Origin of the sequence: Nostoc sp. (assembly GCF_036917655.1) — a bacterium.
Lineage (GTDB): Bacteria > Cyanobacteriota > Cyanobacteriia > Cyanobacteriales > Nostocaceae > Nostoc.
The window spans coordinates 57,672-145,324 of record NZ_JBALCY010000059.1; the positions used below are offsets into that span (position 1 = coordinate 57,672).

Sequence of the window (87,653 nt, forward strand, 5' to 3'; positions counted from 1 at the left end):
TCAAGCGGACATCATATAGGACTCATATTTGATTTTTGAAAAAACTCAGTACAACTCAAAGAGGCTTCTTCCCTACTCCCCACTCCCTACTCCCTACTCCCAGCCTACGCAAATAATTTCAGAAATCAAATCGGATTGCTATATAAGTCCTGCTATTATCTACACTCCAGAGAACTCTCGATAATATGCTGATAGCTGCTAATTATTTTGATTCCAGGCAATGGGTGTTACCAACACGACTATTTTGGGAATCCTAAGACTATCAGTTAAAGATAAGTATTTAATGCTATGAGATCGATCGCTTTTCTATCTGCACTTACAGCACAAATACCTGAATTACCAGAGGTTCTTGTGCAGGCTACAAGCTGGCATCACAACGCTAAGGGCAAAGTTGAGTTAATTGCAGTCCAATCTCGTACAAATATACAGCCGCAGTTAACTTGTGCAGCACTTGTGAGGAATTAGTTGCTCAGAACTTTGCAATCGAGTAAATCACGATCGCAATTATTTTACTAAACAAACTTTTAAACCATGAGTAACTATCTATGATTTTCCAAATTAAACAACGTCGTTGGCTATATATTAGTCTGAGTATTTTGAGCTTGTGTTTGCTAGTAATCATCATACCTGCTAGAGCATCTCTGCAAGTACCAACAACTTCTACCCTGAATGTGTCCATTTCCCAGCCTAACAATTGGCTAGAACAGGGACGGAACCTTTACCAATCAGGGCGCTTTACAGAAGCTGTAACAGCTTGGCAAACGGCAGCACAACAGTACCATACCCAAGGCGATCGCCTTAACGAAGCTCTCAGCTTGAGTTATCTTTCACTGGCACAACAGGAACTTAATCAATGGCAAGCAGGCCAACAATCTATTGAGCAAAGTCTGAAACTATTGCAAACAGGTAAACCTTCTGCTGATGCCATTCTTTGGGCACAAGCACTCAATACCCAAGCAAGTTTGCAATTGCACACTGGTAAAGCTGAAACCGCCCTCGAAAGTTGGCAACAAGCTGAAAAATTTTATGAGCAAGCAGGCGACAAAATGGGAAGCTTGGGTAGTCAAATCAACCAGGCACAAGCTTTACAAACTTTAGGATTTTACCGCCGTTCCAAACAACAGTTAGAGGTGCTGACTCAAAAACTCCAAGGGATGCCGGATAATGAAATCAAAGTCAGTGGATTGCGATCGCTTGCTTTAGCCTTGGAAATGATTGGCGACTCTGGCAACAGTCAACAGATATTAGAGCAAAGTTTAGCGATCGCTAGCAAAATTGCAGCCAAACCCCAGTTGAGTTCTATCCTGATCAGCTTGGGCCAAACTGCCGTTGACTTGCAAGATCCAAATGCGGCATTTGATTACTTTGAACAGGCTCAACTCTTAGCCACTAACCCAGGCGATCAGTTACAAGCGCGTTTAGCTCAGTTTAAACTTTTCCTCGATTACGACAAACCTGAGTTGGCTACCCCACTTGCACCTCAACTACTCCAACAACTTCGGGAACTGCCCCCCAGTCACATCTCCCTCTACGCAGCGATCAATTTTGTTGGCATCCTCACCCTCAATCGCCAGTCAAATCCTGACCAAATCGTACCGCTCAAAGATTTGGCGCAACTGATGGCAGTCACAGTCAAGTCTGCACAGCAGATTAAAGATGCTCAATCAGAAGCTTATGCACTACATCAGTGGGCAAAACTCTATCGTCGTACACAGCAGATATCTGAAGCACAGGAATTAGCTCAGAAATCTCTCGATATTGCCCGTCAACTCCAAGCTAACGATATCATTGCTCAATCTGCTTGGCAGGTGGGACAGTTGTATAAACAACAGGGCGATCGCTCCAAAGCTATTACTGTGTATACAGAAGCCGTCAATGCCTTAAAAGCATTGCGGGGGGATTTGGTGGCGATTAACCCTGATATCCAGTTCTCTTTTCGCAGCAGTGTGGAGCCTGTCTACCGGGAACTGGTTGATTTACTTCTAGAAAATCAACCGAGTCAAGCAGAACTGATCCAAGCTCGTGAATTGATTGAGGCACTGCAAATTGCCGAACTCGATAACTTTTTTCGGGAAGCCTGTTTAGATAGAACTCAACAGATTGATCAGGTTGATCCCACTGCAACTATCCTTTATCCGATCATCCTGCCAGATCGTTTCACAGTAATCCTCTCGAAAGCAGGGCAACCACTGCGTTCCTATGTGACTCACAAATCTCAAGCTGAAATTGAGCAGACTTTAGACAACTTTTTGACTGCTCTTAACCCTGTCTCAGATTCCAAAGACCGCGATCGATTCTCCCAACAGATTTATAATTGGTTGATTCGTCCAGCCGAAGCAGATCAAGCATTCATTGATACTAAGACATTGGTGTTTGTTTTGGATGGTCGATTGCGGAACATTCCCATAGCAGCTTTATATGACGGTAAGCAATATCTGATCGAGAAGTATGCTGTGGCGCTCTCACCAGGATTGCAACTGATGGCCACGCGATCGCTTAATCAAAATCATCTCAGTGCGATCGTGGGTGGCATTAGCGAAGCTCGTGCTGGCTTTAGTGCTTTACCCGCAGTGGAATCAGAAATCAAACAAATCTCCAAGGCGATACCGTCCTCTGAGTTGCTGAACCAGCAATTCACCAGTCAAGCCCTTGCTGAACGGGTGAAATCCAGTAGTGCAAGTATTGTCCACCTAGCAACCCACGGACAGTTTAGTTCTCGCCTGGAAGATACCTTCTTGCTGACTTGGGATGGGCAAATGAACGTTAAGGAGTTATCTGAACTCCTGAAAAATCGGGGTAGCGATCCCTCGAAAGCCATCGAGTTGCTGGTACTAAGTGCTTGCGATACAGCAGCCGGAGACGATCGCGCCGTCCTTGGATTGGCGGGTTTGGCTGTCAAATCCGGCGCTCGCTCAACGATCGCCACTCTATGGCCTGTTAAAGATCAGGTAGCCGCGATCCTCATGACTCGCTTCTATAACCAACTGCGACAACCCAAAATCACTAAAGCTGAAGCACTAAGACAAGCACAAATTAGCCTAATTCGCCAAACTGATTTTCACGATCCGTTCTTTTGGTCTGGCTTTGTTTTGATCGGTAACTGGATTTAGCTACGTAAAAAGACGTACTTAGTTCTAGATAAATCATGCTGTTTTTTTACAATATTCCCGCTAAATCCCGCCTATACTACTAGTATAAGTTCCCTGATTTGACTGTTGCCTGGACTTATTCTCTGAGCTTCTGGCCAGAGTCAAAAGAAACGTCTTTTGTATCAGATTTCAATTAGATTAGGTCAGACATCATGAAACGTCGATATTTAGCTACTGCATTTAGCATCATCGCTCTGATCACTAGCAGTGCCTGGACTAGTGCCGATGCTGTTACATTTACCCCGCCGACCAACAGTGGCTCTCCTAGTCAAGCAACGGGAGGAGCTTCTCGCGGTAGTATGTTTACACCTAGTGCCGGGAAAGGTGCGCCCAGACAAGCAACTGGAGGAGCTTCTCGCGGTAGTATGTTTACTCCTAGTGCCGGGAAAGGTGCGCCCAGACAAGCAACTGGAGGAGCTTCTCGCGGCAACCTCTTTACACCTGCTGCTGGGAAGGGTACGCCTCAACAAGCAACTGGAGGAGCTTCTCGCGGCGACCTCTTTACACCTGCTGCTGGGAAGGGTACGCCTCAACAGGCAACGGGAGGAGCTTCTCGCGGCGACCTCTTTACACCTGCTGCTGGGAAGGGTACGCCTCAACAAGCAAGTGGGGGTGCTTCTCGCGTGGGTACTTACTACTTAAATCCATCGAGTGTAAGTACAACACAACCAGCAGCACTAATCGCCCTCTTGCCCCAAAACTTTTATGGCACAACAGTGTCTGAACGTCCCACAATTCTGGTGTATCTCCCGGCTTCCAATGCCCAAGAAGCCGTATTCAGCCTCAAGGATGAAGCTGGCAATATGCAACATCAGATGAAAATCCCAGTTCCAGGAAAAACTGGGGTAATTGCGATCAAGTTACCAGCCAATGCACCTGCTTTAACAGTTGGCAAAAACTATCAATGGTTCCTAGCAGTGAAAGTAGATGGAGAACTTAGTCCGAGTACGCCTTACGTCGATGGTTGGGTTAAGCGCATCCAGCCCAGCCCTGAGTTGGCAACAGCAATGCAAGAGCAAGATCCTCTGAAGCGGGCTACTATTTTGGGTAAAAATGGTGTTTGGTATGACTGTGTGGCAACACTTGCAACGGTATATACCGCCCAACCTAACAATGCAACCCTCCGCAAACAATGGGAAGAACTTCTGTCCTCAGTGAGTTTGAAGGAGATTGTAACAGCGAACTTATTAGCATCTACTAACTAATGTCAGGTTAATCCTAGTCAACGTTGACAGAGATAACTGTATGGCAAAAATATGTGGGTGGCGCAGATTCCAGGCTTTTATCCAACGCACTCGTAGCGTTTTGATTATTACTCCCAGCGTTGCCTTGACGGTTATGGTTGGGCAATCGTTGGGACTTTTCAATTTACCAGAATGGAAAATTCGTGACGAATGGGTTCGTCAGCGATGCCAAGGGCGGGCTACGCCAACGTCCCAGACGATCGCTAATGAGATTGTGATTGTCACAATCGATGAGCGCGATATCCAATCGGTGCAGAAATGGCCAATTCCAGACTGGGCGCTGGCACAATTATTAGAAAAAATCCGGGCGCAGGAGCCTAGAGCCATCGGATTGGATCTCTATCGAGATTTACCAGAAGGAAACGGACATGAGCAACTTGTTCAAGTCTTCCGCAACACTCCTAATTTAATCGGAGTTGAGAAAATTACCGGTGAACGCGTCAATCCCCCACCGGAATTGAAAAAAAAGGATCAGGTAGGATTAGCAGATTTAGTGTTGGATGGCGATCGCTTTGTGCGTCGTGCGCTCCTGACAGCTGAAGATGCTAAAGAGCAAAATACCATTAAAGCCGGACTAGCAACCCTTGTAGCCCTTAAGTACCTGGAAGCTGAGAAAATTAGCTTAGAAAGCATTGACCCCAAGCAGCAAAAGTTTCAGTTGGGCAAGGAAATTTACCTGCCACTGCAAAATCAAGAAGCAGGTTATACTGATGCCGATTTAGGAGGCTATCAAATTCTGCTCAATTGGTATGGAACGGATGCTGCATTTCGGACAGTTGCCATGCGCGATGTCTTAGCAGGGAGAATTCCGGCAGATTTGATGCGCGATCGCATGGTATTTATTGGTTCAATCGCCTCCAGTACCAATGATTTCTTCAGCACACCCTTCTCTTCTTGGGTATCTGCTCAAAAACCGACTCCAGGTGTGGTTGTTCATGCCAATATTGCTCATCAACTAGTACAAGGGGCAAAAACCGGAAAATCCAGCCTACACGGTGTTTCTGGCATTTCTCTATCACTCTGGATTGTTTTTTGGTCTATTATCGGTTCTGGGGGTAGTTGGTGGTTAGCTAGTGCGCGTACCGGGCGACGGATTCCCGGCGGCAAAATTCTTTGGGCAACTGTAGGCATCAGTGGAGCCTGTGTATGGGGTGGCTATGGGATGTTTTTGTATGGTGTTTTAATTCCGGTAACACCCGCCTTAGCCGCGTTTATTGCTAGTGTGATTGCGACAACGAACGCCTATAAACAGCAGAAGTTAGAAGAAATAAATCGCCAACTGGAAATTGCCAACAGTCAACTATTAGATTATTCCAAAACCCTGGAGACAAAAGTCGAAGAACGAACTCATGAATTGGTTCAAGCAAAGCTTGCTGCCGATGCTGCCAATCAAGCCAAGAGTGAATTTCTCGCCAATATGAGCCACGAATTACGCACACCTCTCAATGGCATCCTTGGTTTTGCCCAAGTACTAGAACAATCGCCAAACATGACAGCTAAAAACCTGGAAGGAGTCGGCATTATCTACCAATGCGGATCACACCTGTTGATGCTGATCAATGACATTCTCGATCTCTCGAAAATAGAAGCGAGAAAATTGGATTTGGTTTTAACCAATGTGCATCTGCCCAATTTCTTACATGGTGTGACTGAGATTTGTGGTATCCGGGCCAAACAGAAAGGGATTGGATTTAATATCTTAATTAGCGATCGCCTACCACTTGTGATTGAAGTCGATGAAAAACGGCTGCGGCAAGTGTTGATTAACTTGCTGGGCAACGCGATCAAATTTACAGATAGCGGTGGCGTAACGTTCAAAGTAGAAGTCATTAGTCATTCGTCACTTGTACTGAGCGAAGCCGAAGTATTGGTCATTGGTCAAGAGTCTAAACAAATGACACATCAGAAGATTCGTTTTCAGATTGAAGATACAGGTATTGGGATGTCACAAGACCAACTTGAAAAAATCTTTTTGCCCTTTGAGCAAGTGGGTGAAGCAAAACAGCGATCTGAAGGTACTGGCTTGGGATTGGCGATTAGCCACAGAATTGCGGCATTGATGGAGAGCCAAATTCAGGTGCAGAGTCACCTGGGCGAAGGAAGTCTGTTTTGGCTAGATTTGACAGTAGCAGTCCCACTTGTTCATGACTGGCATGGAGGTGCGATGTCTACGACGGGCGTAGATGCAGCCCCAATTCCCCAGAAAATTACCGGGGTTCGGGGTAGTGCGCCTCAGATTCTCATTGTCGATGACGATCGCAACCACCGTTCTATGTTGACCAGTCTGCTGCAAGAAATTGGTTGTCGAACTCTGGAAGCGATCGATGGCAAAGATGGTCTACAGGTGGCAACTGAACACAATCCAGATGTGATTCTGCTCGATTTATCTATGCCCAATATGGATGGTTTTGAGCTAATGGTTCACCTGCAAGGGAATCCGCAAACCCATTCTATTCCCATTATCGTCTCTAGTGCCAACGTCTCTGAGTCAAATCGCCATCGGAGTGTAGAGGCAGGGGCAACAGTATTCCTGCCCAAACCCCTCCAGATCGAGGAACTACTCAATAAACTGCGATCGCTGTTGAAAGTAGAGTGGATATATGCTCAATCTTCGCCTCAGCAGCCGTCTCCCAAAGGTGAGCAGGTAACTCGTAGTGAATGGGTTCTACCATCCCAGGATGTTTTACAACAACTCTATCATCTGGCAATGATGGGGGATATCTCGGCGATCGAGGGAATGTTAGGAGAGCTAATTGAGCAAAACAGTCAGCTAGCTCCCTTCGGGGCAGAGTTGAGCAAACTCACTGCCAGTTTCCAAACCGGAAAAATCCGTAAGTTCCTCAAATCATTTGTCACAACGGAGTTAAGTCCATGATTACTGTTCCTCTCTCCAAACCCATATATATTTTGTTGGTGGATGACAATCCTAATAATCTCAAGGTGCTATATGAAGCGATTCAGGGGTGTGGCTGGAAAGCGCTCATGGCAACAGATGGAGAGTCAGCGATCGAACAAACAGAATATGCCCGTCCCGATCTCATTCTCTTGGATGTGATGATGGCAGGTATTGATGGATTTGAAACTTGTCGCCGGCTGAAAACTAATCCTATAACTCAGAATATTCCGGTAATTTTCATGACTGCCCTCTCCGATTCTACAGACAAGGTGGCGGGACTGGAAATAGGTGCAGTTGACTACATTACCAAACCCTTCCAACAGGAAGAAGTCATTGCTCGTTTAAAGTTACACCTGAAAATTTCCCTTCTCACCCGCACATTAGAAGAACGTGTGCAAGAGCGCACCGCAGAATTAACTGAATCTTTACAGCAGTTACAACAAACCCAATTACAACTGATCCAGAGTGAGAAAATGTCCACTATCGGGCAGATGGTTGCAGGTATTGGTCATGAGATTAATAATCCGGTTGGTTTTGTGAGCGGAAATTTATCCTATATTGAAGAATATGTGAATGATCTGTTTCGGCTGGTGAGTCTCCAACAGCAGAAGCTACCGCAGCCAGATCCGGAAATTCAAGAGCTTCTTGAAGAAATCGACTTGGAATATCTGGTAGAGGATCTGCCGAAACTAATGGCATCAATGCACCAGGGAATTACCCGTCTTAAAGATATCAGCCTCTCTCTGAGAACTTTTGCTCGCACAGACATTTCATCTCAAGTGGAGTTTCAGATTCACGAAGGAATCGATAGCGCCTTAATGCTGTTGAAACATCGACTCAAAGGCAACGGCGATCGCCCTAAAATTGAAGTTGTAACACAATACGGTGATTTACCTGCAATCAGTTGCTATCCCGGACAACTAAACCAGGTGTTCATGAATATCATCGCCAATGCCATTGATGAATTTGATCAACTCAATCAAAACCACTCTGATCAAAAGATTGCTGTTTGCCCGAACATGATCACCATTACTACATCAGTTGAATCTCAGCAACAAACCGTCACAATATGCATCCAAGATAACGGCCCCGGTATGCTTGCTGAGGTGCAATCTCGAATTTTTGAGCCATCTTTCACAACCAAGGCTGTGGGCAAGGGAACCGGGCTGGGATTAGCTATAAGCTACCAAATTATTGTCGATAAACACAATGGACAAGTCAACTGCTTGTCAATGCCTGGTGAGGGGACAAAGTTTATTATTACTCTGCCGATGTAATATGGGAGCAATGCGATTTTGTGAGGTTCTGCAAAAAAGGTGCGACGCCGTTCGCGTAGCGTCTTGTAGAGAAGGCGGGCTACGCCTACGCCAAATCTTTTTATCAGTAATAAAAATATATTTATACTAATTAAATAGTATTTCTACTGGATGAAAGAGGATTTGGGTCACAACGAGTTTAGCGTGCAAGCTTTTCAAGCATTGATAATCTTAAAACGCGCATCCTTGATTTTATCGACTACTTTAATCGCACTATGGCAAAACTATTTAAATGGACTTATAAGGGCAAGGTTTTGGCTGTTTAATGGATACTTAATTTCCGCCGTGCTGTACTAGTCCGATCGCGATCGCTTCTACGGCATCCATTGCGACTTGATGAGCTAGCCAGCTATATCTGCGTTTCCGAAACCCTTCTATCTGATTGAGCAAGTAAACCACAATAAACATGAATGCGATCGCCATCATCATCAGTTGTGGTTTTGCCAGTGATCCAATCCACCACACCTCCATTGTATACAGCAAGGGTATGCCAAATAAAAAACCTCCACAAGCACCCCGAATGATGTCATTAATCTCACTCTTCCATACATTTTTTTGACGTTTTGTTGCCACTCCTTTACTTTCCTTTTGTTGAAAATTTGCTTTTACTTATACCAATTCTCTATGAAGATGCATATAGCAGTCCTAAATCATTCATGAAAAGTTAGATCCCCGACAACTTTTACGAAGTCGCGGATCTGGACACCGGGAATTTTCACAAATCAAATAGGATTGCTATATATTCACATTTTTTACGTTGCGTGCTTTTGTAGCAACCCGGATCTATCTTAAGATAATATAATCAACCAAATTATTCTATCGTTTGATGGAAGTAAAAAACAATCCGCTATTGTTAGTTTATGTAATAGCTGAATCAACCATAAGCTAGGAAATAAAAACCATGACTGCCGAAAAAAGAATAGAAGCTACTGCAAAAAATATTGAAGGAAAAATTCAAGAGGTTGTGGGCGAAATAACCGGGAATCCACAAGAGAAAGCTGAAGGACAAGCAAAGCAAGCTGAAGCCCAAGTTGCTCACACTGTAGAAAACATTAAAGATGAACTTAAGAAAGCTGTAGACTAATTTAGCTTGGACAGTGAAAATAGCAATATTAGCGATGATTCATTACTAATAGTCGAATATAAATTACTCCACTAACTTTTAGGAAGTGGAGTAATTTATATTTACGTAAAATCTGAAAGGATGAATTACTAATAAACTGACTCTAAGCATGATTTTTTTAGCAACTTAATTCAACTAATAACTGGCTCGATTAAGTGGCACGATTAGCCAATAAGTTCCAGAGGAAGATGGCAATCATTGCGCCAATTACAGCAACAATTATACCGGTGATACTGAGATTTACAGCAGTTAACTGAGATTTTTCTGTCATTAAATGAGTAACTTAAATTCCTCCGATTACAGCACCGACCATACCTAAAACGAAAACCATAGTTGAAGCAATTCCACCACGCTCACGAACGGGATTAATAGCTTTCGCTATGGCTCCAGCAATTAAACCCAGAATTATTCAAGCAATAATGGTTAGCATAATTTTATCCATCAAAAAACTTAATAACTAGCTTATAAATTAGAATAGTGTTTTCCGTCTACCCGAAGGTATAAGTATTAAACTTCAATAAAAATTAATCCCCTTTCTAGCAATTAGATTGCACCTTGTTTTGTAAGTCTCGACTACACGGCTACAGACGCGCTAGTGGTTTCCTTTGAAGTCCGTTTAAGACTGTGTTGAGTCATCTGCCATAAGAAAGTAAATTGCAGTCACACCAGAAAAACTTTCCTGTATTCTGACTCCAGAAGGACTGAATTCTGTTTCAATAAACATACTGTGCAAAAGCTTAACTACTTATTAAATTTTTTATAACTCTTCCTTAACCTTACAGAAATAGATTATTCCAATTGCTACATTTAAAAATAAATGAAGACACTCTTAAACACGTGTATGCCTTGGATTCCTGGGGCAAACACCAGCAAGTTTTGCGTCTTAAATCTAATATGACTTCATAGGGTGGGCAGTGCCAGCCTTTCCAAGGCAAACAAATGAACTATTAAATCACTGGCTGAAACCCTCTCCTTGCAGAGGCTGTGAAACTAAGGCTTGAGACTATCGATGGCCATTAGGGCGATTACAACATCAAAGACAATCAAAATATGGTATCTTTGATTAAGCATTTTGTACCAGAAAATCTCGTAAAGACTATAGCCCAAGAATTAATCCAGAGTCCAAGAATATAGTACAAATGAATGCATTGAAAGGGCTGGCACTGCCCACCTCACGGGGTTTCAATGTTCACTTGAACTTAAATTCCACTAGGACTAGTTAATGATATTTAACCGTTTCAAACTGGCACTTGCCCTCACGATGGTTTGTGGTGTTTCTGCTTCTATAGCAATTCCTAACCGGACTGCGATCGCAGCTATTGCCCCTGGAGCATATCAGCATGTGCTAATTCTATCTGTAGATGGCTTGCGTAGTGCAGATATTCTAGACCCAGGACTGCAACGCTACTTAACCAACATCAATAGCCTCCGTTCAGTGGGGGTAACTTACCCTAACGCCTTGACTACTAGCCCATCCGACTCTTTCCCAGGAACTCTGTCCTACCTCACTGGTGCAGGTCCTGCGACCACTGGCGTTTACTACGATGATACCTATGCTCGCAACTTGACTGCACCGATCGCTGAAGGTGGTAATATTAACAGCCCCTTGGGAACTGAAGCAACCTACTTTGAATTGCTCGATTATTCCATTCCTGCCGATCCCAGCCATCCAGATCCGAACAATGTCATTTGGAGACTTGATGGTGGTGGTTATATCAGCGGCGACCCGACCAAAGGCTTTGTGCGAGGGGACTATGGCTTGGGGAGCATCGACAAAACTCGGTTGCCCCAAAATTGCTCTAGCGGCAGATGTAAACCAGTTTATCCTTGGCAATATCTCAATCCCGACATCAATACGATTTTCAATGTGGCTCATAACGCTGGGCTGTACACTGCCTTTTCTGATAAACACGCAGGTGCCTACAATGTCGTTCAAGGACGTGGTGGCGACTCGATTAACGACTACTACTCCCCTGAGATCAATGCAAGTGTCATCTTCGATAGAAACGGCTTGTTGACAGATGCTATTTCCTTTGACGCAAATCACAAGCCCGTAATCGCTCCAAACGCTCATGTCGTCACAGATAACACAACCTATACCAAGGCTTACGACGACTTGAAAGTTAAAGCCATTCTCAATGAAATTGGTGGGCGAAACTCTTTAGGAACTGAAAATGCACCAGTTCCTAACATCTTTGCAATGAACTTTCAAGCTGTAAGCGTTGCTGAAAAGGCACTTGCTGGCGGCATCAACAACAGCGGTAATCCGACTAACAATCCAAATGCGATCGGGGCTACTCCTCCCAAAGGACCGTCTAACGTTTTGACTGATGCTTTGCAGCATACTGATAAGAGTATTGGTCAAATTCTATCAGCGATTCGCTGTAATCCACATCTAGCTAAGAATACCCTGGTGGTTCTGGTCGCTAAACATGGTCAAGACCCCCGAAATGGTGTCGGAACTCTGCTTAAAGATAACCTGATCCCGGATGCCATCGACTTCCACCTTGGAGATCCTAATGCCGTAAGTCAGGCTACTCAGGATGATGTCTCTCTGGTTTGGCTCAAAAATCAAAGCAAGATTAGTGATGTCACTCAATATCTGCGCGGTTTGACAAATCTCCCTCTCTGTACAGGTACTTCATCAGGCTCTACGACTTCAGCACCTATCTGTAATCCTGGCATTGCCAAAGTTTACTCTGGGGCTTTAGCCTATCAGCTTGGTCTGGCTCCCAGCCCTAACCCGGACAACCGCACGCCTGATGTGTTCATCCAGACCCTTCCTGGCTATATCTTTGTTGGTAATCCTTCAAAAGGTAAGAAAATTGCTGAACACGGTGCTTTGTTTACTGAGGATGCGACCAACATCGCTCTAGTCATCGGTGGTGATGGTTTATCAAATCATGTAAAGGGCACAACAGTAAATGATCGGGTTCGTACAACTCAAATTGCTGTAACTGTTTTGAATGCTCTGGGTCTTAATTCCAATCTCTTAACAGGTGTACGGATTGAAGGAACTAAGGCATTGCCTGGAACGAGGATTAAGAGCAATCGAGATGACTAAGCTGTCCCATCACCAGAGCAACTCCTCTACAAAAGTGGACGTGAGACTTTCAATGTAGACAATTGAACCGCGTGGTTCATGCGTCATCAGCGGGGACTGAGGGCAGTGTTGATGGATCTCATAGCAGGGATTGAGATAAAAGATTTCCCCTTGCTACAGTTCAGGCAAGCCGTGGGGAAAGTTCATCGCGGCTTGCCTGAAGTGTGATCTGCGTAAGAAAGTTAGCAGTCGGCTAGATAGGCGGATTTACTCGGAGCAAACTAAATTGTTGTAAATTCAAATAAAATACGTGAGATAGGTAACTATCTTGCTCAAATATTAAGAAGAGATATCAGTGAAGAAAACGCTATTCCTCAATCCTCCTTCTTTCGATGGGTTTGATGGCGGTGCTGGTTCCCGATACCAAGCCAAGCGCGAAATTACATCGTTTTGGTATCCCACATGGCTAGCGCAACCTGCGGCGCTTGTACCTGGTAGCAAACTGGTAGATGCGCCACCACATGGTCAGACTGTGGATGACGTGCTGCAAATCGCTAAAGATTACGAATTAATTATCATGCACACCAGTACACCATCACTAGCTAACGATGTTAATTGTGCTGAAGCTATTAGAGCTACGAATCCAAGTGTACAGATTGGTTTGGTGGGTGCCCATGTAGCAGTCTTACCAGAAGAAACTTTACGGGATAACCAAGTTATTGACTTTGTGTGCCGCAATGAATTTGACTATACCTGTAAAGAACTAGCGGAAGGTAAACCTTGGGAAGAAATTAAAGGACTAAGTTACCGCGATCGCTTTTCACAAATCCGCCACAATGAAGAGCGTCCCTTAATTCATGATTGGGATGCTATGCCTAGTGTCCTGCCAATTTACGCTAAGGATTTAGATATTACTAAGTATTTCATTGGTTATCTCCAACATCCTTATATTTCCTTTTACACTGGACGCGGTTGTCCGGCAAAATGCACCTTTTGTCTTTGGCCACAAACAATTGGTGGTCACCTCTACCGCCACAAAAGCCCGGAGGCTGTAGGACGAGAGATGGCACAAGCCAAAGCCATATTTGGCGACAAGGTGCAGGAATATATGTTTGATGATGACACCTTTACCATTGATAAACATCGAGCGATCGCTATCAGTGAACACATGAAGCAGCTCAAGCTCACTTGGAGTTGTAATGCCCGCGCTAACCTAGATTACGATACCCTTAAACAACTACGCGATAACGGTTTACGCTTGCTTCTAGTTGGGTTTGAATCTGGGAACCAAGATATTCTCAACCGGATTAAAAAGGGAATTAAGTTAGAAGTGGCACGAGAATTTATGAAAAACTGCCACCAACTGGGAATTACTGTCCACGGAACTTTTATCATCGGGTTACCGATTGAAACTCAAGAAACCGTAGAAGAGACGATTCGGTTTGCCTGCGAACTCAGTCCCCATACTATTCAAGTTTCTATCGCCGCACCCTATCCAGGGACGGAACTTTATGAACAAGCCAAAGCTAACGCCTGGTTTACCAACCAACATCTAGTAGCTAACTCTGGCATTCAAACTTCTACGTTGCAATATCCCACCTTTTCCAGTGCGGAAATTGAAGATGCAGTTGAACGAATGTACCGGAAATTTTACTTCCGTCCCAAAGCTATCATCCCCATTGTACGGGAAATGCTAGCTGACCGTCAAATGATGGTGCGTCGCCTACGTGAAGGTGTGGAGTTCTTTTCCTACCTGAAGGAACGCCGAACTCAAGCGATTGCCCACGCGCAATCTAGTCAGGCGGCTGCGGTTTAAATATTGGGGATTGAGAACTGTCTCTTGATGCAGGCTAAGTACCTGTTTAAGAAAAAGTTTGTCAAACTTATTGGTTATCTGTAAACCTTCAAAATCACTCATGGGGGAACAAACTCGCTTCCAAGCCCTTTGCGTTCGCATAGTGTCTCGTAGAGAAGGTTGGCAAACTTATTTGATTACAACCTCTAAAGGCTGTACTGTAAGCAGAACCCGTAGACACGTAGCTGTTTGCCGCAGGCTAGGGTAAGATTTAGTCTAATATTTTATACTTTTCTTTTTCCAATCCCCAATTCCCTATGAACATCCGCGAAATTCTACAATTGCCTCGTCGTTTCGCCATTATTAATGGTGATGATTTCGGCTTTTCTAGGGGTGTGAATTAAGGGATTATTCGGAGTTTATGAGCAAGACATACTAACTAGTACCAGCTTGATGGTAAATGGTGATGCAGCCTCAGAAGCGATCGCTCTAGCACTGACTCACCATCAATTTTGGTATTGACAAAAGGTTTACTATTCGTGCAAGAGGTCTATTTTAGGACTTACGCATTGACAGAAAAGACCAAGTATGGGTGATTTGAAAAACCACATTCATCGTCGGGGCAATTCATGAATTGCCCCGACGACGCTGGTCTACTTACCATCCATGAATTGATTAATAAAAACCTGAAACGGCGTATTTACGTTCATACACAACATGATTATTTTGTACAGTGCGTAAGTCCTATATTTTACCAAAATCTTTTCCAGTTCTTGACAATTGATACCTATTATTGAGTTGCTGACTTCAATTTCAATCTTGCTTTGGATCATGAAAAATTTCACAAAAACTATTCTGTCAACTGTTGTTGTAAGTATTTTGGAATTTAGTAGTTATACACAGGCAACGTATGCAAATCAATTCCCATATAGGCTTTTAACTGCATCGCAGTCTTCCAGCGGTGTCCAAGTTGCAGAAGTTGATAGCCCTCATGATCGTGATAGTAGTCATGAAGATGGGGATAGAGAAGCTAGTGATGTTAGAAAAGTGGCTGTTGCAAAGCCCCATAGAAGAAGCCACGCTAGGTATCAAAAAACCCATTATAAAAAACCTGTTCATGCAAAGAGGCATCACACTAGGTAGCAGCGGTTTATTTTCAATACTAGCCATCATAGCAATACCATCAAAAACATTTATAGCAGGGGGAAAAAGGGTTTGAGCCTTATTTACTTTTCTTCACACAGTTTGATTTTATTGTGCCAACTTACTTATTTTTGATAGTTGCTGTGATGGCTGATTGGTTAAAAAACTAATTTGAAATTGGAATTTTCAAAAAAGTTTTTAAACATTATGTGGGAGTAAGTTTCAGCTTCGTTGAGCTTACCCTTACCTGATTAAGTTATGCAATCATCAGCTTCATATCTAAAAAAATTAGAATTTAAGCTAATTTTTCAGATGACAATCATTAATGTTCTGCTGTTAGTTCTGTGTCTATCGACTGTCTTATTTTATTGTTATGGAATATATGCAGCGATAACCTTTGCCAATCACCCTGATCTCATCGATCCTGAGTTCCATCCGCCTCTTACCATTCTCAAGCCAATTTGTGGGCTAGATAGTTATGCTTACGAAAATTTTGCCTCATTCTGTCAACAAAATTATCCAGAGTATCAGATGATCTTCGGTGTATGCGATCCCGAAGACCCTGTCATAGAAGTTGTCGAGAAAATCATTCAGCAATTTCCAGATGTAGATATTCATCTGGTCGTGAGCGACCGGATCATTGGTGCCAACCTGAAGGTGAGTAATCTAGCAAATGCTGTCACCGCCGCTAAACATGAAATCTTGGTCATAGCTGATAGTGATATTCGAGTCGGGACAGACTATTTACAACGAGTCATTCAACCTCTCAAAGATCATAAAGTTGGTGTTGTCACCTGTATGTATCGTTCTTTAGCACAAGGATGGGTAGCAACCTTAGAGGCGATTGCTACTGCTACAGATTTTCATGCAGGCGTTTTAGTAAGTAATCAACTACAAGGGACAAAATTTGCCTGTGGTTCTACAATTGTTATCGGGAAACTAGTACTCAAAGCAATCGGTGGATTTGAAGCGATTGCTGATTATTTGGCGGACGATTTCCAACTCGGCTACCTACCAGCCCAAATAGGTTACAAGGTTGTGTTATCTAACTATGTAGTTGATCATGTTTTGGGTCCTACCACTTTAGCTGATGCTATTGGGCGTCAAATTCGTTGGGCGCGTTGTATCCGCGTTTCTCGTCCTTGGGGCTATCTGGGATTGCTTTTTACTTTCGGTACAGTTGCTAGTCTACTTTTGTTATTGGCTACAAAAGGATCAATAGCAGGGTGGATGGGGCTAATTATGACTTGGATGATGCGGTTCCTAATCGGCTGGATAGTTGGGGTGAATATTCTTAATGATTTAAATACCAAAAAGTTTTTTTGGGTCATCCCTTTACGCGATTTGATTCAGTTTCCTATTTGGTGTTATGGCTTCCTTGGCAGCACTATTACGTGGCGAGGACAGCGACTAAAGTTGACAAAAGGGGGTAAATTAGTTTCAATTACAACACCAATGCCCAATGCCTAGTAGCCAAGGAATTAACATCTTGCGGCGTCGTTTTGCCATTATCAACGGTGATGACTTCGGCTTCTCTAGCGGCGTCAATCAAGCGATTATTAAAGCACATAAACAAGGTATACTAACCAGTACTAGCCTGATGGTGAGCGGTGATGCAGCCCAGGAGGCGATCGCTTTGGCACATAATCATCCCAATCTAGCTGTTGGCTTACATCTAGTTTTGGTCTGTGGCCGGGCAGTCTTGCCGCCCACCCAAATTCCTCATTTGGTTTCATCAAATGGGAACTTCCCAGATAGCCCCCTCAAAACTGGGTTACGCTACCAATTTCAGAGCGCCGCACGCTCAGAATTGCGGCGAGAAATCCGCGCCCAGTTGATCAAATTCCGCGATTCTGGACTATCTCTTTCTCATGTAGATGGACATTTACACCTACACTCTCATCCCTTCGTACTAAGTATCTTGGTAGAATTGGCACAGGAGTTTAATATTCGAGTTATCCGTCTGCCAAATGAAGAATTGGGGATGAGCCTGAAGCTTGATAGACGTAGGTTACTGACCAAGTTAGTTTGGTCGGGGGTGTTTAGTCTCCTGCGCCGCTATGGTGAGACTCTGCTCACATCTCAAAATATTAATTACGCTAACCGCGTCTACGGGTTATTGGCAACTGGCAGTATGACTGAGGAATATTTGCTCGGTCTCATACCCCAGATTGAGGCAGACTTAGTGGAGATTTATTTCCATCCCGCAGTACCTGCTCCTGGTGAACCATTCAATGGTTCACCAGGAGCAGGTACAGTAGAACTCGCTGCTTTGTTGAGCGAAAAAGTCCGTCAAACACTTACGGCTAATGGCTTTGAATTAACTAATTATGTTAGAATAGTCACAAATTCATTTAGTAAACCATCGTGACTATGAGTGGTAAAAGGGTCACGGCAATTCGCAATTCTACCCCACGCACCCCTCTTCCCTAGAAATGAGAATCCTGCTAATTGAAGATGACCAGCGGATTGCTGAACCTTTAACTGAACATTTAAGACATCAATATCATGTAGTGGATCTAGCGCCGGACGGGATTACAGGTTTTGAACAGGCGCTCATTGTTCCCTATGACCTAATTTTGTTAGATTTGATGTTACCTCGGCTTGATGGAATTACCTTGTGTAAACATTTACGAGCCGAGAGATGTCAGGCTCTTATTTTGATGTTGACAGCCAAAGATACAACCGCAGATAAAGTCATTGGACTGGATGCCGGAGCTGATGATTATCTGGTGAAGCCGTTTAAACTAGCAGAACTAGCTGCTAGAATTAGAGCCTTATCGCGCCGAAGTCTAGATATTAAACCCACGATTTTAACTCATGGAAATTTACAACTAGATCCAAGCACCTGTGAAGTAAATTATGGACACAATCGTCTCCCATTAACTCCAAAAGAATACACGATTCTAGAAGTATTTTTGAGAAGTCCGACGCGGGTGTTTACTCGCTCAGAACTGCTAGAAAAACTTTGGGAATTTGACGAAGTACCAGGAGAAGAAACTATCAAAACTCACCTAACCAACTTGCGACGGAAAATTAAAGCCGCGGGCTGTGAGTCAGATTTGATCCGAAGTGTGTATGGGATAGGCTATCGTCTACAAGTAGCTGATTAAATATCTGGTGGGAAAACCGTATTGTGTTTCAGAAAACCCGGTATCAATTACTGCTATCTTATCTAGTTGTTTTCGCTTCACTGCTAGGGATATTTGCATTGGCAGTCCGAGTAATGTTTACTCGCAGTCTCAGTCAAAGACTTACAGAAAACCTGATGATTTTAGGACAAAGCGCTGCGGCTAATGCTGAACTTAAAAATGGTCGTCCGCAATTAGAAAATGACTTTCCCATCCAAGAACTAATTACTTATCATCAAGCTTTGCAGTGGTACGACCTTCAACATCGTTTGGTAGGACAACAAGGAAAATATGTTTTAACTTTGCCTTTTTCTCTCAATCAAACTATGCAATTTCAGAAGATTGGCAAAGTTCGCCTTCAAGGAATTACTTTACCTGTAATTGATAATGACAATGGTCGCTTGATTGGCTATGTGAGGGCAAGTCAATCCTTAAAAGAATTTGATGAAACGCTGACTGAGTTGGATTGGGGTTTAGGTATTGGTGTTGTCATTACTTTAGTGCTGAGTAGCGTTGGTGGAGTTTGGCTAACTCGTAAGGCAATGCAACCAATTGAGCGGAGTTTCCAACGACTCAAACAGTTTACAGGAGATGCATCTCACGAACTTCGGACTCCTTTGATGGCAATTACAGCAAATGTAGAAGTGGCACTAGAATATCCAGAGGGAATGCGCTCTACAGATGCTAAAAAATTTCAGGTGATCGCTAGTGCAGCTGACCAAATGATTCGCCTCACTGAAGATTTGCTACTCCTAGCTCGAAGCGACCAAATTAAAATATCGAAACGAAAAATTGTAAATCTAGCGGAAATTTTACATCAGCTAGCCCACCTCTATCAGCCTCAAGCCGACGCGAAAGAAATCAATTTAACAGCCAAACTGAGTGAACCGCTATATGTGCAAGGTGATTCAGTTCAGCTGACAAGAGTTTTTGTTAATTTAATTGAAAATGCCCTTCAATACACAAAAGTAACCGGTACAGTTGAAATCCAAACTAATCTTGTCGCTCAACAGGTATATGTAAGTGTAAAAGATACGGGAATTGGGATAGCCCCAGAACATCTCCAGCAAGTCTTTGAGCGGTTTTGGCGGGCGGATGAGGCACGGTCTTATCGGTCTAGAGGCTTCGGGTTGGGTTTAGCAATCGCTCAAAGTCTTGTCCAAAATCATGGAGGCACCCTTACAGTCACAAGTCAGCTGGAGGTTGGCAGCTGTTTTACGGTGTGCTTGCCAGTGCATTATAGCGGTTCCTATTCGCGTGAGGTAGACTAAAATCCTTAATTGACAGGCTTCTTAGTATCATGCATGTACCTCATCTGTGAGAGAAACGCTATATCTCTCTTAAACAAAAGCAAGATCAATTTTTGGCAAAATAAACTACTATTCTGGGCGCAATCGGCAGACTAAACGAAACACAATTGGTACAAATATGAGTGTAAAAATAGTAGATAAAGAAAGCCCACCAATAACTGCGATCGCTAATGGCTTTTGCAACTCTGCGCCTGCACCCAAACCCAAAGCTAAAGGTAGTAAACCTAGAATAGTACAGAGTGTAGTCATTAAAATTGGTCGTAGTCTTACACGACCAGCTTCAATTAAAGCCGATTCAACAGACTGACCTTCTGAACGTAAACGGTTGGTGTATTCCAATAAAATAATTCCATTTTTTACTACTAAACCTACGAGCAAAATAATTCCCATAAATGATGAAACATTTAGCGGTGTTTTAGTAATCCATAAACCCCAAATTACTCCTAAAAGTGCTAAGGGGATTGTCGTAAAAATTACTAATGGTTGCAAGAAATCGCGGAACTGTAAAACTAGCACTAAATACACTAGTAAAACACCTAAACCCATAACTAACAGCAATTGTGAGAAAGATGCTTGCTGAGAGGCAATTAATCCACCGACTGAGAGGATGTAACCTTGAGGCAGTTTTAATCCAGCTAATTTTTTGTTGATATCTTGCACCACAGAACCGAGATCGCGTTTTTCCACACCAGCAGTGAAAGAAACATAACGCTGCTGATTTTCGCGTAAAATTGCTTCTTCGCCTGTAGTTGATTTGATTGTGGCTACAGCAAAAAGGGGTAATGTAGCACCATTCGTGCCAACAATAGGGATTTGGTTGACTTGTTGGGGATCTCTACGGACTGTATCTAAAAGATGAACGCGCACGTCCACTAACCTATCGCCCTGGCGAATTTGAGTTGCTACCCGCCCAAACAAGCCATCCTGTACTTGCTGTGCAACTTCGGATTCTGTTAATCCCAACTGGCCAGCTTGAGTGGGGTTAACGTGCATATCTAGCTGCGCTAAAATTACTCCACCACTAGATGCTAAGTCTACCAAACCAGAGATTTTCTCAATGCGAGATTGAACTTGCTCCCCTAAGTTACGCAGAATTGTTGGATCTTCTCCAAAGATTCGCACCTCTACAGGACTAGCCGCACCAGATAAATCGTCAAGTTCGTCCTGCAAAATTTGATGGAAGTCAATGTTTAACTGGGGTAATTTTGCAGATATATCCTGCCGTTGCTCTTCGATGATATCAAAGATTTTGCGTTGACGTTGATCTGCCGATTTCAGAACAACAACAATATCACCTTTGTTTGGCTGAGTAGCAAACAAACCATTTTCTGCACCAGTGCGTCGCGTCCAAGTAGTGATTTCTGGAGTCTTGGCGATAATTTCTTCTAGTTGATGTGCGAGCAAGTCTGTTTCAGTTAACGATGTTCCCGCTGGGGCGAGGTAATCAATGATATAGCTGCCTTCATCGAATGCTGGTAAGAAATCTGAACCCAATTGTGTAAATAATACTGCTCCTACTGCAAGTAAAAATAGTGCGATCGCGCCTACCCAACGCACTTTGCCAAACACAAAACGCAACAGCCGCGTATAAGCATTGTCTAGTTTGACTAATAACCTTGGTGTTGAGTGATTCGAGTTACTCCGTAGCCACTTTGCACCTAGCAAGGGAGTGAGAGTCAGCGCTAGTAGTAGGGAGAAAACAACAGCAGCGGTTAATGTAATTGTAAGACTGGTAAAGAATTGTCCGGCAACACCTGACAACAATCCCAAAGGTACAAAAACTGCTACTGTAGTGATCGTAGAACTAATCACAGGCTCAGTTAATTCTGCCATCGCTGCGGCTACTGCTGCACTGGGGTTCAAGCCTCTTTGCAACTGGCGATCAATGTTTTCAATCACAACAATTGCATCGTCAATCACCAAGCCAATTGCTACCGCTAATCCTCCCAAAGACATTAAATTTAGACTTTGACCGACAAAGGATAGCACCCCAAAGGCAGCCAGCGCCGATAGAGGAATAGTGATAGAAGCAATCACCGTACTGCGCCATTCTCGCAGGAAAACGTACAGCACAATGATAATTAGGAGAATGCCAATAGCGATCGCATCCCGAACATTGGCGATCGCATCCACTACCAATCCTGATTCATCATAAGCTTTGGTGATTTGCACACCTGGCGGTAAGCTTTTCTCCAGTGATTTGATTTCCTGCTCTACCGCCTCAGTAACTGCCACAACATTACTATTAGGCTGACGGAATATATTTAGTGTTAGTCCGGGTTTACCTTTAGCACTGACAATTTGAATCGGGTCAGTTTCGCCTAGAGAGACTTGTGCCAAATCCTGTAAAAATACAGGTTTACCAGCACCTTTCATCGTCACCACAATCCCTGTTAGTGCAGATGCGTCTATGGGCTGACCACTAGTAACTAGTAAATTTTGCTGATAGTTGCTATCTAGTTTACCAACTGCTTGGTTTTGAGTAGAGCGCTGGATTGTATCAGCAACTTGCGATAGATTCAAGCCATAACTTTGCAGACGATTTGGGTCAACTTGTACCTCGACTTCCGAGATGTTTCCCCCCTGAAGATTGACACGGGCCACACCTGCAACCCTGGTTAAGCGAGGCAAAATCTGATATTGAGTAATTGTATAAAGGTCTGTTTGTGCCAGAGTGTCAGTGGTGACATTGTAGCTGAGTACTGGAAAGATGGCGGGAGTAACCCGTTCAACCGTCAGGTTAACGCCAGATGGCAAAGTACTTCGTACTTCATTAATTTTAGCTTCTAACTGCTGTAAAGCCTGCTGCATATCGGTTGTAGGCTGAAACTCAATCGAAAGTTCTGTAGAGCCACGAGCAGTCTTAGAGCGTACCCTCTCAACTCCATAAACTTGGTTGGTAGCTTCTTCTAAAGGACGAGTAACTGTAAGAGCTACTTCTTCTGGAGCAAGATTTCCGACTTCAGCGATCGCCGTAATTCGAGGAAAGGATAATTCGGGATAAACTCCACTGGGCAAACTGTTGTAAGCGAAAATTCCTAAAAGGGCAATCAGCACAAATATTAGGTAAATTGCTTTTGCTTGGGATTGCAGCAGTTTTGTAAAGCGAATCACTGTTTTACCTCCTGTATAGCAGTACCATCTGCTAAACCATAAGCACCTTTAGCTACTACTCTTTCGTTGCCCATCAACCCTGATAAAATCTCAACGTGTGAAGCAAAGCTATCCCCATTAGACAAATCGCTCTGCTGGATACCAGTTTTTACCTTTTTCCGCTCCAGTTTCCCAGCTTGCACAGTGTAAACCATGCGTCCAGTGGGATTATCTGGATCTGGCACTAAAGCAGTTTGGGGTACTGTAATTGCCGCTGAGTGGATTTCTGTAATAATCGAAATAGTTACGGCTTGGTTTTCTCTGAGCTGTGTCTGAGAATTGTTAACGCTAATTTGAATGCTGCGGGTATTACTTTGGGGATCGACAATCGGGCTAATAGCAGTAACATCACCAGAATAGCTACCGCCTGTAAGGCTGCGAATCTTGGCGCTTTGACCGACACGAATATTAGCTTTCTTGTCAGCAGGTAAGTTGGCGTTGACTATCACTTTTGATAAGTTAACAACCTGAATGATTGGTGTGGCAGGGTCTGTAGTATCACTATTATTCAGAAATCGAGTAGCTACAACTCCAGATATCGGACTATAAATGTCAGTAAAGCTGAGTTGGGTTTGAGCAAGGTCGCGGGAAGCTTTAGCCTGTTCTTGTTGAGCAATTGCGCCCGCCAGAGCAGCTTGAGATGTTTCAACCTGAGATTGGGCTGCAATCACATCTTTCTGAGGTACAACTTGTTGCACGGCAGTTTGGGCAGTAACCAAAGCAGCTTGGGCAGTTTCAAGCTGATTTTGGGCTGCAAACAAGTCCTTCTTGGGTGCTACGCCTTTTTTAAAGAGTATTTTTTGTCGCTGCAAGTTTTTTTCGCCAAGAGCAAGATTGCTTTGAGCTTGAGCCACGCCTGCTCTGGCTCCGAGTATGCCTGGATCTGTGGCTTTTTGAGTAGGATTAAGGGCTTGATTATAGAGACGACGCGATCGCTCTAAACTTTTCTGTGCAAGTTCTAGATTAATCTGCGCCTGAGCAACACCGGCTTGGGCTGAACGTAACGCTGCTGTTGCTTGGTTTAATTGATCAAGACTCTGACGATTATCCAATCGAGCAATTAACTGCCCTTTAGCCACCTTCTGACCAGGTACGACGGTAACAACTGCAAGTTTTCCAGCTACAGTTGGGCTGACTTTAGCGCTGGTATTGGGTGGGGCACTAACCATGCCGCCAATGTTGACTTCCACAGGTATATCTTGGCGTTGCACGTTTACAACAGGCAAGGACACCGCTGCTGCTTCATCAGTTGGTGGATCTTTGCCTTGGCAGCCAACTAGCAGTAGGAACAGCGAGATAGTGGTCAGGATGTTTGCCCAAGGAAGTACTAAATGCAAACATCCTGCTTTTTTAAGGAGTTTTGGGGGCATTGATGTTATTAATCGCAGACATGGGTAGATTGACAGCTTGCTCTAGTGCGCCTAAAGCCGTTTGGTAGGCGAGGATATCAGCGTAGAAATTATCAAATACAGATTGTACGGACTGCTGGTTGAGCAAAGCATCACTCAAACTAGTTTGACCGTACTGATAACTATTGCGAGATAAATTTAGAACTTCTAGAGCTTGCGGTAGTAAAACTGTGCGATCGCGCTCCAGTAGGCGTTGGGCACTGATAATATTTTCGTAAGCTATTGCAACTTCAGAATCAACTTGTGATTCTAAAGCTATTTTCTGTGCTTGGGCCACAGAAAAATTAGCACGCGCCTGCTTTACTCCACTCGCACCGCTATTGAACACAGGTAAATCCACCCTTGCTCCTAAGATGACTGCTGTTGTTGTCGGAGAAGGCGCACTAGCTGTACTCAGACCAGGGTCCCAAACAAATGATGCCGCTAAGGTAAAATCCGGAATGCGAGCCGAGCGAGCTACCTGAATTTGGTTATTGTTTATTTGTATTTGTTGTTCAGCTAAAGCTAAATCTAAGCGCGACGCTTTCGCTAATTTTTTTAGTCCCGTTACCTCCGGCAGTTTTGTGATAACTGCTAGTCCTTGCTGTGAACCATTTAGAGAAAACGTGAATGCCTGCCCATCCACCAAATTAATTACTGTGTCAGTAGACTGACCTAGTAGAGTATTTAGACGAATGATAGCCTGATGGACGCGATTCACTGCTGGTTCAACTTTTTGCTGTGCTTGTGAGAAGGCAAATTCAGCTTGAACAACATCGGCTTTGGCCACATCATCAGCTTGAAAACGTAGTTTGGCAATATATACAAGTTGCTGGTTGATAGCAAGAGATTGTTCTGCATTTTGCTGCGCTCCTTGAGCAATGGCTAACTCTGTATATGCCTGACGTACTTGAGTACGAATTTGCCAACGGAAATAGTCTAGCTGTAGTTGGGCTTGTTGCACCTGGGAGTTGGCTAAAGCCAGACGTGTCCCACGCTTACCCCCCAATTCAATTAGTTGTTCAATACCAACGATACGTTTAGTCTCAGCTTCCCCAAAAGGTATATCTAGCGAGAATCTGGGATTTGGTCTATCTTTGGCGACTGCTACTCCTGCTTGAGCAACATTAATACTTCCCTGTGCAGTCATCAATTGTGGATTATTTGCTTCAGCTTTAGTTATTGCCCCCTCAAGGTTGAGGGTTAATACTTTAGCTGTTTGTCCAACAACTGGAGAGGAAATACATGAGCATACTAGCGACTCAATTGTTATGCATAAAAATAGTAATAATCTACGCGACACCCGCAGTTTTACTCCCGTGTAAACATCCATTACTACTAAAATTACTATTCAATTTTTTATCAAAAAATAAAATTTGTGATTACAGCAAAATGGAAGGAACTGTTGGATGAACTCCATAATACTAGGAATTTGTGCAATTTTGTGCTTAGAAGACTAGCTGCAAGCGAAATACACCTATCGGAATATCTGCATTCAAACCTACAAGTCTGACAGAGACTGGAAAGAGCCAACTATTAGAAATTCCTGAAATTAAGACACGGTTTAAGTCAATCTTAAGTTCAGTTCCAGGAGCTATCTGTTCTGGGAAAGCAATTGTAATAGTTTTGTCCTTGACTGTAATCTTGGCGTTAGTTTTTTGATTAGACTGGTCAGATATGGCAATTTCATTCCTCACAGTTAAACCATTAGGTACAGTAATAGTTAGCTGGGATAAAGCTCTGCTATCTGAGGGAATTTTTAGCCTCAAAGAATCTCTAACAACTCTTGCCCTAGTTTTGGGAAATTGGTCTGCTCCAACAATGTAAGGAAAGTTCTTAGATTTTATTTGGCTGTACCCGTATACAGTAGAATTGAAGGATGCAATTGTTAGAGTCAATGCAGCAGCTTGAATTAGCCTTTTCATTTCTACATTATTTGAAAAATTAGTGAGCAACTTTAACCTAAACCAAAAAAGTCAAGAACTAGAAAAGACTAGGGTAAGCGCATCTTATCTAGGACTTACGCATCGTACATAAACGTGAGTTCGACGGGGTGAATTGACTGTGGTAGCTACACCAAACGCTAAACAAGTGTTTGATGGTTCTTGTAAAAGTGCGATCGCCACAAATTAACATTAGTTTCAGAATGTCCAAACTGTGGGGCTAGGTTCAAAATTCCGGCATTGTGGGTTGATGGTTGTTGTAGTCGCTGCTTTCTCCCTTTTACAGAAATGGGAAAATTACAGAAAACTATTTAGCAGCGATCGCATTCTACAACTCCAGCAATAGTGAGAAGTCTTATAGTAAAAGCTTGACATAAATCGCACTTTGCTAACAGTAATTTATCTATTCATTTATGTCAGCAATGCCAAGGCGTTGATATAATTCTTCCTGCTTAGGATAGAGGAAAGAGTCTTTATAAGTTTTGTGGGTTTGTGCAGCTAACTCTTTTAGCACATTATTAAATGTTTTTTGTCCTAAATTTTGAAGGACTTGAGATATGCCTAGTTCTTTTGGTAACTCCAGTTATTCAGTGTTCAAGGTTAAGCGTCCTGTAGTGGATAGGGTATATTCATCAGTAAGCGCTTTTGCGCCAGATTGAGTTTCAACACCCCTCCCAGCTAGAGGCGGGTTGAAAGATTGGGCGTGGATTGATTGGGAATCGCTGGCGGGAGGTTTCAACACCCCTCCCAGCTAGATGTACATTCTCCTAGTCCAATTGTAATGTCTCACCAAAAAATCAAATTCCATGACTTTTACCAATTACCCAATTACGCCGGAAAAATCGGGCTAAAGCTGATTCTTCTAAGGATAGATAAATTGGACGTCCGTGGGGACAGGTGCGAGGGTTGCGAGTGCGTTGCCAATTATCTAAAAGTGTTTGCATTTGTTGGTGGTTCATGGGTGTACCGTTACGAATGGCACTGCGACAGGCTACGGCTACTTGGGCTGTTTGTAAATCCCCTCCCCAACTAAGTTCTAAAATTGCTTCTGCACAGTCGTCTCGCTGCTGCAAAGGTGCGGGGATGTTTCGCACTGCCCAAAGTTGTTCGCCAAAGGGTTCTATATCTAAACCGATGCGTTGCAGTTGCGATACTTGCGCTGGTGACAATTGATAAAGAATGATTGGCGGTTCGACAGAAACTAGTTGCCAATTCTCACACAATTGTTCATACAAAACTCGCTCATGGGCAATGTGCTGTTCTACTAACCACATTCCCCCAGAATGTTCCGCCACAATATAGGTGTTGCTAACTTGAGCGACAGCTTTTAAAGAGTTAGGAGAGACGCGATTAATCGCGTCTGTACAAGGGTTGGGATTTTGAGGATTGAAATTGTAGCCGCCTTTTGTTTCTGCGGCTTTGAGTAATTTACTAACTCGTGTTGTATGGACAGCTTCTTTGAGATTGCTAGAAGAGATGCTGAGTGCTTGGTTAATTGCTTGGGTAATTTGCTCTTGCCAATAAATGATTTCGTTGAGGTAAATTTCTGTTTTTGCTGGATTGCGATTCCAGTTAATTTGATCGGGAGAAATGGCAAGATGTAAGAAACAAATTGGATAGCGATCGCGTGGTAATGTTCTGTGAAATGCTGATAATATCGTTTGCTCTAGTTCCGGTGTTTTAACCATCCGTCCGTTAATGGCTACACGTACCCAATCTGGACGATGACGATGAGTGCGATCGGGTAATCCTACCACTAAATTTAGTGAGGAGTTAGGAGAGACGCGATTAATCGCGTCTGTACAGGAGTTTGGCGGGTTGGGTATTTCTAGTTTCACTTCTTGCAAATCACCTTGTCGCACCTGGGGTAAAATCTGCGGTAGTAGTTGCCCTGTTGTAGCAGCAGGACAGATGGTGAACCATTGACGATCATTTTGCCAAATCTGCCAGGTGACGTGGGGATGACATAGGGCGATTTGGTGAATTGTGGCTTGCACGGCCTTCATTTGCTGTGCTGCTGTGGGTAATCCTTGACGACGAGATGAGCAATTACCGAAAAGATGCGAAACTGTAACCACTGTACCAGGTGCGATCGCAGTTACTTCAACTTGCACAATTTCCCCGCCATTGCCATAGCTAATCCGCCATCCTAATTTTCCACCTACAGGACGACTCAAAATCTCTAAATCAGCCAGAGTCGTTAAACTATGCAACGCCTCACCCCGAAACCCCAAACTGTTAATTTTCCACAAATCGGCACTAGAGCGAATTTTACTCGTGCTGTGGGCTGTGGCTGCTTGTTGTAAATCATCTAGGTTCATTCCACAACCATTATCTGCCACACGAATTCGCCATTGCTGCGGCCATAGAGAAACCACAATTCGCGTTGCACCTGCGTCTAGGGAATTTTCTACCAATTCCCGCACCACAGAAGCTAAAGAGTCGATTACCTCACCGGCTGTAATGAGATATACGACTTCTGTTGGTAGAGCTTGAATAGTAGATGCCATAAATTATAGTTTATAGCTTCTGGGAACAAGGGAAGTGGGCGGGAGAAGTCAATTCAAAATTCACGCATTCAAAATTCAAAATTGTTCGCCTCTCGTCTCATAGAGAAGAAAAGGACTGGGGGAGATGTAGCTTTAGCTTGCCGCAGGCTGTGAGAGCAGGGGGTAAATTTACGAGAAATTTTTATTAATTGTAAATAAAACTCAATTAAAAGGCGATTTTTGATAAATTGCTTATGAGATTATAAGCAGGAAAAGCTTATGAGTAATAATTTAGTTGCTGATGTCCATGATTTAAAGACCCGTTTGCAATGGGGTCAACCAAGTTTTACAATTGTTGATGTGCGCGACCGCCACACCTACAATCACGGTCGGATTAGTGGAGCAATACCCATCCCATTAGACCATTTGGCATCCCGCTCCAAATCTGCCCTACATAAAGAACGCCATATCTATATTTATGGCGACAGTGACGAACATACATCTCAGGCTGCACAAATTCTCAGAGGAGAAGGGTTTGTTGAGGTAGCGGAAATCAAAGGTGGCCTTGCAGCTTGGATTTCGGTCGGTGGTGCTACAGAAGGTGTTGGCGGATAAACTATAACCCAGATATATCAATCTAAGTCCATTAATTCCATAATTGCTGGTTTTTTTGTACTGCACATATAGACTTCTAGCAAAAATCCGAATCAGCGAAAAATGAACCACAGATAAACAGTGATAAATTATCTGCGTGCATCTGTGGTTTAATCTCTAAAAAATTCACTTTTGCAAGATATCTCTTGTGCATTACAGCTTTCTCTACAGCATCAGAAAAAATCACTAATTGCAACATTAATTAACATTAAATCATCTTACTTTCTGCGTACCTTTAGGCGATCGTTAATTACTATCCCTTATTGCCAAAACTTTAGGTGGTTCAGGTTTCAGCAACCCATTCAACAGGGATGCGGGACGTTCACTGTAAGGCCAAGCAAAAGCATGACGGAAAGCAGCATCCTGACAAGCTTGTAGTTGTTCAAAACTAATAATGTCATAAGTCAAGAGATTCTCATACTCAAATGGCAAACGCACATTATGTAACCCAGCATTGTCAGTACAGATAGCGATATCTACCCCAGCATCAAAACAACGGTCAAAAACTAATTTGAGTTGACGTATATCCTGCAAAGTACCAGTTTTTAGGTAAGTTGTGGGGCAAACTTCTAAACATTGTCCGCGTCTAGCTACATCATTAAGTAGCTCTGGATACAGTAGGGGAATTTGGATGCCGTGACCGATTCGCATCAAATAGGGTAACAGTTCTGGGTAACAACCGGCGGTGGTTTCATATAGATGTCCGGTGGTGTTAACGCCTAGCGATCGCGCATAATCATATAAGCTAATCCATTCTTCCAAGCGATCGGCATAATAGCTATCACCCCCCGCTACATCTACTGCACAGACATACTGCTTATTTTGCGCCGCCAAATCAACAATTGCCTTGTTCACCTCATAGGGTAGACGGGTGTGCATACAGAGAATTTGGCTAGTAACAATCGGATATTCTGGCTGGTGGCTGGCAAGTCCTACTACTTGCACAATCTCTGCCATCTTGTCAATTCTCTGTGATTGATTCAGATGCTCAGGTGTCCGTAAATAGGGCGTGTAGCGCAGTTCCAGATAAGCCAAATTTTCAAATATGTAAGCACCCCGCACCAAGCGATAGATAAAGTAAGGCAAAGTCTCCACAGTTTGCACACTTTCTACCAGGGTGTGTAATTCTAGATACTCATCTAGGGTGTTGCGTGGGCGGGTATAAAAATCTTCAAATTCTGCATAGTCAGCAAAGCGGGAAATCAACTCCGAAGAATGTCGCTCGAAATATCGCCATAAAACGCGGGGTACGACGGAACCGCCCAGATGTCTATGTAATTCAGCATATAAAGTCATAGTGGTATTTTTAGGTAAAAATTTCACTAATTGTAACAAAAACATAGAAAGAAAAAATCTGTACTCGAAAAAGTTTAGCTCCAGAGAAGTTGGAGGGGAGATTTCCCACCATCTAGATTTTTCAACAGAGGCTCCGACCTAGACGCTGCGCGAAGGTCGGGATTTTATGCTTATGTTCTGAAAATCCAGCATTTAATAGTGTTTTGAGCATGAATAAACTTGACATTATCAAGATTAAATTGATAGCATTGATATCCTTAATTTTTGTGTTACACTAAAAAAACATTGCTATTGTTGAGCAAGTGAGATATAGCAATATATTTTTCCTTTAACTAAGCAAATTCCTGGCAAGGTTGGTATTAATTGAAAATTCAAGCGTTAGAAGTCAAGGCTGGCGATCGGATTATTGCTTACTGCAACAACAAAATGCAAACCTGCAAGGTAAAACGCATTTTAGATCCTGGTCAAGCTAATATCACACTATCAGTATTCACCTCTGAAAACTATCGCGGTTGCTCAGTTTCATCTATAGTCCGCTTCCAGTCGAACGCCTTAGTTGATTTGGTAAGTTAAAAATCAAGTAAACATTCAATTTCAAAAATCTCTCTAACTCTTGTCCAGCCTCAAATTGGATTTAATTTTTATTAAAGGTGCAATCGCACATAGAAATCCGTTAATTGTGGCTGGATGATTTTCATGAAAATGCAAAGCGCTACTGTAGTTGCTCGTAAGCTTTTCTACATATAGTTTGCATATCTAAATTTAATCAAAATCTTGTGGGGTAGGCAAGATGCCCACCCTAATTATGCAAGTTAAAGGTGGAATAGCTTATTACTAAACTTACCCTCCAATTGATGGCTTTTGTCAGTTCTTTTTCACATCACGAGCCATCTTGAGGTAATAGTCGTCAAGTTTGGTATTAGGACGACGGCGGTTAGTGACAGGAATTTTAGCAGTGTTATCCCGATTCGTTTCAATTGGCTCTTTTGCAGAAGCTTGCTTTATATCTTGCGCTTGGTCAGATTCCAAGAAATAATCAGACCGAGTAAATCCGAACAGCTTGGCAAAAAAACCAAATAAATTTCCGAAAAAACTAGAAAGACTTTGGAATAAAACACCAAACAAGCCTTCAAAACGAAGGAACAAGTTCCGAATAATTTGAGTTACACGAAGCATAACAGCACCTTCAATGATTGCCTATTATCATTGTGACTCAATTGCGATCGCGGGGATTGGTGCTATGGCAAAAATCTACCAGTGGGTAGGGATAGCCCAAACTAGTACCCTGTGGCGTCAGTTTGCCTACCTTTAACAGGGGGATTTTGCCCTAAGTCTTGTTAATTGAGATGGTAGCTGGATTTATGCGATGCTGTACTAGGTATTGCTGTCTCCTCAAATCCCATAGCCCCAATATGGTTTGTGCAGTTTACCCAACGGGGCCAGAGGGTAATAGCTGCGATGATACTGTTTAATACTAGTTTTCCTGAACCAGCAAAACTGACTTCACCGGACGCTTGATAGAATTTCCCTCCAAATTAACCTTCCCATAAAAGGTTTTGCCCTTGTAATAAAGCGAAGACGAACTGCCCCCATCCAGGTTCATCGCTTGATCAGCACCAAGAGTTTTCATAAAATCAGCTAATGCTGGCAAGGATATCCCAGAGTTAGCGGCAGCCGAGGATTTTTGAGCCACCATAACTAAAACAATGCTACCATCACGGGTGATACCCACGGCAGTTCTGGCATTGGGTTGGTTGCTGCCAAGTGCATCTCGTTTATTGGCATTATCCACAAAGCCCTCTTGTACTAAGGTGAGTTCTGGTAATAGGCGTGGGCCTGCGCCTATAGCATCCACTAACTGACAACCTGCTGGTGGTGACTGACTGTGTAGCGTAATCGAATAGCTGATTGTTTGCCCACATAAGTAGCGGCGGAATTCTGTGCGATTGAATATTTGACCCAGGTAAGGTTTTAAATTGGGATTATTCACCAGCCGCTCGTTTTCCTTGGGGTTAGCTACCAACTTCCCGTGTATGACAATATATGATGTAGATTTTTGGTTGGCTGGGTCAAAAAAGCCTGCGTTCAAAATAGCTACGGCTCGATGCTTCTGGGCAAATTCCTCTACGGTAGCTACCTTTTGTGATAGTGCAGGAGTTACCAAAAATCTGCTATTAGCTGGAATTAACACGATGTGAGCTATGCTTTGGGGCAAAGTGCGCTCGAAGTAGCGGATAGTTTTTGGTGGTGAAGATGCAACAGTCGATATTGACGGTGTTGAGGAACGCAAATTAAACCATAACGCCATTGCCAAACTAATTAATATCAAACTCAGTAGTTTAATTTTTCTCACATTTAAACCCACTTGCAGTTAGCTAAAACAAAGTTGATTTAATAGTACTTTGACAACATCTGTAAAATATTAGCAGAAAAATACCTTCGCAGTTTTGCGCGTTGGTTACTACCTAATGAACCACAAAAAATCGGAGTTTTAAAAACATTCTCTAAGCATAGAACTAATTTGCGCTGACTCTGTGACATTTCTGTTACTGGGCGATCGCTAATTTTTGGCTGATGGTAAAAATGCTCTCAAAAGCCCTACTCGACTATAACTGTCGCACACCTTGCAGTATAAGCATTTTAAAGACTTTTCACTTGAAATTTACCCTACACTATTTACATAGTTGCAAAACACCTTATAGCGTTTCCTAATCACATGAGGTACGTCATAGCCCCCTCCTCGCAAGCGGGGAGGGGGTTGGGGGTGGGGTTCTTGTATCTCACTCAACTGAGAACCGCTATATCCCTCATAGGGATTGAAACGCTTCAAACTTACTAAATCCCCGTGAGGGGATTGAAATTAAGACCATGTTAGAAATTACAAACTTGAAAAATATCTCCAAAAAATTCGCTATAGCTAGAAATTGTGCTTCTTTCAAAGAAAATGAGGCAATGAGAGCGATCGCATATAGCATGGATTTATTACTACCTGGTTTGTATATATGGCTACTTGGTTTTAGTATTCGCATTGGTGGGAGCGTACCAGATGATATTCCCTATAAATATCCCGGTAAAATTCACAGTAACACTGGAATTGCTTTAGTATTACCAGGATATAGTATTTTTACGACTTACCAGGGTAGCTATGACCCTAAACAGACATCAAATACAGGGACTAACAGCAATTAAAAAGTCCAGTTCTCGACTCAAATACTTTTGAAACCTTAATGACTCAGGCAGGATATTCAATCTCAGGTAGCGCACCTGCACAGTCTAATAGAATAAAAGTATGGTGGATTCATAACGAATACCCAAGAGTCGAGTCCGTATATAGTTCAGACAAGAGAATAGTGATAACGGCGTATCATGTTAACTGATATTTTTATTTTTATTAACCTAAAAAATCTGCCAAACTCTAGCGACTTGGCAGGTTTTTAATATTCAAAAAGTTACTGTTTTTCAAGAATAATCCAGAACTATTCAACCTTTTCAATACTTACTTCCCCAAACTCATGGAGTTTTTAACTGCTATCGAAGTAGAGGTCTATTTTATTATTCACCATTCTCGTCGTTTGCGGAACATTGTAGTGAAGCGCCTTGAATTACCGGACTTCAGTTTTAGGGTGACTCCAGATTCCACAATTGGCGGTTGTCCAATCGAAGCACTCGATATCCCACCAAGGGCAAGTCATCCAGATGGTTCACCTCGCTATGACTTGTTGAACTTTCGGCTGAGGACTAAGTTAGACTGTTCTCATTTCCAACGTGGGCAGAAAGTTTTGGTTGATAGAATTTTTGTAGTCTGTGATATTTTCACCACCAAAATCAATTAGCCATCTCCTATAACCGATTCCAATTCTTGAGACAGCGAATGTGTATCTCTGAATGTTGAGGCAGGTAAGTACACTGTAAATTGAGTGCCTCTGCCTACTTGACTGTAAACATTGACAAAACCACCGTGATTCTTAATAATACCCAACGCCGTAGAAAGTCCTAAACCTGTACCTTTGCCTACCTCTTTGGTGGTGAAAAATGGTTCAAAAATCTTTTGCTGGACTGACGACGACATCCCCATACCAGTATCCGTCACCACGATCGCAATATAAGAACCCACTTTCGCATCAATGTTTATCTGGGTAGAATGTTCACCAATCACCAGATTTTCCGCCACAATCCTTAAAATACCGCCATTGGGCATGGCATCGCGGGCGTTGATTACTAAATTTATCAACACCTGATGCAGTTGAGTTGTGTCTCCACGGACGTACCAGAGATTTTTGGGGATATCTATTTGGCAAATAATGGATTTGGGGAATGTTTGGGCGATAATTTGCTCCATTTCTGCCATCAAAGGCTGAATTTGCACAATTGTCCGTTTGCCTTCAATACCCCGTGCAAAAGATAACACTTGCTTAAGCAAATTAGCGCCGCGTTTAACATTATTTTCTAAAGTTTGCAGTATTTGCTGACTCTGGGAATCGGGCAATTTCTTCTGCAACAGTTGAACTGACATTAAAATTGGGGATAATATATTGTTGAGGTCATGGGCGATACCGCTAGCTAAAGTGCCGATACTCTCTAAACGTTGCGATCGCAGAAGTTGAGCTTCGAGTTTTTTCTGCTGCGTAATTTCGGTGTTCACACTCAAAATGGATTTGGGTTGTCCATTATCATCTCGGATCAGTGTCCACCGACTTTCAACGATAATTACTTTGCCTTCCCTTGTCAGTTGATGCAACTCACCCCGCCACTCACCCGTATTCATCACCCTCAAGTAAACATCTTCTAGCTGTGGTGAAATCTCTTTATCCAAAAGTTGCAAGACATTCTTACCCACAACTTCCTCAGCCTTCCAGCCATACAAACGTTCAGCACCTTGATTCCAAAACAAGATTTGGTTGTGGATATTTCGCACCAAAATCGCGTCAGTTGATACATCCAGCAGCAACCCTTGTTCACGGATTTTCTGTTCTGCCTGTTTTTGCTGGGTTATATCTCGCATCAGTGCTAAATGGATGAACGTCCCATCAGATTCGTTACGTAGTGGTACGGCATAGGTTTCCATGTAGCGGCGGGTGCCTTTAAATCCCACAATTTCAAACTCCAAAGTCCCCTTCTTCCCTTGGCAGATACTTTTATGCAAGTCGGCAAAGGCTGCTCTATACTCTGGTACAATTACGGCATCAATTGGTTTACCAATCAAGACATCAGCACTTTCCACTTCCATCATTGCCAGCCCATAGGCATTAATTTCTAAAAGGGTGCCATCTCTGGCAATTAACTTGATGCATTCTGGTTCTGCATCTATCATGGCTCGTAAACGATTTTCGCTTTGCCGTCGGGCCAGTTCCGTCTGCTGAAGTTGCCTGATATAACGCCACAACAAATCATACAGCAACGCCACCAGCACAAAATCCACAATAGCAGCGATAAAAAATGTAACTATCGCCTTTTGGTAACTTGCTTGCGACTCCTGCATCCGCAGCTGTAATAAATTTTGCTCCGCCTTTAAAGAGTCGTGAATAAGCTGTCGAATCTCTTTGCCGATTTGCTTGTTTTCATCAAATAAGATTTGTTGCCGAACTGCTTCTAATCCCTGGTTTTGTCTGAGGGAAATTTCTTGTTGCAGGATGTTGAGCCTATTAGTAATTTTCGGCTCCAGCAAAGAAATCCACTGCTGCTTTTGATGGTTATCAGCAGTTAACTTGCTGAGAGTCTGAATATTGCTATTAGTTTGTTGATAAGCTGCAAGATAGGTTTGTAAATCATCTGCATCTGCTGTAATTAGGTAATTACGTTGTGCAGTTTCAGTATCTTTGAGTGGATACTGGATACTTTCAAGTTGGGTAATAACTTGATAGGAGGATGTCACCCATTGCTGGTTGTGAATCAGCTTAACAGTATTGCCATAGAAGACTAGAGCATTAGTAAATACAACTACCAATGCTAGGATGATGAATATTGCTTTCAGCTTTTGAACTCGATACCATTTTTTGATCATGCGATCGCCCTTTCTGCCGCAGATTACCTCCATCAGTTAAGATTAAAGATTAAAAATAAATACTGAGAATATTTTAAAGTTTTTGAGATCACGGGTAACAAAATACAATCTGTTATAGTTGTAAATATCTGGATTTATCGGGATAATAATTTATACATAATGCTCACAAATAAATCCGCTAATTTTTAATATAAATTCATTTTTAACAGTACTATAGTTAATGCAGTTTGGTTCAGAGAATTTGCCTATGCATAGCATTTGTAGTTGCAATGCAACCTCTCTTGTTTGAAATTGTAATTAACCCCACACTATCCGTAAATCCAAAACAAAACCAGGTAATATATACCCTGACAATTTCTCGTGTTGTCGCGTCAATAGCAAGCCAAATAAGAAAGTTTATTCGCTTTCGATCCCAAAAATGACCACATTTCGTCAATCTGGAGAATTAGACGACCAGGTTTTTTTAGTAACTTCAACATATTTAGGAATTTGGTAATATTTATGATTTACGCAGTATTGAAGCCAACGTAGTGAGACTCCGGTAATGCGAGCGATCACTGCCAAAGATAGACGTTTGAGCAAGAGCTTATCGATTAACTCACGTTTCGAGTTGTCAACTGGTTGTCGGCTTGGACTTTTAACAAATTGTCGTCCAGAAAGAAAGGCATTTGAACCGTTGTTTCCTGTAGTGAGTGCGTCCATTTTTAACAATGTTGTTTGAGTTGTATTGAGGGCAAAGCATAGTTTCAGTATTGAACAACACTTTCTTACTTTATCATTACTACGCATTACTACCCCCCCCCAACACAAACTAACCCCTACTAAGGTAGGGGTCTGAATATAAGCAGTTAGTTTTCTATAGTTTCAGACAGTCCACTATCTATAAAAGTGCAATAGCTTTCTCTATGGCATTTTGAATAACAATAGAAGTATTTTCTATTTGTTCTTCAGCACTACCAATTGAATTAGCAGCTCCTTTGATAGCTACGTAATTCAGCTTATTTTCCGGGTCAAATAATTTACAAAAATGATAAAATTGTGCTACCTCCATATCTACCAAATCAGTCGTATAAAAATATTGGTTAACTGCCTGGATAAGTCTTTGTGTTTTGTTAGGATAATCCCCATTAATAACTCTCTCAGAAAAACCATAGAAAAAATCAGTAGATACAATCGAAGCTTTTGGAAAATCATATTTCGCGAAAAAATTTGGCGTTAAAGGTTGTTTTATAGAATCATCATCAATTGCTGTAGCTCCTAAATAGGCTTGGTCTATAATATAAACATCACCAAGTTTTTTATCTGAATTGGGCAACTTTCCTGCTGTTCAAATCAAAATAATTTTATTAACTATGGATTTAATCGTTGGATTAAAAAGTATTTCCCAAATAAGTGGCTCTAATGTACCAGTACCAATTCCCGTCCATATAAGCGAAAAATTTAGATATTTCCAAAATCTATAACATCTGTATTCATGTACTTTTGTACCTCTGAAAGAGAGATTCTTTAATGAATTAATAAGTTCATTAGCATCTTCTCCACAGCATAAAATTATATTTTTGTCTATATATTCAGGAGTTAATTTAGTGTTTGGTGCAAGAATAGACATATTTCAGTTCCTTTAGAAAATAATTGATTATTCAAATTTTTCTGTTATATCTATTTATGAAGTATTTTATTATAAATTTTTTTTAAAATGTATTTCATTTTCACTTTTTAATTATTTCTTATGACTTTTACTTTCTATAATTATTAGATTTTAAAATATCAATCGGTTAAGTTCTAAGTAGAAAGCAATGTTTTTAGCAATACTTTTAAATATTAAAAATTCTTTTGGCAAAGGCAAGGTATTTGTCTTATCATCTTCATCTATTTCATTTATATAAAGTTCAGTATCAAGATTTTTTTTATTAAAATCTATACAAAGAGTACCTAATTTTTGGCTATTAATTATGCTTTTTATAGGTATATAGATACTAAAATAAAAGTCGTATTGCCAGTTTTCATGTTGTGCATACGTGTCAACTTAAGCCCAAACCCCTATAAAACCTCGTTTCCAGGCTCTGGCTGGAAATGCTCCTCATTGCGATTCTGCCGCAAGTCAGGGAGGCGGAGCCTCAAAATAGGTGTTCCCAGTCGGAGACTGGGAACGAGGTAAACGAAGTAATGTCTTAAAGCATTCTCGCTTACTAGCTTTCACCTTAAGTTGACACGGATGCACAGAAGTGCGTCCCTACTGAATTGAAAACAGCTAAGTTATTCTGAAATAAGCTTGACATGCTTCCAGCAATATGTTAATAATTATAGTTTGTGGAAACTTTACTTCTTAATATAAGCTCTTGGCTAACGTCATTGTCATAGGTGCCCAATGGGGCGATGAAGGAAAAGGTAAAATAACTGACTTACTCAGCCGTTCGGCAGATGTTGTGGTACGTTACCAAGGGGGTGTCAATGCCGGACACACAATTGTAGTCAAAGGTCAGACCTTTAAGCTGCACTTGATTCCCTCTGGTATTTTGTATCCAAATACCGATTGCATTATCGGCTGTGGAACAGTCATCGATCCACAGATTTTGATCGCAGAAATCGACCAACTAAAAGAATTAAATATTTCCACTGACCGTCTGCTGATATCTGAGACAGCCCACGTAACGATGCCTTATCATCGGTTGATTGACCAGGCATCGGAAGAACGACGGGGAAGCCATAAGATCGGTACAACAGGTCGGGGCATTGGGCCGACTTATGCTGACAAATCTGAACGTACAGGCATTCGGGTTTTAGACTTGATGGACCCCGATGGGCTACGTGAGCAGTTGGAGTGGACGATTAATTATAAAAACGTCATTTTAGAAAAGCTTTACAACTTGCCGCCTCTAGATGCACAAGAGGTGATTGAACAGTATTTGGGGTATGCAGAACGCTTGCGACCTCATGTCGTTGATACATCGTTGAAAATATCTGATGCGATTGTGCGACGGCGCAATATTTTGTTTGAAGGCGCACAAGGTACGCTCCTTGACCTAGATCACGGAACTTATCCCTATGTGACCTCCTCTAACCCTGTGGCAGGGGGGGCTTGCGTTGGTACAGGGGTAGGGCCGACAATGATTGACCGGGTAATTGGGGTGTCGAAAGCCTATACAACCCGTGTGGGAGAGGGGCCATTTCCCACGGAATTGGATGGAGAGTTGGGAGAATTATTGTGCGATCGCGGTGCCGAATTTGGCACAACCACAGGACGCAAACGGCGCTGTGGCTGGTTTGATGCTGTCATCGGTCGCTATGCCGTGCGGATTAACGGCATGGATTGTATGGCGCTCACCAAACTGGATGTCCTCGATGAATTAGAGTCAATCCAAGTTTGTGTGGCCTATGACATAGATGGCGATCGCACCGAACACTTCCCCACCAGTTCCCGTAAATTTGCCAGATGTCGCCCCATCTACAAAACCTTACCAGGATGGCAAGTGTCAACAACTCACTGCCGCACCCTAGAAGACTTGCCACAGCAAGCACTGGACTATCTAAAATTCTTAGCCGAATTAATGGAAGTCCCGATCGCGATCGTCTCACTAGGAGCTAGCCGCGATCAAACCATAATTGTAGAAGACCCCATCCACGGCCCCAAACGCGCTTTATTGCACGCCGATGGCACACCTGCTACCCTACTTAGTGCTTAGTAAAGTTAAGAGTTAAGAGTTAAGAGTTAAAAGTGAAGAGTCAAGAGTGAGTAATTCAAAACTCCTAACTTCTAACTCCTAACTTCTAACTCCTAACTTCTAACTCCTAACTTCTAACTCCTAACTTCTAACTCTAATTAACAACTAACAACTTCTATGGCTATTACAGTCGAATCTCAAAAACGCCCAGAAGGCAGCAAGCCAAGAGCTTTGCGGCGTTCTGGATTGATACCTGCTAATTTGTACGGTCACAAAGGTACAGAGTCAATTTCTTTGACCATTGATGCCAAAACTGTTGAGCGCTTGCTCAAAAGGGCTTCAGTTAACAACACCCTGATTGATTTAAATATTACTGATGTACCTTGGCGCGGCAACGCCCTGCTGCGGGAACTTCAGATTCATCCAGCAAAAGGCACACCTTACCACCTCAGCTTTTTTGCGGTTGCTGGTCACGGCGACACCACTGTAGAAGTACGCCTGCGTTTTGTGGGAAGTGCTGTTGGTGTTAAACAAGAAGGTGGTGTGTTAGACACCGTAATCACTGAATTGCAAGTGAGTTGTGCGCCGGAAAACATCCCAGATGTAATTGAAATCGATGTCTCTAACCTGCAAATTGGAGACAGCTTGAGTATTAGTGATATCCCCTTTCCTGAAGGTGTTACACCTCTAGCTGAATCAGAGCGACTTGTTGTCAGCGTTTTGCCACCACAAATTAGTGCTGAAGATGCTGGGACAGAAACTGAAACTGAACCAGCTTCTTAAGCTAGGTAAACTGTGTAATAATTTTTGATGATACCAGGGGGGAACTCCTGGTTTTTTTGTATTTGAACCGCTTAAGGCGCAGAGAGCGCAAAGGAAAGAGATGACAGAAGCGACTCTTCCAGCTTTAATTCAGCAAATGTTGCAGCCGGGATTTTATCCCCATGCGGTAACAGAACCTATTGAACTAATTCAAACCCACATTTCTTATGTGCTGTTAACTGGGGATTACGCCTATAAGCTGAAAAAACCTGTGAATTTTGGCTTTTTGGACTTTTCCACCCTAGATAAGCGGCAGCATTTTTGTCAGGAAGAGTTGCGGTTAAATCAGCGGGGTGCTGGTGAACTGTATTTAGAAGTTTTGCCCATAACTCAGGTAGGGGAGCAATACCAGTTAGGGGGAACTGTTGAGGCTGTAGAATACGTGCTGAAGATGCGCCAGTTTCCTCAAGAGTCGCTATTAAGTACACTTTTTGAACAGGGTAACTTAAATGAGACACACCTAGAAGAGTTGGGACGGGTCGTGGCTCAATACCATGCCGAAGCACAGACGAATGATTATATTCGCAGTTTTGGTGAAGTGCCAAAAGTTCGGGCTGCCTTTGACGAGAATTATCAGCAAACTGAAAAGTATATTGGTGGCCCCCAGACTCAGGGGCAATTTGTAGAAACAAAGCAATATACAGATAACTTTTTTGCAGAACGTCCAGAATTATTCGCTAGCAGAATTCACAACGACTATATTCGTGAATGTCACGGGGATTTACACCTGAGAAATATTGCGCTGTGGCACGATAAAATCTTGCTGTTCGATTGCATTGAGTTTAATGAGCCGTTTCGCTTTGTCGATGTCATGTACGATGTGGCGTTCACGGTGATGGATTTGTCAGCTCGCCAGCGCCAAGACTTGGGTAATGCGTTTTTGAATGCCTATATAGAGCAAACTGGAGACTGGGAAGGCTTACAGGTGCTGCCCTTGTATTTAAGTCGTCAGGCTTATGTCCGGGCAAAGGTAACTTCATTTTTGCTAGACGATCCGAGTATACCCGCGACGGTAAAGGAAGAGGCGACAAAAACCGCTGCTGACTATTACAAACAGGCTTGGGACTACACTAAACCAAAGCTGGGACAACTGATTTTGATGTCGGGGTTGTCGGGTTCTGGTAAAAGTACCACAGCAAAGTATTTAGCCCGTCAACTGGGAGCGATTCACCTTCGTTCTGATGCAGTGCGGAAACATTTAGGGGGAATTCCCCTGTGGGAAAAGGGTGGCGATGATTTGTATACACCTGAGATGACCGAGAAAACTTACACACGGCTGTTGGAATTGGGAATTATCCTAGCTAAACAAGGTTTTTCAGTGATTTTGGATGCCAAGTATGATCGACAGCAGTTACGGCAAGAAGCGATCGCTCAAGCTACGAAGCACCAACTTCCCTTTCAGATTATCCAATGCACAGCACCCCTTGAAGTTCTAAAAGAGCGTTTGAACAATCGCACTGGTGATATCGCTGATGCCACCGCCGATTTATTAGCCTCACAAATCAAACAAACTGAACCTTTCACTGAAGAAGAACAATCCTACGTAAAGATTTTGGATACAACTCAACCACAACAGGCACAATTAAAATCATTCGTAATGACGCTCGCGGACTCGCTACCGCTGCGCTAACGTAATTCGTAATTCGTAATTGAATCGAAAATTAGGAATTACGTTAGCGTAGCGTTATCGAGTCCGCGTACTCCTGCAAAGAAGCAAGCTACGGGCAGCGTCTCGCAGAGAGCGTCATTAGTAATTAGTTAATAGCCTTTTTTTACCTTATGGCAGACAAAAAGAACGACTTTTTCAGTATTTCTCCCAGCTTCTTTTCTCAGCTGTTATTTGGGGCATTTTTAACATTTATATTAATAATGACCGGCTCTGCACCAGCCCTGAGCATCTTCTTAGGTATCATGGGGGGTTTCATCTTAAGCTGGATCACAAATCTAACTAATAATAGCGCCCAGCCTCCAACTGTAGCCTCCTCTGATGGCGTCGATACAGGACTGAAATACTGGTTATTTTTCATGCTTGGCTTTGTATATTTAGGGTATCCAGCACCCATGAGTATCTTGCTAGGTGGAATAGGCGCTTTAGCTGGAGGCTGGATTACTGCTTGGTGGGGAAGTAAGGAACCAACTAGAACCCAGTTACAAGTTGAAGAATCAGAAGAGATTGAAGTTGAACCAACGAACGAGAGGATCAACAAACGGCAAACAAGAAGAACCGCCCGCCGTTACCGTCGCGCTCCTGGAAGTAGTTTCAATTTCAGGTTTTGGGAAAAGTAGTAATTTGGGCATTGGGCATTGGGCATTGGGCATTGGGAATTGGGCATTGGGAATTAGTCAATAGTTCTTTTTCCCCTGCTCCCCCTGCTTCTTTCCTAGTCCCCAGTCCTCAGCCCATGCCCCATGCCTCATGCCCCATGCCCCAATAAGTTTATTGATGCGCCACTGTTGTTATTATTGGCTGGATGAAGGCTGGTGATTTTAGGCAGAGAATTAATCCAAGCAATAATATGTGCAGAATTTATCAAGTTTGTAAGTTTCATAGAGTTATCCTCAACTAGAACAAAGTACAATCAGTCAGTGTTCTCTAGTAATAGAGTCCACTGTTTTATAAATCTCAAGATTCTAAACTCAGTTGATTTGATAGCTTGATTTGTTAATTACCCAAATGGCTGAGTCAAATTGACCCAAATATCAAAAATTCGGAATTCGGAGAAGGTTTAGTAACTAAAAACTCAGAAAAAGCAAAGTTACACTATATCAAATCTCTTGTTCGCAAGCATTTCTAGAAGGTGCGTTAGCGTAGCTCGCCGCAGGCATCGCTCACATATATGTAATTATGGTCTTCTCTTCTAGATATTTTTTGCTTTAGGCTATAAACTGAAATCCAACTGTGTTTTGGCTAATTAAGTTTGCATACCAATATGCTAGAAAACCTTTATGATAAAAGTAAATAATTTTAATTTTTAATTTGATAAACAAAAGTGATGCCAGTATTAATTGGCATTGCAAAGTTTTCTATAAACCTTACTCACTATTCATTTGAGCTTGGATAGACTCTCGTGTAAGGTAGCCGTTGAGGAGGATAAAATAAGCTGATCGTGTCAAAATGTTAAGTGTATAGTTTATTTGCAAACATCACTTATGCCGAAAGCAATTTGGAATGGCGCAGTTTTAGCCGAGAGCGATAATACCGTAGTTGTGGAAAACAACCATTATTTCCCTGCTGACACTATTAACAAGCAGTACTTCACAGACAGTAACACCCACAGTACTTGTCCTTGGAAAGGTGTCGCCAGCTACTACAGTATCGACGTTGATGGGCAAATCAACAAAGATGCTGCTTGGTACTATCCCAGCGCCAAGGAGAAAGCTAAGAATATCGAGGGCTATGTCGCTTTTTGGAAGGGCGTAAAAGTTGAGGCTTAATAAAGGTTCCTGAAAGTATTTTAGTTTCAGGGAATTGATATTATGTCCGGCTAATTGCCTATAAAATAATTAGCCCGCGCAGAGAGAAGTCTGAGCGGGCTTCGTATTTAAACTATTTGCAAATTTATTCTAAGACGTAATTATACCTTCGCCTTGCGAAATGCTGCTTGCTTTCTCTTTGCCAGCCAAGCCAGACTACCAGCAAGTATACTACCAGCGATCGCACTTGGTTCGGGTACTGTTGTCAGTGAAATAACCTCACTGGCTGTAACAATTATGTTACCTCCTGCTCCGGAATTATTGCTACCAGTAGCGATCGCGCTTGGTTCGTTGGGTACTGCGATTATGAAACCATTAGGGGCGTTGATAGTTATGTTACCTCCTGCTCCGGAATTATTGCTACCACCAGCGATCGCACTTGGTTCGGGTACTGGTTTCGATATAAAAGCACCGGGTCTCAATATAATAGAACTGGTTGTAATAGTTATGTCGCCTGCTGCTTGTGAATTATTGCCACCACTGCTATGCCCAGAATTGCCCGTTACCTGACTACCCGGATTTATCAAGGAAATGTTATCGGTGGCTGTAACAATTATGTTACCTCCTGCTTCTGAATTATTGCCATCACTGCTAATTTGCCCAGAATTGCCGTTGACGGTGTTGTGAGTCGCTAGCTGACTACTACCAACAATTTCAAGGCTATTGGCTGTAATAGTTATGTCGCCGCCGATTAGGTTACTATGATCATCGAGATACACTCGATTAGCATTAATCGCAATATTATCCTTGCTGCTGATAGTGCTGTTGATAAGTCTTAGATTACCAGTAGCATTATCTATCTTCACATTGTCACTTGTAACAGTGCTATTAGTGAACGTTAGGTTACTAAAATTGTAAGCATTGAAATCACCAGCGATCGCTAGCCCAGAAAGTGTAACATTCGCGGCGCTAATGTTAAATACGGGGAATTGATTATTGCCAGTGATGGTAAGTAAGTTAGCACCTGGGCCATTAATAGTTAGATTCTTAGCGTAGGCGTAGCCTGCCGCAGGCATCGCAAGTGCCCCACTCGTCAAGGCAATTGTACTAGGATGACTTCCCAATAAGAACTCTACCACATCATTGCTAGTTGCCATGTTGATAGTATCTCGCAATGAGCCAACGCCACCGTCATTGAGATTGTTAACTGTCAAGGTAGCAGCTTGCGCTGATTCCACTTGCATTATCATCACCCAGCCTAGAGCAACGGCTGTGGAAATAGCTTGAGCGACAGCCTTTTTTCTATTGTTTTTTGTCACTTAAAACTCCTCGGATTAATTTGTCAAAAAATAAAAAACATTACTTGTACAGTTGATAAATACATAATATTCAAATTTAATTTCCAAAGCGGGTTTTGATAACTATTCAATAGAGCCTGAATAAATACCGTATCCAGAAATAAGCGCTCATCACTCATGGATTGTCAAGTCAAGAAAACCTACTTGTTAGTAAGAATTGCACAAGCATTAGGTACAAAGACTCAAGCTATTGTGACTAACGTTCAAGCATTTATAACAAATGCATAAGCGATTGCTGTCTCATTTGCAGCAATTGCTACAAATGAGTACCCATTTATAATAAATGCTTAATTTGTTTGATTAAATTTTAAGCATTAGTTATGAATGAGAGAGCATTTGCTACAAATGAGTACGCGATCGCAGCAAATGAGTATCCATTTATAATAAATGCTTAAGCTGTTGTTGCTAACAGACAAACATTGGTAACGTCCGCGTCTGTCTTGGTAATGAGTGACAAGCTGTTTTTATCAGGGGAACTTCATTTGTAACGTCGGTGCTGCAAAAGTACTTAAATCTAACGTGAGTTCGATGAACCTCTCCCTCCCAGCCTCCCTCTCCGAAACGGAGAGGGAGGAGCAACGAAAAATTAAGCTTTTTGCTCCCCTCTGTGCGTCGGAGAGGGGCTGGGGGAGAGGTCAAATAAGACTTGTCGAACTCACGTTAAATTATTCTTGTGAAGAGGATTTTCTTTAAGCTTTGCAGCGCACGAGTAGCAATATTATGCTGATGCCAAGCTTGATAGAAATCGGGGTAAGGCATATTCTGAGCGCAATTCCATAAGACATTATAGGATTCTTGATTCAGTTGCCAATAACTATTAAAAGCTTTAACTGCTTCAAAGCGCTGCTTATTATCTTGTATGATTTGCCCTAAGCTTTCTGCGGCTTGCCAACGAATGTTGTAATCCTGATGAATCGATTGCAGTAGTTGCACTAAAGCAATAATTGTTTTTTCATTGCCTGTGCCAATTTTCTTTAAGCTAGATGCTGCTTGCCAACGGATTTCGGGATCTAGATTAGTTGCTTGCAGCAGTTGTAATAAAGCATCAATCGCTTTTTCATGGCCAGGAGCGATTTTTTCTAAGCTAGATGCGACTAGCACACAGGTCAAGTTTAACGTATCTTGTGATTGCAGCAGTTGCACTAAAGCAGCGATTGCAAATTCATTGCCTGTGCCAATTTTCTTTAAGCTCTCTGCTGCCTGCACACGGGTCAAGTCTAACGTATCCTGTGATTGCAGCAGTTGCACTAAAGCAGCGATCGCAAATTCATTGTCTATACCGATTTTTTCTAAGCTCTCTGCTGCCTGCCCACGGATCGAGTCAGACACATTTTGTGATTGCAGCAGTTGCACTAAGACAATGATTAAAATTTCATAATCAGGGTTTATTTGCCATAAGTTTTCTATCGCTGCTTGCACATCAGTGAAGTCAGACACATCATGTGATTCCAGCAGTTGTACCAAGCTAGTAGTCGCAATTTCATTGCCAGGGTTGATTTTCTTTAAGCTTTCTGCCGCTTGCCATCGCGTAAAGTTAGATACATCTTGTGATTGCAGCAGTTGAACTAAAGGAGTGATAACTTTCTCATTCCCTATACTGATCTTCTCTAAGTTAGATACAGCCAGCCATCCCATAAAACTAGAGACATTTTGTGATTGTAATAGTTGCACTAAGGTAGCAATTGCAATGTCATTGCCTGTGCCGATTTCCCCTAACTTGGATACAATCTGCCAATGGATATCCTCATCTACATTTTTTGATTGGAGGAGTTCCACCAAGGCAGTGATTACAATCTCATTGTCTGTGCCAATTTGCTCTAACTCGGATACAATCTGCCGATGGGTATTCTTATCTATATCTTTTGATTGAAGGAGTTTCACTAAGGTAGCAATTGCAACCTTATTACCAGGGTCAATTTTCCCTAAACTTTTTGCAACCTGCCTGCGAGTCTTGTCATCCACATGTGTTGAATGCAAGAGTTCCACCAAGACGGTGATCGCCAATTCATTGCCTGGGTCGATTCTCCCTAAGCTTTCTGCTGCCTCTCTACGGGTTGTGTCATCTACAGTTTTTGATTGCAGGAGTTTTACCAATGCTGCGATCGCAAATTCATTGCCTGTGCCGATTTGTCCTAAGTTAGATACTACCTCGTTACGGCTGGAGTCAGACAGATTTTTTGATTGCAGCAGTTGCACTAAGGCAGCGATCGCTTTTGTCCGGTCTGTATGTTGCAATGCTGACCTAGCTTCCTCTTTAAGTACATTGGGGAATTCTATCCACTTCTGTTTTTTGGTATTGAAATAACCAACACTCAACATTATAATTAGGACTACTATTATATCTGCTTTAGAATAATCCCTAAATTCGGCAATACCTGCGGCTGCTAAATAATAAGCTCGACAAGAATATATCTTACATTTATTACATCCATCTTTAAAATTCATCAAAGTTGTAATAAACAATTCTTTCTGATTCTGGGCTAAATCCTGTCTCCCTAACCAAAATAATATTGTTTGCTTCCATTGCGGTTCAAAGATGTGATAAGTTCCTTGACTGGGATTTTTGGGAACATGCTTGAGAAAAAAATCCCAGTGATCAATTGCTTTAGCCGCAAAGTACTCTTGAAATGAGGCATGAAAGAAAGCGTAAACAGGTTTTCTATTTGTATCTATTCCTATACAGTTCAGCCAACCGCGATTTAGTGCCAATTTCAACAGCGAATTTTCATCATCAGCATCTCCCAAGAAGCGGCTCACGAAATCTTGACGCAAGCGAAAACGGGTTGCTTCTTTATCTATAGCTTCTTTAGCTAATTTCCCTAGTTTGACATTGAGTTGCTGACGCTGGTCAGATGTTGTAGTGAATTTCTCTTTTTTCCACTTGTAGAAGTCATCAACAAATTGCTGATAGAGTCCCGCTTGGGTATCGGGTAATTTGCCATCTCCTGATTGCCAATTCAAGCACAGCAGCGTCAACCGCAGAGGATTTTTCACTAAATCCTGAATCCGTTCTTTACCTGATTCTTTCAACGCAGTGCATAACTGCTCCCCCTTTTCTGGATTACTAGCAAGCCATTTGTGAATAAATCTCTCTACCTGTTGTGGGTAAGAAAAATCTAAACTGCGATAAGTATCAAAATCATCAAGTGCATTAATGCTGCCATCCCAAAGATTAACCCGACAGGTCAGCACAATTCGCGCTTGAGAAATTAACCCTACTTCACGGAATTGTCGGGCAATTTCTGTTAGAGGATTAGATGCGGACATTTCATCTAACCCATCTAGCAGCAACCACACATTATTTTGATTAAACAGAGCAACAAAATCATCCTTTAGTTGCTTAGTGGCTTCACCTTTACCTATTTTCTCAGCAATCTGAGTCAACCAAGTCTCAAACAAATAAGATTTTAGTTCCTTATCTCGCAAATCTGCTAAAGATACCCAAATCACAATCGACTGGTGAATCTCACGAGATACCCAATCAGCAATCTGCTGTAACAGTGTTGTCTTTCCTGCTCCTGGTTCGCCAATAATTGCAATTCGCTTACCTTGACTTTTAGGCGTGTTCTTCTGTTTGAGAACTTGTTCAAGAAAAGCATCATGCTCAAATGTTTTGGTGATTTCTGTCTCCTTGTACAGTTCTGAACTCTGTTCTGGAGAAATATCATCATGACGCTTGGATGGTTTTTTGCGCTCAACTAATCCCAGTGGTACGTAAACATCATCAACTTGCAGGGTGACTCCCTCATTTGATGTCAAAGGATTTGTAGTCAGCGATCGCCGTTCTACCAGTATTTCACGGCAGACTTCACGCCAATCATTGAGAGTTAACTTTGTCCCATCCTCCCCTGGGGACGGCTGTAGTCAAAACGTCAAGTTATTAGTTTGATTATTTATCTGTCCTTGATTTAGAACCCCAATTTTTTCTGCTAGCTGCGTCAGATTTTGAATGGTTGGCTGTTGAGACTTGAGGGTATTTTCTATTTCTTGAATTTTTTGAGTGAGTTTTGGTTCTGCTTTTGCTGCTGTTTCCACTTCTACAACAGCTTGAGCAATTTCTGGGTCTGCGTCTGCTGCTGCTTTCAGTTCCAGCACAGCTTGACCATAATCTAAACGCTGCGGTTCATTTCCCTCAACAGCACTGGTGAGTAATGGCGATTTATTCTTCTGGCGGAGTAATCCGATTAACTTACCACCTAACTTGTATGTAGCATCACCAATATTTTCGCCGATTTTCTCCTGCGCTTTAGTCCAAAGTGTAGTTGCGATCGCAGTAGCAACAGCCGTTAGTGTTACAGTTACCATAAATTCACTACAAATTGAGTTGATGTAGAAATTATTTCAATTGACACAAATAGTATCACGAAAAAGCTAGGCGATTATTAGTGATATCAATCAATACAGTTCAGATAATACCAAAACAATTGTAGAGACGGCGATTTATCGCGTCTCAAAAACCCAAATTTTTGCCAGTAGCCTTTAACCCAAGCGTATTGTGATATAAATCCGCGCAGGCGGGTTTTGTCTGTGTAGCCGCGACTTATAGTCGCCAGGATACTAATACCAATTCAATTAATGATTGCAACACGTCCTTGGGTAAAGTAAAGACGCGATGAATCGCGTCTCTACAAATGGTCTGTTTGTCGCATTCTTTTTTTTAATTGTTATAAAATGGTGCGTTAGCCTTTGGCATAATGCACCCTACGAAAATATATGAAACCTAATTCTGAATTATCAATTAGACGCCCCCTTTCCTGCTACGGTACAAATTATTTCCTCCAGCGTTTGGAGTAATTCTTGCTCGTTGTAAGGTTTAGAAAAGTAAGCCCGCGCCCCCAATTGCATAGCTAGTTGCCGATGTTTATTGCTGCTACGAGAAGTCAGCATCGCAACTGGGATATTTTTTGTATCAACGTCTGAATTTACCTTACCTAAAAAGCCATAACCATCAAGGCGAGGCATTTCAATATCGCAAATTACTGCCTCAACTCTCAATCCACTATGGAGTTTTTCTAAAGCATCTTGACCGTCTTTAGCTTGTTCTACTTGATACCCTCCTTTTTCAAGAGTCAGGGCTAAAAAGCGGCGAACATTAATCGAGTCATCTACAATCAAAATTGTGCCTTTCTGCTTAACAGATGCTGCTGATATTTTGTCTTCATCAAATATGAGAAACGGTGTCTTTAACCTTGCTGATGGTAATTGAGTCCCTCTAGGAGTCCGCCGATTCGTAGCAATCCAATACAGCAACTCATTGACATTAACTAGTGGTACTACTCGACCATCACCGAGAATTGTGCAGTTGTTGAAGCCTTCAGGTAAAGGTATGTTTCCCTCGACTTGGCGGATAGCAACTTCCTGTTCACCCCAACAACGGTCTATTTGGATTGCTACTGGCTGATTATTACCTTTGACTACTAACACGCTGTTAGCATTAATTGCTGCCGGAGTTTCCAACTCTGAGCTATCGTAACGCAGGCAATTAAACTCTAAATAACGAGTCAGGCGAATCAGTGGCAGCATGGTTCCTTGCCAATTTAAGACTTCGCTACCTGCCATTTGGAAAACTCGCTCGTCTTGGAGTAAGGATATTTCTGAAATGACATCTGTGGGAAATGCCAATAGCATTTTGTTGATTTCTACTAGCAGAACTCGCGCTACGGAAAGTGTAAATGGTACTGATAAGGTGAAGGTAGTACCAACTCCTGGTTCCGTATCAACTTTCACATCTCCTCGAATCAATTTGAGGTTGTTGCGAACCACATCCATTCCGATACCGCGGCCAGATAATGCTGTAACTTGCTCGGAGGTGGTAAAACCTGGTTCAAAAATTAGTGATAATAGTTCTTCATCAGTAGCATTAGCGAGTAGAGAAGCATCCAATCCCATAGCTAGGGCGCGGGTGCGAATTTTCTCCAGAGAAATGCCCCAACCATCATCACGGATAGTAATGAGGGTGCGATTACTGCGGTGAGTAGCTGTAATTTCAATCAATCCTTGTTCTGGTTTACCCAGAAGGCGACGGGTGCCAGAGTCTTCGATACCATGATCGAAAGCATTCCTTAACAGATGCATTAAAGGTTCATTTAATGCTTCTAAAATGCTGCGTTCAATTAAAGTGTTGCCACCTTCAATTTTTAAGTGGACATTTTTCTTATATTCCACATTCAAATCGCGCAAGGCTCTAGGAAAACGTTCGACTAAATCGGACAGCGGCCGCATTCTGATGTGATTTAGTTTGGTCTGTAACTGCTTGGATGTTTTGTTTAGTTTCCGAGCAATTTGGTCTGTATCATCTACACTGAGTTGCACATCAGTTGTGACTTCCTGTACCTGAACAATGGTTTCCATAACTTCCTGCGATCGCAGGTTTAATTCGTTATAGCGATCCATTTCTAAGGCATCAAATTCTCTGTCTGTGCCTTGTGTTTGGTGGCCATTTTCAGCTTGTAATCGCACCCCCGCCGAGGTAGCAGCTTGAGTAGAAATTTTGTCGTAGGCTGTACGTAAATCCTGGTTTTCTCGGTCGAGAACTTGTACTCGCTGCTTCAGGTTCCGAACGAGTTTGCGTAATTTTTCTAGTTGCGAGTTTAACCCATTTCGCTGAATAATCAGTTCGCCAAATAAATCATTAATTTGCTCTAGTTGTTTGCTAGGAACTCGGACGCTATTTTCATGAATTTCCCGCTCTTTGCCAACGCCATTTGGCTCTGCTTTACCTTCGGCAAATTTGGCGTCTGGAGGATTATTTTCTCTAGCAAATATTGTATTTTGCTCGGTGACATTGACACCATTAACATCATCGGCAAATTCTGCATCCACAAATGTAAAATTAGCAGCGATACCTGCGGCGGTCACTGAGCTTTGCCGTTCGCGCAGCGTCTCGTAGAGAAGTGGGGGCTGCGCCAACGCTTCATCTTTAGTCCAAGTTTCTGGAGTTATTTCTGCTTGCCAAACAGATGTTGACACTACTTCTGTGTCAAGGGTATCTGTAGGGAGAAGCTGTGGTATTACTTCTGCTTGTAATAGTGGCTGGGATTGCGTATAAATATTTAAGTCAAGTTCTGTAGGCAAGTTATCTAGTTGATTTGTCAGCACCAAAGCTTGCGATCGCCGCCATGCTTGCAATGCTAACTGGGCAATTTCTGGAATGCGATCGCTGCTAACAGTTTCCAATTGCTGGGTTACTGACTCACAAAGCTTGGTAAAAGCTGGCAACTGGAGCATTTCCCCCAAACCGCCCAATTCAGCTGCCATGATCACAACTTCTTCATGCAATCCGGGCTGTTCGCTATCTGCCAATATAGATTCTAGACGCTGCAAACACTCTTCTACTTCTGTTGCAAATAGCAAGGGGATAACGTCTTGTCCATCTTCTGGGGATAGCATGGTTGAGGCATCCTCAGGGGTGGGGTCGCCCAAACGATCGTGCAACTCATCAAAAATTGGGTAACAAAAGGTTGCTAACCACTGATCTTCGACAACATTTCCTTCTGCAAGCAATTCTACAATCTGACGCAGCCAGTCAACTCCAGATAGCAATAAACTTTGCAACTGAGTATCAATTTCTAGAGAATTTTTTTTAGTTTTTAAAACTTTAAAGGAATCTTCCAGACGGTGAGCTAAATCACTTAGCGATCTAAATCCCATCATCCCCGCGCCACCTTTGATAGAATGAGTGGCCCGGAGTGCAGCATTGATTTTATCCAAATCAATGCGGTTAGTAGTATCAATTTCCAGTAATACCCCTTCCAGGGTATTTAAGTAATCAGTTGCTTCTTCCAGAAACTGCATCTGGATTTCCAGTTCTTTGTCGTCTTGTAACATGGTTTTTATCCTTAGTCATTGGTCATTGGTCATTAGTCATTAGTCATTGGTCATTAGTCATTAGTCGTTAGTAAAAGGACAAAGGACAAATGACAACGGACAAATAACAAAAGTCATTGGTCATTGGTCACTAGCAAATAGCAAAGGACAAAGGACAAAGGACAAATGACAAACTTAACTAACTTTGAAAGCCTCAACAGTCTCTTGCAACTGCTGAGAAATCTCCACAGTTTGTTGCAGAGATTCGGAAACTTGGCGAGAAGAATCGCTGGTGCGTTGTGATACAGCAGCGATATCTTTCATCAATTGGCTGACACTTTGCGATGTTTCTACTTGAGATGTAGTTGCAGTGGAAATCGACTGCACTAAGGAGTCAATTTGAAGCGATACATCCAAAATTTCACTCAGACTTTCTTTAGCCTCCTCCACAATTCGAGTCCCTTCCACCACTTGGGTAGTGCCTATTTCCATCGCCTGCACCACTTCACTGGTTTCTCGTTGAATGTTCTCAACAATTTGTTCAATTTCTTGGGTTGCTGCGGCACTCCTGACTGCTAATTCGCCGACTTCTTCAGCAACTACGGCAAAACCTTGACCTTCTTCACCTGCACGCGCTGCTTCAATGCCGGCGTTAATGGCTAGTAAGTTGGTTTGAATAGCAATTTGGTTAATCAAGGAAACCACGCGGGAAATTTGTTGAGAAGATTCTCCCAAACGTTTCACTTTCTTAGCAGTTTCACCAACGGTTTCCCGCAAGGACAGGATATTTTTTACTGTTAAATCCATCGCGTGTCCACTCTTGGTGGCGGTGTGAGCAGCATGGTTGGCAATGAAGGCAGCTTTTTCGGCACTTTCGGCTACGGATTGCATGGATTGGGTCATTTGGTCAACAGCATCAAGAGTGCGGTTGATTTCAGCAGTTTGTATGAGTGCTTCCTCTGCTAAGTCGCGGATGGCTCCTTCGTTAGAGCCAATAGCTGTATTCACATGGGTAGCAGCGTGTTTAACTTGGGTAACAATATCCCGGAGGCTTTCCACAATGGAGTTGAAAAAGTCGGCAACAGTGCCTATTTCGCCAGCAGTCACATCTGCCCGCACTGTCAAGTCGCCCCTGGCTGCACCTTCTACATCGTTGAGCAGTTCTAAAAGTTGCTGTTGCAGTGTTTCTTTTTGTTGCCGTTCTTCGTCTGAACCGGTTACGGCAACATTTCTAGATTGTTCTATCTCTTCTAATAACTTGGCTTGTTCTAAGGCATAACCGACTTGAGTTGCTATCTGTTGAAACAAGTCAATTTCCGGCTGTTGCCAAACACGAGGAGTTTCGCAATTATGAGCAATTAATAAGCCTAAAAGTTGCTCTTGGGCAAGAATCGGTACGAGCAAATTACCTTTGACAGCAAATTTTTCTAACAGTTGCATGTAAGCGTCGGCATTTTTCAGGCTTTGGTCTTGATGAATATTGGCAACTGCTTGCACCTCTCCATCGTGATCAGTTTCTAGATAATGTTCCCGAAAATAAGGATCGTCGATTTTCACTCCCAGCATTTCCGGCCAATTACCAGTTACCGATTCGGCAACGACGACACCATCCAAAGTGTCTGGATTCAGACTATAAATGATTACCCGGTCTGTTTTTATAGCTCGGTGAACTTCTTTCACTGCTGCGTGATAAATATCTTCAGTTTTGAGAATTCTCCGAATCCGTAGGGTAATATCTGCCAGTAATTTTGCCCCTTCAACGTCCAGTTCTTGTTCTTTAACTAAGACCTGCAATTGTTCAGCCATCTGGTTGATATTTGCACTCAATAACCCTAATTCGTCTTCTCTTTCGATTTCCACACGGGTATTGAATTTACCTTGACCTAGCTTTGCTAATGCCGCAGTCGCATTCAGAATTGGCTGTGTAGTCAGTTTAGCTAACCGAGATGCGATCGCAGCCACAATAAATGCCGTCAGTGCTGTACCGATGGCTATAGTCCACAATAATTGTCTTTGCGGCTCAAATACAATTGCTGTGTCTGTGGATAAAAGTACTTGCCAGTTTAAATCTGGTAAGCTATCTAACTTACTAGCTGGTACGTAGCTGACTAGTTCTTGTTTTCTGTTAGTTTTAGGAACTTCTATAAAACTATCTACCTTTTTGGCTGCAAGCAATTTAGGTAAACTGGGATACTCTGCCTTTGCATTTTTCCCCAATAATTCCTTTTGTGGACTCAATAAAACTGTTCCTGAAGCATCAAGCAAATGGTATTGTTGTCCATTGGCTACATAGTTTTTGATGACTTCCTCTAAAGATTTTACGGGCATACGCGCTCTTACCACGCCAATGGTTTGGCCCGTCCTTGGCTCTTTAAGGGGTGCAGCTATATAAATACTCACTACACCTGTATTTTTTGCCACTTCAGGTTTGCTGATCACAGGAGTATCTTTTTGCAAAACGTCTTGAAAGTAGGTACGGTCTTTTTGGTTGTCCAGGGGTTCACCTGTGGATTGAACAATCAAGTTACCTTGGCGATCAAAAACAGCAACGCTGTCATAAGCTTTGTAAGCTTCGACAACTCCATCTAAGACTGCTTGTTTTTCTTGGGTAGTAATACTGACACTAGCTTGGGGACTTATCAAAAAAGGCAAACTTGATATTACCTGAATATCTCCGTAGCGTCCCAACATGAAACGGTTAACTTTATCACTTAAGCCAATGGCTTCGGCTTGTTGAGATTGAGTAATTTGCTTAGTAATCGATTTGTTGGCAAAGCTAAAAGCGATCGCGCCGATGCTCAATACTGGTATTGTACCGATTGCGATCGCTAAAATAGTCGCTTTCTTAACCAATCCCAGCCTTGAAAAATAGCCAATAGCCTGATTCAAAGAAGAATTATTAGCAGGTTCAGTAGTCGGCTTACTTGGTAGCTTTACTACAGTCCCAATCGCTTTTTGGGATGAAATCAGTGATGCTCGATTCTGAGCGCCACTACCTTGATTTGTGTTGGTTTTATTAAACATAAAAGTAGTTCTCCTAAGTATGTGAATAAGAACACTAAAAATCTTTTTTTTAGTAGTACACCCTAATCACTGTGGAGAATAGAAGACTGCACAATCGCCTGTGCATCTAATACCAGTAATATTTCTTTCTGTTGCACAACGCAGCCACATAAATAAGGAACTAAACTGGATGCTACTTGTCCTATAGGGGAATGAATAGCATCAGCTACGAACTTGGTTGTACCTTTTATTTCTTGCACAACTAAGCCCAATACCAATGATTCCACTCGGATAATGATCGCATTGTACTGTCGCAGTCGAGAATCTAGAGATTCTAAATTGAGCATTCTTGGCAAATCAACTACCCAAATTATCCGACTCCGCCAATTCATTAATCCTAATATACAGGAGGGCATATTGGGCATCGAGGTAATAGATTCAACAGGCACAATAATTGCTTCTTGCGTATGCCTCATTGATAAAACAGCAGTAGTTTGTTGATTTAACTGAAACTTAAGATAACCATCTGCTAAGTTATTTGGGGTTGGTTTTGAAGAAAGAGTAATGTTTGTACTAGTCATTGATTCAAATTACCACTGATTTAATAGTACGTAGAAGATGTTCGCGGGTGTAAGGTTTAGTTATATAGGCATCTGCACCTTGTCTCATCGCCCACAAACGGTCAATTTCTTGATTTTTGGAACTACAAATTACAATCGGCACTTTTGCAGTAATCGGATTTCTTCTCAGAGAACGACACAATTCAAATCCACTCATTTCTGGCATTACTACATCAGTAACGATTGCATCTGGTTTTTCTAACACAGCTTTTTCTAAACCCTCTTTTGCACCACTTGCTTTAATTACGTTATAACCACTCTCTTTGAGATAATGGCTCATTAATTCCAATTCGCTGGGAGAATCTTCTACAATTAGAATTGTGCCAAGCAAAGTCAGGCTCACTATTAAATCTCCTAAAAAAATAAATTAAACATATTTTGTTATTTTTATTTGCCTTGTTTAAATCAACCAAGATGCTTAAAAACCATTTTTAGCAATTCTGATTGTGTAAAGGGCTTGGTCAAATATCCTGATGATCTGACTATCTTAGCCTTTGCCCTGTCGATAAATCCTGTTCTACCAGTCACCATAATGATCGGTGTATGTTTAAAAGCTGAATGTTTCCGTAATAAAGAACATAGCTCGTAGCCATCTAAACTTGGCATCTCAACATCTAGCAAAATCAGATCGGGCTTACTCCGCAGAATTTGCATTAAAGCTTTTACCGGATCGTTGATCATCACAACCGAAAATGTGTTTTCATCCAAAAAGTGTTTGATAGAATTCAAAACTGTTTGGCTATCATCAATGCAGGCAATTGTATATAGTTTTTTACCAAGAGGGGGCTGAGTAGTTTTATTATTCTCAGGAATATCAAAATTGATTGGTTTCGGCAATTTTTGCCCAAGTTTTATTTGCAGTTGTGGCTGAACTTGAGACGGTTGTATTTTAGACAAAACTTGGGAACCCCCACCAGCCGGAATTGATGACTGGATATTTTGCCGATTTCGTAACTGCTTTTGACAGTGTTCAACAAGTAACCGCAAATCTAGGCGACAGAACTTTGGTAGTTCATCCAAAGAGCTTTCCGGGCTGAATTCATAGCTACCTTCTTTTAAACACAGAAATGATTCCAGCACTTCTTTTGCCAATTCGTCTATCAGGCTTGCTGCTTGCACAGAGGTAATATAGTCCTGATTTACTAACCAACAAATAGCTTGGTAATCCGGATTTAGTATTGATTGATGTTCATTTTTCGTCTCAAACATCAGCCGCATCTGCACACGAGTGGCACTGTTGAGAGCAGGAATATGCTGACTCAAGCGTCGCAAATGACTGTCAAGGCGCTCAAATAGTTTATCTGAATAGGAGGCATAAGTAAGTTTACCGTCCTCTAGATAGATTGACCAAGAAACTATCCCGGTAAATACGCTTAAGCAACCTGTAGCACGCCGACTGGTTAATTGTGCCAACAGAGATAGCGGATGTAGTTTCTGGAACAACCTGTAGCTACCTATAGGAGTTGTGCTCATTTTGCTTTTACTTCAGCTAAATTCGATACGTGTAAGCTAAATTTGTGCAGAGTTATTCCACAATTAAAATCAAGTAAAAGGCATCAAACTTTTGTAGTTTAAAGTACATCAGTTTACATCTGGCTTTGTGGTGAAACTCAACGACAGTAGCGTTATTTTCAGATGAGCAAATCTTAGTAAATTCGTAAATTATTATTAATTTACTTACTGTTACTGAGATTTATAAACATCTTTCGAGAATAAGACATAAAAATGCCAAGAGTAGATGAAGCCACTTTCCATTGAGTAACCCCAATCTGACCACAGGAATAATACTGATTTTATTGACGGTAATATATTTGAACTTCTGTATTTACACTTAAGTAAAATCTAGTCTTTAACTAGCTAAGGACTAGATGAAGCCACTTTGCATCGAGTAACTTCAAATTGACCACAGTAATAATACTGATTTTTTTTGCAAAAATAAAGCACAATTCAGAAGGGCTAATGACTATACCAGAAAAAGGCGTGAAATTAACCGGCGTCTCCAGGTGAATTTTTCTGGTTGTCCAAAAAATTTGTGCGATCGCCAGTTTATTCTTACTGTAGATGTTGTGTGAGTGCGACGCTGATAGCGTACCCCTACGGCATGGCAACTCTTAGAGACGCTACTCGCGTTCGCTTAGAGCGAGTATTCGTACCCCTGCTCAAAAGCCAGCTACGCGCAGCGTCTCGTAGAGAGCGTCATAGCCCGTCGTAGACATCGCCACATCTCTAGATTAGGCATTAGATGTATAATTGCTGAATTGTTCGTATATTTATTTACTGGTTAAAACTATTAAATGCCTATCCTTACACTAGAGGAAATTAGTCAGTTTCGCAGCCAGTTGGCGGATAGTCGGCTTTAGCAGCTTTGGATGCTATAGAAGAGTGTGAAGGCTATTTAGACGATGCCATTCCACTGCTGTTTATGCGGGAAACTAAACAGGAAGCTGATAGATAGTTAAATGATTGGTTGGAAAAATGCTGCAAATTCATCTGTCAACAGTAAGTCAAAAAAGCTTTGGAATCTGGATTGATTGCTCCAATTGTAGAACCATTGGCAGCTAGTGGAGGCATTCCTCACAATGACAAACTAATGACAAAAGTTTCGTTTAACAGTCAAAAAAATTGAGTAACATTATGCGTTATTCTGTATTGGCCACTGACTACGACGGTACACTAGCAACTGACAATCATGTAAATGAAAATACTTTGGCAGCACTTTCACGTCTGCGGAGTTCTGGTTACAAACTTATCTTGGTGACAGGTAGACAGCTAGATGAATTGCTGCAAGTTTTTATACAAATAGATTTATTTGATTATGTAGTAGCAGAAAACGGCGCTTTGCTGTACTCACCGGCTAACCGTCAAGAGAAACTATTAGGTTCGCAACCACCAGCAGAATTTATTAACGCATTGCGCGATCGCCAAGTCAAGCCCCTGTCAGTTGGTCGTGTAATTGTCGCTACTTGGCATCCGCATGAAACCACAGTTTTAGAAACTATCCGCCAGATGGGATTAGAATTACAAGTCATAATGAACAAAGCTGCGGTGATGGTGCTACCGTCAGGAATTAATAAAGCCACAGGGTTAGCTGCTGTCTTGGCTGAGATGCAGTTATCACCTGAAAATGTCGTCGGGATTGGCGATGCAGAGAATGACCATGATTTCCTCAATTTTTGTGGTTATTCAGTAGCAGTTGCCAATGCTTTACCGACGCTCAAAGAGCGCGTGAATTTTGTGACTAATGGTAGTCGGGGAGATGGTGTTATAGAACTAATTGAAAAACTTATCACCTCAGATTTAGCTGAATTTGGGCATTAATTTGAGCAGGTTTATGCAAATAAAAAAAGGAGAGTATTGCTACTCTCCTAACGTAATATGAGTGGGCGAAAATTTTCAGCTTAGTGATGAAACCTCGCTTGACGTTCGCGCAATTCACGAGCGTGTCGTTCACGAGCTTGACGTTCACGCAATTCACGAGCGCGTTGTTCACGAGCTTGACGCTCACGTAATTCACGAGCGCGTTGTTCACGGACTTGACGTTCATGTTGGAATTTACTGTTATTAAAAGCTACAGTATTATGATTCAAATGATCATGCTCAGATTTAAATTCAGCAGCATTAGCATTTTGAGAAAGAGCAGCAATTGAAGCAGCTGCTAATAAGCCTCCAAGAAGAATAGATTTAAAGCGGTTCATATATCCTTTAATGTGCCTTGCATTACTTGATTTGTACATTCTCAATGTAATCGGAGTAATCAGGTACACGCCTGTATACAAAGTCATATTGAAATAGTTACTTTTGTCACTAATACTAGGATTTATATTTGATTTTTGAAAAGTTATAACGGTCGAAACCTGACCTGACATGGGTTATACCCTAGTATGCCTAGCAAGACTCAAGTCGGATTCCTATATTAGAGCACATTTGGCTGTCCGGCTATGTTCCGCTTGGGGTCAGCTAGTAGGTCAAAGAGCTACTCATAACATATATTTTTTACATTCATCACACATTCTAAAAAAAATGTCCTATTCCCCATCCTATTCCTAAACCTAAAAAGGATATTCCTATCATTATGGGAAACATAAATATACCAACAAGCTTTTTTACTCCTGCGGCAGTGACTCCTACACTAACACTCGCAAAAGCAATTAGAAGAATCTCCCCAATCAAAATAACAGGCAAAACAAAATATGAGGCGAAAACTTTAGTCCCTAGTAAAGCTCCTTCTATGATCCAGACCAAACCTAAAATTAATGATATGACAGATCCGATCCCCCATAGCAAACCCATTACCTTCTCTAAAAAACAAAAATCTTTTTTATCCTTGAAAAAATCTTCGTCTTGTATTATTGAGATATAACTAAGACTGTAAACCCCAAACCCAACCATAGTTAGAAGCAAATACCAGAACCAAGAAGGAGATGTAATCCATTCCATATATAAACCTCCTATCATGTGCAGTAAACTTGGTATTGACCAAAAAATGGTAGTATTATCTTCATAAGATTGTGCTACCTTTGAAGAAATTTCTTGATTCGGAGAATTTTCTGATAGTAATGGACTAGGAATTTCCTCAGAAGATATAACATTTAAGTCATTTTCAAATAAATTATTTTGAGAATATAGCTTTTCTTGTATTTGATTTAATTCTATTACGTTGCCTAAAATTGGTTGCTCAATCTGCAATACTTCTTCTGAGTTAAGTTGCAGAGATTGCTGTAACTGTTTCAACTGACGATTCGTTAATTCATTAAGAGGATATTCTTGTGTAATTGCTTCTGAGAAAGCTTGCTGATAACGAACTAAATTCTGCCGATGTTCTTCTTGCCTTTGAGCCAACAGCAATTCTTGGGCTGATTCATTTAGTGTAGATGAACCAGATACGGGTTCAGAACTTACTGACCTGCCTCCATTTGAGGAAGTCACAGGCTCAGGAGTTGAGATTGTAAGTCGCTGACGTATGGCAAGCCTTTCAATAGCTTCAATTGCATCCCAATCACCACGGGATACAGCTAAAACTCTCACCCATAATTGTTTTGCTAATGATAAATCATCTCTATTTTCAGCTTGAGAAGCTTGATATTTTAATGGCTCTACATCTCTAAGTGTGGCAGTTTGCTCTAATAAAATAAAATACATTTTGTAAGGCGGTTCTGCCTGAAGATAAGGATTTTGTGTAGGCTTTCCGTAGCGAGTATTCAGATGAGGAACTTGATAATCTAAATATTGTGCTAAACGCTCTACTGTGGCACAATTAGCCTCTCCCTGTAGTCGCAATCCTTCTAATAGGCAATGGGTAAATGATCCATGTTGTAATTCCTCAATTTCCCAAGATTTTTGGTTAGCTGTGCAGGAATAAAATGTGATAACTCCCTGATATCTTTGTTCACCAATTCCCAATCCCGCCCGACTACTTTCTTCTCGGCAAGCATCCAAAAACAACACTACATTATCAGCACCACTGCGGCGCAGTCTTTGAGTTATAAAATCAACAGAAATAGCAGTATGTTCTACATCCCCTGGATCACTGTCTGAGAACATTAAATAATCTTTATCTTTATATCGATTGCCATGACCTGCAAAGAAAAACCATAAATTATCTTCTGGCTTTAATAAAGGAGATTGAATATTCTCAAACTGTGCCCGTAAGAATCGCCGCACATGACCGAAAGTAGGTTGAGTGGGAATTGGTGAATTTGCTGCAATCGCAGGAGAATCATCAGTGAAGAGGAAAACTTGATTAAACTTGGCTTCTTGTTGAAACCAAGTTGCGATCGCAGAAGCATCTCGCTTGGCAAAATTTAGCGACCGCAGATTCTCATAGTGATTAATCCCAACAACAATCGCCCAATTCCTACCCATATTCAACTACCAATTATTTCCGCTTGAATTTAAAAGTCATTGCTCCTTTTCCCCCAGCTTTACCACCACCAATCCCGAACAAACTGATTTGTCCTTCGCCATTGACTTCTACTGAAAGTTCCACCTCATTAAGCTGCATCTTAGAATCGGGTTGGTCAGCTTCATCAAGCATTTCCCGCATTGCTTCCAGAAACCCCTTCATTTCTTGCTTGAGTTTAGTTACCTCTACTTTGTGTCTAGTAATTACTATTTCGTCTTTTTTTCGGCTCACAACTATTTCTTCAGTGGTTTCAACTCCGAGTCGTCCTCCTGTATCTCCACTGCTTCTTGCTCCAATATTTCTGAATATTTCATTAGTGGTACTTGATGTTTCAGCCGTTTCTTCGGTAATAACCCAGATGGCTTTTGGTGTGGAATTTTCTGCTGACATAAATTTAATTATTGAAATTATTATTGATTTAACTGGCTTTTACCAAAGCTTCTAGCACCGCCGTTCTCGCTTCCAGTTCGGCAACTCTTTGGTTTAATGGTAAATTTTCAACACATCCTAAATAGTGCGCCAAAGCGCCAACTACTACCTCCGTTTTAGATGTGCCAGTCTGTTGAGCGTAGTTGTTAAGCTTTTCTAGAAGATACGGGGGAATTCTGACGACAATTTGAGGTTTGGTCATGGCAGGCAATTATTTTTTAGTTTTAGACTATAAACTGCATGACAGTGCATTACTATTATTCAGTAATAACACGTAAACTTGCAATAGGGAAGAACAGATTAGTCAACACCAACGCAGAAATGGCTAAAAATTGGGCGATCGCGATCGGCATTAACCAGTACAACAATCTTCAGCACTTAAACTACGCCAAACTAGATGCCGAAGCTATGCGCGATTGGTTTCAAAAGGAAGTGCGGTTTGACAGAGTGTTTCTGTTTACAGAGGATTCTCCCCCAATTCCCGCTTCTGGTACACCCATTCCTACTCAACCTACTTACGGTAACTTGCGGCGGTTTTTACGGGCAAACTTTGAAAAGCCACTATTGGCACCAGGGGATAATCTCTGGTTTTTTTTTGCTGGTCACGGTTGTCGGTCAGCTGATCGTGACTATCTCATGCTGATGGATAGCGATCCAGGTGATGTAGAACATACGGCAATCCCTGTTGATTTTGTTACCCAAAGATTGCGCCGCAGTGGTGCTGATAATGTAGTGTTATTTTTAGATGCCTGCCGCGATGAAGGAAGCAGGCGAGGAGAGGGTATTGGTGAAGAACATCAGGGAGTAGTCACCTTTTACTCTTGCAGTCCCAGTCAAAAGTCTTATGAAATTGAGCAGTTGCAACACGGCTCATTTACCCAGGCGTTGTTAGAAGGGTTGAGGATAGCAGGTGCAGGAAACTGCGCCACAGTAGAAAGATTGGACACATATTTACAATCAAGAGTTCCCACAATAAATCAAACGCACCGGAAAACTCCACAACATCCCTATGCGATCGCTGAACCAGCCACCAAATTACACTTAATTTTGTTGCCCGATTATGCCACGCTGACTGATATTGCCACGATGAAACTTGACGCTTATCAAGCGGAAGTCAAAGGAGAGTGGGAATTAGCCAGACAGTTATGGATTCGCGTGAATGTGGCTGCTAGGGGTTCCGATATGCAAGCAATTGAGGCATTTTCTAGAATTGCCCAGCGACTTGGAGAGTCTTCTACGCCCCTAAAAAGTCCTGAAACTATTACAATACCTTGGGGCGGGAGGTCAGGAGTTTCTGAGCCAGCACCTACAGCACATCAAGCTGAACTACAGGTTTTTCAGTTTGAGATGGTGAAGGTAAATGCAAGTGGTCAAGAGGTGAAACGAGATAGAAGTCAAGCCCAATATTTCACCGAAGACTTAGGAAATGGTGTCAGCTTGGAAATGGTGTATATTCCCGATGGCACATTCATGATGGGTTCACCATCCGGGGAAGGAAGTGATCGGGAAAAACCTCAGCATGAAGTGACGGTTCAATCATTCTTGATGGGTAAATACTCAGTTACTCAAGCACAATGGAAAAGAGTAGCAGCACTACCCAAAGTTAATCGTGACCTGCAAGCAGACCGATCTTATTTCAAGGGAGATAAACGACCAGTAGAGCGAGTTTCTTGGAAGGATGCAGCTGAATTTTGCGATCGCCTCTCCAAATATACAAACAAGCAATATCGTCTACCTAGTGAAGCTGAATGGGAATATGCCTGTCGTGCAGGAACAACGACACCATTTCACTTCGGCGAGACCATTACAAGTGAGTTAGCCAACTACAATGGAAATTCTACTTATGCTTCTGCACCAAAAGGAAAAAAACGTGGACAAACAATAGAGGTAGGAAGTTTTCCAGCCAACGCCTTTGGGTTATACGACATGCACGGGAATGTCTGGGAGTGGTGTCAAGATAGTTTGCATAACAGCTATAAAGGAGCGCCTAGAGATGCAAGTGCATGGATAGATAATCATAATCAATATCGTCTTCTGCGGGGCGGTTCCTGGATCGACTATCCTAAAGACTGCCGTTCCGCGTCCCGCGACAACGGCCTAAGGCCGTTGCGCGACCTCATCGACTACTATATTGGTTTTCGTGTTGTCTGCGCGGTTGGGAGGACTCTTTAGCCCTTTACACTTTAGTTCTTTTGCCCTTTGCTCTTATTTTTTTTACCCTTTTTGAGTGTAGCGAAGCGGAACGATCTAATTTTTTTTGAAAATCAAAGGCTGAATTTATAGATAAAATTAATCTTAAATTTATCTCAAATATTTACGGTGTGTTAGCGTTATGGCAACTACTATCGCCTGTCTGAAAGCAAACCAGTGCTCATAGTGCAGTGCTGCACCAAATGACGAAGCCCAGCCACAGCCTGAAATTTCCTCTAAAGAAAAAATGGCGATAGGAGCGATCGCAGAAAATACCACGATAGACAATTGTCTTCTGGTTTGATATCACCCAATAACTGAGCGATCGCAAAGTTAAAAATGCGGATAAAAGGACTTGAACCTTCACTCCTTTCGGAACTAGAACCTAAATCTAGCGCGTCTGCCAATTCCGCCATATCCGCATCAGTTTACTATCATACCATAATAAATTATTTATGGAAAGGGAAAATGTGGGACAAGGGAGAAATTAATTTCCCATGCCCTATGCCCCGTGCCCCATGCCCAATTACATAACCGCAACACGAGGCAGACGATGCTTAAACCCACAGAGAATTTCCCACGAAATAGTGTTTAGTTGTTCTGCCCAATCGTCTGCTGAAATTTGTTCTTTTCCCTGTTCCCCTAGTAAGGTCACTACTTCTCCTTCTTGGATATTGGGTATGGCACTCACATCCAGCATCAACTGGTCCATTGTAATTGTCCCAATTTGCGACACTCGCTGACCGCGAATTAACGCCTGCATTTTGTTGGAAAGACTGCGAGGAACACCGTCAGCATAACCAATTCCGACGACGGCGAGGCGAAGTTCACGCGGGGCAATAAATTGATGCCCGTAGCTGACAGCAGTTCCTGCGGCTATTGTTTTAACTTGGGTGACTCGTGCTTTAAGTTGCAAAACGGGCTTGAGGTCGATCGCATTTTGTAAATGGGTTGCTGGGTAGAGTCCGTAAACGGCTAAACCTACTCGCACAATGTCGTAGTGCAATGCCGGATTTGTGAGTGCAGCTGCTGAGTTTGCCAAGTGCAAGCAAGGCACTTCAATTCCCATTGCTTTAATTTGAGCGATCGCATCCTCAAATCGTTTATGCTGTTCTTCCATTGCCGTAGTATCAGGATCATCTGCTGTTGCCAAATGAGAATAAATACTGGCAATAGATAGATGTGGTAAGCGTTGCACTAATTGGACAAATTCACCAGCTTGCTGCCAATTAGTTCCCAACCTAGACATTCCCGTGTCTAATTTGATGTGTACGGGTACTGGAGAACCATAATTCATTGATTCTATTGTATCAGAAAACACTAGGGCTTGCTTAGGGCTACAGAGTGTGGGCTGAAGATTCCAATGTGCGATCGCATGAATCTGCTCTGGTGTATGAGTTGCCCCTAAAATCAAAATGGGCGCTTGAATCCCGCCTTCTCGCAATTGAATAGCTTCTGGAACTGTAGCGACTCCCAGCCAAGTAGCTCCCGATTGGATTACAGTTTGGGCGACTGTTACCGCTCCATGTCCATAGGCATCAGCTTTTACTACTGCCATCAACTGGGTATGCGGCGATAAAAACTGCACCAATTGCTGTACGTTATACGACAACGCCCCTAAATCAATTTCTACCCAGGCTCGTTGCGAAAACCACGCATAGGTGTCGCACTGCTGATTAGGAACTACACCAGGGATTTGTTTGCGACTTAACATTTGTACTGACTCCTATCCCACCACGGCTAAACTTTCAAGTTATCTATCTATACACGCTTCTAAAAGCGATATCAGATTAAATAGGAAGTTTAACCTTCATATTGGAATTGATACAAGATGTTGTGGAACTAAAGTTAAGAGTTATGAGTTAGGAGTGAGGAGTTTAGGACTTACGCAAAAACTCTCTGAAACGAATGGCACTAATATAAGCGCAAACCCTTAATATAATTGGCTTTTGGGTGTAAGGGTTTCATCTAAACGAGCGTACCATTCAGCCAACGACTATCTACCCAGATGGAAACATCGTTGATGATAGCACCATCAGGCATGATGGGATTACAGAAAAGGGTTCCGTCATCACCGCTGACCCCTTGAAATAAAGCACTACTGAGATTAGCTCCCATCAAGTCAGCGCGATCAAATCTGGTCAGGAGCATTCGAGTTTCTCTCAAATCGGCATTCATGAGATTGACAAGCTACGGTAAGTTTTTTTTACATCAGGTTAGAAGTTTTACCATACTCAGTACTGAGTGCTGAGTGCTGAGGAAGAAGAGTACTCAGTATTTTTGCCCTATGGTAAAAGCCCCGCCCCTTGTGGAGCCACTGCGGTCTTGGCTTGTAGCCAAGTAGAGCTTGTGGCGTGGCGGAATCTTTGTATTCCTGAGTTGGTTGATACCCCGCCCCTTGTGGGCGGTCTTTTAACTCAGCACTGGGAACTCGGAACTCAGCACTCTTCATTTGCAAACTCCTAACTCTTCACTGATAACTCTTTACTCATAACTTAATTTCCGACTTCTCCCGAAAGTATAATTTATTCTCATCTCCCTGGCAGGGTGTATTTGTGTTAATATCTATGTAAAGCTAATACCCTGAGCACAGATAAATGGGGAAGGTTTTAGTCTTAAACGCATCTTACGAACCTCTCAATATAACGAGTTGGCGTCGTGCTGCGGTTCTGTTAATCAAGGGCAAAGCAGAACGCGTGGAACACAATGGCAAATTCCTGTACTCGGATTTTCCGTTGCCGACCGTGATCCGGTTGCGTCATTATGTACGCGTTCCTTATAAAGAAATTCCTCTGACTCGCCGAAATATATTGCACCGTGACGGTCATGCCTGTCAATACTGTGGTTACACAGGGGACGAGTTGACCCTAGACCATGTAATACCGCGATCGCGCGGTGGGGGTGATACCTGGGAAAACATTGTGACAGCTTGTGTCCGTTGCAATGTCAAAAAAGGCAGTCGCACTCCCCACGAAGCTCATATGCCTTTGCGTCATCCCCCCCGCCAACCTTATAGCAGCCTCTATTTCGAGGTCAGCAAACATCTTAAGAGTGGATTGCACACAGAGTGGCAAAAGTATGTTATAGGTCTTTGAGCAAAATAGCACAGGGGCAGAGGAGAAAAAAGAGATGCCCTCTTGCTTTGGGACAGTTGCAATAACTTTAGTTATGGATTGTTGAAAAATTGGTGGCTATATGGCTTGCAACGAACGCGATCGCGTCTCGTAGACAGGCGCAATCGATCAACGCTCAAGCCTCTACACTTGTGTATGGGGTTTCCCTTTTGCTCCCCATCTTCCCTAAATTATCAGAATTTTCAAAGGGGATACGAAACACGCGTTGTTCATCAAAAATAATTGTTAATTGCTCAATAGTCACAATAATGAGAGTATTGAGCATAAGAATATTTCAAATATCAAAGACTAGCCCCAAAGTATAAGATAGGAAGTATACCCTAAGTCAGATAAAAATTTCGCTTATTCAATTTACGGAAGAGAAAAAAACCTCCTAAAACAGCTTTATGCTGTCAGATACAGCCCGATATCCTAAACTTCCTTGTTTCCAGCGCTTATCCACCCTCTAGTGGAATTTAGTTGATGTCAAGCGCTGCTACTGACAAAAAATATACTTAGATGTATAGTGCAATGTCTTGATATTTTTGCGAAGATCATAATAATGTGGCTAAATTCAGTGAATTGCTGATCGTAGTATTTCTGAATTAAAGGAGCCTGACACTTTAAAAAAGTTCCCTATGTACTTGAATTCTCCCGTTACTCACTTTGAGAGTTTGTCATTGACCACAGAGCCAAACCCAGAGGAACCTGAAATCGAGAAAGCGCCAGTGGAAGTTGCATTTAAGAGTCCGTCATTACCGCCATCGGTAAGTGATGGAGCTATATATCTCAGTCATCGTGGTAATTCTCTGGCACAACAAAAGTCAGAAGAACTGCAAAAAACTCTTCTGGCACACCGACATGATCGCCAACTGGTAATTCTGCAAGATTTTCCTGACCCTGATGCCCTTTCCTGTGCCTGGGCTTACCAGTTAATTGCCCAGCAATATGATATCAAATGTGAAATCATTTATGCTGGCGCATTGAGCCATCAAGAAAATATTGCGTTGGTGAGGCTAACTAATTTACCTATCCAACGCTGGACAACGCAAACCTTGAAAACTAAAGATTTGTCATCTTATCAAGGTTTTGTATTAATTGATAACCAGGGAACCACTTCACAACTACTGTCAGGGGTGCAGCAGGCTGGAATTCCCCTAGTGGTACTGATCGACCATCACAGTATCCAAGGTGATCTCCACTCAGAGTTTGAGGATATCCGTCCTTATGTAAGAGCGACGGCAACAATTTTTACTCAATACCTCCAAACGGGATTATTGGCATTAGATAGCAGCATAAATCAACACGTCAAATGTGCTACTGCCTTGATGCACGGCTTGCGATCGGATACAAATCGGCTCATGCAAGCGCAAGAAGAAGATTTTATGGCAGCGGCGTATTTAAGCCGATTTTATGACGCTCAACTGCTGAATGCTATTTTACAGGCGAACCGTTCCAAGCGGGTAATGGATGTGATCGAGCGATCGCTGAAAAATCGCATCGTCCAAAATAACTTTTCTATTGCTGGTGTTGGTTACTTACGCTACGAAGACCGTGACGCCATCCCCCAAGCGGCTGATTTTCTAGTCACCGAAGAAAACGTCCACACCGCCGTAGTTTATGGCATTGTTCACGATGAAGACGAAGAACTAGAAATAGTCATCGGCTCTCTGAGAACCACCAAACTCACCCTTGACCCCGATGAATTCATCAAAGAAGCCTTTGGGCAAGATAGCGCCGGGCGGTTTTTCGGCGGTGGAAGGACAAGCGCAGGCGGCTTTGAAATCCCGATGGGCTTCTTATCTGGCAGTAACGAAAATTCCGCCTATGCGAAAATGAAATGGGAAGTATTCGATGCTCAAATTAAGCAAAAACTGCTGAGGTTGGTTAACCCTAGAGATCATCCGATTCAGTCAGAATAGAGGGAGATGAAGGAGATGGGGAGAACTCCTAACTTATGCAGCAGTCAAAGTGTTTGGTCAGATAGCATCCCTAAGTCATTCGTGATAAACATATTCCCGACTTTTCAAAAAAGTCGGGAATTTTGGTCTTTTCACAGAGGCTGATGGCATCAGCACCTTTAAACTCACGGAGGCTGAATTGATTGAGGATTTAGCTATTCAACAAAAAACCCTATTGTCTATTCCTTCTAGTCCAACCTTAGAACCTTTAACCGACCTTGACCCGTGGACTCAGAGTTTAATAGGTGTAATCGAGCTAGGAGAAGAAAATCCGACCCTTTTCTGTTGATGAGATTTTAGACTTAGACTTTTATCCTAATGCTGAGGAATAATCGTAAGATTATTTACGCTACGACAATCACGATGCCATACCTAAAAAAAGTAAATATACTGTTTATGTTTAGTATACTAAATGGCTAACATCATGATCGTCATGATTAGTCATTTTTATATTTGATGGAAACTATAATTTTTCTTTGCAACGGTGAAGCAGAATATGACCACCCTGAAAAAGGAGTCATTAAAAATATGGAACTTCCTGGTTTAATAAAGTCAGATATTTCGTCAGGAGAATACTATGAAACACCCTGGAGTTGTGGAAATTCCAAATTTATAAAAGTTGGGGATAGAGCCTATTTTAAGAGAAGTGGAAATATTGGCAATGAACCTATTGGCTTTATTGCTGCTGGTTATGTGATTGCAGCACCAAAGACTCAACAACTTAAGCATTCAGATAAAAAATATTCAGATTTAAGTGAAGCATATATATTTGATTATGCTGGATGTTTTTTCGTTTGCATTAAAATAGATTCAGTTGTTGACTTTGATTTCCCTCTGGAACAAAAGAATTTAAGAAAATTACCTCAATTTCAAGGTATCAATTTTAACTTTGGAGGCAGTGGCTGTAGATTTAATAGTAAAGCTGCTTCCTCTTTGGATTCAGAATGGAAGGAACATTCTCTCAAATACCAAAGGTTAGAAAAAGGGCGAAGACTTGTTGACGTATTTGTGGAGCAAGGGGATGATTGGAAGAAAAAAAAGGGCTATCCAGCTGCAATTGATGCTTATCAACGAGCTTTAGAAGTTGATCCAAAAGATGGCAAAGTAATTGAGAGAATAAAGAATTGTAAATCAATTTTGAATAGGGAGAGGGAGATATCTAAGCCTCCAAAACCACCGATAGAACCGCAGCCTGAAAAATCATCTCTGGAGACGAAGACATCGCCAGAGATGAAGGAACTATTACCTGCCAGAGAAGAACTTGATAAGGAAAATTTCTTCACTTTTAAAAGTGATACTGAGGCTCGTCTAAAAATTGCTGTATCAATAGTTAGAAGACAAGGACAGTCAAAGTTTCGTCAGTCTTTGCTAGAAGCCTATTCTTATAAGTGTGCTATTACAAATTTTGATGCTGAGGCTGCGCTTGAAGCTGCCCATATTATTCCTTATATTGAAATGGATAAATAATCATCCGTCAAATGGTTTGTTGTTACGTGCTGATTTGCATACCTTATTTGACTTAAACCTCATTGCCATCAATCCAATAACAATGAAGATACACATCTCACCTACTCTCGAAAAAACTGAATATAAAACAATCGATGGGAAAAATTTACGAGTTCCAGAAAATAAAACGTGCCATCCCAATCAGGAGTTTTTGAAACAGAGGTTTGAGCAGTGTAAATGGTGTCAAAATATTTAGCCTAAATAAATTCAGTTATTTTGTTCGGAAGTACTTGTATATTTAAGTTAGAGAATGACAAGCTTGATTTATCTAAATTATGAGTACCCTAAAGGAAGTAGAACTCGCTATTAGTCAACTTTCACCAGAGGATCTAGCTGCTTTTCGTGCCTGGTTTGCGGAATTCGATGCAGCAGTCTGGGATAAACAGATTGAAAAAGATGCGGCTACTGGTCGGTTAGATGTATTGGCAGAGAAAGCACTCAAACATCTCCGAGAAGGGCGTTGTACTGATTTGTGAAACATCGAGCAACCCCAGATTTTTGGTATTACTATCGCCAGTTACCAATTGATATCCAAGAGCTTGCTGATCGATGTTACGAGTTTCTTCGGGAAGATCCCAAATATCCATCATTGCATTTCAAAAGAGCCGGTCAGTTTTGGTCAGTGCGTATTGGTATACAATATCGGGCGCTTGCTGTAAAAGAAGATGATACTTTTGTATGGTTTTGGATTGGGTCACATCCAGAGTATGACAGATTGCTAAGTGGTGGATAGCGTTCTAACATTGCCTAAGAGTAGCCTAACTAATCACTCATAATACAAAGAAAATATGGAATTATATTTAATTCGTCATGGCATCGCCGAAGACAAGGGATTAGACATCAAGGATGAAGAACGCAGCTTAACCAAAGAAGGAAGGCAAAAAACTGAGAAAGTTGCCCAGAAACTTGTTAAATTGGGTTTAAGCTTTGATTTGATTCTCACCAGCCCCTTAGTGCGGGCCCGCCAAACGGCTGAAATCCTTATAGCAGAAAAACTAAGTTCCCAGTTAGAGGAATCTAGCCACCTCGCCCACGATGGTGAAATTTCTAGTTGGCTCAAAGACTGGTTAGAGCCAAGGAATTATTCCCAAAATACCCAACTGGCGCTGGTTGGACATGAACCTGGTTTGACCAATTGGGCAGAAATTCTCCTATGGGGGGAAGTCAAAGCAAGCTTAGTCTTGAAAAAAGCAGGTATGATTGGGATAAAACTACCAGAAACTGGTTCTCCTCTGGGTCGTAGTCAGATGTTTTGGTTGACACCACCCAAGTACCTGCTATAACAGTTTTTCAACATTTTCGATTGTTGTTAGAACGGCTACTGTTATGGCGACAATAAATTTCTGGTAAGTTAGCTTGATCAGATATTTCAAAAAGCGAATGGTGTTGCCATGATGGTGTGCGAATACAAGCCTGGTTTAGAAGGCATTCCCGCCGCCCAATCAAGTATCAGCTATGTTGATGGGCAAAAGGGAATACTAGAATATCGTGGCATCCGGATTGAAGAACTAGCAGAAAAAAGTACATTCCTAGAAACTGCTTATCTCTTAATCTGGGGCGAACTGCCAAGCAAGGAAGAACTGGAAACATTTGAGCATGAAGTTCGTTACCACAGGCGGATAAAATACCGCATTCGGGACATGATGAAATGCTTTCCAGAAAGTGGTCATCCAATGGATGCCTTGCAAGCCTCTGCTGCTGCTTTAGGTTTGTTTTATTCGCTCCGCGATTTACATAATCCTGTCTACATTCGAGATTCGGTGGTGCGCCTGATAGCAACCATTCCCACGATGGTGGCGGCGTTCCAACTGATGCGAAAAGGCAATGACCCGGTACGTCCCCGTGATGACTTAGACTATTCCGCCAACTTTCTATACATGCTCGATGAAAAAGAACCCGATCCTCTGATGGCGCGAGTTTTTGATATCTGCTTGATACTTCAGGTCGAGCATACAATGAATGCTTCCACTTTCAGTGCTAGGGTGACAGCTTCCACCTTGACTGATCCTTATGCTGTGGTTGCTAGTGCCGTGGGAACTTTGGGAGGTCCCCTGCATGGTGGAGCGAATGAAGAAGTAATTCAGATGTTGGAAAAAATTGGCTCTGTGGAAAATGTCCGTCCCTACATAGAGGATTGTCTGGAACGCAAATCTAAGATTATGGGCTTTGGACATCGTGTCTATAAAGTGAAAGACCCACGAGCCACAATTTTACAAGGTCTAGCAGAACAGCTGTTTGAAAAGTTTGGGCATGACAAGTTCTATGACATTGCTCAAGAGATGGAACGAGTAGTAGAGGAAAAACTCGGTAGCAAAGGGATTTATCCTAATATTGACTTTTACTCTGGTTTGGTGTATAGGAAGATGGGGATTCCCACAGACTTGTTTACACCAATATTTGCGATCGCCCGCGTTGCCGGTTGGCTAGCCCACTGGAAAGAACAATTAGCAGAAAACCGGATTTTCCGTCCTACCCAGGTTTACAACGGTCGACACGAAGTTACTTATACCCCCATTGAGCAACGGTAATTGGGCATGGGGCATGGGGCAATTCAATTTTGGATTTTGGATTTTAAATTTTGGATTAAATTTCAATCTAAAATCCAAAATCTAAAATCTAAAATTCTTGCTCCCCTCAATAGCCAATTTCAATGCCAACCATAAGTAGAAGTTCTCGTATCGCTTCAGAGGGCTAAAACCATCCAAGGATATACTAGGCATGGGAATTAGCAACAAATCTTCAATCAAGCGTCATCTGGGCAACAATTAAAAATGGGTGAATTTACAGGTATTAATTTAACTAATAGTTGTAATTCACTATGACTCGATGTCTTAAAGAGCGGAAACATGAACTCAGGAATTGACCTCCAAGGAACTTTTATTGAATCCCTCCGGGATTTAGGTATACCAGCAGGAACCGCCAAAGCAATTTGGATGCCACTGCCAATGATACTGATGCTGATTGGGGCGACAGTGGGGGTATTAGTTGCTACTTGGCTAGAACGAAAAATTTCCGCCGCGGCACAGCAGCGAATTGGCCCAGAATACCAGGGGCCTTTTGGGTTGCTGGTACCTGTAGCGGATGGTTTGAAGTTGGTATTTAAAGAAGATATAGTACCAGCCAAGTCTGACCCCTGGCTGTTTACCCTCGGCCCAATTATTGTTGTAATTCCGGTGTTTTTGTCGTTCCTGATCGTCCCCTTTGGGCAGAACATCGTAATTAGCAATGTCGGCATGGGCGTATTCTTGTGGATTGCCTTGTCAAGCATTCAACCCATTGGCTTACTGATGGCTGGCTACGCATCTAATAACAAATACTCCCTCTTAGGGGGGTTGCGGGCAGCAGCGCAATCTATTAGTTATGAAATTCCTTTGGCGCTGGCGGTGTTAGCGATCGCTATGATGTCTAACAGCCTCAGCACGGTTGATATTGTCAATCAACAGTCTGGCTACGGCATCCTGGGCTGGAACATTTGGCGACAACCAATCGGTTTCCTAATCTTTTGGATAGCCGCCCTAGCTGAATGCGAACGATTACCCTTTGACTTACCCGAAGCGGAAGAAGAAATCGTAGCAGGCTATCAAACTGAATACTCAGGCATGAAATTCGGTCTGTTCTACCTGGGTTCCTACGTTAACTTGATCCTTTCTTCCCTACTAGTAGCAATTCTCTACCTGGGCGGTTGGGACTTTCCCGTTCCCCTCAACCTCATCGCTGGTTGGCTGGGAGTCAGTGAAGCAAATCCCGTGTTCCAGATAGTAACTGCGGCTTTGGGGATCACAATGACCGTCTTCAAAGCCTATTTACTAGTGTTTGTCGCCATCCTGTTGCGCTGGACAGTGCCACGGGTAAGGATTGACCAACTGTTAGATTTAGGATGGAAGTTTTTGTTGCCAGTTGGCTTGGTTAATCTGCTATTAACCGCCGCGCTGAAACTAGCCTTTCCCTTCGCCTTTGGCGGGTAAAGCAATTTTAGATTTTAGATTTTAGATTTTGGATTAAGTCTGAAATCTAAAATCCAAAATTTAAAATTGAAAATTGAAAAGAGAGAGACACAAAATGCTAAAGTTCCTGAAACAAGTTGGTGATTACGCCAAAGAAACGGTACAAGCTGCGCGATACATTGGTCAGGGGCTTTCTGTCACCTTCGATCATATGCGGCGGCGTCCGATTACCGTACAGTACCCTTACGAGAAACTGATTCTTGGCGAACGGTTTCGCGGTAGAATTCACTTTGAATTTGATAAGTGTATCGCCTGCGAAGTTTGTGTTCGCGTTTGTCCGATTAACCTGCCTGTAGTAGATTGGGAATTCGACAAAGCCAGCAAAAAGAAAAAACTCAACCACTACAGCATTGACTTTGGAGTTTGCATCTTTTGCGGTAACTGTGTGGAATTTTGCCCTACTAACTGTCTATCCATGACAGAAGAATATGAGCTTGCCACTTACGATCGCCATGAGTTGAACTATGACAGTGTAGCCCTCGGTCGCCTGCCCTATAAGGTAACAGATGACCCAATGGTTACACCACTACGCGAACTAGTTTACCTACCCAAAGGCGTCCTTGAACCCCACGGACTGCCCGCAGATGCCCCGCGTCCAGGTGCGCGTCCAGAAGACCTGGTGGAACAAACAGAAAAATAAATGTCATTTGTCCTTTTCCTAGCGACCAATGACCAACGACCATGCAAATTTGTGATTTGTGATTTTGGATTAAAACAAAAATCTAAAATCTAAAATCTAAAATCCAAAATTGATTGACTAAGGACAAAAAACAGTGAATCTAGCGGAAGGAGTACAGTTAGTATCACTTGGCATACTGGGCGTGATGATGATTGGGGCAGCCATTGGTGTAGTGCTGTTCTCTAGCATCGTCTATTCTGCCTTTATGCTGGGGGGCGTGTTCATCAGCATAGCGGGAATCTACCTGTTGCTAAATGCTGATTTTGTTGCCGCCGCACAAATACTAATTTACGTTGGGGCGGTTAACGTGCTGATTTTGTTTGCCATTATGTTGGTGAATAAGCGGCAGGATTTTGTACCATTTCCCAATTCTTGGGTACGAAAAGTACTTACGGGTATAGTCAGTGTAGGATTGTTTGGTCTTTTAAGTACGATGGTGCTGGCAACCCCTTGGGCCTACTCAACTACTGCTGTGGTGAGTGGTGAAAGTTCTATAGTTTTGATTGGAGAACATTTCTTCACAGACTTTTTATTGCCTTTTGAACTGGCTTCCATTTTGCTGCTGATAGCGATGGTAGGAGCAATTATTTTGGCACGTCGCGAGTATTTGCCAGACCAGCTGACGCCATCCGATCTACGGCAAACTGTTTTGACTTTGCAAGAACGCCCCAGAGAACTAGTATCAACAACTAGCGAAACAAAAGAGTAAGATTTGCGACTTCATTCGCAGAGAAACAGCCATATTTTTGAGGAGGAATACCCAGATTCATGCAACTCCAATACTTTTTATTACTAGCGGCAGCTTTATTCTGCATTGGCATCTATGGCTTAATTACCAGCCGCAACGCTGTGCGGGTGCTGATGTCAATTGAGTTACTGCTCAATGCTGTTAATCTGAATTTAATGGCATTTTCCAACTTCCTCGACTCAACATTAATTAAGGGTCAGGTTTTCACAGTATTTGTGATCACCGTGGCGGCGGCCGAGGCGGCGGTGGGTTTAGCGATCGTGCTTGCCATTTATCGCAACCGCGATACCGTCGATATGGAGCAGTTTAATCTCCTGAAGTGGTAATTGTGCGTGCAACTCAAGCAGGTAATCATTGCTTATAAAGCACGGGATGCCCAGAGTAAACAATGGGCAGAAATCTGTGCTAAACAACTGGAAAGTCGCGAGTGCCAGGTGTTGATGGGGCCTAGCGGGCCGAAAGACAACCCTTATCCAGTCTTTTTGGCTTCGGCGGCTCAACCAATCGATCTCGCTTTGGTACTCGGTGGTGATGGTACTGTTTTAACCAGTGCCAGACATTTAGCCCCAGCTGGCATCCCAATTCTGGGAGTGAATGTGGGAGGTCATCTGGGGTTTTTAACTGAGTCAGTGGAAGAGTTTCAGGATACGGAGAAAGTTTGGGATCGCCTGTTTGAGGATCGCTATGCTATCCAACGGCGGATGATGTTACAAGCTGCGGTGTATGAGGGTCATGGGTCTAATTTGGAACCAGTGAGTGAGCATTACCTGGCTTTGAATGAATTTTGTGTCAAACCCGCCTCGGCTGACCGAATGATTACCTCAATTCTGGAAATGGAAATCGACGGTGAGGTAGTCGATCAATACGTCGGGGATGGGTTAATCATTGCTACTCCCACAGGTTCTACTGGTTACACCGTTTCTGCCAATGGGCCAATTATGCATGATGGTATGGAGGCGATTACCATCACTCCTATTTGTGCAATGAGCCTTTCGAGTCGCCCCCTCGTTTTACCCCCTGGTTCTGTGGTGAGTATTTGGCCTTTGGGGGATTACGATTTGAGTACCAAGCTTTGGACAGATGGGGTTTTGGGAACTTCAATTTGGCCGGGACACCGCGTTGATGTGCGGATGGCAGATTGTCGGGCTAAATTTATTATTTTGCGCGAGAACAATTCCTACTATCAGACGCTGCGGGAGAAGTTACTTTGGGCAGGTACAAGGGTTCACTACAACAATAATCACCGTAATTAATTCAGTATTTTAGAGTGCATTTACCGCAGATTGCGATCGCGTACCTCCGCAGGCGATGTCTACGATGGGCTGTTCGGCGTCGCAACGAGAATACCGCAGGCGATCGCAACCAAAATTATTCAAGCCCCTGGATTCATCCGGGGGCTTTTTGCCCTGATTTTGACTTTTTTTGCTGACTTGCATTTATAGCGGATATCAAAGGAAAATTTTGTATCTTATTGCCAGATTTTTTGGGAATTAATGTCCATAATAAAAGCACTCTACCTCTAATCCAAGAGAGTAAAAAAGCTCTCTAGAGGTCTTTTACCGAAAACCGTCTCAATCACGCTTCGACACATTAATGCATAATGTGAGCTATTTGTATAGTACCTAAATCCTAGTAGGATATTTTCGCAAATCTAAGTAGGAAGATAGATGGAAGTTTCTGGACGCAACATCAATTACCCACTGAATCCTTCTCCCCCTCTTGAAGATTTTCCCGTCCTTCAAACTGAAAAATATATCCTACGGCTGGCATCAACTGAAGAAGAATTAGAATCAATTTTTCGGTTACGCTTTGAAGTTTTTAATCTTGAACTAGGCTTGGGATTTTCAGCTTCTAACTTTACCCAGATGGATATAGATAAGTTTGATGCGGTTTGCCATCATTTAATCATGATTTCCAAACAAACGGGTAAAACCATTGGAACTTATCGGATGCAAACCTATATAATGGCTTCTCAAAGATTAGGCTTTGATGCTGCCGATATATTTAATCTTAATGCGATTCCCAATTCTGTGCTTCAGGCATCAGTTGAAGTTGGGCGTGGATGTATAGCTAAAGAATACCGCACTAGTCAGGCACTTTTACTACTATGGAAAGGGCTAGCAAATTATCTCATCTGGAGTAGAAACCAATATTTCTTTGGCTGTGCATCATTACTAACACAATGTCCTTGGCAAGCTACTTGCGCTTATGATTATTTCCAGCAGAATGGATTGATGCATCCAAGTATTTTGGTTTATCCAAATTCACAATCTTGTCTAGAAATGCCTCAAAATTACCCAGATTCATATAATGTTGAAATTCCTAAAATTTTGCAGGCATACTTGAATATTGGAGCTAAAATATGCAGTGCTCCAGCTATTGACCGACACTTTAAGACGATTGATTTTTTAACTATATCTAATAGCAAAGACTTTGCTAGATGGCGTTACCAAATTTTATAAAACTTCTCTTTTGCACTAACGATTGGAAGTCGCGCCTACAAAAACTGAGTCTGCCTACGCGGACTGGAAAATAGGAATATTTATGAGATTTTATTCCACATCTGTATCAAATACCGCAAAATAGACTTGCTTTTGCTGTATTTGATACAACCTTTAGCAATTGTTTTCAGAGTTAATAGAAGAGAGATATTTATTGTCAATATTTCAAATCAAATGACTCCCACTCAAAGGACGTTGGCGATGTCTGATGAACATGTTCAGATATAATTACTAGCGATGTCTACGACGGGCGTAGCTGCGGCACTTCATCCAGTGCGCCTGCCTGACTGGATTATTTTAGACAACTTCTTGGGAAAACTACTTATGCGCCATCTCAAATTTGCTCCGAGTTGGTTGCGATTTTTAATTATGTTCTTATTGACGATGGGTATATTGTTTCGCTTTTTTAACCTTGATGGCAAAGTTTACTGGCATGATGAAACTTATACCTCATTACGGATTTCTGGTTACACAATTAATGAAGCAAAACAGCAACTTTTTAATAATCGTGTCATTGGCAAAGAAAGTTTTGCCCAGTTTCAAGGTGCAAATCCAGAAAAAAGCTTAAATGACACAATTATGTCTTTGGCAAAACAAGATTCTCAACATCCACCGTTGTATTACGTAATAGCCAGATTGTGGATGGAAATCTTTGGTAATTCGGTGACGGCGATAAGAAGTTTATCTGCCTTCATCAGTTTGCTGGTTTTCCCTTGTGTTTATTGGCTATGCCGAGAATTATTTAATGTGCCATTATCGGTTCCTGGTGTAGCGATCGCACTCATGGCAATTTCTCCAATTCACCTAGTATACGCCCAAGAAGCACAAGAATATATTCTCTGGTTAGTCACCATATTGCTATCCAGTGCATCTCTGCTGCGAGCAATGCGCCTGGAATCACAAGATAAAGATGAGCCAGTAAAAGAACGACAACGACCAGATTTATTCGCTATCTGGAGCATTTATGCAGTAACTTTAGCCATCAGTTTTTATACATTTCTTTGGAGTGGATTTGTAGCAGTTGCTCACGGAATTTATGTGATGAGCACCGCTAAATTTCAGTTGACGGGAACTGTCAGAACTTATCTGCTAGCATCACTGGTAGGTTTTTTAGCCTTCATGCCTTGGATAACAATTGTAATGGGTGACTTTTTTCAATTTTTGATTTCAGCAGATAAGACAACAACGCAATCATCTTTGATACCTATATTTCCATTTTTACTGATGCAGTTAAGCCGGATTTTTTTTGATATAGACCTTAGTTTAGATAATTCTCTGGGCTATTTCATTACACTAATCTTTTTAACTTTGGTAGGGTATGCAATTTATTTTATTTGTCAAACAACTAATTATAAAGTCTGGTTTTTTATCATCACATTGATTGTAGTGCCAGCACTCCCCCTAATACTGCCAAGTCTAATGGCTGGGGGCATACAATCATCTACCGAACCATATTTAATACCATCTTATTTGGGAATCCAAGTGACTGTTGCTTACCTCCTAGCTACGCAACTATATAATGGGAGCGTGTCACGCCGGAGCATTTGGCAGATAATCATGGCATTAGTGATTATTTGTGGTCTAATTTCTTCTAAGGTGAGTTCCCAGGCAGAAACTTGGTGGAATAAAGGTATGAGCTATGACAATCCACAAGTTGCCCAAATCATTAATCAAACGACTCGCCCACTTTTGATTAGTGATGCTTTAGGCAATAATTATGGGAATGTGTTTTCTCTCAGCTATCTTTTGGAACCAAAAGTGCGATTTCTGTTGGTGAAAAACCAAAAAATTCCCAAAATTCCTGATGGATTTGCTGATGTGTTTTTATTCAATCCTTCAGATACTTGGCGCGAAACAATCGAAAAAAAGTATAAATTAAAAACAGATATTGTTTACAGTGATACCTATTATTCAGTCTGGAAATTGGCTAAACCTCGCAAGTTGCGCCAACCGACGTAATATCTCACTTAATAATAAGTTATCTACCAGTTTATAGTGTGGTAGGCTACACATGAGATGCTTCACGCAGATGGGCAGAAAAAGAGGATGAAATTATAACTTTTGGTGACAGTGGCTAAACCTCATGCAGTTGTTTCGTTATAGTCCATAATTGTGTACAAGTTATAGTGAAATTTAGCTATGCGGCATCTCAAACTTGCTCAAAATAGGTTACGGTTTTTCATTGTCCTTCTATTAATGGTGGGTATATTTTTTCGCTTTTTTAACCTTGACGGCAAAGTTTACTGGCACGATGAGACTTTCACTTCATTACGGATTTCTGGTTATACTGCAAATGAAGTAAGGCAGCAAATATTTAATGGTCGCATAATTACTAAAGAAAGTTTTGCCAAATTCCAAAGTCCCAATATGGAGAAAGGCTTAATTGACACAGTTAACTCTTTGGAAACAGAAGATCCACAGCATCCACCACTGTATTATGTAATTGCTCGGTTTTGGGTGAAAATCTTTGGCAATTCGGTGACGACAATCAGAAGTTTATCTGCTTTTATCAGCTTGTTAATTTTTCCCAGTATTTATTGGCTATGTCGAGAATTATTTAAAGCATCGGTATGGGTATCGGAGGTTGCGATCGCACTCATGGCAATCTCTCCTATTCACCTAGTATACGCCCAAGAAGCACGAGAATATATTCTCTGGATAGTGATTATATTACTATCCAGCGCCTCATTGCTACGAGCATTACGGCTGGAATCAAAAGATAAAGCACCACGCATATTAACTTGGGGAATCTACACCGTAACTTTGACACTCAGTCTTTATACATTTTTGTTGAGTGGATTTGTAGCAGTTGCTCATGGGATTTATGTAATTGCCACTGCAAGATTTAGATTAACTAGGACGGTGAAAGCTTATCTATTAGCATCCCTAGCAGGGTTTTTAGCTTTCACACATTGGATGCTGGTTCTCATAGATAACTCTTTGCAATTTGACACTTCAACAGCCTGGACAAAGATGCAGTTTCCCCTAGAGATTTTACTTAAATCTTGGCTTTTACAGTTGAGCAGGATTTTTTTTGATTTAAACTTTGGCTTTGAAAATCCTTTTAGCTATGTAATTACGCCAATTTTTTTAACTCTTATTGGATATTCTATTTATTTTATTTGTCGAACAACTAACTACAAAATCTGGTTGTTTATTGTGGTACTGATTGTGATTCCTGCATTACCTTTAGTGCTACCAGATTTAATTGTTGGGGGTATCCGCTCACTTTCCGAACGCTATCTATTGCCTTCTTATTTGGGCATTCAGTTAGCTGTTACTTACCTACTGGCTACGCAGCTACATAATGAGAGTCTTATCCGCCGCAGAATCTGGCAAACAATCATGGGACTAATCATTATTGGTGGGCTAGTTTCTTATGGAGTGAATTCTCAGGCGGAAACTTGGTGGAGTAAGGTTATTAGCTATGGTAATCCACAAGTTGCGAAAATTATCAATCAGGCTGCTCATCCACTTTTGATTAGTGATGATTCTGGTATTAATTATGGGAATGTCTTTTCTCTCAGCTATCTTTTACAACCAAAAGTGAAGTTTCAATTAATAAAAGACCAAACTATTCCCAATATTCCTGATGAGTTTACTGATATATTTTTACTAAATCCTCCAGATCCTTGGCGCAAGCAAATAGAAACGAATTATAAGTATAAAACATTTGTTGTATATGGTGACAAGAATTACTTGCTCTGGAAAGTCGAAAATCCTCACTCATTGCACCAGGATGATATACCGCTAAAAGAGAAATTATCCAGAATCTAAGATAAGTTACGCTCAGGCTAACGCACCCTAAAATTAAAATTTATTAACATAGTTGTAAGGATTTGCACTTACCTACTTACAGTCCATGAAAAAATTTTAGATTTGGGAGACTGTCATCGCACTTACATCTACTTTTCTATCAAATAAAATTCGTGGTTTCAGCAAAATTTTAAATAGCAATAACAATGAATGTAATTCTCCTGGTGCATTCTGCTGCTTCCACTGTCCCGGATGACAAAATAGCATTTCACCTGATTGGCGTGACGAATTTTTTAAAAAATGTAACGAAATATTTCCAATAATACTTTATATTAAAAAATGTTGCTATGTGTTTTGTTAATGCATAAGCTGAAAGTGGCTAGAGTTCTAATATTTTATAAGATATTTAAATATCTGCTTTATTAAAATTAGCTAAAAATAACAAAAATAAATATTAAACAGATTCTCATCTGAAATTAATTTAAGTGATGGTACGATGCTTTAAATTGTCCTTTGAGATGAATTAAATGATTCATTAAAAGGTGTTTTATGCAAATAACAGATTTTCTTAGTCTTTTACATCCAGCGATCGCAATTATATTCGTGTTTCCACTCATCGGTACAGTGGTTAATTTTGCTTGGCAAACACGCCAACGCAGATTGCAAATTTTAGCTGGGAGTAAGAGCAAAATTCCCCCAGTGGTGGGTGGAGAACATAAGCAGTTAGGTGAAACACTAACAAGTGCAGTTGTCGGATTAACTTTAATCGGATTAAGCTACCCGATTGGCAAAAATATTATCAACAATCAATTGTGGAATAAAACCCCTTTTCAAGTTGTTTTTATCGTGTTAATATTTGCTGCTACAATTGCTTCTTTAGTATTTCTTTATCGGGCAAAACAGCGATTGTGGCGGGCTGTTTTTGCAACTTTAACTGGTGCAGGTTTAGTAATACTAGGCTGTCAGGATGGAGTATATCGCAGCACCAATGAGTGGTATTGGTCACATTATTATATTGGTATTACCGCAGCCCTGCTAATGATTTTTTCATTAGCAATTGTTCAAGATATTTATCAAGATAAGTCCAATCGCTGGCGTACCGTCCATACGATTTTAAACTGCATTGCTTTGTTGCTATTTATTGGACAAGGCATGACAGGAACGCGAGACTTATTAGAAATTCCCCTGAGTTGGCAAGAACCCTATATTTATCAGTGTGATTTTGCTAAGAAAACTTGTCCAACCCCAAATTCCCAATCACCAAAGTGAACTTTCGTTAATTAAGCCATCTTGCATATCTTCTGAGTCCAAAATACTTGCTTGTCCTAAAACAGCACTGGCAACTAGTCTAAACTCCAGTGATCAAGCAGTTCCCACATAACCACAACCAATAATTGCTATTTTCTCCAAATCACTGTAATCCTGCTGTGAAGTGACTGGATCAGAAGCCTTTGTATAAATTGAATTTTAAACTTTATTTTGATCAGTTATCGGCAAAGGCTTTTGCGATTTGTTTTAACCCACGTTCTAAGACCTCCCGTGGAGTTGCAATATTGATCCGCTGAAATCCTTCGCCGCCTTTACCAAAGGTTGAACCATCGCTTAACCATACTTTTGCTTGATTAAGTAAGGTCTCGTTGATCTCATTGTCGCTGCGTCCCATACCCCTGAAATCCAACCAGACCAGATAAGTCCCCTCTAAAGGGATAGCTTTTACCTGGGGGAGATGTTCACGAACAAAGGACGCTAAAAATTTAAAATTCTGATGAAGGTAGGAGTTCAACGCTTCGAGCCAGGGTTCACCATACCGATAAGCCGCAATGGTAGCTTCAATGCCGAAGATATTTGTCATCATTAATCCTGCTTTGGACAGCTCAGTATTAAACCTGTTACGCAGCGATGCATTAGAGATTATTATGTTGGCAAGTCCCAGTCCAGCGAGATTAAATGTTTTATTTGGGGCTGTGCAGGTAACAACGCGGCTGGCAATTTCATCGGAAAGCGTCTCAAGCACGGTGTGTTTATACCCCGGCATGATCAGGTCTGCGTGTATCTCATCAGAAACAACCACAAGGTCATGTTTCACACAAATTTTTGCAAAACGATTCAGTTCTTCGAGACGCCAGACTCTCCCCACTGGATTGTGAGGACTGCAAAAGATGATCAATCGCGTCTGGTCGTCGATAGAACGTTCCAAATCATCGAAATCGATGGCATATGTGCCGTTTTCGTGTTGAATCAATTGGTTGGTTACTAGTCGCCGACCGTTGTTGATCACCGCATTCATAAAGGGGTAATACACTGGGGGTTGAATAATCACCTTATCCCCAGGATGTGTGAAAGCCTTGATTGCGAAGTTTAATGCTGGAACAACCCCAGGAGTGAAGGTAATCCAACTCTGTTTAACCTCCCAAGCAAACCGCCGCCGCATCCAGTTGATCACAGCATCGTAGTAATCGTCAGTTCTGACGCTGTAGCCAAAAATTCCATATTCTGCGCGTTTTCGGATGGCTTCGAGAACCTCAGGGGGAGCCTCAAAATCCATGTCCGCAACCCACATGGGTATAGTATCCTTAGGCTTAACGTATCGTTCCCGCATATCATATTTGAGAGAACGAGTGTTGGAACGTAAAATAATTTTGTCGAAATTATAGTTCATTTGAACAGAATACCCCAAAACGGGAAATGGGAGGCTGAAACTATTAATCTCTTGTGGTTTTTAGCAGCTTCACGAGCTTCATAAATACTTGACTACTTGCGTCTAAATATTGGTGATAAAGATAAGTCTGCTAAGGAATAAACTGTTAAAACAATGGAAATCAAACAAATTTGTGTGATTGGGGCTGGAATCAGCGGTTTGGTAACAACTAAAACTTTTGTCGAGGAAGGTGGTTTATAAAAGCAAGTGCAGATTCAAAAGCTTCTGCACAAAACTTCTAGCCAGACTAAAATTTTTGGCTAGTTGCTAATATGACCCTTCTTTATTGTTATTAGCATCAATGATTTAATCAGGTTCTTCAGTACTTGCTATGCCAAATTATTAGCTATGCCCGTAAAATAAGATTAAAAATTGTATTAAAAACTTACTAAAAGCATCGCAGCTAT

77 protein-coding genes, 1 tRNA gene and 2 pseudogenes are annotated in these 87,653 nt (G+C 42.0%); 44 read left to right on the plus strand and 36 right to left on the minus strand.

What is annotated here, in order from left to right; all coding sequences use genetic code 11:
- Positions 1–288 precede the first annotated feature (288 nt).
- The 5 genes from V7K30_RS20175 (at position 289) to V7K30_RS20195 (ending at position 8,566) form a co-directional block, all read left to right on the plus strand.
- Positions 289–465, plus strand: a complete 177-nt coding sequence (locus V7K30_RS20175) for a hypothetical protein (RefSeq protein WP_335002252.1) — start codon at positions 289–291, stop codon at positions 463–465.
- An 80-nt stretch (positions 466–545) separates the two neighbouring features.
- Positions 546–3,110: a CHAT domain-containing protein gene (locus V7K30_RS20180; RefSeq protein WP_335002254.1), complete on the plus strand. Its 2,565-nt coding sequence runs from the start codon at positions 546–548 to the stop codon at positions 3,108–3,110.
- Between the two features lie 191 nt (positions 3,111–3,301).
- Positions 3,302–4,354, plus strand: a complete 1,053-nt coding sequence (locus V7K30_RS20185; RefSeq protein WP_335002256.1) for a DUF928 domain-containing protein — start codon at positions 3,302–3,304, stop codon at positions 4,352–4,354.
- Positions 4,355–4,394: 40 nt separating this feature from the next.
- Complete coding sequence (locus V7K30_RS20190) at positions 4,395–7,268, plus strand: CHASE2 domain-containing protein (RefSeq protein ID WP_335002257.1); 2,874 nt, start codon at positions 4,395–4,397, stop codon at positions 7,266–7,268.
- A complete protein-coding gene (locus V7K30_RS20195; RefSeq protein WP_335002259.1) occupies positions 7,265–8,566 on the plus strand; it encodes a hybrid sensor histidine kinase/response regulator in 1,302 nt (433 codons plus the stop codon). The genes V7K30_RS20190 and V7K30_RS20195 overlap by 4 nt, the downstream gene beginning before the upstream one ends.
- 330 nt (positions 8,567–8,896) lie before the next feature.
- Here V7K30_RS20195 and V7K30_RS20200 read toward each other — a convergent pair.
- Positions 8,897–9,178: pseudogene (locus V7K30_RS20200) on the minus strand (DUF2391 family protein); the annotation flags it as partial.
- 328 nt (positions 9,179–9,506) lie between these two features.
- Between V7K30_RS20200 and V7K30_RS20205 the strand changes: the two are divergent.
- Positions 9,507–9,689 (plus strand): CsbD family protein, encoded by a 183-nt coding sequence (locus V7K30_RS20205; RefSeq protein WP_335002261.1) that lies wholly within the window; start codon positions 9,507–9,509, stop codon positions 9,687–9,689.
- 190 nt (positions 9,690–9,879) lie between these two features.
- Here V7K30_RS20205 and V7K30_RS20210 read toward each other — a convergent pair.
- Positions 9,880–10,137 (minus strand): annotated as a pseudogene (locus tag V7K30_RS20210) (GlsB/YeaQ/YmgE family stress response membrane protein).
- Positions 10,138–10,950: 813 nt separating this feature from the next.
- Here V7K30_RS20210 and V7K30_RS20215 point away from each other — a divergent pair.
- The 7 genes from V7K30_RS20215 to V7K30_RS20245 all read left to right on the plus strand — a co-directional run bounded on the left by V7K30_RS20215 (position 10,951) and on the right by V7K30_RS20245 (position 20,111).
- Positions 10,951–12,792: an alkaline phosphatase family protein gene (locus V7K30_RS20215; protein WP_335002263.1), complete on the plus strand. Its 1,842-nt coding sequence runs from the start codon at positions 10,951–10,953 to the stop codon at positions 12,790–12,792.
- 334 nt (positions 12,793–13,126) lie between these two features.
- Positions 13,127–14,587: a hopanoid biosynthesis associated radical SAM protein HpnJ gene (gene hpnJ, locus V7K30_RS20220; RefSeq protein WP_335002265.1), complete on the plus strand. Its 1,461-nt coding sequence runs from the start codon at positions 13,127–13,129 to the stop codon at positions 14,585–14,587.
- An 810-nt stretch (positions 14,588–15,397) separates the two neighbouring features.
- Positions 15,398–15,709 (plus strand): hypothetical protein, encoded by a 312-nt coding sequence (locus V7K30_RS20225; RefSeq protein WP_335002267.1) that lies wholly within the window; start codon positions 15,398–15,400, stop codon positions 15,707–15,709.
- Positions 15,710–16,021: 312 nt separating this feature from the next.
- On the plus strand, positions 16,022–17,179 hold the full coding sequence (gene hpnI / locus V7K30_RS20230; protein WP_335002269.1) for a bacteriohopanetetrol glucosamine biosynthesis glycosyltransferase HpnI: 1,158 nt from the start codon (positions 16,022–16,024) through the stop codon (positions 17,177–17,179).
- A complete protein-coding gene (hpnK, locus tag V7K30_RS20235) occupies positions 17,172–18,080 on the plus strand; it encodes a hopanoid biosynthesis-associated protein HpnK (RefSeq protein WP_335002271.1) in 909 nt (302 codons plus the stop codon). Before hpnI ends, hpnK begins: the two co-directional genes overlap by 8 nt.
- Before the next feature lie 64 nt (positions 18,081–18,144).
- Positions 18,145–18,822 carry a response regulator transcription factor gene (locus V7K30_RS20240; protein WP_335002273.1) on the plus strand — a complete coding sequence of 226 codons (678 nt, stop codon included), beginning with the start codon at positions 18,145–18,147 and terminating at the stop codon, positions 18,820–18,822.
- 23 nt (positions 18,823–18,845) lie between these two features.
- Complete coding sequence (locus V7K30_RS20245; protein ID WP_335002275.1) at positions 18,846–20,111, plus strand: sensor histidine kinase; 1,266 nt, start codon at positions 18,846–18,848, stop codon at positions 20,109–20,111.
- 108 nt (positions 20,112–20,219) lie between these two features.
- Here V7K30_RS20245 and V7K30_RS20250 read toward each other — a convergent pair whose 3' ends face one another.
- The 6 genes from V7K30_RS20250 to mutL all read right to left on the minus strand — a co-directional run bounded on the left by V7K30_RS20250 (position 20,220) and on the right by mutL (position 29,144).
- Positions 20,220–23,264 carry an efflux RND transporter permease subunit gene (locus V7K30_RS20250; protein WP_335002277.1) on the minus strand — a complete coding sequence of 1,015 codons (3,045 nt, stop codon included), beginning with the start codon at positions 23,262–23,264 and terminating at the stop codon, positions 20,220–20,222.
- On the minus strand, positions 23,261–24,673 hold the full coding sequence (locus tag V7K30_RS20255) for an efflux RND transporter periplasmic adaptor subunit (RefSeq protein ID WP_335002279.1): 1,413 nt from the start codon (positions 24,671–24,673) through the stop codon (positions 23,261–23,263). The genes V7K30_RS20250 and V7K30_RS20255 overlap by 4 nt, the downstream gene beginning before the upstream one ends.
- A complete protein-coding gene (locus V7K30_RS20260; protein WP_335002281.1) occupies positions 24,654–26,024 on the minus strand; it encodes a TolC family protein in 1,371 nt (456 codons plus the stop codon). The genes V7K30_RS20255 and V7K30_RS20260 overlap by 20 nt, the downstream gene beginning before the upstream one ends.
- A gap of 115 nt (positions 26,025–26,139) precedes the next feature.
- Positions 26,140–26,616, minus strand: coding sequence for a DUF2808 domain-containing protein (locus tag V7K30_RS20265; protein WP_335002282.1), 477 nt, complete (start codon positions 26,614–26,616; stop codon positions 26,140–26,142).
- Between the two features lie 601 nt (positions 26,617–27,217).
- Positions 27,218–27,376, minus strand: a complete 159-nt coding sequence (locus tag V7K30_RS20270; RefSeq protein ID WP_335002284.1) for a hypothetical protein — start codon at positions 27,374–27,376, stop codon at positions 27,218–27,220.
- Between the two features lie 55 nt (positions 27,377–27,431).
- Positions 27,432–29,144 carry a DNA mismatch repair endonuclease MutL gene (mutL, locus tag V7K30_RS20275; protein WP_335002286.1) on the minus strand — a complete coding sequence of 571 codons (1,713 nt, stop codon included), beginning with the start codon at positions 29,142–29,144 and terminating at the stop codon, positions 27,432–27,434.
- Positions 29,145–29,402: 258 nt separating this feature from the next.
- Here mutL and V7K30_RS20280 point away from each other — a divergent pair, with 258 nt between their 5' ends.
- Positions 29,403–29,738, plus strand: a complete 336-nt coding sequence (locus V7K30_RS20280; RefSeq protein WP_335002288.1) for a rhodanese-like domain-containing protein — start codon at positions 29,403–29,405, stop codon at positions 29,736–29,738.
- Between the two features lie 285 nt (positions 29,739–30,023).
- Here V7K30_RS20280 and V7K30_RS20285 read toward each other — a convergent pair whose 3' ends face one another.
- Positions 30,024–31,073 carry an adenosine deaminase gene (locus V7K30_RS20285; protein WP_335002290.1) on the minus strand — a complete coding sequence of 350 codons (1,050 nt, stop codon included), beginning with the start codon at positions 31,071–31,073 and terminating at the stop codon, positions 30,024–30,026.
- Positions 31,074–31,436: 363 nt separating this feature from the next.
- Here V7K30_RS20285 and V7K30_RS20290 point away from each other — a divergent pair, with 363 nt between their 5' ends.
- On the plus strand, positions 31,437–31,646 hold the full coding sequence (locus tag V7K30_RS20290) for a hypothetical protein (RefSeq protein ID WP_094352741.1): 210 nt from the start codon (positions 31,437–31,439) through the stop codon (positions 31,644–31,646).
- Between the two features lie 291 nt (positions 31,647–31,937).
- Here the strand turns inward: V7K30_RS20290 and V7K30_RS20295 are convergent, their stop codons facing one another.
- Positions 31,938–32,249, minus strand: coding sequence for a threonine dehydratase (locus tag V7K30_RS20295; RefSeq protein WP_335002292.1), 312 nt, complete (start codon positions 32,247–32,249; stop codon positions 31,938–31,940).
- A 13-nt stretch (positions 32,250–32,262) separates the two neighbouring features.
- On the opposite strand from V7K30_RS20295, the gene V7K30_RS20300 reads away from it, so the two are divergent.
- Complete coding sequence (locus V7K30_RS20300) at positions 32,263–32,385, plus strand: hypothetical protein (protein ID WP_335002294.1); 123 nt, start codon at positions 32,263–32,265, stop codon at positions 32,383–32,385.
- Between the two features lie 162 nt (positions 32,386–32,547).
- Here V7K30_RS20300 and V7K30_RS20305 read toward each other — a convergent pair whose 3' ends face one another.
- The gene (locus tag V7K30_RS20305; protein WP_335002296.1) at positions 32,548–33,426 is read right to left on the minus strand and encodes a phosphodiester glycosidase family protein; all 879 of its coding nucleotides are present in this window, start codon (positions 33,424–33,426) and stop codon (positions 32,548–32,550) included.
- Between the two features lie 515 nt (positions 33,427–33,941).
- On the opposite strand from V7K30_RS20305, the gene V7K30_RS20310 reads away from it, so the two are divergent.
- Positions 33,942–34,262, plus strand: coding sequence for a hypothetical protein (locus tag V7K30_RS20310; RefSeq protein ID WP_335002298.1), 321 nt, complete (start codon positions 33,942–33,944; stop codon positions 34,260–34,262).
- 323 nt (positions 34,263–34,585) lie between these two features.
- Positions 34,586–34,906: a hypothetical protein gene (locus tag V7K30_RS20315; RefSeq protein ID WP_335002300.1), complete on the plus strand. Its 321-nt coding sequence runs from the start codon at positions 34,586–34,588 to the stop codon at positions 34,904–34,906.
- Here V7K30_RS20315 and V7K30_RS20320 read toward each other — a convergent pair.
- The 4 genes from V7K30_RS20320 to V7K30_RS20335 all read right to left on the minus strand — a co-directional run bounded on the left by V7K30_RS20320 (position 34,903) and on the right by V7K30_RS20335 (position 38,683).
- Positions 34,903–37,107, minus strand: coding sequence for a PAS domain S-box protein (locus V7K30_RS20320; RefSeq protein WP_335002302.1), 2,205 nt, complete (start codon positions 37,105–37,107; stop codon positions 34,903–34,905). The two genes, V7K30_RS20315 and V7K30_RS20320, sit on opposite strands and share 4 nt — an antisense overlap.
- Positions 37,108–37,711: 604 nt before the next feature.
- Positions 37,712–37,816, minus strand: coding sequence for an IS1/IS1595 family N-terminal zinc-binding domain-containing protein (locus tag V7K30_RS34325; protein ID WP_442941084.1), 105 nt, complete (start codon positions 37,814–37,816; stop codon positions 37,712–37,714).
- Between the two features lie 138 nt (positions 37,817–37,954).
- Positions 37,955–38,389, minus strand: a complete 435-nt coding sequence (locus tag V7K30_RS20330; RefSeq protein ID WP_335002306.1) for a hypothetical protein — start codon at positions 38,387–38,389, stop codon at positions 37,955–37,957.
- A gap of 12 nt (positions 38,390–38,401) precedes the next feature.
- A complete protein-coding gene (locus V7K30_RS20335; RefSeq protein WP_335002308.1) occupies positions 38,402–38,683 on the minus strand; it encodes a hypothetical protein in 282 nt (93 codons plus the stop codon).
- Between the two features lie 730 nt (positions 38,684–39,413).
- On the opposite strand from V7K30_RS20335, the gene V7K30_RS20340 reads away from it, so the two are divergent.
- From V7K30_RS20340 to V7K30_RS20355, 4 genes are all read left to right on the plus strand, one after another.
- Positions 39,414–40,757: an adenylosuccinate synthase gene (locus tag V7K30_RS20340; RefSeq protein ID WP_335002310.1), complete on the plus strand. Its 1,344-nt coding sequence runs from the start codon at positions 39,414–39,416 to the stop codon at positions 40,755–40,757.
- A 156-nt stretch (positions 40,758–40,913) separates the two neighbouring features.
- Positions 40,914–41,519: a 50S ribosomal protein L25/general stress protein Ctc gene (locus tag V7K30_RS20345; RefSeq protein WP_335002312.1), complete on the plus strand. Its 606-nt coding sequence runs from the start codon at positions 40,914–40,916 to the stop codon at positions 41,517–41,519.
- 100 nt (positions 41,520–41,619) lie between these two features.
- Positions 41,620–43,188, plus strand: a complete 1,569-nt coding sequence (locus tag V7K30_RS20350; RefSeq protein WP_335002314.1) for a bifunctional aminoglycoside phosphotransferase/ATP-binding protein — start codon at positions 41,620–41,622, stop codon at positions 43,186–43,188.
- Between the two features lie 149 nt (positions 43,189–43,337).
- Entirely contained in the window at positions 43,338–43,844 is a 507-nt protein-coding gene (locus V7K30_RS20355) for a hypothetical protein (RefSeq protein WP_335002316.1), read from the plus strand.
- Between the two features lie 128 nt (positions 43,845–43,972).
- Here the strand turns inward: V7K30_RS20355 and V7K30_RS20360 are convergent, their stop codons facing one another.
- A complete protein-coding gene (locus tag V7K30_RS20360) occupies positions 43,973–44,107 on the minus strand; it encodes a hypothetical protein (RefSeq protein ID WP_335002317.1) in 135 nt (44 codons plus the stop codon).
- Between the two features lie 601 nt (positions 44,108–44,708).
- On the opposite strand from V7K30_RS20360, the gene V7K30_RS20365 reads away from it, so the two are divergent.
- Positions 44,709–44,993: a DUF427 domain-containing protein gene (locus V7K30_RS20365; RefSeq protein ID WP_334688046.1), complete on the plus strand. Its 285-nt coding sequence runs from the start codon at positions 44,709–44,711 to the stop codon at positions 44,991–44,993.
- A gap of 140 nt (positions 44,994–45,133) precedes the next feature.
- Here V7K30_RS20365 and V7K30_RS20370 read toward each other — a convergent pair whose 3' ends face one another.
- From V7K30_RS20370 to V7K30_RS20405, 8 genes are all read right to left on the minus strand, one after another.
- Entirely contained in the window at positions 45,134–46,291 is a 1,158-nt protein-coding gene (locus V7K30_RS20370) for a PEP-CTERM sorting domain-containing protein (RefSeq protein WP_335002318.1), read from the minus strand.
- 699 nt (positions 46,292–46,990) lie between these two features.
- Positions 46,991–50,089 (minus strand): HEAT repeat domain-containing protein, encoded by a 3,099-nt coding sequence (locus V7K30_RS20375; RefSeq protein WP_335002319.1) that lies wholly within the window; start codon positions 50,087–50,089, stop codon positions 46,991–46,993.
- Between the two features lie 105 nt (positions 50,090–50,194).
- On the minus strand, positions 50,195–50,635 hold the full coding sequence (locus V7K30_RS20380; protein WP_335002321.1) for a hypothetical protein: 441 nt from the start codon (positions 50,633–50,635) through the stop codon (positions 50,195–50,197).
- A gap of 429 nt (positions 50,636–51,064) precedes the next feature.
- The gene (locus V7K30_RS20385; protein WP_335002323.1) at positions 51,065–54,157 is read right to left on the minus strand and encodes a hybrid sensor histidine kinase/response regulator; all 3,093 of its coding nucleotides are present in this window, start codon (positions 54,155–54,157) and stop codon (positions 51,065–51,067) included.
- 174 nt (positions 54,158–54,331) lie between these two features.
- Positions 54,332–57,160 carry a methyl-accepting chemotaxis protein gene (locus V7K30_RS20390; protein ID WP_335002325.1) on the minus strand — a complete coding sequence of 943 codons (2,829 nt, stop codon included), beginning with the start codon at positions 57,158–57,160 and terminating at the stop codon, positions 54,332–54,334.
- Between the two features lie 62 nt (positions 57,161–57,222).
- The gene (locus V7K30_RS20395; protein WP_335002326.1) at positions 57,223–57,720 is read right to left on the minus strand and encodes a chemotaxis protein CheW; all 498 of its coding nucleotides are present in this window, start codon (positions 57,718–57,720) and stop codon (positions 57,223–57,225) included.
- Positions 57,721–57,724: 4 nt separating this feature from the next.
- Entirely contained in the window at positions 57,725–58,102 is a 378-nt protein-coding gene (locus V7K30_RS20400; protein ID WP_012411883.1) for a response regulator transcription factor, read from the minus strand.
- Positions 58,103–58,164: 62 nt separating this feature from the next.
- Complete coding sequence (locus tag V7K30_RS20405) at positions 58,165–59,232, minus strand: response regulator (RefSeq protein ID WP_335002328.1); 1,068 nt, start codon at positions 59,230–59,232, stop codon at positions 58,165–58,167.
- Positions 59,233–59,776: 544 nt separating this feature from the next.
- Here V7K30_RS20405 and V7K30_RS20410 point away from each other — a divergent pair.
- Both V7K30_RS20410 and V7K30_RS20415 read left to right on the plus strand, forming a co-directional pair.
- On the plus strand, positions 59,777–59,971 hold the full coding sequence (locus V7K30_RS20410; RefSeq protein WP_335002330.1) for a hypothetical protein: 195 nt from the start codon (positions 59,777–59,779) through the stop codon (positions 59,969–59,971).
- Positions 59,972–60,393: 422 nt separating this feature from the next.
- Entirely contained in the window at positions 60,394–61,077 is a 684-nt protein-coding gene (locus V7K30_RS20415; RefSeq protein WP_335002332.1) for an HAD family hydrolase, read from the plus strand.
- An 80-nt stretch (positions 61,078–61,157) separates the two neighbouring features.
- Here the strand turns inward: V7K30_RS20415 and V7K30_RS20420 are convergent, their stop codons facing one another.
- From V7K30_RS20420 to V7K30_RS20435, 4 genes are all read right to left on the minus strand, one after another.
- Complete coding sequence (locus tag V7K30_RS20420; RefSeq protein WP_335002333.1) at positions 61,158–61,454, minus strand: hypothetical protein; 297 nt, start codon at positions 61,452–61,454, stop codon at positions 61,158–61,160.
- Between the two features lie 316 nt (positions 61,455–61,770).
- Positions 61,771–63,621, minus strand: a complete 1,851-nt coding sequence (locus V7K30_RS20425) for a caspase family protein (RefSeq protein ID WP_335002335.1) — start codon at positions 63,619–63,621, stop codon at positions 61,771–61,773.
- A 13-nt stretch (positions 63,622–63,634) separates the two neighbouring features.
- Positions 63,635–64,051, minus strand: a complete 417-nt coding sequence (locus V7K30_RS20430) for a Pepco domain-containing protein (protein ID WP_335002337.1) — start codon at positions 64,049–64,051, stop codon at positions 63,635–63,637.
- Between the two features lie 28 nt (positions 64,052–64,079).
- Positions 64,080–64,292, minus strand: a complete 213-nt coding sequence (locus tag V7K30_RS20435) for a DNA-binding domain-containing protein (protein WP_298910263.1) — start codon at positions 64,290–64,292, stop codon at positions 64,080–64,082.
- Between the two features lie 119 nt (positions 64,293–64,411).
- On the opposite strand from V7K30_RS20435, the gene V7K30_RS20440 reads away from it, so the two are divergent.
- Positions 64,412–66,262: an SUMF1/EgtB/PvdO family nonheme iron enzyme gene (locus V7K30_RS20440; RefSeq protein WP_335002340.1), complete on the plus strand. Its 1,851-nt coding sequence runs from the start codon at positions 64,412–64,414 to the stop codon at positions 66,260–66,262.
- Positions 66,263–66,461: 199 nt separating this feature from the next.
- Here the strand turns inward: V7K30_RS20440 and V7K30_RS20445 are convergent, their stop codons facing one another.
- The 5 genes from V7K30_RS20445 to V7K30_RS20465 all read right to left on the minus strand — a co-directional run bounded on the left by V7K30_RS20445 (position 66,462) and on the right by V7K30_RS20465 (position 68,732).
- Positions 66,462–66,647, minus strand: coding sequence for a hypothetical protein (locus tag V7K30_RS20445; protein ID WP_335002342.1), 186 nt, complete (start codon positions 66,645–66,647; stop codon positions 66,462–66,464).
- Positions 66,621–66,702 (minus strand) — tRNA-Leu (locus tag V7K30_RS20450). Before V7K30_RS20450 ends, V7K30_RS20445 begins: the two co-directional genes overlap by 27 nt.
- A 104-nt stretch (positions 66,703–66,806) precedes the next feature.
- Positions 66,807–67,994, minus strand: a complete 1,188-nt coding sequence (gene alr / locus V7K30_RS20455) for an alanine racemase (protein ID WP_335002344.1) — start codon at positions 67,992–67,994, stop codon at positions 66,807–66,809.
- Positions 67,995–68,248: 254 nt separating this feature from the next.
- Complete coding sequence (locus V7K30_RS20460) at positions 68,249–68,458, minus strand: pentapeptide repeat-containing protein (RefSeq protein WP_335002346.1); 210 nt, start codon at positions 68,456–68,458, stop codon at positions 68,249–68,251.
- Positions 68,459–68,486: 28 nt separating this feature from the next.
- Positions 68,487–68,732, minus strand: a complete 246-nt coding sequence (locus tag V7K30_RS20465; RefSeq protein WP_335002348.1) for a hypothetical protein — start codon at positions 68,730–68,732, stop codon at positions 68,487–68,489.
- Between the two features lie 145 nt (positions 68,733–68,877).
- Here V7K30_RS20465 and V7K30_RS20470 point away from each other — a divergent pair, with 145 nt between their 5' ends.
- The 14 genes from V7K30_RS20470 to V7K30_RS20530 all read left to right on the plus strand — a co-directional run bounded on the left by V7K30_RS20470 (position 68,878) and on the right by V7K30_RS20530 (position 79,544).
- A complete protein-coding gene (locus tag V7K30_RS20470) occupies positions 68,878–69,375 on the plus strand; it encodes an HNH endonuclease (RefSeq protein WP_181928621.1) in 498 nt (165 codons plus the stop codon).
- Between the two features lie 656 nt (positions 69,376–70,031).
- Positions 70,032–71,315 (plus strand): DHH family phosphoesterase, encoded by a 1,284-nt coding sequence (locus V7K30_RS20475; protein ID WP_335002350.1) that lies wholly within the window; start codon positions 70,032–70,034, stop codon positions 71,313–71,315.
- 178 nt (positions 71,316–71,493) lie between these two features.
- Positions 71,494–71,643, plus strand: coding sequence for a hypothetical protein (locus V7K30_RS20480; protein ID WP_335002352.1), 150 nt, complete (start codon positions 71,494–71,496; stop codon positions 71,641–71,643).
- A gap of 167 nt (positions 71,644–71,810) precedes the next feature.
- Positions 71,811–72,821, plus strand: a complete 1,011-nt coding sequence (locus V7K30_RS20485; protein WP_335002354.1) for a hypothetical protein — start codon at positions 71,811–71,813, stop codon at positions 72,819–72,821.
- Positions 72,763–73,056, plus strand: coding sequence for an HNH endonuclease (locus V7K30_RS34330; protein WP_442941085.1), 294 nt, complete (start codon positions 72,763–72,765; stop codon positions 73,054–73,056). The genes V7K30_RS20485 and V7K30_RS34330 overlap by 59 nt, the downstream gene beginning before the upstream one ends.
- A 79-nt stretch (positions 73,057–73,135) precedes the next feature.
- Positions 73,136–73,336 carry a hypothetical protein gene (locus tag V7K30_RS20490; RefSeq protein ID WP_335002356.1) on the plus strand — a complete coding sequence of 67 codons (201 nt, stop codon included), beginning with the start codon at positions 73,136–73,138 and terminating at the stop codon, positions 73,334–73,336.
- Complete coding sequence (locus V7K30_RS20495; RefSeq protein ID WP_335002358.1) at positions 73,333–73,593, plus strand: ParE family toxin-like protein; 261 nt, start codon at positions 73,333–73,335, stop codon at positions 73,591–73,593. Before V7K30_RS20490 ends, V7K30_RS20495 begins: the two co-directional genes overlap by 4 nt.
- Before the next feature lie 55 nt (positions 73,594–73,648).
- The gene (gene sixA / locus V7K30_RS20500) at positions 73,649–74,143 is read left to right on the plus strand and encodes a phosphohistidine phosphatase SixA (RefSeq protein WP_335002360.1); all 495 of its coding nucleotides are present in this window, start codon (positions 73,649–73,651) and stop codon (positions 74,141–74,143) included.
- A gap of 108 nt (positions 74,144–74,251) precedes the next feature.
- Positions 74,252–75,388 (plus strand): citrate synthase, encoded by a 1,137-nt coding sequence (locus V7K30_RS20505; protein WP_335002362.1) that lies wholly within the window; start codon positions 74,252–74,254, stop codon positions 75,386–75,388.
- 318 nt (positions 75,389–75,706) lie between these two features.
- Positions 75,707–76,825, plus strand: coding sequence for an NADH-quinone oxidoreductase subunit NuoH (gene nuoH / locus V7K30_RS20510; protein WP_335002364.1), 1,119 nt, complete (start codon positions 75,707–75,709; stop codon positions 76,823–76,825).
- A 94-nt stretch (positions 76,826–76,919) separates the two neighbouring features.
- Entirely contained in the window at positions 76,920–77,504 is a 585-nt protein-coding gene (gene ndhI / locus V7K30_RS20515; RefSeq protein ID WP_300416687.1) for an NAD(P)H-quinone oxidoreductase subunit I, read from the plus strand.
- A gap of 133 nt (positions 77,505–77,637) precedes the next feature.
- Positions 77,638–78,252, plus strand: a complete 615-nt coding sequence (locus V7K30_RS20520; protein ID WP_335002366.1) for an NADH-quinone oxidoreductase subunit J — start codon at positions 77,638–77,640, stop codon at positions 78,250–78,252.
- Between the two features lie 59 nt (positions 78,253–78,311).
- Complete coding sequence (gene nuoK, locus V7K30_RS20525; protein WP_006199065.1) at positions 78,312–78,617, plus strand: NADH-quinone oxidoreductase subunit NuoK; 306 nt, start codon at positions 78,312–78,314, stop codon at positions 78,615–78,617.
- 6 nt (positions 78,618–78,623) lie between these two features.
- On the plus strand, positions 78,624–79,544 hold the full coding sequence (locus tag V7K30_RS20530; RefSeq protein ID WP_335002368.1) for an NAD(+) kinase: 921 nt from the start codon (positions 78,624–78,626) through the stop codon (positions 79,542–79,544).
- 9 nt (positions 79,545–79,553) lie between these two features.
- Here the strand turns inward: V7K30_RS20530 and V7K30_RS20535 are convergent, their stop codons facing one another.
- The gene (locus V7K30_RS20535; protein ID WP_335002370.1) at positions 79,554–79,727 is read right to left on the minus strand and encodes a hypothetical protein; all 174 of its coding nucleotides are present in this window, start codon (positions 79,725–79,727) and stop codon (positions 79,554–79,556) included.
- Positions 79,728–79,958: 231 nt separating this feature from the next.
- Here V7K30_RS20535 and V7K30_RS20540 point away from each other — a divergent pair, with 231 nt between their 5' ends.
- From V7K30_RS20540 to V7K30_RS20550, 3 genes are all read left to right on the plus strand, one after another.
- A complete protein-coding gene (locus V7K30_RS20540; protein ID WP_335002372.1) occupies positions 79,959–80,753 on the plus strand; it encodes a GNAT family N-acetyltransferase in 795 nt (264 codons plus the stop codon).
- Between the two features lie 363 nt (positions 80,754–81,116).
- Entirely contained in the window at positions 81,117–82,751 is a 1,635-nt protein-coding gene (locus V7K30_RS20545; protein WP_335002383.1) for a glycosyltransferase family 39 protein, read from the plus strand.
- A 180-nt stretch (positions 82,752–82,931) separates the two neighbouring features.
- Positions 82,932–84,569 (plus strand): glycosyltransferase family 39 protein, encoded by a 1,638-nt coding sequence (locus V7K30_RS20550; RefSeq protein WP_335002374.1) that lies wholly within the window; start codon positions 82,932–82,934, stop codon positions 84,567–84,569.
- Between the two features lie 96 nt (positions 84,570–84,665).
- Here V7K30_RS20550 and V7K30_RS20555 read toward each other — a convergent pair whose 3' ends face one another.
- Positions 84,666–84,815 carry a hypothetical protein gene (locus V7K30_RS20555; RefSeq protein ID WP_335002376.1) on the minus strand — a complete coding sequence of 50 codons (150 nt, stop codon included), beginning with the start codon at positions 84,813–84,815 and terminating at the stop codon, positions 84,666–84,668.
- Between the two features lie 282 nt (positions 84,816–85,097).
- On the opposite strand from V7K30_RS20555, the gene V7K30_RS20560 reads away from it, so the two are divergent.
- Positions 85,098–85,817 (plus strand): DUF4079 domain-containing protein, encoded by a 720-nt coding sequence (locus V7K30_RS20560; protein WP_335002378.1) that lies wholly within the window; start codon positions 85,098–85,100, stop codon positions 85,815–85,817.
- A 214-nt stretch (positions 85,818–86,031) separates the two neighbouring features.
- On the opposite strand, the gene V7K30_RS20565 is transcribed toward V7K30_RS20560, so the two are convergent.
- Positions 86,032–87,207, minus strand: coding sequence for a MalY/PatB family protein (locus tag V7K30_RS20565; RefSeq protein ID WP_335002379.1), 1,176 nt, complete (start codon positions 87,205–87,207; stop codon positions 86,032–86,034).
- Positions 87,208–87,653: the final 446 nt, after the last annotated feature.

What these genes read in the sequence shown, in the direction of transcription:
- V7K30_RS20335 (WP_335002308.1), bottom strand. Translation starts at nt 38,683, where the DNA reads ATGTCTATTCTTGCACCAAACACTAAATTAACTCCTGAATATATAGAC.
- V7K30_RS20420 (WP_335002333.1), bottom strand. Translation starts at nt 61,454, where the DNA reads ATGAACCGCTTTAAATCTATTCTTCTTGGAGGCTTATTAGCAGCTGCT.
- V7K30_RS20430 (WP_335002337.1), bottom strand. Translation starts at nt 64,051, where the DNA reads ATGTCAGCAGAAAATTCCACACCAAAAGCCATCTGGGTTATTACCGAA.
- V7K30_RS20475 (WP_335002350.1), top strand. Translation starts at nt 70,032, where the DNA reads ATGTACTTGAATTCTCCCGTTACTCACTTTGAGAGTTTGTCATTGACC.
- hpnK (WP_335002271.1), top strand. Translation starts at nt 17,172, where the DNA reads ATGCCTAGTAGCCAAGGAATTAACATCTTGCGGCGTCGTTTTGCCATT.
- V7K30_RS20535 (WP_335002370.1), bottom strand. Translation starts at nt 79,727, where the DNA reads ATGCAAGTCAGCAAAAAAAGTCAAAATCAGGGCAAAAAGCCCCCGGAT.
- V7K30_RS20425 (WP_335002335.1), bottom strand. Translation starts at nt 63,621, where the DNA reads ATGGGTAGGAATTGGGCGATTGTTGTTGGGATTAATCACTATGAGAAT.
- V7K30_RS20555 (WP_335002376.1), bottom strand. Translation starts at nt 84,815, where the DNA reads ATGCTATTTTGTCATCCGGGACAGTGGAAGCAGCAGAATGCACCAGGA.
- V7K30_RS20175 (WP_335002252.1), top strand. Translation starts at nt 289, where the DNA reads ATGAGATCGATCGCTTTTCTATCTGCACTTACAGCACAAATACCTGAA.
- V7K30_RS20560 (WP_335002378.1), top strand. Translation starts at nt 85,098, where the DNA reads ATGCAAATAACAGATTTTCTTAGTCTTTTACATCCAGCGATCGCAATT.
- V7K30_RS20260 (WP_335002281.1), bottom strand. Translation starts at nt 26,024, where the DNA reads ATGGATGTTTACACGGGAGTAAAACTGCGGGTGTCGCGTAGATTATTA.
- V7K30_RS20470 (WP_181928621.1), top strand. Translation starts at nt 68,878, where the DNA reads ATGGGGAAGGTTTTAGTCTTAAACGCATCTTACGAACCTCTCAATATA.
- hpnI (WP_335002269.1), top strand. Translation starts at nt 16,022, where the DNA reads ATGACAATCATTAATGTTCTGCTGTTAGTTCTGTGTCTATCGACTGTC.
- V7K30_RS20550 (WP_335002374.1), top strand. Translation starts at nt 82,932, where the DNA reads ATGCGGCATCTCAAACTTGCTCAAAATAGGTTACGGTTTTTCATTGTC.
- V7K30_RS20265 (WP_335002282.1), bottom strand. Translation starts at nt 26,616, where the DNA reads ATGAAAAGGCTAATTCAAGCTGCTGCATTGACTCTAACAATTGCATCC.
- V7K30_RS20365 (WP_334688046.1), top strand. Translation starts at nt 44,709, where the DNA reads ATGCCGAAAGCAATTTGGAATGGCGCAGTTTTAGCCGAGAGCGATAAT.
- V7K30_RS20355 (WP_335002316.1), top strand. Translation starts at nt 43,338, where the DNA reads ATGGCAGACAAAAAGAACGACTTTTTCAGTATTTCTCCCAGCTTCTTT.
- V7K30_RS20280 (WP_335002288.1), top strand. Translation starts at nt 29,403, where the DNA reads ATGAGTAATAATTTAGTTGCTGATGTCCATGATTTAAAGACCCGTTTG.
- V7K30_RS20195 (WP_335002259.1), top strand. Translation starts at nt 7,265, where the DNA reads ATGATTACTGTTCCTCTCTCCAAACCCATATATATTTTGTTGGTGGAT.
- V7K30_RS20390 (WP_335002325.1), bottom strand. Translation starts at nt 57,160, where the DNA reads ATGTTTAATAAAACCAACACAAATCAAGGTAGTGGCGCTCAGAATCGA.
- mutL (WP_335002286.1), bottom strand. Translation starts at nt 29,144, where the DNA reads ATGGCATCTACTATTCAAGCTCTACCAACAGAAGTCGTATATCTCATT.
- V7K30_RS20565 (WP_335002379.1), bottom strand. Translation starts at nt 87,207, where the DNA reads ATGAACTATAATTTCGACAAAATTATTTTACGTTCCAACACTCGTTCT.
- V7K30_RS20360 (WP_335002317.1), bottom strand. Translation starts at nt 44,107, where the DNA reads ATGAAACTTACAAACTTGATAAATTCTGCACATATTATTGCTTGGATT.
- V7K30_RS20185 (WP_335002256.1), top strand. Translation starts at nt 3,302, where the DNA reads ATGAAACGTCGATATTTAGCTACTGCATTTAGCATCATCGCTCTGATC.
- V7K30_RS20350 (WP_335002314.1), top strand. Translation starts at nt 41,620, where the DNA reads ATGACAGAAGCGACTCTTCCAGCTTTAATTCAGCAAATGTTGCAGCCG.
- V7K30_RS20440 (WP_335002340.1), top strand. Translation starts at nt 64,412, where the DNA reads ATGGCTAAAAATTGGGCGATCGCGATCGGCATTAACCAGTACAACAAT.
- V7K30_RS20540 (WP_335002372.1), top strand. Translation starts at nt 79,959, where the DNA reads ATGGAAGTTTCTGGACGCAACATCAATTACCCACTGAATCCTTCTCCC.
- V7K30_RS20415 (WP_335002332.1), top strand. Translation starts at nt 60,394, where the DNA reads ATGCGTTATTCTGTATTGGCCACTGACTACGACGGTACACTAGCAACT.
- V7K30_RS20435 (WP_298910263.1), bottom strand. Translation starts at nt 64,292, where the DNA reads ATGACCAAACCTCAAATTGTCGTCAGAATTCCCCCGTATCTTCTAGAA.
- V7K30_RS20300 (WP_335002294.1), top strand. Translation starts at nt 32,263, where the DNA reads ATGATTGCCTATTATCATTGTGACTCAATTGCGATCGCGGGGATTGGT.
- alr (WP_335002344.1), bottom strand. Translation starts at nt 67,994, where the DNA reads ATGTTAAGTCGCAAACAAATCCCTGGTGTAGTTCCTAATCAGCAGTGC.
- V7K30_RS20295 (WP_335002292.1), bottom strand. Translation starts at nt 32,249, where the DNA reads ATGCTTCGTGTAACTCAAATTATTCGGAACTTGTTCCTTCGTTTTGAA.
- V7K30_RS20465 (WP_335002348.1), bottom strand. Translation starts at nt 68,732, where the DNA reads ATGAAGAGTGCTGAGTTCCGAGTTCCCAGTGCTGAGTTAAAAGACCGC.
- V7K30_RS20310 (WP_335002298.1), top strand. Translation starts at nt 33,942, where the DNA reads ATGTTAGAAATTACAAACTTGAAAAATATCTCCAAAAAATTCGCTATA.
- V7K30_RS20190 (WP_335002257.1), top strand. Translation starts at nt 4,395, where the DNA reads ATGGCAAAAATATGTGGGTGGCGCAGATTCCAGGCTTTTATCCAACGC.
- V7K30_RS20380 (WP_335002321.1), bottom strand. Translation starts at nt 50,635, where the DNA reads ATGGTAACTGTAACACTAACGGCTGTTGCTACTGCGATCGCAACTACA.
- V7K30_RS20205 (WP_335002261.1), top strand. Translation starts at nt 9,507, where the DNA reads ATGACTGCCGAAAAAAGAATAGAAGCTACTGCAAAAAATATTGAAGGA.
- V7K30_RS20215 (WP_335002263.1), top strand. Translation starts at nt 10,951, where the DNA reads ATGATATTTAACCGTTTCAAACTGGCACTTGCCCTCACGATGGTTTGT.
- nuoH (WP_335002364.1), top strand. Translation starts at nt 75,707, where the DNA reads ATGAACTCAGGAATTGACCTCCAAGGAACTTTTATTGAATCCCTCCGG.
- V7K30_RS20490 (WP_335002356.1), top strand. Translation starts at nt 73,136, where the DNA reads ATGAGTACCCTAAAGGAAGTAGAACTCGCTATTAGTCAACTTTCACCA.
- V7K30_RS34330 (WP_442941085.1), top strand. Translation starts at nt 72,763, where the DNA reads ATGCTGAGGCTGCGCTTGAAGCTGCCCATATTATTCCTTATATTGAAA.
- V7K30_RS20545 (WP_335002383.1), top strand. Translation starts at nt 81,117, where the DNA reads ATGCGCCATCTCAAATTTGCTCCGAGTTGGTTGCGATTTTTAATTATG.
- ndhI (WP_300416687.1), top strand. Translation starts at nt 76,920, where the DNA reads ATGCTAAAGTTCCTGAAACAAGTTGGTGATTACGCCAAAGAAACGGTA.
- nuoK (WP_006199065.1), top strand. Translation starts at nt 78,312, where the DNA reads ATGCAACTCCAATACTTTTTATTACTAGCGGCAGCTTTATTCTGCATT.
- V7K30_RS20485 (WP_335002354.1), top strand. Translation starts at nt 71,811, where the DNA reads ATGGAAACTATAATTTTTCTTTGCAACGGTGAAGCAGAATATGACCAC.
- V7K30_RS20385 (WP_335002323.1), bottom strand. Translation starts at nt 54,157, where the DNA reads ATGTTACAAGACGACAAAGAACTGGAAATCCAGATGCAGTTTCTGGAA.
- V7K30_RS20180 (WP_335002254.1), top strand. Translation starts at nt 546, where the DNA reads ATGATTTTCCAAATTAAACAACGTCGTTGGCTATATATTAGTCTGAGT.
- V7K30_RS20345 (WP_335002312.1), top strand. Translation starts at nt 40,914, where the DNA reads ATGGCTATTACAGTCGAATCTCAAAAACGCCCAGAAGGCAGCAAGCCA.
- V7K30_RS20240 (WP_335002273.1), top strand. Translation starts at nt 18,145, where the DNA reads ATGAGAATCCTGCTAATTGAAGATGACCAGCGGATTGCTGAACCTTTA.
- V7K30_RS20320 (WP_335002302.1), bottom strand. Translation starts at nt 37,107, where the DNA reads ATGGAGGTAATCTGCGGCAGAAAGGGCGATCGCATGATCAAAAAATGG.
- V7K30_RS20285 (WP_335002290.1), bottom strand. Translation starts at nt 31,073, where the DNA reads ATGACTTTATATGCTGAATTACATAGACATCTGGGCGGTTCCGTCGTA.
- V7K30_RS20225 (WP_335002267.1), top strand. Translation starts at nt 15,398, where the DNA reads ATGAAAAATTTCACAAAAACTATTCTGTCAACTGTTGTTGTAAGTATT.
- sixA (WP_335002360.1), top strand. Translation starts at nt 73,649, where the DNA reads ATGGAATTATATTTAATTCGTCATGGCATCGCCGAAGACAAGGGATTA.
- V7K30_RS20505 (WP_335002362.1), top strand. Translation starts at nt 74,252, where the DNA reads ATGATGGTGTGCGAATACAAGCCTGGTTTAGAAGGCATTCCCGCCGCC.
- V7K30_RS34325 (WP_442941084.1), bottom strand. Translation starts at nt 37,816, where the DNA reads ATGCTTTGCCCTCAATACAACTCAAACAACATTGTTAAAAATGGACGC.
- V7K30_RS20405 (WP_335002328.1), bottom strand. Translation starts at nt 59,232, where the DNA reads ATGAGCACAACTCCTATAGGTAGCTACAGGTTGTTCCAGAAACTACAT.
- V7K30_RS20460 (WP_335002346.1), bottom strand. Translation starts at nt 68,458, where the DNA reads ATGAATGCCGATTTGAGAGAAACTCGAATGCTCCTGACCAGATTTGAT.
- V7K30_RS20255 (WP_335002279.1), bottom strand. Translation starts at nt 24,673, where the DNA reads ATGCCCCCAAAACTCCTTAAAAAAGCAGGATGTTTGCATTTAGTACTT.
- V7K30_RS20395 (WP_335002326.1), bottom strand. Translation starts at nt 57,720, where the DNA reads ATGACTAGTACAAACATTACTCTTTCTTCAAAACCAACCCCAAATAAC.
- V7K30_RS20315 (WP_335002300.1), top strand. Translation starts at nt 34,586, where the DNA reads ATGGAGTTTTTAACTGCTATCGAAGTAGAGGTCTATTTTATTATTCAC.